The organism is Bulleidia sp. zg-1006, assembly GCF_016812035.1.
Classification (GTDB): domain Bacteria; phylum Bacillota_I; class Bacilli_A; order Erysipelotrichales; family Erysipelotrichaceae; genus Bulleidia.
Genome location: NZ_CP069178.1, coordinates 1,382,212 through 1,497,554, shown reverse-complemented (window position 1 = coordinate 1,497,554; position 115,343 = coordinate 1,382,212). Strand labels below are relative to the sequence as shown.

Sequence of the window (115,343 nt, the reverse complement as noted above, 5' to 3'; positions counted from 1 at the left end):
GTTTTCATTTTTCCATAGACATTATTTCAAGGGGAAAAGTGCAGTCGCAAGTAAAATGTACCGACCCTCAAAAGTTAGACCAAAAATGATATGTACCCAGAATCATGGACACATATTTATGAACTGGATGGAACACATGGATGCTATCGCAACCAACATGATTAAAATACTCGACAACAATACTAAAACAGAGATTGATTAAAGTCTCTGTTTTAGTATTTTGCCTTATAGGTCTAACTCGTTCTTCTTTACCTGTGTTAATTCTCTATACAGTTTCTAACACTTTCAGTCTGTTCAACCTCTTTTCGTATGTCTATAATTTGAAAATGTAGACTATCTTTTTCTTTCTTCAAGGCTGTTACTTCCGATTTCTATTTAGATTTATTTAGGGTCTTGCTTTCACTTAAATATTCTTTGAGATATTTCTTCACACTTTCAAACAAAAGAATCTCTATGGTGGTATGCACATTGTAGAAATTATCTTGTTTGGCTTTTATAACCAATTCACTCCCTCTGTATCTTTTGATTGGAACAGGCGATTACCCGGTATTATACCAAGACGATTTTCATTTTAAAGAAGATATGATTCCTATTGGTGTAGAATTGTTTTTGTATAGATGGTGAAAAAAGGAAAAATACGTTAAAATATCAGCATGAACAAATTATATGAACGCCTTGGAGAATTGATTGCACTTGGAATTCTGTTTCGGATATTGATATCCGTTTTTAGTCCTATTTTATTTATTGTATTTATTGGAATAGCACTAGCTTTTTTAGGCAGTATCTTTAAAAGCGCTCAAAATGTGACAAGAAAAAAAGAATATCGACGTGAAAAAAAGTATTCCATTCAAGAATACGTACAATTAAATGATTATTTAACCCGATGGTTTCAACATGAAACAACTTTTTGGGTTGGTAATGGCTATCATCTTCAATTAAAAAACCGGGAATACCGAGGCTTAGATAGTTTGGATGTTTATGACGAAAATGGTTTCGTGGAACATTTTCAATCTTTTAAAAAGAGCCGTCCTGAAAAATATGCTTATATTCTTCAAGAATTGATGATTAAAGCGAAGAATGGTTCAAAAGATGAAAATATTATTGATGTACAAGTTACCAAGCATGAAGAAAAGAGGAATCATTTTGTAGAGGAAATAGATGATTTAAATGCATCGATTCAAGATAACGAAGTGAAGGAAGCTTTGTACAAAACAAGAGCTTTATTATTACAAATTGATGAACTGGAAAAGACCTTTCCGGAAAGTAAAGATAAGCTAAGAAAGTTATATGAATATTATCTTCCTTATTTAACCAATATTTTAGAAAAGTTTGCGAAGGTTCAAATTTTCAAGATAGATGATGATTACGATGGTTCTAAGAGTAAACTGATAAAAACCGTTTTCTTGGTGAATGAAGCGATGGAAAATATTATTTCTAACATGAATGATGAAGATTTCATGGAATTAAATGCGGATATGTCTACTTTAGAAGCAATCTTAAAGAAAGATGGCTTAACCAATGATGGAAGAATGGAGCCTTGGAAACATGAAGAATAGAACAGAAGAAAAGGAAAGACTTTGGAAAGAAGTTTTTGGCAAGAAAAGACCGTATGAAGAAAGTGAGCATATCCAAAAAACCTTGAAAGATAATCAAGAGGCTTTGGATCAATTGAACACTATTCTTCATAAACAAAACCAAGAAATTTATCAACAGAACCAAATGGAGTTGGAACAGTTGGAAAAGGACATTCAACAGGATTATGGTCGTAATGCCTTTCGTGAAGTTCAAAAGACCACAAATGAAATTGACTTTATTGAAATCAAGGAAGAGTTAAATGAAAAAGTACCTGGGCAAAAAGAAGCCTTAACCAAGCTGGTTCAAGCTATTCGTCGTCCTTTCTTACAGAAACAGGATGGTATTCAAAATATCATTGTACTGGCTGGTCCAAAGGGAGTTGGCAAACGGGAATCCTTAGTCACTTTATTGGATATTTTAAAGGAAAAATCTGTTTTTTTGTCCAATCGGTATAGTGAGTTAGATTTATCAAGATACCAAGATGGTTCTAATGAACAAGTCTTTTTACAGGATTTATACCAAGCCAATGAAGAGCGTGGTTCCTTTTTGGTTGTAGAAAAAGTAGAAGAAGCGGATTCTTATTATATCCGTCGTATGGAAGAGTATATAACGAATGGTTCTATTCAGTTAAATAAGCGCTATGTTTTAAAAGAGGGTGTCTTGGTGGAAAATCAATCCGGTCTTGTTAAAGAAAGTGTGGATCATTTAAATGCAACTAAAAAATACCTTGTTTTTATAACTGATTTATCGTTAAAGAAATTTCTTGAATTATGGAAACCGGAAGTACAAGCTAAGATGGTGGATTGTATTGAATATCAATCTTTAAGTAGTGAAGTATTAAAACAAGTTTTGGAACAATACAGCCAAGAAATTCAAGAACAAGCCCAAATCAATCTTGGTTTAAGCTTGACTTTCAGTGAAGAAAGCAAAGAATATATGTTGGCGCATTATAAACAAAAAGAAGGTAAAACAGGTTTAAAACAGTGGATTTCTATCTTCAGAAAGAAATTAGAAGACATGGCTTTACAACAGGAATTAAAAGAAAAAAAAGCAACTATCGAAGTCAAAGAGAAGCAGTTAGTGGTTAAGATGGATGAGTTGGAAACGGTTGTTTATGAACCGGTCAATGAACAAGAGGCTTTAGAACAAATTGAAAAATCATTTGAAACCATCATTGGTTTAGAAGAAGTGAAAGAAAAGATACGTTCTTATCAAGCTTTGTTCTTAGCTCAAAAAAGAAGAGAGGAACAAGGCTTACCGGTCAAACCAATTTCCATGCATATGTTGTTTATGGGCAATCCCGGAACAGGTAAGACCATGATTGCACGTTTATTAGCACAATATCTAAAGAATATCGGCTTATTACAAGAGGGGCAATTGGTTGAAGTAACACGTTCGGATTTAGTGGCGAAGTATGTTGGTCAAACCGCTCCTTTAACGAAGTCGGTTATTCAAAAAGCCAAGGGTGGTGTTCTCTTTATTGATGAGGCTTATTCTTTATATCGTGGGGAACAGGATTCTTTTGGTCTGGAGGCGATTGATACGATTGTTAAGAGTATGGAAGATAATCGTGGTGATTTGGTGGTCATTTTAGCCGGTTATGAGAAAGAAATGGAAGAATTCTTGACGGCAAATACAGGCTTAGCTTCTCGTTTTCCAAACCAATTTCATTTCCAAGACTATCAACCGGAGGAATTGGAAAAGATTGCGGTCTTAGAAGCCAAGAAACAAGGCTATCGTTGGGATAAGAAGGTTCAAAAAGAACTGGTGAAATACTTTATGTCCGTGGATACGAGTGGTAATGGTCGTTTTGCACGTAATTTAGTTGAAAAGGCCATTGTTAATCAAGCGACTCGTTTGTTGAAAGAAAAGGATGCTGTGGTGGATGAATTAGTCCTTGCGGATTTTTCCTTGAAATAGAAACAGTAGTATCACATGTTGAAAAAGCTATATTCATAGATAAAATATAGCTTTTTTAAGGAATTTCAGCTTACACTTGATGATAAAAATGAATTTTGAGTGATGGGTGAAATAATTAATATTTTCTTCAAAAAAGAAGCCCCAAACTATGTTATATTAATATACACAAGTCAGGGGGAAAAGGTGGCACAAAAGAAACAGAAATTAAAGGGGAGAAAAAGAATTGTCGGCATGGATGGATTGCGTGCTTTAGCCGTGCTTCTAATTCTTCTTTACCATGTTTTTCCAAAACAATTTCCTGGTGGTTTTGTTGGCGTGTCGTTATTCTTTGCGCTTTCCGGCTATTTAGTCGCATGGACTAGCTTTAAGTCCATCGAAGAAAAAAAGTTTTCTTTAAAGACCTACTACTTGAAGCGACTAAAGCGAATTTATCCGGCTTTATTACTGGTTGTTTTCTTTAGTGCCGGTATTTATTGGTTCATGGATTCAATGATTTTGGATGGTCGAAAAAAGGAAATCCTGTCCATCTTCTTTGGTTATAATAACTACTATCAAATTTCTCAAAATGCTGATTATTTTACGAGGTCGGTCAATGCTTCGCCTTATACGCATTTATGGGCAATTGCGATTGAGATGCAGTTTTATCTTTTATGGCCATTGTTTCTAAAGTTGTATCAATCCATTAAGAAAACGCAGTATAAAGATAAAGCAAATTATTTTTGGTTGGCAGTGGCTTTACTGAGTTTTATAACCATTCAATTTACTTATCAGGCAAGTAATGTGATGCCTGCTTATTATGGTTCTATTAGTCGAGCATCGGCTTTATTCTTAGGTGTTTCTTTAGCTTGTTGGCAGTGGTATGGTGATTACCGAGAAAAGTTCTTGTTGGAACCTGGATTATATGGATCTACCTTGGTGTTTATCTTTGCTTTAATGATATTTTTTATGGGTGGTCAAAGTGTTTGGACTTATCGAGTGGGACTATTGGTTAGCTCCATTATTTCGGTTGAATTCATTCGTTTGGTTACAAGTCAAGTTTCTGGAATTGGCAGGTATTTGGATATTCCTATTTTAAAATGGATAGCGAATTGTAGTTATGAAGTGTATTTATGGCAATATCCAATCCTATTTTTCTTCCAATTTCAACACTTGGATCAAATTACGGGAATGGGAATTCTCATCATTGCTATTATTTTGGTATTTGCGCATTATTCCCATGGATTTTTAGAAGATGTAAGCTATATTTTGCTTGGAAAGGGGAAAAACAGTCATGAAAAAGCCTAATAAGGAACAAGTGAAATTTACAGTTTGGTTGATGGTCATGGTTGTTCTTATGGTTGGCGTTTTTGCGGTGTTTACAGCAACGAATAAAAAGGAAGAAGATGCGAAAACTTTGAAAAATAACCTTAATCAACAAGAAGAAGCCTTAAAGGAAAAAAAGGCTACGGTGGAAACTCAAGATGGTAAAGTCCATGCTTCACAAGCTTACAGTGACCTTAGTGCAAAAGGACAAGCGGATTTGAAGTCCATTACTTTCATTGGTGATTCGGTTATGCTTGGCTCTTCAGCAACCTTACAATCAACTTTTCCCGATGCTACAATCGATGCTAAAGAATCGCGTCAGATTTGGGATGCCACAAAGATTTTCAAAGCTTTAGAAAGCAAAGGAACTCTTGGTAAAACGGTTGTGATTGGTTTAGGAACAAATAGCCCTTTCTCCTTGGATTTAGGTCAAAAAGTCGTTGATTCACTTGGTAAAAACCGTAAAATTTACTGGATTAATGTTCATGGACCGATGAATTGGACAGATAAATCCAACGCTTCGATTCAAGCGGTTGTGGATAAAAATAGTCATGTGAAATTAATTGACTGGCACTCTTATGCTAAAAATCACAAGGAATGGTTTTATGTGGATGGTATTCATTTAAAGCCACAAGGGGCTAAAGAATATGCGAATTTCATACTAAAGAGTCTTTCATAAGGCTCTTTTTAAGTTATACTTAGATAAAAGAGGGATTAAATATGAGTGAAAAATTAGAAACACAGCAAGAAGAAATTGAATTAACTCTAACACCAACCATGGATGTAAAGGAAGAAAAATCAGAAGCGGTGGTGGAAGAAGAAAAAAAGAAAGCAGAATCGGCTAACTACACAGATCCAATTTCCGAAAACAAATTAAATGACAAAGAGAAACAAATCGTTAGTGATTTTGCGAAAAAGATTAATATTGAAGATTCAACAACGATTCTTCAATATGGTTCAACCGTGCAAAAGAAGATTAGTGATTTCTCGGAATCGGCTTTAAAGAATGTTAAAACAAAAGATTTAGGAGAAATTGGTGATTTATTAGGAAACTTAGTCGTTCAACTAAAAGATACGGACAACTCAGAAGAAAAGAAGGGATTTTTTGCGAGTCTGTTTAATCGTGGAAAAGAAAAGCTGGAAGGTCTATTTGTTAAGTATGAAGATGCGGAAAAGAATGTTACTAAGATTGCGAATTTATTGGAAGATCATCAAATTACATTGATGAAAGACATTTCGATGTTGGATGAGCTTTATGTGAAAAATCAAGAGAATATTAAAGAATTGGATATGTATATCTTAGCCGGTCGTCGTAAACTTCAAGAAGTTCGTGAAAAGGATTTACCACCATTAAGAGAGAAAGCACAAAAAACAGGACTTCCGGAGGATGCGCAAAAAGCGAATGATTTAGAACAGGCAATTGTTCGTTTTGAAAAGAAGCTTCATGATCTTGAATTAACTCGTCAGGTTTCCATTCAAATGGCTCCCCAAATTCGTTTGGTTCAAAGCAATGATACTGTGATGACAGAAAAGATTCAATCCACTTTGGTCAATACAATTCCATTATGGAAGAACCAAATTGTGCTTTCCTTGGGTATTCATCACTCCAAGCAAGCTTTAGAAGCACAACGTGAAGTTTCTGAAATGACCAATGTTTTATTAAAGAAGAACGCAGAAACTTTACATCAAGCAACGGTTGAAACGGCTAAGGAAAGCGAACGTGGTATTGTTGATTTGGAAACTTTACAGCATACAAATGAAGAATTGATTCAGACATTGGATGAGGTCTTAAATATTCAAAAAGAAGGTCGTGAGAAGCGTGAAGCCGCAGAAATGGAATTACGTCGCATTGAAAATCAATTGAGCACTAAATTATTAGAACAAAGAAAATAAACTAGCCGATGAGGACTTCTCATCGGCTTTTATAAAATGTTTTTGTCTAAAAAGTAGGAATGGATGAAGGATCACCGGTAAAAATAACCATCCATACAATGAAGAAACCTAAGACTAAAAGAAGGGCTCCTAAATACCCATGGAAAGAAGCATTTAATAACGGGAGTAGTTGAAAAATATAGATAAAATAACCAACAAGTCCTAGTATTAACATCATTAACTTTAAATGGACTAAACCACAAAGACAAACCAATAGCAACGCAAAACAAGCAACAATATGCAAGTAGGTTAAGGTAGAGAAAAGATGATTCAATTTATACTTCTTTTTACCAAAGAATTGCAAGAAGAAAGCGTTGATAGCATAAGAGGCTAGTACACTTAAAAAACCCGTTAACAATAGTATAAGAGGGTGATTGTTAATATCTAAGTATTGAAAACTCCAATAAGTTACTAAAGTAGAGATAATCATTACAACAACAGACGCAAAGGTTGTAAATTCAAATTCCTTCATTGGCTGAAGAAGGACGTAAAGAATAGGCTTTAATTCTTCTAAATGAATTTCAATATTGGGATTGTTCTTCTTTTCGATAGAAGAACTAGGAAAGGTTGGTAAAGCAGCTCCACAATGCGAGCAATATTTTGCGTTTTCTTTTTCAATTGGTTTTCCACAGTTTGGACAGAACATATAAAATCTCCTTTGAATAAATTCATCATACCATAGAAAGAAATTCATATGTCTTTCAGATAAATCACAAAATTATATACAGCAGAGAAGGAAGAAACAAGTACATTAAAATTATTTTTAGCTTAGCCAATAGTTATACTAATTTTGATAGATTCAGAAATAGGACTTAATTCCTATTGAATAACCGGTTTTCCTATTATGAAAAAGTTAGAAAATAGGATAAAGAAAAAGTGGACAACCGGGTGCGCCTGTTAACCACTTATTCTAGTAAGCCCTACTTTTTCACAGGTTTAAAATTTTCACCCCACAAAAATTCACAATACCACTTCAATGACTTATCACCAAAATCCCCAGAAATGTGAAAAAGAAATAAGAAGAGCAATGATAGATATAATCCATATTATAACCTCTCCCGTTCGATTAAGTCTTGGTTTTGCAGGATAGAAAACTCGATATATAGCAACAATGGTCACCAAAATATTCAAAACCAGCAGTATATCATACGCCCCCATTTTATCAATCTCTCCATTCAATGATTCTATATGCGGCAACCTAATGATGCCACACAATTGTTTTTGATAGATTTATAACTACATTCTTTATTTACATAAAATACCTTTGCGAAAGAAAGAAATATTATTTTCCCATGGGTATTTACCCCCTATCTGTTATTCACGGTATTACTTTGTTACTATTAGGATAACAGAAATAGAAAGAAATAATAGACTATTAAAACGAATAAAATAATGTTAAAATTATATATATGCTCATTTAGATTAAATTTATACTTATAATACTATTCGTGCTTTCTTCGTGTGCTTACAATACACTAATTTCAATGGATTTATTTTCCCACGATAGAAATTTATAGGCTTTTCAGATAAATCATCGGTTTTATCCCGTATAATAAAAATAATGAAGAAAAGGAAAAAGAGAAGACAATTTCAGAAACAAACGCAACAAACCCTAGTATTTTCAATAGTGGTATGTCTTATATTACTAGCTTTGGGAACTTGGTCACTTTTGGAAAATGTGAAATATATGAAGCATTCAACGAAAGATAAAATGGCGCAATATGCCCATCATTATAATTGGTCTTATTTGGATAAATCAGAAAAGATTTATCGTTACGAGGACAAGAATTATTACTCTCGTTTTGGTATTGATGTATCGGTTCATCAAGGGGAAATTGATTGGGCAAAGGTCAAGAAAGCAGGTGTTCAATTTGCGTATATTCGTCTAGGCTATCGTGGCTATCAGAATGGTTATGTATTCGAAGATACAACCTTCCGTTACAATATACAAGAGGCTTTAAAGCAACGGCTTCCTGTTGGTGTTTATTTCTTTTCTCAAGCCATCAATGAGAAAGAAGCGAAGGAAGAAGCGGAATTTGTCTTAAAAAGAATACGCTCTTATCCGATTAGCTTACCGGTTGTTTATGATTTAGAAACAGCCGGAGAAGGTAAAAACAATCGCATCGGTTCACTAACGAAAGAAGATATGACAAAACACGCGATAGCCTTTATGAAGCACATTAAAAATAATGGTTATGAAGCGATGTCCTATTCCAGTACACAAGTATATGGAAGAATGTACCAATTGGATGTGATTCAAAAATATCCTGTTTGGATAGCGGAGTATGATCAAGTGGTGAAATACCCGTATCAATTCCGGTTTTGGCAATACAGTAGTAAAGGGAAAATTGATGGTATTCATAAGCCCGTGGATTTAAATTTACAATTTATTCGCAAATAGGAGAGTTCAGCTCTCTTTTTTATTGTAAACGCTTTATTGACAGAATAAGTATTTCAAGATAAGGTAATATAGTAAATCGGTTTACTATCTATAATCGATATGCATATGGAGGACAAATGAAAATAAAAATAATTCAACAAATGGTGGTGAAAACCATCGTACTCACTTTATCGCTATTCCTTGTCATAACAGGATTTCCCATGGTGCAAGCACAAAATCCAAGTGCTTCTTTGGTTCAGAATGGAGATTTCCAAGAAACCATTGCTAAAAATGGTCAATGGACAAACGTGGCGGCGAAGGCTTGGTCAGTTTGGGTGGATAAAAATAAAACCAAAAAGAACAGCTATACCATTGAAGCAAAAAATGGTCAATTACAGTTAGCGGCGAAAGATACCTTAAGGGCCATCGTTCACCAAACGATTGAAAAGAAAATTGATTCAAGCAAACAATATCGCTTAAGCTATCGTGTGCATACTAAGAATAAGATTGGCTTTTTCTATGCCCGCATTCAAGAAAGAAAAAAATCAGAAACGAAATTTACGACCAGTAAAGCTTTACAAACAAGTAATGTATACAAGAATCAAGCATGGAAAGAAATCACATTTGATTATAAACCAAGTTCTGAAGTAGATAGCGTTAAATTAGAGCTAATTTATGAAACCGGAACGGGCGAAGTCTTTGTGGATGATGTCAAATTAGAAGAAGTGGCTCCTAGTCCAAAAGAGATTATCAAAAACTCAAAGTTTCAAGAAACAGAAGATGGGAAAGCCCCTTGGACTAACAAAGCCGCAAAACACTGGACTGCTTGGACACCAAATGAATATAAAAATATGAATGGGGCTAAAATGTTTGTGAATGATAAGAATGAATTAACTATTTCATCACAGAAAGAATTCCGTTCTTGCGTATACCAAGACATTCCTAATTTTGATAACACAAAAAATTACCAGTTAACTGTAAAAGCGAAACTCAATCAGAAACAAGGCATCGCAAAATTAAGAATTTTAGAAAAACGAAAAGATGCAAAAGGACGAGATGAACAAGTCAACTCACTTAGTTCCAACACGCTCACCGGAACGACAAATGGTTGGCAAGAATTAAAAATCAATTATAGTCCTTTAAGTTTGACACAATTTATCCGTTTAGAATTATTCTATGAAAAAGGAAAAGGAACGGTTCAATTCAAAGATGTGGAATTAAAAGAAATTGGTGTAAAGAAAGCCTTTGCGCCAAAAGAGGTAAATCGTATTTTAGAAAAGGAAATCACATTCCCGCTAGATAAGATTTATACATTAAGAAATCCAAATTATAGTTATAAAGCTTTGGATGATAAGATTAATGTTCAGGAAGGCATGATAAGAGCTAATAAGGTTGGTGTTTCAAAACTGGAGGTTCAAGATAAGGGAAAAACAATCGCAATCATTAAGGTTCATATCACGAATAAAGTATCGGATGAGTATAATCGATTATTAGAGCAATGGAATGAAATGATTGTTGGCAATAAGTCCTATGACGAAAATAATCCAGCCATGAAAGCTCTTTTCGATACTTTAGAAACCAACGCTGAAACCTATCTAAAGGAAATGAAACAGGAAAACAATCGAACATACCTATGGGAAGAAGCGAAGGAGTACGAACGTTCTAGTGCATTGACCACTAGCTTTCGACATTTAGAAGCGATTGCTAAACAAATCACCAATCCAAAATCGAAATACTATCAAAGTCCAAAGGCTATACGTCAAGTAAGAGAAGGAATGGAATGGCTGTGCACCAATGTTTATAACAAAGATGCTCGTGTCATCGGTAACTGGTGGGACTATGAAATTGGAACACCAAGAGCGATCAATAATACACTTTCTTTGTTGCAACAATACTTTTCTCAAGAAGAGATTAGAAAATACACCGATGGAATTGAACACTTTGTGCCGGATTCAACAAGGTTCCGTGTGACACAAAACGATTCATTTGAGGCTGTTGGCGGAAATTTAATTGATATGGGTCGTGTCAAGATTATTGCCGGTTTCTTAAGGAAAGATGACAAGGAAGTAAAAGAAACGGTTCAAGCCATTCAAAAAGTATTTGTGATTGTCAATAAGGGACAAGGCTTCTATCAAGATGGTTCTTACATTGATCATACGAATGTTGCTTATACAGGAGCTTATGGTAATGTCTTAATGGATGGTTTTTCGCAATTATTGCCAATCATCCAAGCTTCTAAATCTCCACTTCCAAAGGAAAAGTTGGCGGTGGTTCGTCATTGGATTGAGAAAGCTTTCTTACCGCTCATTGTTCACAATGAACTCATGGATATGAGTCGTGGTCGTTCGATTAGTCGTTCTAATAGTGAAGACCATGTTGCCAGTGTTGAAGTATTGCGAGGGGTGGTGCGGGTATTGGATGTCTTTGATAATGCTTATAAGAATTCATTAAGGTCAGAAGTCAAAACAATCTTAAAAGAAGATACGTTCTACAAGGTTAGCGATAACTTGAAGAGCTATGGTGACATTGCGAATGTGGAAAAATTATTGAAGGACACAAGCATTCCAACACTCCAAAGATCCACTAAATTATCTTTGTTTAATCATATGGATAAGGTGGCTTATTACAACGCCAAGAAAGATTTCGGCTTTGGTATTTCAATGCATTCCAATCGAACCCTAAATTTTGAAATGATGAATAATGAAAATCGTAAGGCTTGGTATACGGCAGATGGAATGACTTATCTTTACAATGGTGACTTAGCGCATTATAGTCAAAACTATTGGCCAACAGTGGATCCGTATCATTTGCCGGGTACAACTGTTTTCAATTCCGAAAAGCGTCCGGCAAAAGAACTTGGTTCAACGATGTCCTCTTCCTTTGTTGGAGCCGTGAAAGCGAATGAATCTTATGGAACGGTAGCGATGGACTTTGAAAGCCAATTAAAGTCCATCAGTGCTCATAAAGCATGGTTTATTTGTGACGACCAGATTGTTTCTATGGCTAGTGCTATTTCGAAAGCCGATAGTCATACTACAGTTGACCAAAGAAAGTTAGAACCAAAGAAGAAGTACCAATTCTTTGTGAATGGGAAATTAGTGGATTTAGACCACGGAAAGAAAGAATTTCAAAATGTACAATCCGTCTTTGTGGAAAGTGGGGATAAAAAAACGAATATTGGTTATCATTTCTTAACACCAACCAATCTTGAATTATCGAAGCTTGAACAAAGTGGTAAGTGGTCAGATATTCGTGAAGTAGCCGGTGAAGATACAAGCGTTCATAAAAATACTTTCTATCGCTTGGTCATTCCGCATAAAGATATGGATAATTATGCCTATTCAACCATCCCATCCATTCAAAAAGATGAATTCTTTAAGATGATTAAGAATCATCCGGTTCGTGTGATAAAGAATACAAAGGAAACACAAGTTATTTATGATCAACGACAAGAAAATTATGGCATTGTGAAATATAGTGACAGTCCAGAAACTTTTGGTGTTACGAAAGTGAGTAAAAAAGGGATTTATTCCTTGGTGAATGGAAGTGGTGGTTATTACCAACCAAGCACAATGAGGGAAGAAAGAATAGAAAATCCAACCAAACAAGTGCTCTACAAAGTTTTAGAAAATGATTTAGAACATCTATATCGTATTCGTGTGAATATTCCGTTTGCTAAGTTTAAGGCTGTGTTTGTGGACGGGGTTCAACTAACGAAAGAGCAATATCTAGCCGGCGAGGGTAGCACAATCATTCAGTTAAAGAAAGCCTATGTGAACACATTAAAGACGGGTCAACACACCATTCGTATACTTGCAGAAGATGGTCAAGTAAGCCAAAGCTTCTATATCCAACGAAAAGGTAATGTGAAGACAGCGGATATATATTCATGGACACATTCCATAGGTCTTATGGTGATTGGATTATTTGGTTTATTCTTAGTGATACGATATCGTAAAAGAGAAGTGAATGCTTAGGCATCCACTTCTTTCTTTTTGACTTCTAATAATTTTAGCTGTGCTTTCCCTTTACTTAAATCCTGTATTTCCCGAGAAATATCTTCTTTTGGATAATCAAATTCACAATATACTTGTTCAGCGTATTGAAATTCCGGATTGGTTTTGTTTTGGTAAAGCCACGGTTCTAAACGATTGGATAATTCATAGGGATATTGAATAGAGAAGTGATAGTAAGGGATGAGGTTTGTTTTAGGGGCTTTCTCTAAAGCCATACTGGCGGTAGAACTATAAGCTCTAATTAAACCGCCTGTTCCTAATTTAACACCGCCAAAATAACGAATAACACAAACCAGTGTATTTTCTAAGTTTGCATAACGGAGAGCTTCAAGAATGGGGATGCCGGCTGTACCACTTGGCTCATGGTCATCACTACTCTTCATTCGTTGTCCAACTTTATAGGCATAACACACATGCGTTGCCTCAGGATACTCCTTGCGTAAAGCTGATATCTTTTCTTGGGCATCCGCCAAAGAATAAATGCGTTGTACGATGGCGATAAAACGAGACTTTTTAATGATTTCTTCGTATTCACTTCTTCCTTTAACCTGCATGTTTTAATTATTGTATAATAGAAGTACTTATGGCAAGAATAAAACAATTAGATGCTCATGTTGCGAATATGATTGCGGCGGGAGAAGTGGTTGAAAGACCAAGTGGTATTGTGAAAGAACTCGTTGAAAACGCAATTGATGCACAAAGCACAAAAATTAAAATCAGTATTGAAGAAGGCGGAATCACAAAAATTCGTGTGGAAGACAATGGCGTTGGGATGGATGGCGAAGATTTAGTGAATTGTTTCAAAAGACATGCGACCTCAAAGATTTTCAAAGAAGCAGACCTCTGGTCCATTCATTCTTTGGGCTTTCGTGGTGAAGCCTTACCATCTATTGCGTCTGTTTCTAAAGTTAGTTTGATTAGTCATGATGGCAAAAACGGTCATCGTATTGTGGTTCAATATGGTGAACAAAAGACCGTGGAATCGTATCCATGCAACCAAGGGACGGATATTACGGTAGAGGGTTTATTCTATCAAACCCCAGCCCGTTTGAAACATATGCGTTCCGCCGCTTATGAAGCTAGTCTTGTACTAAGTACCATTCATAAGTTTGCATTAGCGTATCCAAGCATTTCATTCAGCTTTATTTCCGATGATAAAGTGAGCTTTCAAAGCACTGGCTCCGGCAATCTAAAAGAAGTAATTTTTTTAGTGTATGGAAGGGCAGTAGCTGAAAATCTAGTCCCTTTTGAATTTCAAGATCAAGATTTTCATGTGCATGGCTATGGCGTAAAGCCTTTAATCACCCGTTCGTCGAGAAATCATATGCACTTATTTTTCAATGGTCGAATGGTGCGTCAATATCGTTTGGATAAAGCCATTCAACATGGTTATGAAGATTTCATTGTTAAAGGACGTTATCCTATTGTGGTTTTATCAATGGAAGTAGATCCCCATTTAATGGATGTGAATGTGCATCCTAGTAAATGGGAAATTCGTTTATCCAAGTTAGCTAATTTAGAAGAATTGATTGAAAAAGGAATTCGTAAATCTTTAAAAGGAACTAGCTTAGCAGCACAAGTGGAAACAACGATTGCTAGACAAGAGGTTTATTACACGCAAAGTCAAATGGATTTTAAAACACCGGTTCAAGAAGAAACGGTAGAATGGAATGTTCAACCACCAGTTGAACAAGAAAGCTTTGAATTTCCAAAACAAGAAGAGCCGGTTTACGAAGAACGAGAAACAAGCCTTCCGGATTTACAAGTCATTGGTCAATTGCATGATAAATTTATTCTTTGCGCCTATGAAGAGGGCTTAGCTATTTTGGATCAACATGCGGCTCAAGAAAGAGTTCATTTTGAAGAATACGTTCAGAAGTTAAATCAAAATCCTTCCATGCAGGATTTATTGGTACCAATTATGTTGCATAGCGATCGAACAATCGTTGAAAGGGTGAAGGAAGTCAATGAAGCCTTAAAAGATTTACATATTGAATTAGAAGCTTTCGGTCAAGATTCGTTTGTGTTAAGAACCGTTCCTGTTTGGTTAAAAGAATTAGAAATCGAAGCTTTTTTACAAGATGTACTAGATGAATTTAAGAATGAACAAGAAATTAAATACGCTCGTTTGGAAAGAAAACATATTGCAACATTAGCTTGTCATCATTCGATTCGTTTTAATCACAGTTTAACCATGGAGGAAATGAAAGAAGCGGTTCGTCAATTATACAAGTGTGAAAATCCGTATCATTGTCCACATGGGAGACCAACGATTATTTTCTTAAAGGAAAAAGAGTTGGCAAAGGAATTCTACCGATGAGAAAGGTAATAGCGATTGTTGGTCCAACGGCTTCCGGTAAAAGTGATTTCGCTATTCGTTTGGCTAAAGAAATCAATGCTGAAATTATTTCCGGAGATTCCATTCAAGTGTATCGCGGCTTTAATATTGGTTCCGGTAAGGTTACGAAAGAAGAAATGGCTGGTATTCCGCATCATTTAATGGATATTAAAGGACCAAAGGATAAGTATAGTGTCAAAGAATTTCAAAGTCTTTCGCGTCAAATTCTTGCGGAAACGAATAAACCAATGATTTTTTGCGGTGGTACGGGCTTATATTTAAAAGCGGCTTTGTACGATTATGATTTTCCCGAAGAGGAAATAACCCACTTTGATTATTCCCGGTATTCCAATGAAGAGTTGTATCAACGCTTAAAAGAGGTGGACCCAAAACAAGCCGAGAAAATTCATCCGAATAATCGTCAGCGCTTGGAAAGAAGCTTAACGATTTATGAACAATCGGGTGTGCCTCAAAGCACCCTGGTTAATCAACAGGAAAAGAAAGCTCTTTATGATGTGGCTTGGATTGGTATAGAGTGGAATCGTGAGGTTTTATACCAACGCATCAATTTACGGGTGGAAAAAATGATAGAAGCTGGTCTTCCGGAAGAAGTGAAGTCCTTATTAGAAAACGGTTCTACTTTTGAAGATCAAGCGATGAAGGGAATTGGCTATCGGGAATGGAAGGATTATTTCTTTGGTGAACAAAGTCTTGAAGAAACGAAGTATCTAATTCAAAGAAATAGTCGTCATTTTGCGAAGCGACAATACACTTGGTTTCATCATCAAGTTCCGGTGAAATGGTTTTCTTTAGCGGATGAAGAAAAACTGATTATGGATATCAAGGCATGGTTGAAATAAAAGTTTACGATTGTATAAAATTCAGTTATAATTCTTAGTATCTGAAAGGCACTTGTCTATACCAAAAATGAAAGAAGGTGTAGAATAATGGTGTTATTGAAAGGAAGTAATCAATATGAGTGAATTTAGAGATGATATGTACACAAGCTCTCGAGCAGATTCGGTTGTCAAATCCTATATGACAAAAGTGTATGGCTTTATGGCAATAGCGTTATTATTGACAGCGGGTGTTGCTTATATGGGCTATCAATCATTATTGAATGGAGGCTTAGTATTTGAATTATTGAAGAGTGGAAATGGATTTGGCATGTGGGCTATTTTCCTTGTTCAATTGGGCTTGGCTTTCGGCTTGTCTGCCGGTATTTCCAGATTCCCGGCTTGGGTAAATGGATTGATGATGATTGTTTATTCGTTTGTAACGGGAATTACTTTTTCGGTATTGCCGATTATCTTTGAGATTTCGACCATTTATCAAGCATTTATCTATGCATCAATCTTATTTGTAAGCTTAGCCATGGTTGGAACGTTTACCAGTGTGAACTTATCGAAGTTTAGCGGTATCTTGGTCTCCGGCTTAGTTGCACTTGTGCTAATCAACTTGCTTGCGTTTTTTATTCCTAGTCTTTATGACCATGCGTGGATTTCCTATCTTGGTTTAGTTATTTTTATGGGACTGACGGCGTGGGATGCTCAAAAGTTAAAGGAATATGCGCTGGTTGAGGGTGGAGAAAACATGCAAATGAACTTAGCCATCTATGGTGCTTTTGAGCTTTACTTAGATTTTGTAAATATGTTCATTTACTTGTTACGAATTTTAGGTGGCGGTCGTTCAAAAAGATAAAACAGGAAAAATTCCTGTTTTTTTATGGAGGTTTAAATGTTGAAACAAGCTCTTACGTATACTTGCCCTTATTGTCATGAAACAATGGATTTAGAAGTGACACTTAGTTTAGGGGCCGGTGAAGAGGAAAAAGAATTATTGATGAGTGGTGATTTATTTCATCACACTTGTGACCATTGCCAACATGAATTTTTATTACAAGTTCCTTTCACTTATATGGATCGAATGCGTAAGTTTGTGTTGGTTTTGGTGCAAGATGAAGTCTTACCAAAAGAAATAGAACAAACAGGTCCTACTTTAAGCAAGGCAGGTTTTAAGCTACGCCATGTGCAAACCATTCAACAGCTTATTGAAAAGATTCAAATCTTTGAAGATGGAGTGGATGATTGTTTGGTGGAATTAGCGAAATACGATAATTTCATTGAGTTTGTGGATAATAAAAAAGGAAATGCAGAGGATATTACATCGATTGAATATCAACGCGTGGATAATGAAGTGATGAAAATTAACATTCGAACAGGTGACAGTGGGATGACTTTCTTAACACCATTGAACTTAATCGAAGAAGAATATCGAATTGACCAAGACCGTTTGGTTATTCGTAATGAAGTTTTCCCGATTGTTGATCAAAAATGGATTATTTCTGCCTATCAAGAAGTGGATGGTAAAGCTTAGTACAAGAGGTATTAGTGGAGTAAGATTTCACATAATATCACATAGCATTTCCGCTGTTCTAAGAAAATGATTTTCTATATTATAGATGCAAGTTGAAGACTTGCGCTGATGAATGGAAGTTCTTCAGTACTCTATCCCCTAAATATTTTAACTAAAAAGAAGAAGTGTTTGTGCTTCTTCTTTTTAGTTCTCTAATTGATTCATAATCTTTTGAATATTGTGTTCATCCCCTAGTACGAAGATAGAATCTTTTTTATTAAAAGTGTAATCCGGGGAAATAATCGAATTAACTTCATTATCGGAACGAACCGCAATGATATTGATATGATAAGCACGACGAACATCCAATTCAGTTACAGTTTTACCAACCCAATCCGGGGGTGTAGAAACTTCATAGATGGAAATATCATCTCCAACGGGAATGTATTCAATAATGATGTCATTGAAATAACGAACAGCGGTTAAATTGCCAATTTCTTTTTCCGGATAAACCACATGGTCAGCGCCATTTCGCAATAAGAATTTTTCTTGGGTATTTTTAGCTGCACGGGAAACAACTTTCTTTGCGCCAAGTTCTTTTAAGAAAGAAGTGGCTTCTAAGGAAGCTAGGAAATCATCTCCAATGGTCACAAAACAGACATCGAAATTGGATACACCTAAGGTCTGTAAGAATTCTTTCTGGGTTGCATCACCGATGACCGCGTTTGTGACATACGGCATAACATCGTTGATATTGGATTCAAAAATATCAACGGCTAAGATTTGTACATCCAGGTGATTTAATTTTTTAGCGATATTGCGACCAAAACGGCCCATTCCAATAATTAAAGCTTGTTTCATATTTTCTCCTATCCAACAACAATGTGTTCTTCAACAAGTTTACCTCGGTTTTTATTGACATTTGGAAATACCGAAATCATTAGGGTAACACCACCAATTCTTCCCATCAACATTAAGAAGATTAGGATACAACGAGAAATAGTTCCTAAAGTTGGTGTGATACCAACGGTTAAGCCAACGGTACCAACCGCACTGGCTGTTTCAAAAATTGTTTGAATAATCGGTATATTTTCTAACTGCGCTATCATAATGGCAGAAATGATACAGGCCGATATATATAACATAAAGATGGTTGCTGCGTTTTTAACGACGGAATCAGGAATCGTTCGACCAAAGGCTTCACAACGTTCTTTTTGGCGGAAGATAGCGAAAGAGGATATCAACATAGTCGCAAAGGTTGTTACTTTCATACCACCGGCGGTTGAACCGGGTGCCCCACCAATGGTCATCAAGATAGACATAATCAACAGACTATTTTCAGATAGTTTGGTCATATCTGTGGTGTTAAATCCGGCGGTACGTGGTGTTACGGCTTGAAAAATAGAAGCGAGCAGTCTTTCCTTCCATGGTAAATCTCTATATTGGGATAAGAAGAAATACAAAGTTGGAATGACTAATAAGAATAAAGTAGTGACTAAGATGATTTTGGTTTGTAAACGATATTTCTTGAAGTGGAAATGGTGGGTACGGAAATCTTCGTATGTCATAAAGCTTAAACCACCAAGGATAATTAGGAAAGCAATGCTTAAAGTAACCAAAGGATTGCCAACATAAGCGGTAAGAGACGGGAATAAATGCTCAGGTGTTCCTAATAAATCAAAGCCGGCGTTACAGAAAGCGGAAATAGAATGGAAGATAGAAAACCAAACTCCTTTTAATACACCAAATTCGGGAATGAACTGGAAAGCTAATACGCAAGCAAATATACCTTCAATTCCAAAGGTGATTTTAAAAATCATCTTAATAAAACGAACAATACCACCTAGATAAGGAGCAGAAACGGAATCCACCAACAGTTTTCGATGACTGAGGGTGATATGTCGATGAGCCCCTAGAGAGAAAGCGGTTAAGGCGGTGATAATTCCTAATCCACCAATTTGGATTAACAGTAAAATGATAAATTGACCAAAGGAAGACCAATAGGTACCTGTATCATGAACAACCAAACCCGTTACACAAGAAGCACTAGTGGAAGTGAATAGAGCATTAATAAATGGTGTCCAAATGTTTTCTTTGGAAGATATTGGCAGCATCAATAGAAAGGCACCTATCAAAATTAAACCAAGAAAGCCTAATAGGATTACTTGGAAGGACGATAACTTCAGTTTTTTCATACCGTTAGTGTATTGCGAAAAAGAAGATTAGACAAGTTATTCTTGTTTCTATAAGGAAAATGGGTGGAATAATGGCTTTAAAAGTCCGAATCAGATTGTAAAAGAGTATTTCTTGAAGTATAACAGATGTCTTGACCGTTAAGAGCAGAAGGTGGAACACATGATAAAAATAACTTGATATCTTTATACAAATCATGTCATGTAAGTCGTGGAGATGGATGGAATAAAAAATAACCACTCGTAAAGAATGGTTATTTCAACAGTTCATCAATATTTCGTTTTGAATATAGAAGTCTACGCACTTCCATAGTGTCATCAATTATGACATAAAAAATGGAGAAGTTTCTTACATTGATTCTGTAGTAAGGATGCTTCCTAATCTTTGACGATTGATAGGGAACAAAGCTAAGAGGCATTTCAAGTCTTTTAACAATTGCAAGTTCTATATCATCAACTAAACGGTGAGCTGCACCGGGATTTTGTAAAGTATTGGTTATATAATCAGTGATTTTAAGTAAATCTTTTTCAAATAACGGAAGAAAAGTTAATTTATAGGTTCGCCTGTTCATCAATACTGCTCTTTACTTTATTAAAGACTTCCGTTTTTGATAGTCTGGTGGAAGAGCTTGCAGCAAAAGTGTCTGCTTCATCAAGCTTTCTTTCAACATCATCAGTAAGTGCAGAATATTGTTCAACGCTCATTAGCACCATTGTTCCATAGCCGTTTTTGGTAAGAAATACAGGTGCGTTTGAGCCTAAAACAGTTTCTTCTATTTCAGGGAATTTATTTCTTAAGTCAGAAACCGGACGAATATTAATCATAGTATCAATCTCCTTTACTATCAATATAATATCATAATTTTATCTTAATTACAATAGAGAGAAAGTGATTTGATATCTTTATGTAAATCCTGTCATGTCGTGGCGACAGATGGAATAAAAAATAACCATTCCAAGTGGAATGGCTATTTTACAGGATATCAATCTAATTTTGTCTTGCATGAAGAATTCGATGAACCATTACAGTCTTACTTTCTTCATGCACTTTATAGAAAATGATGTAATTCTTAACAAGACATTTTCTAAACTCTTTACGGTGCAGATAGGCATCATCCACCAATCCATAGCGATGAGGTATGGTAGATAGAGCAGAAACAGTAGATTCTATCTCGTCAAGTAAGTCAGATGCAGTAAACGGTGCATCTAAATTGTGGGAAATATAATGAATTATACCTTTTAGGTCTCTGTGATAGGTTTCAGAAACAAGTATCTTATAGTGTTCCATTTTTTAGTCCCTCCCTTAAACTTTTCATGGAGTCATCAAAAGTTAGGGTACGACCGTTTGTGAAATCAGATTCACTTTGATCCAGAAGTTGATATAGCTCATATCTTCCCATGAATTCATTGAACAAATCAATGCTCATAACAACAAGGTCTCCACGACCATTTTTGGTAACGAAGATAGGTTCGCCTGTTTCATGACAAAACGAAGAGATTTCATTGTAATTATTACGTAAATCTGTACTTGATTTAATGTTTGGCACAATAGCACCTCCTTCAATCTAAAGATATTATACTATTATTTCTTTAGATTGTCAATTTTATAAAAGGTAGGGGCGGTCAAAATCTATGAATGTTCAGTGATAATGTCCCAATTATTGATTAAAGATAGTAAGGCATTGTTTTACATCTCCTTCTCCATTTTATTATTTTCTAGTCATTGGAGGAACAAATATGGCTAACAAAAATCATACATTGGATAAACCGATTGTTGAGGTTGCTGGAAGAGATTTTTTGCAAAGGGGCTTTTAATCCGCTTCAATAAATAATATTGCAAAAAATGCAGGTGTTACAACGTGAGCTATATATACAAGATATAAAGGAAAGGACGAACTTTTTAATGTTCTTGAAAATGAATGAAAACAAAGAAGCATATATGAAATATTGTGTTGATAGTAATTTTGATAATTTTTGGCAATATAGTAGACACAAATTTATAAAAATAATTTTTGAGAACTTGAATTTACACTCTAAGTGCAACAATTAAATAATGACCCATAGCCTTGATTGCAATGGAGTTTGTTTCGTGGATTTCAGCAGAATTTAAGTTATATTTAATTCAAGAGTATAAGAGACTTAAATCATATGAAAATTCCAAACTATCGTTAGGTTGGAAACTGAATAGAGAAATCTCAAAGATTAACTAATGGAAAGCTACAATGCTGTTTTTATTGACTTTAGTATATAAGATGAATATGTCTTTTGTGTTGCACTTCATGTTACAACGTGAGGGAAGAAAAAAATTTCAACATTTTAGAAAAAATAGTTTGACAAGGGGGAAAGCTTTTGGTATAGTCTAGTTAGCCTAGACTAACTCATAGATAAATATGAGTGGTTGGCTCTTCCTTTAGGGCAGATTGGAAGAATGTACAAGTTCTGGTCCTCCTCGATACAGAGTTGTACCGGTCCTAGATTTTATCTAGGGCCTTTTTTTATTCTTTTTTGTTGAAATCGTGTATAATGAACTTTGTTACAGGGGCGCGAAAGCTGAGATGTACCCTTTGACCTGATCTAGGTAATGCTAGCGTAGGGAGTAAGTCCTACGCCTTTTAGGAGGTGTTTTTTTATGCAGAGAGATAAGGTTAAGTTTTTGACGTATGTGGCGATGTATATTGCTTTGTATGTTGTTTTGAAGTTTGTGGGGAATTTAATTCCTTTCCTAAAGATGCCACAAGGTGGAAGTATTGAACTTGAATTAATAGCGTTGTTTATGGCTAGTTATCATTTAGGTTTCCAAGCCGGTGTTTTAGTGGCCGGTTTATCTTGGTTGATTACATTTATGCTGGGAATAGAAATGTGGTTTGTTCATCCGGTACAAATTCTTTTAGACTATGTTTTGCCATTGGGTATTATTGGTCTGGCAAGTGTATTTCCTAAGAAATATGGATTGGCTATTGTGTTACCAATGTTGATTAAATATGGTTCTCAAGTTTTATCGGGTGTTTACTATTGGCCACCTAAAAATGAAGCGGCCGGTTCAACCGCGGCGTGGATTTTTTCTTTGAATTATAACGCTTGGTACAATCTGGCAACACTGGTGATTTGTTTGTTGGTGGTACCGTTGTTATGGACTAGGATTCAAAGACTAGTGAAATAATACGAAGACCTACTAACCTATGGGTACTGGTGAGTTTTAAATTCGTGGATATTTTAGCGATATAAAAGATGCGATATTAAAAAACTGCTGAACATCAATCAGCAGTTTTTCTTTAGATTAGTACATACTAATGGAAAGAATTTTAAAGGTAGCTTTTTCTAGGACCGGTAATTTATCACTAGAAACAAATTCAAAGGCTTCGTACTTGCCGGATTGTTTGGCTTTTAAATCGTTCGCATAAACAGAATCTTTTTCAATACGTACTCCTTTTTGATCCACCGCTTCAATCTCGATATGATAAGATTTTTTCTCATCGGACTTATTTTTGACAGTAATTGGCAGAATCGGTTTAGACATAAAAAATTCTTTTTTGACAGAAAATTTACCAATTTCCACATCCACATTTTTTTCTAATAATTCTTCGGTATTTTTTCCAGATAGATTTTTAGAAACATCATCGATGGATTTCGATAGAGAAGCTTGGTTGCTTAATACCAGACCACAAGCAACAACGCAGATAATAATGGAAACCAAAGAGACAACCTTCTTTTGACTTCGGAAAAAGCCGACAGCTGATAAAATTAAACCAAAAGCCCCTAAAATGAATGAACCGTTGTTGATGATTGGAATGAAAGAGGTAAGCAAGGCAATGACCCCTAATACGATACCAATAATAGTAAGTACACTTGTATTTTTCTTCATTATTTTCCTCCCTATAAAATACACCTTAATTATATATATATATATATTCAAGCCTGATTGGTTGATATTGGGAAAAAAGTCATACTTTGTGAAAGATATTTTGGAAATGACAAAGTTTTAATTGGAAAATCATCGATTCATCATCTGCTATAATAAACCCATGAACAGGAAAATTATATTTTTAGATGTGGATGGTACATTGTATTCACCGGTGATTGGTGGAACTCCGAAATCAGCGCTTGAAGCGATTGAATTGGCGAAGAAAGCAGGGCATAAAGTTCTTTTATGTACAGGAAGAAGCTTAGCTGGCGCAACGAAATATTTACATTTTCCAGTGGATGGTTTTATTTTTGGGACCGGTGCTTCGGTGTATGTGGATGGGAAACATATTTACGATAATCCACTTTCAAAAACACAGCTTAAAACTCTTATGAAACAAGTAGAAGACTTAGATATTCCTTATATACTAGAAGCGGCGGCCGGTATTTATGGGGATAAAGTGGGCTATGATTATATTGTGAATTATTACGGCGGAAATACAGCTGATGAAGAAAAGCGCTTGAAGGTCATTCGTGATAATAACATTTATCATTTTGATTATTTGGATGAGAATGAAAGTATTTATAAGCTATGCATCTTTTTGCGGAATTTAGATCAAATGAAAGATTTAGAAGAAAAGATAGAAGAACCCTTTGTGCTAACCTTATCAGCCTTTGAACCAAATCATCAGTTGTATATTGTTGAAATCACCAATGGCTTAGAAACCAAAGCAACCGGTATTCAAAAGGTCATGGATTATTTTGGACTTGGCAAAGAAGATGCGATTGGTATTGGTGATAGTGCGAATGATATTCCGATGTTGGATTATTGTGGTTTGGCGATTGCGATGGGGAATGGTGCTGAAGAGGCAAAAGAACACGCTGATTTTATTACAAGAGATATTTTAGATGATGGTATCTATTATGCTTTTCAGCATTTTCATTTAATGGAGGAAATGAAATGAAACTTGGAATTGTAGGTTCCGGTAAAGTTGTGGATATGGTTTTAAGTGCCGGTGTTCAAGAAGTGGTGGAAGTACCTTTGTTGTATTGCCGAAATGAAGAAAAAGGAAGACTTCTTCAAATGAATTATGGTATGGAAATAGGTCATGATTATGATGCTTTTCTAGCCACCAAGCAGATAGACACCGTGTATATTGGTTTACCCAATGCCCTTCATTATGAATTTGCGAAAAAAGCATTATTGGCTCATAAAAATGTTATCTTAGAAAAACCATTCACCTCTACCTTAGAACAAGCCAAAGAATTAATTGACTTAGCTAAACAAGCCAAACATTTTTTGTTTGAAGCTATTTTAACCAGATATTCGACTCATTTAGAAGAATTGAAGAATGCCTTGAAAGAAATCGGGCATATTCAAACTGTTTGTTTGGATTTTCAACAACGTTCCTCTCGTTATGATGCTTATTTAAATCATGAAGTAGCGCCGACCTTTAATCCAAAATTAGATGGTGGAGCTTTGATGGACATCAATATTTATAATGTACATTTTGCGATTCAGCTATGGGGAAAACCGAGGTCGTATCGTTATGAAAAAGAAATAGGTTGGAATGGTATTGATGTTCGAGGAATCGTTTATTTGGAATATCCCGACTTTATAGTTGAGTGTATTGGCTCGAAGAAAAATGATGTCCCTCCTTGTCAAAAAATAACGGGGCAATTTGGAAGTATTGAAATTGAGCATCGACCGGGTGATTTGCATGAAATTCATATAAAGAAAGATGGCATTGAAGAAGTTGTTGGTAAAGAGGCTGAAAACATATTTCGAAATGAATTTTCACAGATACAAAAGGTCATCGATGCCAAGAATTTTGAACAGTCAGGAGAATGGTTAAAGGATAGCTTAAATGTGATGGAAGTGATTGAAAAATTACGCCATTCTTAAGAAAAAAGTCTTTTGAGAATAAAATAAAAGACTTTTTATTTTGGGCAATCTTTTTTACAAATACTAAAAACACTTATAAAATAAACGACGTTAAGGGGGAGATGCTATGAATCAACAGATGTGGGATATTTTGTCAGCATCATTTTGGCCAATTTTAAAGGCCGGTTTAACAGTAACGTTACCACTGTCTATTCTATCTTTTTTCTTTGGTTTGATTATCGCTATTTTAGCAGCGTTGGTTCAATACGCAAAAGTTCCAATCTTAAAGAAATTAGTTCGTGTTTATGTTTGGCTAATTCGAGGAACCCCTTTATTAGTGCAATTGATGATTATTTTTTATGGTTTACCACTAATTGGTATTCATAGTAATCCCTTCATCGCGGCAACGGTTAGTTTTTCTATTTGTGAAGGTGCTTATATGTCCGAAACCATTCGTGGTGCTTTAGAAAGTATTCCTCACGGTCAAAGTGAAGCCGGTTATTGTGTGGGTATGAATTTTTGGCAAGTTATGTGGTATATTGTATTGCCCCAAGCTTTTCGTACAGCGTTTCCTGCTTTATCCAACTCCTTGATTTCGTTGGTCAAAGATTCTTCTTTGGCGGCGCATATCACCGTTGTAGAAATGTTTATGACAACGCAACGCTTTGCGGGTAAGTATTATATCTTTATGCCTCTTTATATAGAAGTAGCACTTCTCTATTTAGTATTCTGTACGGTTATTACTTTCCTACAATCAAGAATCGAAAAGAGACTTTCTCGCTATGAAAGAAAGGAGGCTTAAGATGGCTATACTAACGGTCAAAGATATCCATAAAACCTATCAAGAAAATGAAGTATTAAAAGGCATTGATTTATCAGTGGAAAAAGGAGAGGTCATTTCAATTCTAGGACCATCCGGATCCGGAAAGACAACGCTACTCCGTTGCTTAAATTTTTTAGAAATAGCCGATAAGGGTACCATTCTATTTGATGAAAAGGAATATGAGTTTACTTCCATTACAAATCAAGAAAAAAGCCAAATTCGTCAAAAGACGGGCTTTGTGTTTCAATCTTATAATCTATTCGCCAATCAAACGGTATTAGAAAATGTGACTTTAGGATTAACAACAGTCCGTAAAATGAAAAAAGAAGAAGCGAATAAAATTGGTATGGAATTATTAAAAAAAGTAGGTATGGAAGATCGGTGGAATTATTATCCATCCCGTATATCCGGCGGTCAACAACAGCGCGTGGCGATTGCTCGTGCTTTAGCACCAAATCCGGAAATCATCTATTTCGATGAACCGACCAGTGCTTTGGATCCGGAATTAATTAATGAAGTATTAACGGTTATGAAAGAGTTGGCGAAAGAGGGAAGAACCATGGTTGTGGTCACGCATGAAATGAATTTTGCGAAAGAAGTTTCTAACCGAGTTATTTTCATGGAACATGGAAGAATCGTGGAACAGGGGACGGCGGAAGAAATGTTTGAACATCCAAAAGAGAAAAGAACGCAAGAGTTCTTAAAAAAGAAAGAGGGAAGTGTATGAAAAACATGGTTAAGTTAGTGATGAGTGCTATTTTATCCTTAAGCTTGGTGGCTTGTGGAACGAAAACAAGTAATGCAAACAAGGACAATTCCTTACAGAAGGTAAAGGATGCGGGTGTTTTAAAAGTTGGTTTAGAAGGAAATTGGAAACCTTTTTCTTATCATGATGATAAAGACCAATTGCTTGGTTATGATGTGGAAGTAGCACAAAATATTGCGAAGAAGTTAGGTGTCAAAGCGGAGTTTAAAGAAGCGGCGTGGGATGGCTTATTAACCGGTTTATCCACAGGTGTGTATGATGTGGTCGTAAATGGTGTGGATGTGACGGAAGATCGTAAACAAGCCTTTGATATGAGTGATGCGTATGCTTATGACCGTATTGATTTGGTTGTAAAAGAAGGAACAACAAATATTAAAAGCTTTGAAGATTTAAAGAATAAGAAAGCAACGAATTCAACAGGTTCCACTTACGCAACGATTGCGGAAAAATATGGGGCTAAGGTTTCTAATGTACCTACTTTAGCGGAAACGATGCAACTGGTGTTAAATGGGACAGCTGATGCGACCATCAATGCGGATACTTCGGTGAATGATTATTTAAATACAACGGGTGAAAAGAAGTTGAAGGTTATTGCCCAATTACCGGATATTACAGAATATGCTATTCCAATGAAAAAGGGTCATGATTCCTTAAGGGAGGCAGTCAATCAAGCGTTAAAGGAATTAAGAGAAGATGGCACTTTAGCCACTTTATCAAAGAAGTATTTTGGTAAAGATTTAACAAATAAGTAAGCGATAGCGGTACCTCTTACTTATTTGTTTTGGCGATGCTTTGTGCAAAAACAAGATTTTTTAACAATGTAAGCGCTTAGTGAAAATGTATTCTGAAATCAAATATTCGGAAAAAGAGATTTATTTCATTTACGCTGAAAAACATCTTTAAATTCAAATCATCTGAATAGCGTGAGAAGAGCGTGTTTGTTATGATTAACTAAGTGAAAGGGGAATTAACATAATGATTGATAATCAACAATGGCATGGATTTGAAGGTCGTACATGGAAAGAAGAATGTAATGTGCGTGACTTCGTCCAGAAGAATTACCATCCATACGATGGTGATGAGTCTTTCTTAGCAGAACCAAGCGATGCTACGAATAAGTTATGGACTCGTTTACAAGAACTACAGAAGGAAGAAAGAAATCACGGTGGTGTGCTGGATGAAGAAGCGGATGTTGTTTCCGGTTTAACAGCTTATGGTCCGGGATATATCGATGAATCCTTGAAGGATTTAGAAACAGTGGTTGGTTTACAAACCGATAAGCCATTAAAGAGAGCCTTTATGCCTTATGGTGGTATTAAGATGGCAGAAGAAGCTTTGAAAACGTATGGCTTTGAACCTAATCCTGAATTCCACAAGATTTTTACAGAATATCATAAGACACACAATCAAGCGGTTTTTGATGCATACACACCAGAAATGAGAGCGGCTCGTAGTTCGCATATTATCACCGGTTTACCAGATACCTATGGTCGTGGTCGTATTGTTGGTGACTACCGTCGTGTTGCTTTATATGGTATTGACCAATTGATTGCTTGGAAGGAAGAAGATAAATTAAACTGTGGGGATGGAACCATGGTGGATGATGTTATTCGCCAAAGAGAAGAATTGTCTGATCAGATTAAAGCCTTAAAGGGCATGAAAGAAATGGCGGCTGTGTATGGCTTTGATATTTCTAAACCGGCTAAGGATGCTAAAGAAGCTTGCCAATGGTTATACTTTGGTTATTTAGCGGCTATTAAGACACAAAATGGGGCGGCGATGTCAGTTGGTCGTATTTCTACTTTCTTAGATATTTATTTAGAAAGAGATTTAGAAGCCGGCATCTTAACTGAAGATCAAGCACAAGAATTGATTGATCATCTGGTTATGAAGTTTCGCATGGTTAAGTTTGCTCGTGTTCCTGCGTATAATGAATTGTTCTCAGGGGATCCGGTGTGGGCAACCTTAGAAGTAGCCGGTATGGGTAGTGATGGTCGCTCTTTAGTAACAAAGAATGACTTCCGTTTCTTACATACATTAGAAAATATGGGACCTTCCCCGGAACCAAACTTAACGGTTCTTTACTCTTCTCGTTTACCGGAAACATTCCGTAAGTATGCGGCTAAGATTTCTGTGAACACTTCTTCGATTCAATATGAAAACGATGATGTGATGCGTCCGGAATGGGGCGATGATTACAGTATTTGTTGCTGTGTATCGGCTACGGAAACGGGTAAGGAAATGCAATTCTTCGGTGCTCGTGCAAACTTGGCGAAAGCTTTATTATACGCTATCAACGGTGGTGTGGATGAAAAGAGCTTTAAGCAAGTAGCACCTGCTTACCGTCCTATTACTTCGGAATACTTGGATTATGATGAAGTGATGCAGAAATACGATGTCATGTTAGACTGGTTAGCCGGTTTATATGTAAACATCTTAAACTTAATTCAATATATGCATGATAAGTACTACTATGAAGCCGCTGAAATGGCTTTGATTGATACCGATGTTCGCCGTACCTTTGCGACCGGTATTGCCGGTTTCTCTCATGTTGTGGATAGTTTGAGTGCTATTAAGTACGCTAAGGTAAAGACTATTCGTAATGAAGACGGCATTGTTACAGAATATGAAACAGAGGGTGATTTCCCTAAGTATGGTAATGATGATGATCGTGCGGATGAAATTGCGACTTGGTTATTAAAGAGTTTCATTGATAAGATTAAGAAGCACCATACGTATCGAAATTCTGAAGCAACGACTTCCATCTTAACCATTACTTCCAATGTGGTTTATGGTAAGTTCACCGGGAATATGCCGGATGGTCGTAAGGCTTGGACACCATTAGCTCCTGGTGCTAATCCATCTTATGGGGCTGAACAAAATGGTTTACTAGCTTCCTTGAATTCCTTAACAAAGCTACCTTATCACTGGGCATTGGATGGTATTTCCAACACCCAGACAATGAATCCAAGTGCTTTAGGTCATAGTGAAGAAGAAAGAAAAGAAAACTTAGTTCATGTCTTAGATGGTTACTTTGATCAAGGTGCTCATCACTTGAATGTGAATGTCTTTGGCAAAGAAAAACTATTGGATGCAATGGAAAATCCGGACAAGCCTGAATATGCTAACTTTACAATTCGTGTATCCGGCTATGCGGTTAAGTTCATTTCCTTAACTCGTGAACAACAATTGGATGTTATTTCTCGTACATTCCACGATCATATGTAAGGAAGAGGGCATCGGTTAAAGATGCTCTTTTTTATCAACAGGAGGACAAATGACAAAAGGCTATATTCATTCTTTTGAAAGCTTTGGTGCTGTGGATGGACCGGGGGTTCGCTTTATTGTCTTTATGCAAGGCTGCCCAATGCGTTGTTTATATTGTCATAATCCGGAGACTTGGAAGTTTAAACAAGGAATGGAAATGAGTGCAGAGGAAGTGTTCCGGAAAGCCGTTCGGTATCGTTCTTATTGGAAAAATGGAGGCGGTATTACAGTATCCGGTGGAGAAGCTTTGGTTCAAATGGATTTCTTAATTGAATTGTTTGAAATTTGTCAGAAATATCATATTCATACGACTTTAGACACTTCCGGTAATCCTTATACAACGGAATCTGAATGGTACGCCAAGTTTGAACGTTTGATGCAGGTGACGGATTTGGTTTTATTGGATATCAAAGAAATGAATCCGGTTATTCATAAGAAATTAACAGGTTGGTCAAATGAAAATATTTTGGCATTGGCAAAGGATTTAAGTAATCGAAAGATACCGGTATGGATTAGACATGTATTGGTGCCGGGTATTACAGCGAATGATGAAGATTTAATTCAGTTAAAGAGCTTTATTGATACACTTGAAAACGTGGAAAGGGTAGAAATACTCCCTTATCACGCCATGGCAAAAGTGGAATATGAACATCTCGGTATTCCTTATCCTATCCCTGATACCCCGCAACCAACGGTAGAGGAAGTGCTACATGCTGAAAAGCTATTAGGTATTCAAAAATAAAAAGAGGTACATTTTTGCAGTGCACCTCCAAAAGTTAGACACCAAACTAACTTTTGGGATGTACTTCATCATTCAATGAACCTCTTTTTTAGTGTTAAATTTGTATGTTATTTGACATCAATATCCCCCGTGGTTGATTTAATGTACAAACGACCATTTCCTTGGTAATGAGCAATATTCATATCCCCCATTTGACTTTCAGCACGAGTTTCAAAGTCGTGCTGAGAACAATTCACCTGAATATCTCCTGTGCTTGATTTAATTTCATAGTTTTCAATACGGAATAATTCCAAGTCAATATCGCCGGCGGTACAACGGATGTCAGCTTTTGGATAATCACCGGAAACATCCACATCGCCAGCCTTTGTGTTGATTTTTAAGAAGGAGCCTTGACTATGGTTAATATCCACAGCACCAGCCAAAGCGCTTAATGCTAAATCACCGGAACATGAATTCACATCGATATCTCCAGCCAGTGTTTCAATGGATGTTTTGCCCATGATACAATCATTCAATTCCACATCACCGGCAGCCAAATGGAAGTATGCGTTTTGATAACGAAGGTCATCCAAGATAATATCGCTTGCTTTGGAATTTAATTGAAGTTCATCCACTTTAAGATTAGAAAGATTGATATTGCCGGATTGGGTTTGAATATTGAGATGATGAATAGATGATGGTAAGGTAATCAAAAGGGTGCCATGACCATGTTTGGAGTTAAAATGAACCACATCACCATTGAGATTCTTTGTGAAAACAGCCTGTTTTTTAGAATGTTTTGATGTGTAAGCTTTATAGGAATAAGAAACACTTTCACCCTCTTCTACATCAACGTCGAAATAATCACCGGAGATGAAAATTTCAGTTGCTTTTGAACAAGGAAAGGAATCCGTCTCTTCAAAACAAATTTCTTCATCAGAAAGCCATCTAAAATTCATATCTTTTAGGAAAGGTGTAGTTTTCTCAATGGCTGTCTTAACGAAATCAGAAAAGCCGGTTTTTTTAGTTTGTGGTTGATCTAAGAACATATCTTCAATATTGCCTAATTCCTTGACAATCTCATCCATGGTTTTCCCTTGAGCTAATGATTCATCAATGTGATTTTCAAAAGATTGTAAAATTTCTGCTTGATCTTCATTAGGGTAATCGTTTAGGTAATCTTTTAAAGCATGTAAATATTCTTGTTTGGTCATAATAAATTCCTCACTTTCTCAACGAAGGATAGCCATTCGTTTTTTTGTTCCTGTTGGTAGGATAAACCCCTTGTGGTAATGTGGTAGTATTTTCGAGCCGGTCCACTGTTCGATTCTTTTAAATAAGTTTGAACGTAGTCATTGTCTTTTAATCGCTTTAAGATAAGGTATAAAGTACCGGCTGTAATGGATAACTCTTGGGAAATATCTTCGGTTAACTCATAGCCATACTTATCTTCATCCACAAGCTTGGATAAGACACATAATTCTAAAACACCTTTTTTAAATTGAGCATCCATAGTTACCTCCCGAGAATGTTATATCACATAGTATACTGTTATGCAATATAGTGGGCAAAAAAAGGTGTATAATAGATAAAAAGAAGAGGGGAAAACAGGTATGACATTTGAAGAATTAGCGAAGAATCGTTATACAGTTCGAAAATTTTCAGATTGTGCAGTAGAAAAGGAAAAATTAGACAAAATTTTAGAAGTGGGTAATTTAGCACCAACGGCTAAGAATGGTCAACCACATAAAATTTATGTGGTTCAAAGTGAAGAAGGGTTAGCCAAATTAAATAAACTAACCCGCTGTATTTATGGTGCAAAGATTGTTTTCATTTTTGCGTATGATACAAATAAAATTTTTAAGACCTCACCGGAGGCTAAGCATAATTCCGGTCATCAAGATGTTAGTATTGTTGCGACACACATGATGTTTGAAGCAGAAGAACTTGGTTTAAGCACCTGTTGGGTGAATGCGTTCTCTAATGAAGAGGTAGAAAAGGAAATGGGCTTACCCGAAAATGAAAAGGTTGTTCTATTAATGCCACTAGGTTATGCCCATGAAGACGCAAAGCCATCGATTCTTCACACCACGAAAAAAGACTTATCAGAAATTGTTTCCTATAAGTAAAATAAAAAAGAAGGTAGCTGTGTGATGTGACCCCTAAAAGTTAGACCGAAATCTAACGGTAGGGAGGTCGGCACACTGTCTATCTTCTTTTCTTTTGGCTTTAAAATCGGGAAAATACAAAACTTAGTTAATAGCTATAAAGGGGGACAAGTCATGCAGTCACTTAGATTTAAGGTATTATCCCAATTTTTACTTTTCAAAGAATTCCAAAAAAGGGAAAAGGAGATTGTTTTTTGGTGAATAAATCCTCCTTGAAAAGCATTAAAGATAAGTAATTTATCTTTATAGTATTATTATGAGAGCGTTTACAGTTCCTTACACCCCAAAAAACCTTTAAAATTTTGTATAATTCTGTATAAAATAAAGCTTTTTTATAATAGAGGGATATTTTTAAAAGAGCAGTCCTTGACGATTTCTTCAGGCCAATAAGAAGCTTGCACTTCACCAATATGGGCTTTATTCAGTAGTAACATACACAATCGAGATTGTCCAATACCACCACCAATGGAGTAAGGTAATTCATGCTTAAGAATCATCTGATGATAAGGCATTTGGAGTCTTTCGGTACAATGAGCACTTTCACATTGCGATACGATGGAATTTTCATCCACGCGAATTCCCATAGAGCTTAACTCAAGGGCTTGCTCTAATTGTGGTAACCAGAAGAATAAATCACCATTTAATTGCCAGTCGTCATAATCGGCCGCTCTTTTATCATGTGGTTCCTGTGATCCTTTTAAGGTTTCACCAATGCGTTCGATAAAGACACAACCATATTGACGTGTGATTTCACGTTCACGTTCTTTGGCATTCAAGCTGGGGTACAAATCCAACAATTCTTGTGAATCAATAAAATGAACATCCTCGGCTAAATGACAAACCGCTTTTGGGTATTTATACCAAACCTCATGTTCCATGTGTTTGATGACTTTAAAAATCAAGCGGACGGTTTCTTCTAAATATTCCTTACGACGGTTTTCTTTACTAATTGCGATTTCCCAATCCCATTGATCCACATAGAAAGAATGCGTAGCATCGGGTGTTTCATCTCTACGAATGGCATTCATATTGGTGTATAAGCCTTCACCATTTTTAAAGTCATATTTCTTTAAAGCAAAACGCTTCCATTTCGCTAAAGATTGAACTACTTCCAAGGTTGTGTTTTCCAAGTTTAAAGCATCAAATGAAACGGGTCTTTCAATACCACTAAGAGTATCATTTAAACCGGATTCCCTTGAAACAAACAAGGGTGCGGATATTCTTTCTAGCCGCATCACCTTACCAAACTCATATTGGAAGGTATCGCGGATATATTTAATGGCTTCTTGGGTTTCACGAATGGATAGGGTGGGTTGATAATATGACATAAAAGCTCCTTTTCGTTTTATTGTAAGAAAGAATAGCCGGGATAGCAATAAAAGGGTGAGTATAGGTATTATTTATTTTGAAAAGAATCTCAAAATCATGTAAGATTTAAATATCCTTGCAAGAAACAAATGTGTCATAAAAACTTTTGAACGATTCTTCTGCTTGCTAGAAAGTATATTTTCACTTATACTAAAGTGTAGCTAAATGGGTCTATGATTAGAAAAGGACTAGCTTTTCTCTAATTTTTAAAACACAAGAGATAGGAGGAGAAATATGGCTAAAGATAAATACGAAGGCTTGAAGTTAGAAAATCAAATTTGTTTTCCATTATATTCAGCAGCGAGAAAAATCACTGGAATGTACACGCCGTTTTTAAAGCCATTAGGCATTACGTATACACAATATATTGTTTTCTTGGTGCTATGGGAAGAACATCATTTAACAGTAGGTGATTTGTGTGAGAAGTTGTACTTAGATAGTGGAACAATCACACCATTATTAAAGAAGATGGAAGAAAGGGAATGGGTGACAAGAACTCGTTCTAAGATAGATGAACGCGTTGTTTTAGTCGATTTAACGGAAGAAGGAAAAGCAATGCGTGAAAAGTGTTTGGATATTCCAAAGCGTATTTCTTCTTGTGTTTCTTTTTCAATAACGGAAGCAAGTGATTTATACAAGCTTCTTCACCAAATCTTAGAAGAATTCTAAAACTGTCTCTATTAGGCAGTTTTTTTATGCAATCGTTTAACTTGTTTTCATAGAAGGGTCTCTTAAAATAGAAGTATGAGAGAAAAGAAAATTATTCAAACAAGCCTTATCGCTATCGTAATGAATTTATTATTAGTGGCTTTTAAAATGGGGATTGGTCTTATCGCTAATTCACTTTCGATTATCTTAGATGCTGTCAATAATTTAAGCGATGCTCTATCGTCTATCATCACGATTGGCGGAACAACTTTATCTAAGAAAACGGCGGATAAAGAGCATCCTTATGGTCATGGCCGTTATGAATATATCGCCGCTTTAATTGTGGCTTTTATTATTTTATACGCCGGTATTCAATCGGTGATTGAAACAATTAAGCTTTGGCTTCATCCTAGTCAGCCAAAGTATTCTTGGTGGTCGGTTTTGATTGTGACGGTGGCTATTTTTGTCAAAATATTCTTGGGAAATTATGTTCAACAAGTAGGGATTCAATTGGATTCTCCCTCTTTAAAAAACTCCGGTCAAGATGCTAAGAATGATTCTTTATTATCAGTGGCTACTTTGATGTCAGCACTAAGCTCTTTGTGGTTGCACTTTGAGATTGATAAATATGTATCTGTGGTGATTGCTTTATTCATTCTAAAGAGCGGGTATGACATTTTGAATGAAACCCTATCGCGTATTTTAGGGGAAAGAATTTCTTCTTCTTTAACTAGCTCTGTGATTGAAGCGGCGAAGCATGTACCGGGTGTTTGTGGAGTATATGATTTGTTTATCAATGATTATGGTCCAAATCGTTGGATTGGCTCTTTACATGTGGAAGTGGAAGATACAACTTCGGCATCTCGGATTGATCAACTCTCCAGAAAAGTAATGCGTCAGGTTTATATAGAAACGGGAGTAACTTTATCGGCGGTTGGTATTTACGCCAGAAATTCGCACTCGGAAGAGGTGAATGAAATGCGAACGGGAATTAGTAAATATTGTTTACAATTAGGATTTGTGAAACAAGTGCATGGTTTCTTAGTGGACCAAGAGAATAAAAGAATTCGTTTTGATATTGTGGTTCCCTTTGGTATAAAATCACTCAATCAGAAACAAATGGATTTAAAGGAATGGATAAAAAAAGAGTATCCAGGTTACGCTATTGACTTAACAATCGACCCGGATACAACGGATTAAAATAAATCCTTTTGGTATTGTTTGGCAATCCTCATAGTTTCTTTTAACCATCGTTCATAATAGGGAATTAGAGTGCTATCTTTTAGATAAGCACTATTTTTTTGTAGAACTTCTTTTTCACGATTGGTATCAAGGATGGGAAAATGATGGGCTTTTTTATAAGCAATAACTTGTTGAACGGCATTCATTCTTTGTTCAAATAAAGAGACCATTTCTTGATCAATGGTATCAATGGCAGAGCGGATTTGTTCTAATTCATTCATACTATTTCCTCAATTTGTTTTGGAACAGCGTGATAGCGCAAGAAATAGCCAAAGATAACACCAACCGAAGCTTGTACAATTTGAAATGGTAACTTAATCAAAGAAGTCTTTAAGGTGGAATAAACAAAAGCACGACCAAAGGTATATCCGCCAACCATAATGAAAGCCCCAACACAAGCGGCGATTAAACTACGATTTTTAGAGATAAGGTTTCGATTAGAGTGAGCTAAATAGGAAATCACATAGCCTTGTACACCATGGGTAACCAAGGACACGAACATTGGGCTTGGATAAAAAAAGAAATCTCCCAAGAAAGCACCGAGTCCACAGACTAATAAAGCATCTTTAGGACTAAATAATAAAGCCGATAACACAATCACAACATCATTTAAATAGAGATGACCGCCCGGAACGGTTAAGCTAAAGGAGGATAGAACGATGACCAATGTCATCATAAGAGCCATTAAAGTAAAGCGTTTGGTGTTCATGGCGGTATTCCTTTCTTTTTATTTTTTCTTATCTTTCTTTTTCAAACCGGCAATCCATTCTAATTGGTATTCGCCGGTGACTTCCAGGATTCCACCTTCAGGAAGAATGATGGAATCCTCTGTTTCGTAATAATCCGTAACCCGACCATGAATGTCTTTGACATGAAGACCGGCATCGCGAATGGCTTTGACACTATATTCCCCGGGGCGAATATTTTTAGGAACATCATAGATGCCGGGAGTAACGGTAAATTGGTTATTGTTATTGATAAAGATTAACTTATTATCTTTGTGGTTGATTACATTATTCACTTTTTGGAAGAAGCGTTCCCTTAAGAAAAATAAATCCGCATGTTCTACCTTATAGGTGAATTTCTTGCTTGGTGTTTCGATTTCAATGCGATCATTTTGGTTTGGATTGCGCTTTATATAACCCAGACGATGAACGTTGATGTAATGGTCACTTAAGAAATAAATGGCCGCTTCGGTTTCAAATAACATTCCTTTAACGATTTGGCTACCAACTCTTCCTTCAGCATTAGGAATGTTCATAATCGCATTTTTATCAATTTCAGAAATGGACTTAACTGCCTCATCTTTCGGGATTAATTCTTCTAAAACCACTTGTACAGCAGGAAGAGAGTTGATACAGTGTTCACCATGGTGTAATTCAATACTTGGTAATGGGTAATGTGTCGCAATAATCTCTTCCGGATTATGACTTTTTAAATAAGTATCCATAACTGTATCAACCATATTAGCTTGAGCTGTTACTAACATTTGGAAGATGTCAAACTTAATAGGCAAGCCATATCCTTTGATAATTTCTTTACAGTGTTTACAGATATAATGCCCATCTGATAATTTTTCTAATCGATTGTGAAAGATACCGCCTTCGCGTAAATCGAAATCACATACTTTTTTACTTGGCATATGACCTCCTAACCTCTCTTATTATATAGTAGTTATATTTAGAATACTATACGACGATTTTGGTGATTTTAGTATAAAACAGTTTAAAAAATGAAGCCCGGGAAAATCTTTTTTCTATAATATACGGATGTTTGAGTTGATATAAAAATATGATATTGTAATGCTGGGGGAAGTGAAAAATGATAACGATTAAATTTCCTAAAAAGAAGAATCTTCAAAACAAGTTTTATCTCTTACAATCGAAGAAATCGCAATGGATTAGTTTAGGGATAACCCTTATTTTCATGTTGATTGCTTTTTATATTTTTATACCGGCTATTCATGTTAAAAACTTTAGTTTTTGGCTATTTTTATTGGCAACGGTTGTTGGCTATGTTTTGGTCAACGGCATTATTTGTGCTATTCATAGAGAAAGACCAAATCTAAAACCGGCTATTATTATGATGGCCGGACTTGTTGGCATTATGCTTTTAGGTACAGTGGCGGGACTTCGTATTTGGCATGCGAAACGCTATGCTTCTATTTTAAAGATTGAAGAGGGTGATAAAAAAGATATTCCTTCAGTCGAAGGAGCAAGTTCCATTGCTTTAATGGATACCGCCAGTGCTGAAAAATTAGGGGATCGTAAGATTGGCTCTTTGACCGATGTGGTATCGCAATTTAATGTTGGTCCATACACACAGATTGATTATCAATCTTCACCAACTAAAGTGGCGGCCCTTCAATATGAAGGTTTTTTCAAGTGGTGGGGAAATCATAAAGAGGGTGTCCCCGGTTATGTTAAGGTAAATCCTGTTACGATGGCGGCGGATTATGTACCATTGAAAGAGAAGATGCGTTATGTACCAAGTGCTTATTTCAACGATGATTTGAGTAGAAGAATTCGTTTTCGTTTTCCAACAGTTATGTTTGAAAACTTGCACTTTGAAATTGATGAACAAGGAAATCCTTGGTATGTAGCAACGACGTATGACCATACTATTTCTTTATTTGGTGGTAAAAAAGTGACAGGGGCTATTTTGGTTAATCCAATCACGGGTGATATGAAGCAACTTGGCTTAAAGGATATTCCCCAATGGATGGATGTGGTATTCCATGGTGATTTATTGATGAAGCAATACAATGATGCGGTTCAATTGCATAAGGGTTTCTGGAATAGTATTTTTGGTCAAAAGGATTGTCGTCAAACAACGACGGTAAAAGTAAAAGATGATGATGGTGATTCTAGTTATAAAGCCGACTATGGCTATGTGGCTAAGAATGGGGATATTTGGGTGTTTACGGGGGTTACCTCGGTTAATGGTGATTCTTCCAATATCGGCTTTATGATGGCAAACGAAAGAACGGGAAAAACACGTTTTATTATGGCTTCCGGTGCGGATGAAGGCAGTGCTATGCACTCGGCAGAAGGTGAGGTACAAGAGAAAGGCTATCACGCTTCTTTCCCTTCTTTAATCAATGTGGATGGAACGCCAACGTATATTATGGTCTTAAAGGATAATAGCGGTTTAGTGAAACAATACGCTTGTGTCAATGTGGAACAATACAACTTAGTGGTGACGGCTTCTAATCAAAAAGATGTGATTGATCGTTATCGTCGTTTAATGAAGGGTGAGATTACCGCTGATGAGGCGAAGAAATCAGGTGAAAGTCAGATAGATACAAGTAAGTTTGTGGATAAGACCATTCAAGTGAAGAAGTTAGAAAAGATTGATATTGGTGGTAATACGCATTTATATATCCTAGATACGGAGGGTAAGATTTACCAAGCAAAATATGCGGATGTGCTAAAGATGTTGTCGGTAAAAGAAGGAGATAAGATTACCATTCAAACAGATGGAAAGAATTATCTGATTAAATAGAGCTTAAGGCTCTATTTTTTAGTTGGGATAGATACTTCAATATAAAGTTATTTCTATGACTTACAAATGACGGGTATTCAGGAAAAACATTTGACAGACAATCTTGGAAGAAACCACGATGAAATCTTAGGATTGGAACAAAACCGGAACGAAAAGTGTCAATGTTCAGTGAAAATGTCCCAAAAAATTTGTAATATAAGCGGGGAATCTTGATTAGAGATTTCTCGCTATTTTAAAGCTTACTATCATCGTGTAAATTGCTTGTGTTGATGTGCTCTTTGTTGCTGACGAATAAATGAATCTCTTTTCCAAGGATGACTCATTGGCGGTATATGTACCTGTTTCGGCTTTTTTTCTTTTGTGTCATCAGTGTCAAAATTTGCAGAGACTTTCTTGTTCTTTTCTAATTCAAATAGAGCATACACACGATCATCTACCGTTACGTATAGGGTATTGTTTAGGGTTTTAATGACTAAGGCTTTTGTCTTAGGCTTAAAGGCGATTAATTGATTATTTTGATTATAGGCTTGGTAATATTTTTTTTATAGCTTATACAGGAGCCATTATCGAATTTTCTTTCGCATATAACTGATAATGTTAGATTGATTGTCTCTTCGCCGGGACTACTTTCTATTACCGAAGGGTATTTCGTATAATCTTGAGCAAAACGCCTATTAAAATTAGGTACGAAGGTTTCAATAAGATATTGGTCGGCTTTTTCTATGGTTGTTATATTCTCCATTTTTAACTCACTAACTAAGCGGTCTTGAAAGGTTCTATTCGCTCTTTCTATTTGCCCCTTGTATTGGCTAACACCGGAAGTTTCAATGGTAACGCCAAGAGTGTTACAGGCATAACCGAATTGCGTTAAGACATCATTTTCAGCCGATTTATTCGTGCGTCTTTCATACTCAAAAACAGTTCGTCTATCGGTAAGAAATTGATAGGGTACGCCATAGTTAGAAAGGATTTGGTGAAAACAGTGATAATAGCCGTGAAGTGTTTCTTGCTTGTCAAAATAAGCACCTACAATCACGCCTGTGGCATTATCAATCGCTAGATGTAGTGTTGCCTTATTTTCACCAAACCAATTATGAATAGAGCCATCCATTTGTATTTCTTCCCCAAAATTCTTACATCGAGCTTTTCTTGGATGAGCTAGTTGTAAACTTAATTCATGATTGACAGCCACATTTAGTTCCGTATCCGTGAGAGTCGGTTTCGTTTGTTTTAAAGACATGATACTTCTTTTCTTTTTGAACAGCGGTGTTCATTAGGGGAGAAGATACCTACTTCATTTAAAATTCTTCTAACCGAAGAAAGACTGACATGGATATCATGTTTTTCACTTAAGAATTGGGTGAAATGAGAAAAATTAAAGCCCGCATCTTGATAAATCGATTGATAAAGATGTATGATGTGAGAGCTTAATTCTTGTGTGAGGCAATGAGCAGATGGTCGGTTTCTGTTTCCGTGAACGAAACCGGCTTTTCCTTTATTCCGATAGACAATAATTAAACGATTGATTGTACGAATAGAAACACCAAGTTTTAAAGCTGCTCGTTTCTTATTGCCGTGATGGTCAATTAAATCTTTGATTGTCAAATATTTTTCTTGTTCTTTCATAGATAATCGTATCCTCTTCATTTGTTCCTCCAATGACTAGAAAATAATAAAATGGAGAAAGAGATGTAAAACAATGCCTCACTATCTTTAATCAATAATCGGGACATTTTCACTGAACATCTATTAAGACATTATCACTGAACATTCATAAAAATTTCACAAAACCGGAACGAAAAGTAGACTTTAAAATCCACCTAAATTTAATAAAAACCTAATCATAAAAATCCCATTTTAAAGCCTAAATATACTTTGATACGAGTATAGCATAAGTGGACTAAAAAGTCTGAATTAAAATCCAACCCATTCCATACTAGAAATACTGGATAAAACATTGAAAAAGGTGGTGTTTCAAGTTTGAAAAGACCTTAATCAAACCAAAAACCACGGTACTTAAAACAAATAGAAAAAAACAGGAGGTGAACCAAGTGAAAAGACGGATAGATTTCAGAATAAAACGGATCAAAAAACCGCCACTTGAAAAAATCAAGTTACAAATCGATTGTCTACCCTGTAGCCTAAGCTTAGGGCATTTTAACTAGACTGTTTAAACAGTCCATAGTTGTTAATAAATAGATGATACAAGGAGAAAAAAATGAGAACAACCATTCACAAAATGTATCAGAGATGCTTGTCCATTGTGCTGACAACAATGATGCTGCTTAGTGCCTTAGCACCAAGTATGCAAGTGGTAGCACAAGAAATAAAAGAGAGGGCATCGGGTACAAATAACATAAGCGTAACATCATATAGTCTTGATGTTATTGACAGTACACACGATGGGAAAGAAATTGACTATAAGAAAGAGGGAAATCCTGGATACAACGATTATCTAAATGACCCTAAAAAATTTACGCAACCTATCGGAAAAGACCAAAAAGTTTCTAAACTAACGTTAAAACTGGCAGTCAACCTCTCCGCAAAAACAGCGATTAAGGATGGCGAGACGCTTGAAATTCCAGCTTACTTAGGGGATGAATTTAAAAATGCCAGCTTTGGAGCAAAGTCACTAAAAGATGGCTTAGGTAATGAAATTGGTACTTACGTCTATAATAACGGAAAATTTATTTTAAAATTTTCAGGGGACTACATTAAAAAGAACGAAGTCAAAGATTTAGGCACAGTACTTCGTACAGATGATGTAACCATTTCAAATACAACTTACGGCACAGGAAAAAATGGTGAAAAATCCACCCTCTATGGAAAAGTGGTGAATAAAACCATCGTTGCAGGCTATGAAAAGAAGAATGCCGATACACCGGCAGGACCCGGACCCCTTAGCCTTGACAATGTAACCATCAAATCTTTTGAAATCATTGATGTCGCAAATGGGAATAAGAAGATTGATTACAGAACAAGTGATAGTTCAGAGTATGAAGCATATAAGAAAGACCCGTCTAAGTTTAGTAATGCTTTTTGTGAGGGGCAAAAAAATAGTAACTTTAAGTTGAAATTATCGATGACTTATACGGCTCAAAAACCAATCTTAGAAGGTGATACCCTTACCATTCCGGCATTTGCAGGACATGAAAAGCAAAACTTTTCTTCAAAACCTTTGATGGATGGAACAAAGCATGAGATAGGTACTTGGGAATACAAGGATGGTAAAATAGAAATTAAATTCAGTGGGGAATATATAAAACATAATCAAGTCAAGAGTTTTACCGCTTCTTTTGAAACAGGAAATACGAAAACATATCTTTCTGGTGGTGGAACAACACTTATATTAGGAGAAAGAAAAACACAAATCGGTAAACTTGGGAAAGAAGATCTTGTAGTAGGTAGAGAAAAAGAGTATGTAGTATCACAGAATAACAATGAGACATGGCAAACAGTTTATAAGTCTGCACCAGGAGCCGGTGATTCTGCTGTTATATGGCAATTTGGACTAATGTCTGATTACATCAGAAAAAATATTGATGGAAAAGAACACCACTTTTTTAATTCATATTTATTAGAACATAATGGGGAATATTCACCAAAGACACTGACGGATGTATACATGGAAGATACATTTATTGATTGCGTGGAAAGTCCTACTCTGAAATCAGTAAATGTGTGGATTTCAGGTATAGACGATAAAGGGAAAGTAGTTTCTGGTAGCTATCCAGTAAATTTACCGTCTATTTTGAAAAAAATAGAACAAGGAAATAAAACGAAAACGCAAATTAAAACCTCACTTAAAAAGGGTGAATATTGTATCTATGATAATAAAGACGGAACATATACACTTATGCTTAAATGGTGGGATATGAATGATGGAAATGCTCCTAAATATGATGATATTCCATCAATTAAAGCCGCTGGTGGTGTCGGAAATTATTTAAAGAAAACCCATGATGTGTATAGCAAGCTTAAAGCATCAACTATCAATAAGATTAATAATATATACAAGGGGAAAATCGTTCAGAATCTGTATATGGATTTTCATGCGAGATACGTTCCTGTAAAAGAAAGAACAGAAATTCCAAACACTGCAACAATCAGTACCAAGCAACTTGGTAACAAAGAAGTGAAAGCAACAGGTGTTTTAACCCCACCAGCCGGTATTGCCGACGCACCAGCTGACCCGCTAACTGTAAAACTGGTCAAGTCAGATAGAAAAACAGGTGCAACCCTATCACAAGGCTTTAAGTTTAAACTACAAACCACAAAAGACAATGGTAAAACATGGACTGATGTAACTGTAAAACAGGACATGGTAGAAAAAGGAAGCCTGGATAAAGGTCAGTTAGTACCGGACAATAAGGGAACCGTTCAGATTAAAAAACTGAAGGTCGGTAAATACCGCTTTGTCGAAACAGCCCATCCAAAAGGCTACGAAGATGTAACAATCAATGATGCGAAACCAAACAGTACACAAAACCCTACTTCCGCCAACTCAAAGGTCATCACACTAACCAACCAAGGAAGCGGAGCCTATGTAGCTATGTACAATAATCCAAAGGGAGAAAAGGTAGAAGTTAAGGTAACGAAGCAGTGGGTAGGACCTGAAAAAGACACTGTCACCGTAAAACTATTGGCAGATGGAAAAGATACAGGCAAAACCCTTACTCTTACAAAAGCTGAAAAATGGCAAGGCAGCTTCAAGAACCTAGATAAACACAATATCGACGGGAAAGAAATCGAGTACGATGTCAAAGAAGTCGCCATCCCTAACTATGAAAGTAAAACAACAGGGGACGCAAAGAATGGCTTTACCATTACCAATAAGAATGTAGAGAAGGTAAACATTCCGGTTAAAAAGGTTTGGAATGGTAAAAAAGAGGATAAGGTAAGAGTAGGACTGCTTGCGAATGGTAAAGAAGTAGCCTTTAAGGATTTGAATGAATCCAATAAATGGCAGTGGACATTTAGCGGTCGTCCAAAGTATGACGATAAGGGTAAAGTAATCACCTATACCGTTAAAGAAGATAAGTTAAAGGGCTATCAGACTGTCATCACAGGAAACGCAAAGACAGGTTTTACGATTACCAACACCAATGTAGAAAAGGTATCCGTTTCGGTAACGAAGCAGTGGGTAGGACCTGCAAAAGATTCAGTTGTTGTAAAACTAAAGGCAGGAGGTGTAGAAAAAGCTACCGCCACTCTAAGTAAAGCGAATTCTTGGAAACATACCTTTAAAGACCTTCCAAAGTATGATAAGGATGGAAATAAGATTGAGTATGATATTGAAGAAGTAAGTCTAGGTGGATATATCTCAGGTAGGAGCGGTACAGCAGAATCAGGCTTTACCATTACCAATACCATTACAGGTAAAGTATCCGTTCCGGTTACCAAGAAATGGGTAGGAAAAGAAGGAACTTCAGCAACCGTTCATCTTTTAGCAGACGGTCAGAAAGTAGCCGGTGTTACTCTGAATAAGGCTAACCATTGGCAACATACCTTCACCAATCTTGAAAAGTATAAGAACGGAAATGAGATAAAGTACAGCGTAGAAGAAGAAAAGATGCCACTTTATGACAGCAACCTACAAGGAAACGCTAAAGATGGCTTTATCATCACCAATACCCATGTCCCACCTAAGAAAGAAGTCTTCACAGGTGGTACCACTACCAACATCGATGGTAAGAAGGTCAACCCCGGACAAGAATTGACTTACTCCATTACTTACAAGAATACCAAGGGTAAGGAAGTCGACGCTGTTATCAGCGATAAAGTTCCAGCCCATACGGAGTTCGTATCCGCCGATAATGGTGGTCAGTATGCAAATGGAATGGTTAAGTGGACAAAGAAGCTAGCTCATGGAGAAAGCTGGACAGTTAGCTTTAAGGTAAAAGTAGTAGAGGATGTAAATGGCGAAGAGTTAAGAAACAAAGCCAAGGTCAATGACGGCACAAATGAGTATGACACTAATGAAACTCATAACCCTACACCAACTGAACCTGAGAAAAAAGTATTCACAGGTGGAACAACTACCAACATTGATGGTAAGACAGTTCAACCTGGACAAGAATTGACTTACGCCGTTACCTACAAGAACACCACAGGTAAAGATGTCAAAGCAACGATTAGCGATACTATCCCGGCTCACACCAGCTTTGTATCTGCGGAAAATGGTGGACAATACGCAAACGGTAAAGTCACATGGACAGCTGATGTCGCTAAAGACAAGAGCGTTACCGTTAAGTTCACCGTCAAAGTAGACAAGGACGTAAACGGAGCCCCTGTCGATAACAAAGCCAAGGTCAATGACGGAACAAATGAGTATGATACGAATGAAACTCATAACCCTACACCAACTGAACCTAAGAAAGAAGTCTTTACAGGCGGAACGACGACTAACATTGACGGTAAGAAGGTCAACCCCGGACAGGAATTAACCTATGCCGTTACCTACAAGAACACAACAGGTAAAGATGTTAAAGCAACCATCACTGATACCATCCCGGCTCACACAAGCTTCGTATCTGCGGAAAATGGTGGTAAGCATGAAAATGGTAAAGTGACATGGACAGCTGATGTAGCCAAAGGTAAGAGTGTTACCGTTAAGTTCACCGTCAAAGTGGACAAAGACGTCAACGGAGCAACGCTTACTAATACAGCAAAAGTCAAGGATGGTGAAAATGAGTATGATACGAATGAAACCCATAACCCTACACCAACTGAGCCTAAGAAAGAAGTATTCACAGGTGGAACGACGACTAACATCGATGGTAAGACAGTTCAACCTGGACAGGAATTAACCTACGCTATTAGCTACAAGAATACGACAGGAGAAGAACGTGATGTAACCATTACTGATAAGCTACCGGCCCATACTGAATTCGTATCTGCAGATAATGGCGGTAAGTATGAAAACGGAATGGTTAAGTGGACAAAGAAAATAGCTAATGGTGAAAGCTGGACAGTTAGCTTTAAGGTAAAGGTAGTAGAGGATGTAAATGGTGAAGAGTTAAGAAACAAAGCCAAGGTAAACGATGGAGTAAACGAGTATGATACCAATACGGTGAAGAATCCAACACCAAAGACTCCTCATAATCCTGAACCAAAGAATCCACATTCACCAAGAACAGGAGATAGCAGTAATATTGCCCTATTGTTCATGATGTTACTGGCTTCGAGTGCAGGACTAGGTGTGACTTACATGAGAAGAAAAAGAGTGTAAGCAGTAGGCATAATAAAAGTTCATTAAAAGAAGTAGATAAAGGCAACAGGAGACAACAGCCCAATTCCTGTTGCCTTTTCTCTTTTCTTTCGTTAAAGAAAGAGGAAATGGATATTGAAGTGCACCCCAAAAGTTAGACACAAACTAATTTTTGGAGGTATCTATTTTGTTTTATAGAAACGAGTATAAAATAAAAATTAAGGGGAAAATGACCTATAAATATCATTGAAAATGTTGATTCTTTAGTACTAATAACGTACAATAATGAAAATTAAAGGGAAAAAGACCTTTAATATTAAATGGAGGTACATGACTTTGAAAATTTCAAGAGATAAGTATTTAGAAGATTTGATTGGTAGAATGCATAATGGCTTGATTAAGGTAATCACCGGATTAAGACGAAGTGGAAAATCATATTTGTTATTTGATATATTTAAAAATTATCTATTAGAACATAATACTGATGAAAAACACATCATTGAGATGTCGCTTGACCAAAGAAAAAATAAGCAATACAGAAATCCTGATATCATTCTTGAATATATAGAGAGTGCTATCGTTGATGATAAACAATATTATATTTTTTTAGACGAAGTTCAAATGCTTGAGGATTTTGAGGAAGTATTAAATTCTTTATTGCCTATTAAAAATTTAGATATTTATGTTACGGGTAGTAATTCCAAATTTTTATCAAAGGACATTATTACGCAGTTTCGTGGGAGAGGAGATGAAATCCACGTATTTCCTTTGACATTTAAAGAATTTATGCAAATCTATGATGGTGACGAATACCATGGATTTTCAGAGTATGTTACGTATGGTGGATTGCCACTGGTTGCTACAATGAAAACTGATGAACAAAAAATAAAGTATCTTAAAAACTTGTTTGAAGAAACATATCTGAAAGATATCAAGGAACGCTATAAGATTGAAAAACTTCAAGAAATGGAAGATTTAATTAAGGTTTTGGCATCAGCGGTAGGTTCTCTATCAAATCCATCGAGAATTGCTGATACTTTCAAAAGCTCACTAAAATCAGACATCAGTATGAATACCATAAAAAATTATATTGTATATTTGGAAGAGAGTTTTTTGATTCATGAGGCAAACAGGTATGATGTTAAAGGAAGAAAATACATTGGTACTCCTTTAAAATACTACTTTGAAGATGTGGGATTAAGAAATGCAAAATTAGAATTTAGACAGATGGAAGAAACCCATTTGATGGAAAATATAATATATAACGAACTCAGAGCAAGGGGGTTCCAAGTGGATGTAGGCATGGTTGAAAAGAAAGAAAAAAATAAAAAAGGATTTTATGAAAAAAAGCGTCTTGAAGTAGATTTCATAGCAAATAAGGGAAGTAATAAATACTACATTCAATCAGCATATAGTTTACTGACACCGGAAAAGGTACAACAGGAGAAAAATTCACTACTTAATATCAACGATTCTTTCAAAAAAATAATAATTGTGAAAGATGTTATAAAGCCACAAAGGGATGATAATGGGATTGCCGGTATAAGTTTATTCGATTTTCTTTTGGAGGAAAATAGTCTCGAGCTATAGTTTGAATTGCTCCTTCTGCATATATTTTTGTCGGCTTGGATTTTAATGATGATGGTTCATCATGGACATAGAAAAATAAAGAAATCAGTATAAGGCAGGGAAAAAATAGGAATCAACCATACCTTGATAACAAAATGATTAAAAGAAAAAGGGTATATGAGAGAAAAATAAAAAGAAACTGTCATATACAGGGTTTATAAGTAAGAATCAATGTGTAAAGTTATCCAACTGTCAAAAAGATTTAGCTGTAGATGTCAAGAATACTAGACTTTAAATGGCAAGAATGTTAGACTTTACGTACCATTTTGTGGTATATGTAATTAAGAAAGGTTTTTTGTGTGATTTACTACGGATTTAAAGACTTTCTATAGATGTGCAGTCGTTCTTTATTTATAGGTTTTGACCTGTAAATTAAAGTCTACCTTTCGTTCCAAACCGAGCGGTTACAAGATTTAGGAGGGGATAGATATGGTTTTTATACGAGCAGATTCCGAGCTGAATATGCGTTAGAAGAATTTAAATCTTAGAGAAAAAGGAGGATGACAAAGTTGAAAACAAGATTAAGAAGTAAATTTATGGTTGTGGCTATGATGTTCGCATTGTTGTTTCAAGTATTTATGCCAGCCGGTAATGTTTTTGCGGAAGGAACGCAGAAAGAGGTTGATGTAGAGATTACCGATTTTGAAATACAAAACACGAAAAAAGAAAAAGTAGATAAAATATTTCATAGCGATACATTTTATTTAATGATGAAGTGGGATGCATCTAAACATGGAGCAAATCTTCATAAAGGGGATTATTTCAATGTAAAACTTCCGAATACCATGAAATTCCCATCGGATGTTACAGCGAGGAATTTCGATATAAAAAACGATGATGGCGTTGTAATAGCAAAGGCTCAGGTAAATCCGGGCCTAAATGATGAGGGAGGTACGGTGAGAGTAACCTTTACGGAAAATGTGGAAAATAAATACAATGTAAAGGGAACCATGTATCTGGCCGCACAATTTGCACAAACAAAGGTTAAAATGAATGAAAAAAACGTTTTTGAAATATCCGTTGGAGTTAAGACAAAGAGTACGGATACAGAGATAATCGGAAGAAAGAAGATAACAGATGAACATTTAAGCAAGTGGGGAGGAAAGGTTATCGGGAATTCAAATTTGGCTGAATGGAATGCCAGAATAAACCATAAAAAAGCAAATTTGAAAAATGCGATTGTAGAGGATTCGCTGGTGGGAACGGGAGAAACTTTTGTAGAAGGTAGTTTCGTTCTCAGAAAGGTTCAATTTGATGAATATGGAGATTACGATAAAAATAGTGCTCAAATTGTAGATATAAGTTCTAAATTGAAACTTTCTGCAGATAAGAAAACATTTCGCTTGGAACTTGGAGATACCAGTGATCAGTATAGTTTAACATATAGATCGACGTATACACCGGGTACTACCCTAAAAAATAAGCTGAAGCTTACCAGCGAGCAAAAGAACTGGGTAGTAACTGCTTCTCATATACTCGCTGAAAGCGGAGGTCATGGAGATGGAGATTTAGCCAGCAAGATAAAACTCATAAAGGTGGATGCGGAAAATAATACAAAGGGCTTGGCAAATGCCGTATTTGAAGTTAAAAAGCCCGATGGAACAAGCTTTGAATTGAAAACAGGGGCTGATGGAACTGTGGTTTCCGGTGTATTGGAACAGGGAATTTACAAGGTAAAGGAAAAGACACCGCCACGGGGATATGAGCTTGGAAATGAGGAGTTTGAAATGGAAGTCACTCCTGCCGGAGGAGCTATCAAAACAATTACAAATAAGCCTATAAAAATTGATGTATCCGTTAAAAAAGTGTGGGTGGATAAAAAGGAGAATTCAGCAAGAGTTTCTCTATTTGCCGATGGTGTAAAAATTCAAACGGTGGAGCTCAATGAATCTAACAACTGGAAGCATACATTTACAAATCTCAGAAAGTTCAAAGACGGAAAAGTGATAAAGTATGAGGTTAGAGAAGAGCAGATGCCGAATTACAAATCCGAAATAAGCGGAGATGTGGAAAATGGCTTCACAATCAAAAACACAAATACAGAAAAAATATTAATTCCCGTTAAAAAGATATGGGTAGGTAAAAAAGAGAATTCAGCAAGAGTTTCTCTATTTGCCGATGGTGTAAAAATTCAAACGGTAGAGCTCAATGAATCTAACAACTGGCTGCACGTATTTACAAATCTCAAAAAGTACAAAGACGGAAAAGCGATAAAGTATGAGGTTAGAGAAGAGCAGATGCCGAATTACAAATCCGAAATAACCGGGAATGCGACAACCGGCTTTGTGATAAAGAATACAAATACAGAAAAAATATCAGTTCCTGTTAAAAAGATATGGGTAGGTAAAAAAGAGAATTCAGCAAGAGTTTCTCTATTTGCTGACAATGAAAAGATTCAAACGGTGGAGCTCAATGAAGCTAACGACTGGCAGCATACATTTACAAATCTTAAAAAGTACAAAGACGGAAAAGCGATAAAGTATGAGGTTAGAGAAGAACAAATGCCAAATTACAAATCCGAAATAAGCGGTGATGTGGAAAATGGCTTTGTCATTAAAAATACAAATACAGAAGAAATATCGATTCCGATTAAAAAGGTATGGGTAGGTAAAAAACTGAATGAAATAACAGTTAACCTATTAAAAGACGGTGTTAGAATTGACAGTGTAAAGCTAAATGATGGAAATGGCTGGAAACACAGGTTTGAAAATCTTGAGAAGTATGATAAAAATGATGGACATGAAATAAAATACGATATTGAGGAAGAAAAAGTAAGTGGCTATACAACAGCTATCACAGGAGACGCAAAGAATGGATTTGAGATTACAAATACCAAAGATACGCCACCTACGCCGCCAACACCACCAAATAAAACCGTACCAAAAACAGAAGATAGAACCAATCCGTTCCTATACGCTTGGTTGATGTTTGTTTCAGGAAGTTTACTTGTTCTGTTGGGTATTAGAAAAAGACAACAGCAATAAAGACTTTGAAGTGAAGCCTAAAAGTTAGACCAAGAATCGGTAATTTGAAATTTCGTAGGATTGATTGGAAAAACCTTTGAAATTTTGTAGGAAAACCCTTTGAAAAACGTGGGGTTTTACCTAAAGTTAAGGAAATGATGGAGTGATTTATCATTTCCTTTTTATGTGATTACTTGATTTCTTAACCTTGTTAGTTAGTTTATCCGGTGAGTAGGATGTATACCCGTTATCTAAACTTAGTATCATAAGGGCATCTACCTCCGTGGTTTACTAAGCGTACATAGAAGGTGTGTACATCTTTATTATTCTTTTTAGATATTACCTCTTTACAGTATTCTACTTCATCATCTTTAAGAGCGATGATAGAACTAATTGAATCGTTAATCATAAATAAAAAACCTCCTTTCAGAATAAGATTCAATCTCATTCTAAAAAGGAGTTTTTAATTTTATACAACTAGACCCTATAAATTTTCAAATTGCCAAAGGAAGTGTTCTGATGAAACACTTCCTTTTTCTTGTTATAAAGCAAAATACTATTTCAAATGCCAAATATCGTGATTGTATTCTGCAATAGTTCGATCGCTGGAGAAGAAACCGGCTTTAGCAATGTTTATGAGGGATTTTTTCAGCCATTCCATGCGATTTTCATAGCAAGCTAATAAGTCTGTCTTAACAGTGAAGTAGGATTCTACATCTAAAAGAGTCATGAACCAATCGTGGTGAATTAAGTTATTCTTTAGGGAGGATAACATTTCCTCATCCCCTAAATCCAATAGTTCTTTAGAGGTGATAAAGTTTACGCACTGACGAATCATTTCGTTGTTTTGATAGTAGTCGATAGCGTGATAAGCACTTGTTTCATATAGCTGAATCACCTCATCGGAAGATTTCCCAAAGGTATAAATATGATTACCTCCAACTAATTCCCCAATTTCCACATTGGCACCATCGTTGGTACCTAAGGTAATGGCACCATTTAACATAAATTTCATGTTTCCAGTACCGGAAGCTTCCTTGGAAGCAAGTGAAATTTGTTCGGAAATATCACAAGCAGGAACCACGATTTCGGATTTAGCAATGTTATAATTCGTTAACACCACCACTTTTAGATGTGGACAAACCTCAGAATCGTGACGAATCAAATCTTGTAGACAAAGGAGTAAGTGAATAATGTTCTTTGCCATATCGTAGGCAGGGGCGGCTTTGGCACCAAAAATAACTGTAATTGGTCTGGATGGAATATGACCGGCTTTAATTTGCAAGTATTGGTGAATAACCCATAAAGCATTGAGCTGTTGACGCTTGTATTCGTGTAATCGCTTCACTTGTACATCGAAAATAGAGCTTGGATCTACATCAATTCCTTCGTTTTCTTTGACGAATTGAGCTAGGGATACTTTATTGTGGTATTTGATATCCTCTAATTGTTGTAAGACCTTTTCGTCATGAATGAATGGTAGTAATCGTTCAAGCTGTTGAGCATCCTTGTGCCATGTGTCACCAATTAAGTCATCGATGAAACGAACCAATTCAGGGTTACAATGCATAATCCAACGACGGAAGGTAATTCCATTGGTTTTGTTGTTGAATTTATGCGGATAAATGGAGTAAAAAGCCTTTAATTCTTGGTTTTTAAGAATTTCTGTATGTAAAGCGGCAACACCATTGATGGAGGCGCTGTAGTGCATATCGATACGAGCCATGTGAACACGATTGTATTCATCGATAATAGCTAGCTCCGGATTGTTTTGGAAGCGAACTTGGACACTTTGGTGTAGGCGATGGATGATGGGAACCAATTGTGGTACCACTTCTTGTAAGTAATCCAAAGACCATTTCTCTAACGCTTCTGCTAAAATCGTATGATTTGTATAGGCACAACTGTTGCCAACAATAGTCACCGCTTCTTCAAAATCAATTCCTTCTTGAGTGAGTAATCGAATCAATTCAGGGATAATCATAGAAGGATGGGTATCATTGATTTGAACGGAAACGTGTTTGTCCAAGTCCTTTAAATGATGCCCTTTCGCTTTCTCTTCTTGAATAATGAGTTGAGCGGCGTTACTGACCATGAAGTATTGCTGGTAGATACGCAATAATTGACCCTCACGATAGCGATCGTCGGGGTATAAAAATAAAGTTAAATTCTTGGAAATATCTGTTTTATCGAATTCAATGCCATCATGAACAATCGATTCGTCAATGGTATCCAGGTCAAATAAGTGCAATTGGTTCTTTTGACCGTGGTAACCAATGATATCGATATCGTACATGGTGGAGGTGTATGTTTTTCCGGCAAGTTCAATCGAAAAGTGAACATTCGTCGGGTTTAAAATAGTGTTGTTTTTTTGCCACTCATCGGGCACTTCAACTTGTTTTCGATTTTTAAATTCTTGGCGGAATAAACCCAAATGATAGTTTAAACCGACACCATCTCCTTGTAGATTTAAGGTGGCGATGGAGTCTAAGAAGCAGGCCGCAAGACGACCTAATCCCCCGTTTCCAAGAGAAGGTTCTTTTTCAATCTGTTCAATCTGCTTAAGATTTTTATTGTATTTAGAAAGTAATTGATTTAATTCATCGTATAAACCAAGATTAATTAAATTTTTACCCAATTGCTTGCCGATTAAGAATTCAGCGCTAATGTAATAAAGCTTTTTGCCATCTTGGATGGTGGATAATTCTTTTTTCTTTTGTTGAACCAAGCCGGCAATGGCTTGAAATAACTCTGTATCAGATGCCTCTTGAATGGATGTGGGTAAGAGGGAATTTAAATGTATTTCCAGTTCCATATTTACTCCTTTGAAAATAAATTGAAAAACAACTACAACATGGAAGTTCTTCCAATGGACAGTACAAAAGCCGAAATAGAGTAGAAAGACAAACGAGTTATCGTCTACGGGATATCTTTACGTGTACTTACTTTTGGCTGTGGAATAGATATTCCATTGCCTATTTTATCCAGAAATGCTCAAACAAGTAAAGTCCATGTAATAAAATTCACGTAAAAAACCATCAAGAAAACAAGAGAAACGGGTCAAGAAAAAAATTCAAAAAAAAGATTTGACTAATGGTAGCGTTTTCATTAAGATATAAGTGTATCGCAATCGTTAACGGGAACGGTTACGAAATGAATCATAAAGCGGGAGGAAAAATATGAAACGCTTATTCAAACTAGGCATGGCATCGTTGATGGCCGCCACAATGTTAGTGGGATGTGGAAAAGCTCCCACAGCAAACAAGAAACCAAAAGGGAAAGTGTATTATTTGAACTTCAAGCCGGAGGCAGATGCACAATGGCAAGAGTTAGCTAAATTGTACACGAAGGAAACGGGTGTTCCTGTGACTGTATTGACAGCGGCTTCCGGTCAATACGAGCCAACTTTAAAAGCGGAAATGGCTAAGACAGATGCGCCAACCTTATTCCAAGTAAATGGTCCTGTCGGATTAGCCGGTTGGAAAGATTATTGCTACGATTTATCGGGTTCGAAGATTGTTGGAGAATTGTCTTCTAATGATTTCACATTGAAAGATGGAAAGGCAATTGCCGGTGTTGCTTATACAGTAGAAACGTATGGTTTGATTTACAACAAGAAATTATTAGCCAAAGCCGGTTATAAGCAAGAAGACATTAAGTCTTTCGCCGACTTGAAGAAAGTGGTTGAAGATATTACAGCACGTAAGAAATCTTTGGGATTCGCCGCTTTCACTTCTTCCGGTATGGAAGGTTCTTCTGACTGGCGTTTTAAGACCCATTTGGCAAACTTACCTATTTACTATGAATACTTAGCAGATGGTATTAGCACAACAGATGCGATTAAGGGAACTTATTTAGCAAATTATAAGAATATTTGGGACTTATACATCAATAATTCGACGGTTGCTCCTACTCAATTATCTGTTAAAAAGGGTGATGACGCTGTGGCTGAATTTGTGAAGGGTGCCGCTGTTTTCTATCAAAATGGTACATGGGCTTATAACGATATCACAGCTGTAGGTGATGACAACTTAGGCATGTTGCCAATTTATATTGGTGCACAAGGCGAAGAAAAACAAGGCTTATGTACAGGTACAGAAAACTACTGGAGCGTGAATAAGAAAGCAAAACAAGAGGATATTCAGGCAACATTGGATTTCATGAATTGGTGTGTGACATCGGAAACCGGAATCAAAGCTTTATGCGGTGCTGAAGGAGCTATGCCTAGCGGTGAAGCCGGTATGGGACTTGTAACACCATTTAAGAAGAACTTGAAGTCTAAGAACCGTTTAGTAACCATTGCAAATGAATATGTTGAAAAAGGATTCACTCCTGTTTCATGGAACTTTACAACCATGCCTTCTGAAACATGGAAGAATGGTGTTGGATCGGCTTTAACAACTTATGCGGCAAAACAGACGGATGCGAACTGGGGAGCAGTGAAGAAAGCTTTCGTAGAAGGTTGGGTTGCTGAAGTAAAAGCTACAAAAGCAAAAAAATAAGTATAAAATGTATCGGTATTTGGCAGCAGGTAAGTTTTAATACTTGTTGCCAATCTATTTTTAGAGGTGAGATATGGGAAAAAACATAAAAAAATATTGGGCTTTATTCCTGATTCCGACAATGGGGGCTTTTGCGATTGGATTTGTGATTCCTTTCTTACTGGGGATATATTTATCCTTTTGTGAGTTTAGAACGGTTACGGATAGTCAATTTGTGGGTTTAGCCAATTATATAAAGGCTCTATCGGACACAGTCTTTCAACACTCTTTTTTCTACACGGCGGCCTTCGCCTTGGTGACGGTCATTGTGATTAATGTGGCGGCTTTTGCATTAGCGGTAGCATTAACAAAGAAGCTAAGAGGAACAAATATATTCCGTACCATATTCTTTATGCCTAACTTAATTGGCGGAATTGTTCTTGGTTATATTTGGCAATTGATTTTCTCGGGTATTTTATCGCAATGGAATACCGCTTTGAATTTAGATGCCGGAGTTGGTTTTGTGGGATTGGTTATCTTGGTTTGTTGGCAACAAATTGGATACATGATGATTATTTATATTGCCGGCTTACAGTCCATTCCTCAAGAAGTTATGGAAGCTGTTGAAATCGATGGTGCGAGTGCTTGGAATAAATTAACCCGGGTAACATTGCCGATGATGATGCCTTCTATCACGATTTGTACCTTCTTATCGGTCACTAACGGATTTAAGCTTTTCGATCAAAACTTGGCTTTAACAGCCGGGGAACCGGCTAAGATGTCAGAAATGATGGCATTGAATATTTATAATACCTTCTATGGTCGTGTTGGTTGGGAAGGCGTTGGTCAAGCAAAGGCGGTTATCTTCTTCATTATTGTTGTGGGCATCGGTTTAATACAATTGCGTTCCACCAGGGAAAGAGAGGTTCAACAGTAAGATGGTTAAGGAAAAGAAAAATCATGTTGGATTAAGTGCTGTTTTATCGGTTTTATCTATTAGTTGGATTTTACCTATCGTAGTTGTCTTAATCAATTCATTTAAAAACAAAATTTGGATTAGTGATGAACCTTTTAAACTTCCTAATGCGGAAACGTTTACGGGCTTGTCCAACTACATCATGGCGATGAAAAAATATGGTTTCTTAGAAGCTGTTGGTTGGACGGTGTTTATCACAGTAATTAGTGTTGTGTTGATTTTAATTTGTACATCTATGTGTGCATGGTATGTGACCCGTGTGAAGAATAAAATCACAAAATTGATTTATCTATTATGTGTGTTCTCAATGGTGGTTCCTTTCCAAATGGTTATGTTTACTTTGAGTTTGGTAGCTAACCGTCTTGGCTTAGTGACGCCTTGGGGAATTGTGATTATTTATTTAGGCTTTGGGGCTGGATTGGCGGTCTTCATGTTTTGTGGATTTGTTAAGTCAATTCCAATTGAAATTGAAGAGGCGGCTATGATTGATGGTTGTTCCCCGGTACAAACTTTCTTCTTGGTTGTTCTTCCAATTATGAAGCCGACTTATATTTCGGTTGGCATTTTGGAAACCATGTGGATTTGGAATGATTTCTTATTGCCATATTTAGTGTTAGATGTGAAGAAATATAAGACAATCTCAATTGTCATTCAATACATGAAGGGCAGCTATGGTCGTGTGGATATGGGAGCTATCATGGCGTCCTTGATTATGGCGGTTGTACCTGTGATTATATTTTATTTGAGTTGCCAAAAGTATATTATAAAAGGCGTTGCGGCAGGGGCAGTGAAAGGATAACAATAAACCATGAGCAAGGCATTAACAATCAAGGATATTGCAAAATTATCGGGGTTTAGTACGGGGACGGTCTCTCGTGTATTAAATAATCGTCCGGATGTGAGAAAAGAAACCAAAGAAAAGATTGAAAAGATTATTCGAGATAATCATTATCAGCCGAATGTTAATGCGAAACAGTTAAAGAAAACTATCAGTTCCAATATCGTCATTATTGTCAAAGGATATGGGAATATGTTGTTTGCGGATTTGTTGGAACAAGTACAAGGAAATCTTTCAAAAAAAAGAGAAGAAGCTTCAGTGATATTCATTGATGAAAATCAAGATGAAGTCTTGACGGCATATCAGATGTTGATTGAAAAAAAGCCGAAGGGATTTATTTTCTTGGGTGGAAATTTAGATAATTTCAAAGGAAACTTTAAAAAAATCTCGGTTCCGTGTGTCCTATTGACTTGCGATGCTAGTGGATTGCCCTTTGATCATTTGTCCAGCTTTACGACCAATGATGCTGGTGGGGCGGCTAGTGCAATTCAATATTTATTAGAGAATCATCATCAAAAAATCGGTATTGTCGGAGGGACAGAGAATTCTCAAATTACACAATTGCGTGTGAGTAGTTGTATGGAAGTTTTACAAAATCATCATGTGAGCTTTCATACAGATTATTATGAGGATAGTCGCTTTTCGATGGAAGGTGGTTATGCCGGAACGGTAGCCTTGCTAAAAAGACATCCCGATATTTCGGCTATCTTTGCGGTTTCCGATACCATTGCCGTAGGAGCGATGGCGGCGATTCGAGATAGTGGCAAAAAGGTTCCGGAAGATATTTCGATTATTGGATTTGATGGAATCGGATTGGGACACTTTATCTATCCAAGACTTTCAACCATTCACCAAGATACGCAAGAATTGGCGAAGCGAGGGGTGGATGATTTGTTGTTAAGAATCGCTTATCACGGGCATGGAGTTCATGAAGAAATACCTTATCAATTGATAAAAGGTGCAAGTATCAAAAAGTTATAAATAAATAGGAGATGGAATATGAAACGAAGTGCAGGAGTGTTGTTGCCGATTGCTTCTTTACCATCAGAATATGGTATTGGGACAATGGGGGAACAAGCCCGTAAATTCATTAAGTTTTTAAAAAAAGCAAAGCAGACTTATTGGCAAATTTTACCAATTGGTCCAACAGGCTATGGAGATTCTCCTTATCAATCGTTTTCTACCTTTGCGGGTAATCCCTATTTCATTGATTTAGACGATTTAAGAAAAGATGGATTATTAAAGAAGGAAGAATATACTTCCATCCATTGGGGGAAAAATAAACATAAAATTGATTACGGAGCTATTTATAAGAATCGTTTTCAAGTCTTAAGAAAAGCCTGTAATCGCATCACGCAAAAGAAGCGGGATGAATTCAATCAATTTGTGGTGGATGAGTCCTACTGGTTAGAGGATTATGCCTTATACATGGCGACGAAGGAATCTTTAGGTGGTATTGCTTTACAAGAATGGCCAAAGAGTATTCGGATACGAGAAGAGGAAGCTTTGCAATCCTTACGCATGGAATTGAAGGATGAAGTATTGTTTTGGAAAAAGATTCAATATTTATTTTATAAACAATGGCATCAACTGAAAGCGTATGCTAAGGAGCATGGCATCGATATGATTGGGGATTTGCCAATCTATGTATCGGAAGATAGTGCTGATGTCTGGTGCAACCCTAAGTTGTTTCAGTTAAATAAAGAGTATGTGCCAACTGAGGTGGCAGGTTGTCCGCCGGATGGTTTTTCTGCAGATGGACAAGTGTGGGGCAATCCTTTATTCGATTGGGAATATCTGAAAAAGAATAAGTATGACTGGTGGGTTCTAAGAGTGAAACATCAATTACGCTTTTATGATGTTTTACGCATTGATCATTTCCGAGGTTTTTCTTCTTATTATGCCATTCCATTTGGCGATACAACAGCGGTGAACGGTCGTTGGTGTAAAGGCCCCGGTTATGATTTATTTAAAACCATCAAAGAGAAATTAGGGGATGTTAGTATCATTGCGGAAGACCTTGGTTTCTTAAGTGATGATGTTCGAGAATTATTAAGTCAAACAGGATATCCGGGAATGAAGGTATTGCAGTTTGCATTTGATTCCAGGGGGACGGATTCGGTGTATTTGCCGCACACCTATACGCATAATTGTGTGGTTTATGCGGGTACTCATGACAACGATACCATCCAAGGTTGGATTAAAACAGCGAATAAACAAGACGTTCAGCGAGCAAAAGATTATTTCCATTTAACAAAGGAAGAAGGCTTTCATTGGGGTATAATTCGTGCACAATACGCTAGTGTAGCAAATTTAGCAATAACACAGTTCCAAGATTTATTGGGTCTAGATAATAAGGCTCGTATGAATGTGCCATCTACTCTTGGTAATAATTGGGTGTATAGATGTCATAAAGAAGATTTTAGATTAGATTTAGCAATTAAATTGGGTAAATTGTCTGAGATTTATAGACGCTATTACCCCGAACAGTGAAAGGAAATAAATATATGTCAACAGTTACATTGAAAAATATTGTTAAGATTTATCCGAATCAAGATAAGAAGAAAACTCACAATCTTAAAGTTACAGAAGAAGGCGTGTTAGCTGTTCAGGATTTTAACTTAGAGATTGCTGATAAAGAATTTATTGTTTTAGTTGGTCCGTCGGGCTGTGGTAAATCCACAACATTGCGTATGATTGCAGGTTTGGAAGAAATTTCAAAGGGACAATTGGAAATTGATGGTAAGGTTGTGAATGATTTGGCTCCTAAGGAAAGAGATATTGCGATGGTGTTCCAAAACTATGCGTTATATCCTCATATGACGGTTCGTCAAAATATTGGTTTTCCATTAAAGATGCAAGGCGTTGCTAAAGAGGAAATTAATCGTCGCGTAGAGGAAGCGGCGGAAATTTTAGGGATTAGTGAATATTTAAATCGTAAGCCGAAGGCATTATCGGGTGGTCAGCGTCAGCGTGTGGCGATTGGTCGTGCCATTGTGCGTGAGCCAAAGGCTTTATTGATGGATGAGCCTTTATCGAACTTAGATGCGAAATTACGTAATCAAATGCGTGCGGAATTGATTAAATTAAGACAAAGAATCAACACCACTTTCGTTTATGTTACCCACGACCAAACAGAAGCGATGACCTTAGGTGATCGTATTGTTATCATGAAAGATGGCGTTATCCAACAAATTGGTACGCCTCAAGAAGTGTATGAATCACCTGCAAATTTATTTGTGGCCGGATTTATTGGGGTGCCTCAAATGAACTATTTTGATGGTCATTTGAAAGTGAATGATCAAGGACAATATAGTGTTGTGGTTGGAAATAAAGAAATTGTGTTATCCGAACAAAAACAAGCCAACTTAGCAGCGAATAAAGTAACTGAAAAGGAAGTGATTGTTGGGGTAAGACCGGAGAATATTCAATTAGTGAAGGATGAATCAGCTTTACAAGCAATCATTGAGGTTAGTGAAATGATGGGCAGCTCTATCAATTTACACGCTAATTTTGAAGGGAATGAAATGATTGTGATTATTCCAACGATGAATGCGAGTGAGGCTCGTGATTTAAAGATTGGTCATATGGTGCATTTCGGCTTTAGTAATCAAGTGATTCATTTGTTTGATAAAGAAACAAAAGTGAATTTGGAAACGGCGGTTATTCAGTAATGGTAGAAAGGTCTTGAATAAAGACCTTTCTATATGCTTATCCATTCGTTGGCTTGGATGAAAAAATATCAGTAAATTTAATCAATTTTGATTGACATCATAAAAGAAAATGGAGTATCATTTATGAGCTTATGAATGAACCTTGCCATGCGAGGTTATTATTTATTAAGAGCGTGGCACACTAGGTACTGTGTGCATGAGAAAGGAGCTAAACAATGCCAACAATCAATCAATTGGTTCGTAAGGGTCGTCAAGACAATATTTATAAGTCTAAGTCACCGGCGTTAAATCGTGGTGTGAATACTCTTAAGAACAAAATGACGAAGCTAAGTAGTCCACAAAAGAGAGGGGTTTGTACTCGTGTCGGTACTATGACACCTAAGAAGCCTAACTCTGCATTGCGTAAGTATGCCCGTGTTCGTTTATCGAACGGTATGGAAGTTACAGCTTACATTCCGGGAATTGGTCATAACCTGCAAGAACACTCGGTTGTTATGATTCGTGGTGGTCGTGTGAAGGACTTACCCGGTGTTCGTTATCACATTATCCGTGGAACATTAGACTGTGCCGGGGTTACAGACCGTAAGCAAGGTCGTTCTTTATACGGAGCGAAGAAGCCAAAGGCCGCTAAGTAATAGAGGGGAGAAAGTAGAATATGCCAAGAAAAGGTTATGTAGCAAAGCGTGATGTACTACCGGATCCAATCTATAACTCAAAGTTAGTTACGAAATTGATTAACAAGATTATGATCGATGGTAAGCGCGGTACAGCGCAAACGATTTTATACGATTCATTCGCATTAATCGAAAAGAAGACAGGTGAAAATCCAATGGAAGTCTTCGAAAAAGCATTAGCTAATGTAATGCCTCAACTTGAATTGAAGGTTCGCCGTGTTGGCGGTGCTAACTACCAAGTTCCTGTTGAAGTTTCGGCTGAACGTAAATTGACATTAGGGTTGCGTTGGCTTGTCAGTTTCGCCCGTTTACGTCATGAAAACACAATGGAACAAAGATTAGCGAATGAAATTATGGATGCGGCTAATGGAATTGGTGCTTCCGTGAAGAAGAAAGATGATACTCACAGAATGGCAGAAGCTAATAAGGCATTTGCGCATTTCCGTTGGTAATTTAGAAAGGATTTAGGATGGCAAGAGAAATATCACTAGATAAGATGCGTAATATCGGTATCATGGCGCACATTGATGCCGGTAAGACAACAACGACAGAACGTATCTTGTACTATACGGGTAAAATTCATAAGATTGGTGAAACTCATGATGGTGCTTCCCAAATGGACTGGATGGCTCAAGAACAAGAACGTGGGATTACAATTACTTCTGCGGCAACGACTTGTCAATGGCATGATACACGTATCAATATCATCGATACACCGGGTCACGTCGACTTTACAGCTGAGGTTGAACGCTCCCTTCGTGTCTTAGATGGTGCGGTAACAGTCTTAGATTCCAAAGCCGGTGTTGAACCTCAAACCGAAACGGTTTGGCGTCAAGCAACGGAATACCATGTGCCTCGTATTGTTTTCTCAAATAAGATGGACGCAACTGGAGCAGACTTCATGATGTCTGTTCACAGTATTGGTGACCGTTTAGGTGCCAAAGCGGTTGCAATCCAAATGCCTATTGGGGCTGAACAAGATTTCCGCGGTATCATCGATTTAGTTGAAATGAAGCAACGTGATTATGAGGGTGAAACGAATAAGTTCACCGATCATGAAGTGGATGCTCAATTCAAGGATGAGGCTGAAACAATGCGTGCGGAAATGTTGGAAGCAATTGCGGATTATGATGATGAATTGATGATGAAGGTCTTAGAAGGTGAAGAACCGACGGTTGCTGAAATCAAGCGAGCAATTCGTGCCGGTGTTTTGACTTCTGAATTCTTCCCTGTTATGTGCGGGTCAGCTTATAAGAATAAAGGTGTTCAATTATTATTGGATGCAGTTGTAGACTATTTGCCTTCTCCAACAGATATTCCGGCAATAAAGGGTACTTTAGAAGATGGTAGTGCAAGTGAACGTCATCCTTCTGATGATGAACCATTCTCAGCATTAGCGTTTAAGGTAGCGACTGATCCATTCGTAGGTCGTTTAACTTATTTCCGCGTTTATTCCGGTCGTGCTACTTCCGGTAGTTATGTTTTAAACTCAACGAAGGATAAGAGAGAACGTTTTGGACGTTTGATTCGTATGCATGCTAACCAAAGAACAGATATTGATGAAGTATTCGCCGGTGATATTGCCGGTGCAGTTGGTTTAAAGAACACAACCACCGGTGATACATTATGTGCTGAAAATTCACCAATTGTTTTGGAATCGATGATTTTCCAAGAACCTGTTATTCAGATGTCGGTTGAACCTAAGACTAAGAATGACTCACAAAAGATGGATGAAGCCTTGGCGAAGTTGGCGGAAGAAGATCCAACTTTCAAGACTTATACGGATGAAGAAACAGGACAAACGATTATTGCGGGTGTCGGTGAATTGCAATTGGATGTCATCATGGACCGTATGAAGCGTGAATTTAAGGTAGATGCAACAGCAGGTGCTCCACAAGTGGCTTACCGTGAAACAATCCGTTCAGAAGCGGAAGTACAAGGTAAGTTTGTTCGTCAGTCCGGCGGTCATGGTCAATACGGTGATGTTTGGATTCGCTTTAGTCCAAACCCGGGCAAAGGTTTTGAATTTGAAGATGCCACGGTTGGTGGATCGGTTCCTAAGGAATTCATCAAGCCAACTCAACAAGGTTTGGAAGATTCTTTGAATTCCGGTTTAATTGCCGGTTATCCAATTGTGGATATTAAGGCTGTCTTATTTGATGGTTCTTACCACGATGTCGACTCTTCGGAACAAGCGTATAAGATTGCGGCTTCCTTAGCATTAAGAGAGGCGGCTAAGAAGTGTAATCCTGTTATTCTTGAACCTATTATGGCAGTGGATATTACAGCTCCAAGTGATTACTTGGGTGCGGTAATGGGTGACGTTACAAAACGTCGTGGTCAAATTCGTGAACAAGAAGAAACCGGTAACGCTATTAAGGTAAAGGCATTTATTCCTTTATCAGAAATGTTTGGTTACATTACAGACTTGCGTTCATTCACTCAAGGACGTGGAATTTATACCATGTTTATGGATCACTATGAAGAAGTTCCAAAGAGCATTGCGGAAGAAATTATCAAGAAGAACACAACAAAATAAGATTTGAAAAATATTGCATTGTCCAGTCACTTACTATAAAATTAAGCTAGACGGAAAAGTATAAAATACTAGGAGGAAAAATATTATGGCAAAGGAACATTTTGACCGATCGCTGGAACATGTTAACGTTGGTACTATTGGTCACGTTGACCACGGTAAAACAACTTTAACAGCGGCAATCACAAAGTATCTATCGGAACATCCGGAAGATGGTAAGGCTAATTTTGAAGCTTACGATAAGATTGACGGAGCTCCGGAAGAAAAGGCTCGTGGTATCACGATTAACTCTGCTCACGTTGAATATCAAACAAAGACTCGTCACTACGCTCATGTTGACTGTCCGGGTCATGCTGACTATGTTAAGAACATGATTACCGGGGCCGCCCAAATGGATGGTGCTATCTTAGTAGTAGCCGCTACAGATGGACCAATGCCTCAGACTCGTGAACATATCTTATTAGGTCGCCAAGTTGGTATTCCTAAGATTGTTGTTTTCTTAAACAAGTGCGATATGGTTGATGATGATGAATTAATTGATTTAGTTGAAATGGAAGTTCGTGAACTTCTTTCTGAATATGGCTACGATGGAGATAACGCTCCTGTTATCCGTGGTTCTGCTTTCCAAGCTTTACAAGACGATCCTAAGTGGACACCGGCTATCAAGGAATTATTAGATGCGGTTGACACTTACATCCCGGCTCCTGAACATGAATTTGATAAGCCTTTCTTAATGGCTGTTGAAGATGTATTCACAATCACAGGACGTGGTACTGTTGCAACAGGACGTGTTGAACGTGGTAAATTGAACTTAAATGATGAAGTTGAAATCGTTGGTATTCGTGACACTCGCAAGACTGTTGTTACGGGTATTGAAATGTTCCGTAAGATGTTGGATTTCGCTCAAGCCGGTGATAACATTGGTGCATTATTGCGTGGTATCAACCGTGATGAAATTGAACGTGGACAAGTATTAGCTAAACCCGGTTCAGTTACACCTCATACAGAATTCAAGGCTCAAGTGTACGTATTAACAAAGGAAGAAGGCGGACGTCATACTCCTTTCGTTTCTAACTACCGTCCTCAATTCTACTTCCGTACAACGGACGTTACAGGTGTTATTACATTACCTGAAGGAACGGATTTATGTATGCCTGGTGATAATGTTATGATGAACGTTACTTTATTAGCTCCTATCGCTATTGAACAAGGTACACGTTTCTCTATCCGTGAAGGTGGACGTACTGTAGGTTCCGGTTCTATTACCGAAATCGTTAAGTAATTTAAAACTTAATCTAAAAGAGTGGGTGGACCGCTCTTTTTATGTAAAAATTAAAATTAAGTAATTGTAAAATAAATGAGATCATAATGAAACATAAAAGTCAAAAATTGTGAAGTGGTAAGAAAGCAACCGTTACAGTTAAATATGCGGATAAAGACACAAAGGAAGAAATTTCTGATTCAGTGGTATTAAATACATTTATTGGTGAAGCATTAAACGAAAAAGTGAAGAAATCTCGTTAATGAAAAAAGAAGCTTAACGCTTCTTTTTAATTTGATAAAGGGCGAAGAAATATTGGATGGCTTTATAGGTAGTCGCAATCATAACAAGAATTTCAAAAGCAAGAAGAATAGGCGCATCCTTTTCTAAAATTCCCTTGATAACAAGTAGAATACCAAAAGCCATGAAAGCCAGTCCTAATAAGAAACATTCCCAAGCTTTATTTTGTTGGATTAAGCCTTCAATAAAGCCAACTTTTTTCTCTGGCTTGAAATTAGGGAATTGTGTTAAACCAGGTAACCATACACGACGGTAACGATATTCTTGAAACAATCCATAAGCCAAACCAATTAGAATGGATACTGGAATTTGTTTGAGAAAAGAATACACTAGAATACCAATAGCTAAAGCCAATACCCAACGATTTCGATATAAAGTAAAGCGCTGTGCTTCTTCATCACGAATTAAGTAACCGGTTTTAGAGAATGAGTCAAAAAGGATTTTTTGATTGTGTTTGTTTAAATAAATATTACGTCCAGCAATAGGACTTTTAGTTTGTTTAGCCATATTATTGTTTGATACCTTTACAATACGTATCGACAACGGAATAATCATCTCCCAATACAACAAGGTCGGCATCATATCCTGCCACAATCTTACCAATATGATCATCCATACCAAGTAAAGTCGCCGGATTAAGGGTACAACTATTGATAGCCGCCTCAAATGGCACAAGTGCTTCTTCCACTAAGATTCGCAAACCCTGATTTAAGCTCAAAGTTGATCCGGCAATACCACCTGTTTCGGTTAAGTGTGCTAAGCCCTTTTTATCAATCTCTACTTCATGACCCCCAAATTGGAATTTCGTTCCCTTTGGTAAGCCCTTTGCCATTAAAGCATCCGTAATCATAACCGCATAATGACTACCTTTGGTTTGAAAGAAAATATTTAAAGCTTCAGGGGTGCAATGTTGACCATCACAAATGATTTCACTATACACATTTCTTAAACGTAAGGCAGCACCAGCCACTCCATTAGCACGATGATTGAATGGAGATTGACCATTGAAAGTGTGGGTGATACTCATTGCCCCATTTGCAAAGGCAAGCAAGGCTTCATTATAAGTAGCACCACTATGACCAACGGAAACAACCACACCGTGTTGACTAGCGTACTTCGTTAACGCATGATTTGGGTCATGCTCAGGAGCCAAGGTGATGACCTTAATTAAATCGCCGGACTCTTTTTGATAGTGCTTAAACTCCTCAACCGTTCCTTGCACAATCGCTTCTGGAGGTTGGGCTCCTTTGTACTTCATGTCTAAATAAGGACCTTCAAAATGAATTCCTAAAATATCCGCTCCATCGCGACCGGCCATGTGGTTTTCCTTAACTTTACGAACATTTTGAACTGCCTTTGTCAAAACCGGATTTAATTCCGTAATGGTTGTGGATAAGAAACCGGTTACACCTTCTTTGACAATTCCCTTTGCCCATTTCTTTAATCCATCTTCTTGTGCATAGTTGGTATCATAACCATAAGCTCCATGACAATGAATGTCAATGAAACCGGGTACAATTCTTAAATTACCATAGTCCTTATCACAAGTTTCAAAATCGTAAGGAAGAATGTCCAGTATTTTAGAATCTTCTAAATGAAGAGTTGCCGGATAGAAGGAACCGGCCAACCAAATCTTTGTACTTTTTATATACATAATAATCTCCTTTTTAATAATCTTATCACGATTGAAATGAGGATACCCTGAAAGTGTTTGTACTTTTTCGTTTATGATTGATAGTTTTTAATGAAAACCATAAAAGCAATACACAAATTGATATAATCAAAACAGATGGAGGTCATATGGAAATATTTAACTTAAGTGAAACAGTGTTAGAGAACAGTAAAGCAACATTTACCGCAAAAGAAATTGTGCAACAACCTATCACATGGCGTAAGACTTTGAAACAAGTGAATCAAATTCGTCATGAACTAACTCAATTCATTGAAAAAACAACCAAACAAAATGATTTTGATATTATATTAACCGGTGCCGGTACAAGTGAGTTCGTTGGAAATAGTGTGTATTCTTACCTAAACCGTCTTTATGACTACAAAGTAAAAAGCTATGCGACAACAGATTTAACCGCTAGTCCAGAGAACTTTATTTCAGCTATGAAACCAACTTTATTGGTTAGCTATGGACGCTCGGGAGATTCACCCGAAAGTATTGGTGCTATTCAATCGGTTGAAGCTGTTAATCCGGAAGTTCATCATCTTTTTATCACTTGTAATCAAGATGGAGCTTTGAGCTTAAGAGCATCAAAAGAAGGAGAACGTTGTTTTGCGATTAACCTAAGCCCGGAAACGTTGGATCAAAGTTTTGCGATGACTTCTAGCTATTCCAATATGTATCTAGCCACTTTGTTGGCTTTTGCGAAGGAAGAATACGAAACTTTAGTTAAGTCAGTTGAAAGCCTAGCAACCAATGTGGAAAAATGGCTATTGGAAGACTTCTATTTAGCAAAAGAAGTAGTGGAACAATATCCTTTTGAAAGAATTGTTTACTTAGGAACCAATACCCAAAAAGGAGTTGCCCAAGAATCGGCCTTAAAGATGTTAGAATTAACAGCGGGTAAGGTTGTGACAATGTTTGATACACCATTAGGATTCCGCCATGGACCAAAGAGTATTATTGATGATACAACGTTGACAGTGCTTTATTTATCCGACTATGCTTATCAACGCCAATATGAATTGGATCTATTAAAAGAAATGGCAGTTCAGCGTAAAGGCAATAAGATTTTAGTGGTAGCGAACATAGAATGTTCTGAAGCGAAAGAATTAGCGGATTGGTATTATTGTTTTAATGGTGAAGAAAGGGATAATGTTGTGAATGGATTAGCGTATATTACCGTTGCTCAATTGGTGGCATTGTTTAAATCGCTTTCGTTATCCATCACACCGGATAACCCATGTCCAACAGGTGAAGTAAACCGTGTGGTCAAGGGTGTTATTTTATACCCATATAGTAAATAGGAGGAAAATTATATGATTGGAATGATTGTTAGTGGACATGGTCATTTTGCGACAGGTGTTACTTCATCGGTTGAATTGATTGCTGGATATCCAGATTTCTATGTATCGGTTGATTTTGAACAAAATCACAGTACAGAGGATTTAAAGAAAAATTTAGAGAATGCTTTGGAACAATTAAAGGATTGTGAAGGAGTTTTAATCTTAACCGACTTACTAGGTGGTTCACCATTTAAAGTAGCGGTTGAATTAAGCATGGTTCATAGTGAAAAAGAAATTCGAGTTCTTTCGGGAACGAACTTAGGTATGATTATTGAAGGTAATCTTGTTCGCCAATTTGCGGAAAGCGTGGATGCTTTAGCGAATCAATTGGTACAAACAGGTCATGATCAAACCATGAAGTATGAATTCGTTGAACGGGAAGAAGTAGAAATGGAAGATGGCATTTAAGAGTGGTGAAAAGCCGCTCTTTTTCAGTAAAAAAGAAGCTTTCGCTTCTTAGAGTTGGTCATAGATTTTCTTTGCGTATTCACTTGGATTGATGTGGAATTTTCGAGTGAATTTTCGGGAAAAATAATGAATGGAATTAAAGCCTAATAAATTAGCTACTTGAGTAATAGAATATTTACCATCACGAATCAATAAACGACTTAGATTCAGTTTCTCATTATTGATATAAGCTTTCGGTGTAATCTTCATATAATTATTAAATAGATTTTGCAAAGTACTTCTTGAAATCGCAAAGTTATCACAAAGCGAATCAATTGGTAGTGGTTCATATAGATGCAAATTGATGTATTGCACAATTTCTTCTAGTAGGCTATTTTCATAATGCTGGTTGGCTGGTGAGCTGGTCTTTTGGGTAGAATGACCCATATGACTCTGTAGCTGAATGATAAAGGTTTCTAAACTAGAAACCAACAAATCGTTTTGGTAGTCATTTTCAAATTCAGTGTACTTAACGAATTGTTGAATAAGCTGAATTTCTTCTCGATTGCAATGATAGATTTTTCGAACGAGTTTATCATGGCACAAACCATCGGCTTCAAAGATAGCGGTTAGATAGGAACAAGGATTTTCGGAAGTGACTTTTTGATTATGAAATTGACCTGGACCATAGAATAAACAGTCATTGGCTTTTAAAGTAAAAGTTTCGTCTTCAACGGTCGTTTCGAGTTCCCCTTGGTCAACAAAGGTGAGTTCATAATAAGGATGAATCTCGCCTTTAAATTGGTAATGTGGACGTTTAACAACATAGTAATAAGCCAATAATTCTTGAATACGAATGCTTGGTTTAATGCGATGATACATCAATGTTTTGGCAAGACTAATCTTTTTAATTTCAGACTCTTTAGGCATGTATAGGTTATAAACAATGTAATTGCTCATGGTGACTAATGCGAACGCATTTCCCGGATAAATGCAAATTTTGCGATGCAAGGCAAAGGTTTCAATTTGATTAAGTTGTTCCTCTTTTGCGATGTGTAATAAAGCCATTCCTTCCATTGGCTCGATGTAAACGGGCTTGGAATAGGATATGAGCGTAGTGGTATTTTCGTTGAAGATGGTGTAATCTTGCTTTTGCAAGTTTGTTCGTGGAATCTCTCTTGAAACAAAACCATATTTTAAAAAATGGGAGCTGGTTGTTTTATTGAACATTATGGTAAACCTCTATCTCTATTCTAAAGATTATTTCAGTGAAAGCGTAGTAAAAATTGTCAAAAATATTTTTCTTTTACTAAAAAGTACACAAATTGTGTAAAAAAATGTAAATATGATTAGGGAAAGGATGTTACTATATAAGTAAGGAAACGCTTACAAGCAAGTTGCATTGTTAGAAAGGAAGTTTGTATGCCGGATATAGTTTTAACTAGAATTGACAACCGACTGATTCATGGCCAAGTAGCAACGCAATGGTCTAGTTCGATTGGGGCTAATTTGTTGTTAGTAGCCAATGATGAGGTGGCAGGCAACAGTTTCCGTCAAGGTTTGATGGATATGGCCGCTCCTTCTTATGCTCAGACAAGATATTGGACCTTGGAGAAGACGATTTCAACGATTCATAAAGCTTCTCCATCGCAACATATTTTTTTGGTCTGTGAAACACCTCAAGATGTCTTGAAGTTAGTAGAAGGTGGAGTACCAATCAAAAAAGTAAACATCGGTAATATGCACATGTCGGAAGGAAAACGACAAGTGGTAGGTAGTGTTGCTGTAGATGATGCAGATGTAGCTGCTTTTAAACGCCTACAAGAATTAGGCGTTGAATTAGAGATTCGTCGTGTGCCTCAAGAAGGGGCTGAAGATTTAAGCAAGCTTTTTAAATAAAGTAGTAAACGGATGGAATTGATAAAAGCGTTTCTGTAAGGATTTTCCACATATATTTAGGAGGATGGAAAGATGGAAGTTGTATTACTTGCAATTGTTACATTCATCTTTGCGATTGACCAATTCTCGTTAACAGAATTGTTGTATCGTCCTATCATCGCCTGCCCAATTATTGGGGCAATCTTAGGTAACCTTAACATCGGTTTAGTTGTTGGTGGTACTTATGAATTGATGATGGTCGGTAACATGCCTGTTGGCGGAGCTCAGCCGCCAAACGCAGTTTTAGGTGGGGTAGTCGCAATGATTTTCGCTGTTAAGTCAAACTTAGCAGTTGAAGAAGCATTAGGTTTAGCCATGATTTTCTCGGTATTTGGACAATACGTTGTGACCTTAACATTTACGGTTATGTCCTACTTCATGGCTGCCGGTGATAAGGCGGCTGAAGAAGCTAATCCAAAGGGAATCACAAATGTTACTTTAATTTCAATGTTAATCTTGGGTTCCTTATTCGCTGTATTATCCATTGTTGCTTACTATGGTGGTAGTGCGGCCGGAGAAACTTTAGCTGAATTTAAGAAGAACTTTTCTTGGGTAATGGCCGGCTTAGGTGCGGCAGGCGGAATGATGCGTTTCGTTGGTTTCGCTGTTCTATTAAAGATTATGTTAGCAAACGATATGTGGGGTATTTACTTCGCAGGTTTCGCTTTTGCGGCAATTCTCGGAAATATTCAAGCAACATCCGGCGCAACATTACTTTTAACCGCATTTATCGGTATCGCAATTGCATTGTTTGATTACCAAACAAATGTGAAGATTAAGAATAGTACCGGCTCTTCTAATGGAGGTGAAACAGATGGAATCTAATAAATACTTAACTTATGTGGATAAAACACCTGCTAAGCCATTAGACAAGTCCACTCTTAATAAGATGGTTTGGCGTTCTCTTAACCTACAAGCAGCCTTCAACTACGAAAGAATGCAGGCGGCCGGTTGGTTATGGAGTATCTTACCGGGTCTGGAAAAAATTCACACAAATAAAGAAGACTTAAGTACGTCTATGACGCACAACATGGAATTCTTTAACACCCACCCATTCTTAGTAACATTCGTTATGGGTATTGTGTTATCCCTTGAACAACAAAAAGCTGATGTCAACTTAATTCGTGGTGTCCGTACAGCCGCTATGGGTCCTTTAGGCGGTATTGGTGACGCATTATTCTGGTTCACATTAGTTCCTATCACAGCCGGTATTACGGCTAATATGGCCATCGGTGGCAGTATTGCCGGTCCTATCCTTTATTTCCTCATCACGTTCGGCGTTGAAATGGCTTTACGTTACTGGTTAATGTACTGGTCTTATGATTTAGGAACACGTGCGATTGAAGTCTTAACTAAGAATGCTCGTGAATTTACCCACGCCGCCTCTTTATTAGGTGTCTTCATCGTTGGTGCTTTGACATGTAACTATGGTTCAACAGCTTTAGGTATCTTAATTCCTAATGGCACAAAGATTGATCCGGCAACGAAGAAAACAGTTGAAAACTTCATTGATATTCAAGCATTATTGAATGGTATCTTACCGGCATTGATCCCATTAGGATTAACTTTAATGTGCTATACATTAATTAAGAAGAAGAATTGGTCGCCAACAAAGTGCATCCTCTTACTTCTTGTTATTGGTATTGTTGGTTGTGCTTTCGGTATTTGGTCATCCGGTGAATATACACCATTGGTACCAGTACCTTGGAGGGTTAAGTAATAAACTAATTAAAGGCTTGTGTCGTCACAAGCCTTTTTCTTCTCTTTCGTATTCATCAAAATATTCTTTTTGAATATCATCACTTAGTTCAATGTGATAATCTTCTTGTTTATTCCGAACCGCTTTTTTGTGTTTCCATTTCGATAACATAAAGTAAGCTGATATAACGATGATTAAGAGAATTGGAACGATGAATGGACTCATAAAATACTCCCTCTGTATAAGAATACTTCAAAAAAGTATGACAAGGAAGTATGGAAACCCTATAATGAGAAAGAAAGGATTGAAATATGGATTGGAAACTAATAGTAATTTTTATCATTTTAGCAATTATATTCTATTTATCGTATACATTTTTCTCTCAAAGACAAGCCGCTTTACTCTCAATTTTGTTGTATCAGAGTAGAGATTTTGATGGCTACTATAAGGAATTAGAAACAGTTTCCAGTAAATTTTTCTTTACTAAGAAGCTAAGAACCTTGATGAGATTGGATGCAATTTTATTAGAGGATAATGATCAAAAAATTCAAGAGATTATACCAATTGTGGATAGCTTTCGTCTGCGTTCGGTAGAAAGATTGATTGTAACAGCAAAGGAATTCTCTTATTGTGTTCGTCGCAATAAGAAGGAAGAAGCGTATCGTTACATTGCGGTTGCTAAAGAAAACTTTAAGTATTTAAGCCAAAGTAAAAAAGAGCAATACCAACCTTTGTTGGATGAATTGGAGATGACAAAATCCCTTGTGTTTGAACACAGTGGTCATTATGCAAAGGAATTGGAAAAAGCGGCGAAGAGTAAGCGGGATGGTTTAACCGCTGGTGTCTTTTTCTTAAAAGCGGCACTTGCGAACAATTATCGCAAAGAAAACGAAATTGCTTTGCAATGTTTAAGCAATGCTTATGAAAGATTGAAAGAAACTATCTATGCACCACAAATCAAATCCATTTGGGATAAGAAAGATTGGTTGGCATTAGAAACGTTGGTAAAAGAATTAAGCTAAAAATGAGGTTATATTGAAATAACCTCATTTTTAAATTAACCTAATTGTTCTTGATGAGAAGCATATAAATACTCATCAATGGTATAACCAACATGGGCTTTGATTAACTCCATTGGCTCATTCTTTAATTGACCGGCACGAACAGCAGTGTATTCTCTTGGTAAGAATTGACTTAGTACACCATAAGGAACACCGTCTTTAAAGTTTTCCAATAAGACCGCAATGGCTTTTTGAACCGGTTCTTGGGGTAAGTAATAACGAGAACGATCGGAGAAGCTGAACTTACGTTTATAAGAAATCTCATCTTCGGTTCCATGGTAATGTTTCACAAAGTATTTTGGATTTTTTAACATTTCTTCTTCCAAGACTTCCATAAAATGGCTTTGTTTGGAAGTTTGGGCTTTGTACACTTCCTTTTCGGCATACGCTAAAGCAAATAAAGCTTCTCTAGCGGCGTAGGTTAATCCGGGACCTACTTTTAATATTCCCACTCCATCTTCCACCATTTCTCTTAAATGGTATTGGGTTTGGTAATCGGTACTATGACCTTCAAAGACAAGATTGGCATAATCTTTGATACTAGCCATTAAATCCACCGCTTTCAAACGGTCATAATCCGTACAGCCAGCATCCTTTTCTTCTACACCGGGTTGAACTACAACCGCTATTACATAAGGCCAGCTTTCCTTTGGAAAGGCTTTTTCAAAAGTGGCGACGGTATTCTTGAAGTCTGCAACTTTCGTCACTTGGATGCCGGTATCCACGGCTTCTTGTGAACCACCGGGGATTGGCACTTCTGAACCAACCACATAAACAGGATGAATGGAATTAGGAAATTTTTTGATTCTTTCTTGATAAGCCGCTTCAGCAATCTTAGCCAAACGAGCACCACGGGTAGCGATGATTTCATCACTTAAACGAACATCTACAGGATCACCGGCTACTTTCATACTGGTATCAATATGAATTTTAGTGAAACCGGCTAAAACATATTGGCGAATTAATTCTTCCGCTTCTTGTAAGGCTTTTTCTTCCTCGTGATGAGCAAAGGTTAAAGGTCCTAAATGATCGCCGCCAAAGAGGATGCGTTCACTGTCAAAGTTTTCTTCTTTCGCTAATGTTTGAACAAATTCAATAAAGTCAGCCGGCTTCATTCCGGTATAACCACCATATTGATCCACTTGGTTTGCGGTTGCTTCAACCAACAAAATAGAATGAGTTTCTTTTGCTTTTTGTAAGCAAGCACGAATAACCAATGGATTGGCGGTACAAGCAGAATAAATACCAACGGCTTGCCCTGCTTTTTGTAAATCAATCAAGTGCATTAAAGGGTGTTTTATCATGATACTTTCTCCTTTTATGATTTAATTATAGCAATGTTGATTTAGCTTTCGTGTTAGACTATTTGTGATTTTCGGTATTAGAAGGGATATTTATGATTAAAGGAATTCTATTTGATTTTGATGGAACGGTTAGTTATCGATACAAAGCCGCTTTTGAAATGTACCATTGGTTTTTAGAGCAGATTGATCCAAGCTTAAAAGAAGATGTATTGCGTAAAGAAGAGATTTTACAAAGATGTTTATTGTGGGATCAATACGGAACCATCAACAAATGCTTTGCTTTGGAACAATTAAAAGCAAGGTATTATCCTGACTTGGAGATAGAAAAGATGTATCGGCTTTGGTATCAACATTTTCATAAACACCAATATCTAATGCCAAATGCGAAAGAAACGATAGTGAGATTAAAGAAAAAATACCAAATCGGCATGATTACCAATGGTCCTACAGAAAGCCAATTGATGAAAGTGGAGGCTTTAGGAATGAGGGATGATTTCCATCCTTTATTAGTATCGGAAGCCTTTGGTTGTGCAAAGCCAAATCCCAAGATTTATTTAGCGGCGGTAAAGGAAATGGATTTAAAACCGAAGGAAGTTGTTTTTGTGGGTGATACTTTTTCAACTGATATTGTTGGAGCAATAAGAGCCGGTTTAATACCAATTTGGTTTTGTTATGAAAGAAAAGGAATAACGAATTTGGATATTGCCCAAGTTTCCAGTTATCAAGAATTAGAAGAATGCTTGGAAAGGATGAATTGTGAGAAAGAAGTCTAAAGTAGCGTTGTTTACTGTATTGTTTGTTTTTGCCGGTTTTATTTTTCTTAGATTATTACCAATGCATGATAATCGAGGAAGAATTCCGGAAAGGTCAGTCGATGATTCGAAAGAAGCGGTGGCTATGTATGTTTATCGGCATAAAAAATTACCTTCCTTTTATATGACAAAAGCAGAAGCACGTAAGAAGGGTTGGTCAAGTGGCAGTTTGGATACGATGGTACCCGATAGAGCGATAGGTGGTGACCGTTATGGAAATTTTGAAGGAAAACTACCCTATAAAAATGAAAAGTATTTTGAAGCAGACATTGATACAATTGGCAGAAAGAAACGTGGAGATAAGCGAATTATCTTCACGAAAAAGGGAGATGTTTGGTATACTGCTGACCATTATGGTCATTTTAAACAACTATATAAAGGGGAATAGACATGGAAATAAAAATTCGATATAGCGATGTTCAAGACCGAAAGTCTTTTATGATATGGGTAAAAAAGGGATTTGGATGGGATGTGAATAACCTAGATGCTTTAGCGGATTGTCTTTCAGAAGGAGAAATGGAGTATTATTTTTATCTCGAACAAGCAGATTTAGCTAAGATGAGCATCGGTTCTTTTTCGTATTGCTTTTTAAAAATGTTAGTATTTTTGGTCTCGGAGGAGCAACGTTTCCATTTGGAATTGATTTAGAATTTAGAAATTTACAAAGCTTAGAAAGCTTAGTGTTTATCGGGGAAAAAATATAGTTGGGAGATTGTGCGAAAGTTCTTGCAATCTCCTATTTTTGTGGTAAACTACTAAAGCACTCGCATGGATGTGGGAGGTTGCCGGCACGCCGAGAGGCGTTGTCATAAGGCGTGATAACCGGGGAATTTCCACGGAGCGATCCACGGAAGGTGGAGTGAATATAAGGAGGAAAAATTCATGGCAAAGAACTCAGTAAGAATTCGTTTGAAGGCTTACGAGAACAGAAGTCTTGACGCAGCCGGCGAAAAGATTGTGAAGACGGTTGCTAGCCACGGTGCTAAGAAGATTGTCGGACCTGTTCCGTTACCTACCGAACGAGAAATCATCACTGTTCTAAGAGCTGTCCACAAATATAAGGATGCTCGTGAACAATTCGAAATTCGTACGCACAAGAGATTGATTGAAATCATTGGTCCAAGTGCTGAAACAATCGATGCTTTAAGTCGTTTGGATTTACCATCCGGTGTTGACATCGAAATCAAGTTATAGAAAGGACAGGATAAAGCATGAAAGGTATTCTAGGACGTAAACTTGGTATGACTCAAGTATTCGCAATTGATGGAACTTTAATTCCTGTCACTGTGATTGATGTTAAGCCAAATGTCGTACTACAAAAGAAAACAAAGGAAGTAGATGGCTACGAAGCGGTTCAACTAGGCTATGAAGATGTTAAAGAACATCGTTCAAACAAACCGGCAATGGGACATGCTAAGAAAGCAAACACTGCTCCTAAGAAGTACATTAAGGAAATCAGAGCGGATGAGATGATGAATCTTGAAGTTGGTACTGAAGTTAAGGCTGACTTATTCAAAGCCGGTGACATTGTTGATGTACAAGGTACAAGTAAAGGTAAAGGCTATAGCGGTACAATCGTTCGTAACAATGCGGCTCGTGGACCTATGGGTCATGGCTCCGGTCATCACCGTCATATTGGTTCTTTAGCAACGAATGGTCGTAATAATGGCGTTGTTAATAAAGGAACAGCTATGCCCGGTCAAGAAGGCGGCTACACCACAACCAATCAAAATCTTCAAGTTATCAAAGTGGATGCTGAAGAAGGTTATATGTTAGTGAAGGGAAATATTCCCGGACCTAAAAAAGGACTTGTTGTTGTTAAGACAACAGTGAAGCCAGTTAAGGAGGTTGCTCCAATTGAAATCATTTCTTATGCTGGCACATCGGTTGAAGAAGAGCTTGAAAAAGTTGCTGAAACAATTGATGAGGAAATTGCTTCAGAAGCAGTTGCGACTGAAGCGGGAAAGTAGAGGAATAACGAATGGCTAAAATGGAGGTATTCAATCAGGAAGCTAAGTCTGTTAAGACAGTAGAAGTTTCTGATGCTGTGTTCAGTATTGAACCAAACCAACAAGTTATGTTTGACGCTGTTCTTGCTTACCAAGCCGGATTAAGACAAGGAACGCATTCGACTTTGACAAGAGCCTTTGTTTCGGGAACAGGTAAGAAGCCTTTCCGCCAAAAAGGAACAGGTCGTGCTCGTCAAGGTTCGACAAGGGCAACTCAATGGAGACATGGCGGAGTTGCTTTTGGACCACAACCTCGTAAGTATGGTGTGAAGACAAATCGCAAAGTTCGTCGTTTAGCTTTGCGTTCCGCTTTATCGGAAAAGGTTCTGGAATCCAATTTCGTTTTAATTGAAAACTTGAACTTTGATGAAATTAAGACAAAGAAAGCAGTTGCTTTATTAAATGCTTTTGGTTTCGATCGTAAGACATTATTCGTGGCGGATTCTTCGGAAGAATTTGATAACGCCTATATTTCAATGAGAAACTTACCAAACGCATTGGTGACAACTGTTTCTAGCCTAAATGTTTATGACATTGTGAATGCAAATAAGGTTGTTTTCACAGAAAAGGCTGTTGAAAAAGCCGGGGAGGTATTTGCGTAATGACTGCACGTGATATCATCGTAAGACCTGTTGTTACAGAGAAGACAATGCGTTTATCGAGCGAAGAAAACAAAGTAACATTCATCGTTCACAAGAACGCAAACAAGATTTCGGTTGCACAAGCCATTCAAGAAATCTATGGCATCAAAGCCGAAAAAGTTAATATCGTTAATGTTCATTCCAAGACAAGAAGAGTTGGACGTTACGAAGGAAAGACTTCCGCTTTAAAGAAGGCGATTGTTCAATTGCCTGAAGGAAGTTCAATTGAATTATTTGGTTCAGCTGAATAATTGATTTACTATCGGAGGAAATCGCTATCTCCGGACAAAATGCGAAAGGAAAAAGAAAATGGCAATTATTAAATACAAGCCAACCAGTGCCGGTCGTCGTAATATGTCGACTCTTAGTAATGAGCGCATTACTAAGAAAACGCCTGAGAAGAGCTTATTAGCTCCACTTAATAAAAAGGGTGGACGTAATAATACGGGTCGTATCACAACTCGCCATCAAGGCGGTGGGGCAAAACAGAAGTACCGTATTATTGATTTCAAACGTAATAAAGATAGTGTTCCTGCTAAGGTTGCCGGTATCGAATACGATCCGAACCGTAATGCGAACATTGCACTATTGCATTATGTAGATGGTGAAAAGAGATACATCTTAGCACCGGCTGACTTACATGTTGGTGACACCGTCATTTCTGATGTTGCGGTCGATATTAAAGTTGGTAATGCAATGGAACTACAAAACATTCCTGATGGTACATTCGTTCATAATGTTGAATTAACAGCCGGTAAGGGTGGTCAATTGGCTCGTGCGGCCGGTACTTCGGCGCAAATCTTGGGTTCAGAAGGTAAGTTCGTTACTGTTCGTTTGACATCCGGTGAAGTTAGAAGAATTCATGGCAATTGTCGGGCAACGGTGGGAGTTGTTGGCAATGGTGATTACAGCTTAGTGAATTTAGGTAAAGCCGGGCGTTCTCGCTGGCTAGGTATTCGTCCTACCGTTCGCGGTTCAGCTATGAACCCTGTGGATCACCCGCATGGCGGTGGTGAAGGTCGTGCTCCAATTGGACGTAAGGCACCTATGACACCTTGGGGTAAGAAAGCTATGGGTCTTAAGACACGTAATCCTAAGGCACATAGTAGTAAGTACATCGTCAGAAGACGTAATGGAAAGTAAGTTGAAAGGAGAAATTAGATGTCAAGAAGTTTGAAAAAAGGTCCATTCTGTGATGACCATTTGATGAAAAAGGTTGAAGCATTGAATGCGACCGGCAAAAAAGAAGTGATTAAGACATGGTCTCGTCGTTCAACCATTTTTCCTAGCTTTGTTGAACATACCTTTGCGGTTCACAACGGTAAAGAACATGTGCCTGTTTATGTAACCGAAGATATGGTTGGTCATAAGTTAGGTGAATTCGTTCCTACCCGCAAGTTTGGTGGTCATGGGGATGACAAGAAGGCGTAAGGAGGAAGGTAAAGATGGATGTTAAATCAACAGCGAAAACAGTCCGCTATACGCCTCGTAAAGTGAGATTGGTTTTAGATTTAGTACGTGGCAAGAGCGTTGAAGAGGCTTTGGCAATTCTTCAATTCATGCCCAATCATGCAGCTACTGCTGTAGCGAAAGTTGTTAAGAGTGCGGCGGCTAATGCGACACACAATCATCAATTAAACGCTGATGCATTATATGTGAAAGAATGTTATGCAAACGAAGGCGTGGTTATGAAGCGTTTCATGCCTAGAGCAAAAGGTAACGCTACTCAAATCTTAAAGAGAACTAGCCATATTACGGTTGTGGTTAGCGATGTGAAGTAAGGAGGAAGGTCAAAAATGGGTCAAAAAGTTAATCCAATCGGATTGCGCGTTGGCGTTATTCGTGATTGGGAATCCAGATGGTATGCTGATAAAGCAGACTTCGGTGATCTTCTAAATGAAGACAATCGCGTTCGTGGATTCTTAGAAAAAGAATTTAAAGATGCTTATATTTCTCGTATTGAAATTGAAAGAACCGGGAAGAAAGATGCTAAAGTAATCATTCGTTGCGCTCGTCCGGGTGCTCTACTAGGCAAAGATGGTGACCAAGATAAGATGGTTGTTTTACGCAAGAAGTTAGGTAAGTTAACTGGTGGCAAGAAGGTCAAGGTTGATGTTGTTGCGGTAGCTAATCCGGATTTAGACGCTCGTTTAGTTGCTCGTCGTATTGCTGAACAATTAGAAGCTCGTCAATCATTCCGTATTGCGCAAAAGAAAGCCATTCAACAAACGATGAAATCTGGTGCTAAGGGTATTAAGACATTAGTGAAGGGTCGCTTAGGAGGAGCTGAAATTGCTCGTCAAGAAGGTTACTCACGTGGTGTTGTACCTTTACATACACTACGCAGTGATATTGATTATTCGGCTCAAGAAGCAACCACAACCTATGGTAAGTTAGGCGTTAAAGTTTGGATTTGCCGTGGTGAAGTTCTTCCCGGACAAATGGTTAAAGAACCGGAAGCTCCTAAGGGGCGTGGGAATGACCGTCGTAACAACCGCCGTGGCGGAAGAAGTGATCGTCGAGCAAACAACCATGCAGCTCGTCAAGAAAAGGTAGAAGCTGTTGCTGAAGAAAACAAAGGAGGTCAAAAATAACTATGTTGATGCCTAAGCGTACAAAGTATAGAAGACCTCATCGTTTAAGCTATGAAGGTATTTCCAAGGCCGGTCGTGAGATTGTTTTTGGTGAATATGGCTTGGTAGCGGATGATGGTGCTTATATCTCCTCTGCTCAAATCGAAGCGGCCCGTGTTGCTATGACACGTCATATGAACCGTCAAGGTCAAGTTTGGATTAAGATTTTCCCACACTTGGCTAAGACGAAGAAACCTTTAGAAGTCCGTATGGGTTCCGGTAAAGGGGCTCCTGATCACTGGGTAGCGGTTGTCCAAAAGGGACGCATTATGTTTGAAGTTGCAGGGGTTAGTGAAGAAATTGCCCGCGAAGCTTTGCGTTTAGCTGCTAACAAGTTAGGCGTTAAAACCCGCTTTGTGAAAAAAGGCGAGGAGGCTAAATAATGAACGTTAAAGAAATTAGAGATTTAAGTAGTGAAGAACTTCAAAAGGAAGTTGTTAGCCTTAAAGAAGAACTTTATACTCTTCGATTTGCTCAAGCGACCGGAAGTTTAGAAAATCCTGCTCGTATTAAGGACATTAAGAAGACAATTGCACGTATTTATACAGTATTAACAGAACGTGAAAGTTCTGAAGCTAAGTAAAGGAGGAGCTGGAAATGGAAAGAAATTCTCGTAAAGTCCTACGCGGAACGGTTGTTTCGGACAAGATGGACAAGACCATTGTTGTAGAAATTAGTACAACTAGAAGCCATCCTTTATATGGCCGACGCGTTAAGTACTCACAAAAATACAAAGCTCATGATGAAGAAAATGTTGCTAAGATTGGTGATGTTGTTGAAATCATGGAAACTAGACCATTAAGTAAAGATAAGCATTTCCGTCTTGTGAAAGTCGTTGAAAAGGCAGTTATCTTATAAGGCACAGGAGGACAGTATGATTCAAAATGAAACAAGATTGAAGGTTGCTGATAACACCGGTGCCAAGGAATTATTGGTTATTCGTTGTTTAGGCGGCTCAAAGCGTAAGAGTGCTACAATTGGTGATGTTGTGGTTTGCTCGGTAAAGCATGCGGCTCCACATGGAACGGTTAAGGAGGGTCAAGTCGTTAAAGCGGTTATCGCTCGTACGGTATATGGTCTTCGCCGTGACAATGGTAGTTATATTAAGTTTGATGAAAACGCCGCTGTAATCATCAAGGAAGATAACACACCGGTTGGAACACGTATCTTTGGACCGGTTGCTAAAGAATTAAGAGACAAGGGTTATGCAAAGATTGTTTCCCTTGCACCGGAAGTGTTATAAGGAGACCAATATGAAAATTAAGACAGGCGATACAGTCAAGGTCATCAGTGGCCACTATAAAGGAACAATTGCTGAAGTTAAGGCGGTTAGTCCAAGAACCAACCGTATTATCGTAGAAGGTGTCAACATGATTAAGAAGTCTTTGAAGCCAACACAAGCTAATCCGGAAGGTGGCGTTGTTGAACGTGAAGCTCCTATTCATGTTTCAAATGTTATGTTGTATGACAAGAAAGAAAAGGTTGCTTCTCGTGTTGGCTATTCTATTAATGCGAAGGGCAAGAAAGTTCGTGTCTTAAAGAAGACCGGGAAAGAAGTGAAGGAGGCTAAGAAATAATGAACGAATTACATGTTAAATATAATGAAGTTGTTAAGCCTTCTTTAATGAAAGAATTCAATTACAGCTCGGTTATGGAGGCACCGAAGATTGTTAAGGTTGTTCTTAACATGGGTGTTGGTGATGCGATTGCTAATCCTAAATTATTGGATGAAGCAGTTGAGGAATTGACGGCTATTTCCGGTCAAAAGCCGGTTGTAACAAAGGCTAAGAAGTCCATTGCCAATTTTAAACTTCGTGAAGGGATGTCTATCGGTTGTAAGGTTACATTACGTGGTGAAAGAATGTATGAGTTCTTAGATAAGTTAATCAATCTTTCGCTTCCACGTGTTCGTGACTTCCGTGGTGTGAGTGCTACTGCTTTTGATGGTCGCGGTAACTATACATTAGGGGTTAAGGAACAATTGATTTTCCCTGAAATTGATTTTGATAAGGTGAATAAGGTTCGTGGTTTGGATGTTGTTATCGTGACAACAGCTAAGACAAATGTTGAAGCTGTCGCACTATTAAAGGGCATGGGTATGCCATTTGTTAAATAAGAAAGGAGAATATCATGGCTAAGACAAGTTTAAAAGTTAAACAATCTCGTCCTGCAAAATTCTCCACACGTGAGTATACTCGTTGTGAAATTTGTGGACGTCCACATTCAGTTTTAAAGAAATATAAAGTTTGCCGTATCTGCTTCCGTGAATTAGCCTACAAGGGTCAAATTCCTGGTGTTAAGAAGGCAAGTTGGTAAGGAGGAAAGACATTATGAATATGACAGATCCTATTGCTGATATGCTTACACGCATTAGAAACGGTGTTCAAGCTCGTAAAGAGAGTGTGGATGTTGCTCCTGCTTCTAAAGTGAAAGTAGAAATCGCAAAATTATTGAAGTCTGAAGGTTACATTGAAAACTATGTTGTATCTGGTGAAGGTACAGAAAAGAAAATCACCGTTACATTGAAGTATCAAGGTGATTTAAAGGTAATCTCTGGAATTAAACGTATTTCAAAACCGGGTCTTCGTGTTTACGCCAAAGGTGATAACATTCCTAAGGTGTTAAATGGTTTAGGTGTTGCTATTATCTCTACCTCTAAGGGTATGATGTGCGATCGCGAAGCTCGTAAGAACCACATTGGCGGCGAAGTTGTCGCTTATGTTTGGTAAGGAAAGGATAGAAAAGAATGTCACGTATCGGTAATAAGGCGATTACCATTCCTGCCGGCGTAGAAGTTAGCATCGCTAGTGGTAATGAGGTGACTGTAAAGGGTCCTAAGGGAACATTAGTGAAGACTTTTTCTCCATTGATGGAAATTTCCGTGGACGCTAATGTACTTACAGTTAAGCGCCCAAATGAAGAAAAACATACAAAACAATTGCATGGTACAACTCGTGCTTTGATTGCCGCTATGGTTGAAGGTGTAAACACCGGTTTCACTAAGACCTTAAAAATTGTTGGTATTGGTTATCGTGCCGCTTTAGCCGGCTCTGAACTAACATTGAATGTCGGTTTCTCACATCCGGTTAAGTTTACAGTTCCAAGTGATGTTAAGGTAGAAGTACCTGACGCAAATACCATCAATGTGAGTGGAATTGACAAGCAAATTGTCGGTCAATTCGCCGCTGTTGTTCGTGCAACCAAGAAACCGGAGCCATATGGTGGAAAAGGTATTCGTTATGTTGATGAAATTGTTCGCCGTAAAGAAGGAAAGACGGCTAAGAAATAGGGAAGGGAGATAAGAATATGTTGAAATTAATCGATAAGAATCAAGTTCGTATTCGTCGTCATAAACGTGTACGTAAGATTGTCAACGGCACTCCTGAATGCCCTAGATTGAATGTGTACCGTTCGAATGCACAAATTTATGCACAAGTTATTGATGATGTTGCGCATAAGACATTGTGTGCTTCTAGTTCTCTTGAACTCAAGCTGGAAAATGGCGGAAATGTAGAGGCGGCTAAGAAGGTTGGCGAAGATATTGCTAAGAAGTGCTTAGCGGCTAAGATTGAAAGTGTTCGTTTCGATAGAGGCGGATATGTATACCACGGTCGTGTGCAAGCTTTAGCAGATGCGGCTAGAGAAGCCGGCTTGAAGTTCTAGTAAGGAGAAAACAAATGGCAAACGAAAATAAGAAAAACTTTAAAAAACGCGAACCAAAAGAGTTCGAAGATGTTGTTGTCTCCATTAACCGAGTAAGTAAGACAGTCAAGGGTGGACGTCGCATGCGCTTTGCCGCTCTTGTTGTTGTCGGTGATAAGAAGGGTCGTGTTGGATTTGGCATGGGTAAGGCCGCAGAAGTTCCGGACGCAATCCGTAAAGCTACGGAATCTGCTCAAAAGAACGTTTTCCGTGTCAACTTAGTAGACAATTTCCGTACCGTTCCTCACCAAGTTAAGGGTAAACATTTATCTTCAACGGTGTTCTTAGCACCGGCCGCTCCAGGTACCGGAGTAATCGCCGGTGGTGCAGTTCGTTCAATTCTTGAATTAGCCGGTGTATCTGATGTGCTATCTAAGGTCATTGGTTCAAGAACAAGCGTAAACGTCGTTTATGCAACTTTAGAAGCATTAAAGGGATTACGTACAGTTAATGAAGTAGCTAAACTACGCGACAAGAAAGTCGCTGAAGTTCGCTAGGGAGGTCCAAGATGAAATTAGAAAACCTACAGTATAACGAAGGAGCACGTTTTAGTTCAAATCGTGTTGGTCGCGGCCAAGGTTCTGGTAATGGAAAGACTTCTGGTCGTGGACAAAAAGGTCAAAACTCTCGTTCCGGTGGCGGTGTAGCTATTGGATTTGAAGGTGGTCAAACACCTTTCTTCAAGAGAATGCCTAAACGTGGGTTCACAAACTTCAACCGTAAGGAATATGCAGTTGTGAATGTTGAAGCATTAAATACTTTTGAAGAAGGCGTTACAGTTGATGTTGAAACTTTAAAAGCTTGTGGTCTTGTTAAAAAGACATTTGATGGTGTTAAGGTTCTAGGAAATGGTGCATTAGAAAAGAAGTTAGCGGTCAAGGCTAATAAGTTCTCTGAATCAGCTAAGAAGGCAATTGAGGCGGCAGGCGGAAGTGTAGAGGTGCTCTAACATGTTAGGGACCTTTGCCGGCTTGTTTAAAAATAAAGAAACAAGAAATAAGATTTTCTTTACTTTAGCTATGCTGCTTATTTACCGTTTTGGATCTGCTATTCCGGTTCCGGGTGTGAATACATCCCAGTTTGCTAAGCAGATTGCCGGCAACTCATTACTTGGCATGATGAACTTACTTGGTGGTGGTGCTTTGGAAAGACTTTCCATTTTCGCCATGGGGGTTACCCCTTACATTACGGCTAGTATTATCATTCAGCTGTTATCGATGGATGTGATTCCTTCTTTAACAGAAATGAGTAAATCCGGACAAACGGGTCGTGTGAAGATTGAAAAGATTACACGATACTTAGGTGTTGTGTTGGCCTTCGGTCAATCCTTCTCACTTGTATATGGATTTGATGTTCAATATAAGATTTTGCAAAATGCACATTTTTCAGGATATTTATACACAGCAACCGTCATGACGGCAGGTACCATGTTCCTTATTTGGATTGGTGACCGTATTTCCATGAAAGGTATTGGTAATGGTTTATCTATTATTATCTTTGCCGGTATTGTATCGAACTTTCCGGCCGCATTTAGTCAGGTCTACGCTATCTTAACCGGTGGCTCAACACAGGGCGAAATGTTTAATGGAATTTTACAGTTTGGTTTGTATATCTTATTATTCCTTGCAATTATCGTCTTCGTTATTGTTATGGAAACGGCAATTCGTAAGATTCCTGTTCAATATACAAATAGCTCTACAACAAGAGGGGGATCGGATGTCACCTTCCTTCCTCTTAAGATTAATTCGGCTTCGGTTATTCCGGTTATCTTTGCGCAAAGCATTATGCTTGCCCCACAGATTATTATTAGTTTTTTCAATGCTGATTTATACAACAAATTAAGTCAGTGGTTGAGTTTGACGACTTGGACCGGTCTTGGCTTGTATGCTGTATTAACCATCTTGTTTACATTCTTCTATACGGATTTACAAGTGGATCCGGAACAAATGGCGGATAACTTAGGTAAATCAGGGGCGTATATTCCAGGTATTCGTCCGGGGAATGAAACAAAAGTTTATGTTTCAAAAGTCCTACACCGTATTACTGTTTTAGGGGCAACAGGTCTAACGATTATTGCGGTTATTCCTTACTTATTAACGATGTTTACGAAGTTATCGCAAGCAACGGCAGTAAATGGTACTGGTATTATTATCGTTGTGGGTGTTGCCTTAGAAACGATGAAGCAGTTAAAAGGTCAATTAACCCAGAAACAATACAAAGGGTTCTTCAAAAAGTAGGAGGAAAAGATGAATATTCTCATTATGGGTCCAGCAGGTGCTGGTAAAGGCACTATGTCAAAAGAAATTAAAAGAAAGTACAACGTTCCTCATATCTCCACCGGTGATATGTTCCGCGAGAATATCAAAAAAAACACTCCTCTTGGCGTCAAAGCGAAAGAATACATGGAAGCCGGTAAGTTAGTACCGGATTCTTTGGTCAATGATATGGTGGAGGATCGCCTTCGACAAGATGATTGTGCAAATGGTTATCTGTTAGATGGCTTTCCTCGTAGCCTTGGTCAAGCGGAAGCTTTAACCGAAATCACGAATAAAATTCATCGTTCGGTGGATGTGGCTTTGGTTCTTGGTGTTGATATTCGTGTTCTGGAACAGAGAATTACAGGTCGACGTATTTGTAAGAATTGTGGTTCGATTTACCACATTAAAAATCACCCATCAAAAGTAGAGGGTGTTTGTGATGTTTGTGGTAGTGAGTTAACACAAAGAAAAGATGATACGTTAGAACAACTTCAAGTTCGTATGGATGAATATAGAAACCAAACAGAGCCTGTTATTCAGTATTATGAAAAACAAGGGATTGCGAAGTATGTGGATGCTGGTCAACAACCGGAAAAGGTATTCGCTGATATCCAGAGTATTCTTGACGCAGTTAAATAAGGGAAAATAAATGAGTAAACAAGATGTCATTGAAATCGAAGGCGTAATCGAAGATATTCTTCCGAATGCGAACTTCCTAGTGAAACTTCAAAATGGTCACGAAATCCGAGCCCACGTTGCTGGTAAAATCCGTATGAATTACATTCGCATTTTACCGGGAGATCGGGTTACCGTTGAAATTTCACCGTATGATTTAACACGTGGGCGTATTACTTATCGTCATAAGTAGTACAATATAGAAAATGTCTAGGAGGCACAAAACATGAAAGTTAGACCATCAGTAAAACCAATTTGTGATAAGTGCAGAGTTATCAAGCGCAAGGGCGTTGTTATGGTAATCTGTGAAAACCCTAAGCACAAACAAAGACAGGGTTAATAAAGGGAGGAAATAAATATGCCACGTATTGCCGGTGTTGATATTCCACGTCATAAGGTGATTGGAATTTCATTAACTTATATTTATGGTATTGGTCCTACAACTGCTAATAAGATTTTGGCAGAATGTGGAATTGATCCAGCTACAAGAACATCTGAATTAACGGATGAACAAGAAACAGCAATTCGTTCCAAAGTGGATTCTATTAAGACGGAAGGTGACTTGCGTCGTGAAACAGCATTAGACATCAAACGTTTAATGGAAATTGGATCTTATCGTGGAACACGTCATAAGAGAGGGTTACCTGTTCGTGGTCAAAGAACCAAGACTAACGCTCGTACAAGAAAAGGACCACGTCGTACAGTGGCCAACAAGAAGAAGTAATAGGAGGATAATATGGCAGCTAATACAAAGAAAAAGGGTGCTGTTACTCGCAAGAAGAGAATACGCCGCAACGTCGCTAAAGGAATCGCCCATATTCATTCCACATTTAATAACACTATCGTAACCATCTCTGATGAAGCAGGTAATGTTGTTGCTTGGAGCTCTGCCGGGGCGTTAGGATATAAGGGTTCTCGTAAGTCAACTCCTTATGTAGCTCAATTGACCGCTGAAGCGGCTGGTAAAGCCGCTGTTCAACAAGGTATGAAGAGCGTTGAAGTAAATGTTAAAGGACCCGGTGCCGGTCGTGAAGCGGCTGTTCGTTCCTTACAGACAGCCGGATTGAACATCACTGTAATCAATGATGTAACACCTATTCCTCATAATGGTTGTCGTCCACCAAAGAGACCTCGTGGTTAATGAAAGATAAGGAGGATGGAAACATGCAAAAATTTGAACGCGCTGATTTTGAAGTTCAAGAATACGTTGAATCTGAAAATTACGGTAAATTTGTCCTAACTCCATTGGAGAGAGGATTTGGTACCACAATTGGGAATGCGCTTCGTCGTGTACTACTTTCCTCTTTGCCTGGAGCTGCAGTTTTCTCCATCAAAGTGGATCAAGTCTATCATGAATTCACCTCTATTTCAGGTGTTCGTGAAGATGTGTCCATGATTATCTTAAATCTTAAGCAATTAGTGATGAAGATTGAAGATGATGAAGAATATACTTTACAAATTTCTGCTAAGGGTCCGGGTGCTGTGAAGGCTATGGATTTAATCGTTCCTGCACAAGTTGAAATAGTAAACAAAGACCTGGTGATTGCCAACCTTGAAGAAGGTGCAACATTAGAAATGGAAATTAAAGTACAAAATGGACGTGGATACGTTAGTGCTGATATCAATAAGCAATTAAGATCGGGTGTTTCTCAAGGAATTGGTACTGTTTATACAGATTCCATCTACACTCCAGTCACAAAAGTGGCTTATCATGTAGAACCAACACGTGTTGGTGAAAATGTGAAATACGATGAATTAACCATGGAAGTAACAACCGATGGTTCCATTAATCCACAAAAAGCTTTATCGTTGGCCGCTAAGATTTTAGTAGACCACTTAGAGATTGTTGCTGGAATTAACGACGAGGTTGTTGTATCCGATAGCGTTATTAAGCAAAGTACAGCAGAAAGACCAAATAAGGGTCACCAAATGATGATTGAAGATTTAGATTTATCGGTGCGTTCTTATAACTGCTTAAAGCGTGCAGGTATCCAAACTGTTGATGAATTAACACAAAAGACAGAAGATGAAATGATGCGTGTGCGTAATCTTGGTAAGAAATCACTTAAGGAAGTTAAAGATAAGCTTATCGAAATGGGCTTTAGCTTTAAGACCTTTGACTAATGGAGGAATATTATGTGGAATCGTAAATTTGGTCGCAATGCGGATCACCGTAAAGCGATGTTAAGAAACCTGGCTACTTCTGTCATTCTATACGGTCGTGTAGAAACAACTGAAGCTAAGGCTAAGGATATGCGTTCGGTCGTTGACCATTTAATCACCTTAGGTAAGAAAGGTGATTTGGCTGCTCGACGTCAAGCCGCTTCTTATGTTCGTCATGTAGTAGCTGATGAAGTAACACAAAAGACCGTCTTACAAAAATTATTTGATGAAGTAGCTCCTAAGTATGCAGATCGTAATGGTGGTTACACGCGTGTTATTAAGACAGGTGTACGCCGTGGTGATTCTGCTCCTATGGCATTCATTGAATTAGTTTAATTTAGGAAAGGAGAGTGCTGGTCATTCTCCTTTTTTAGACATAGAGAATCAATGACAAGCGCAAAGAAATAAGTAAATGAAGTTGGTTAGTTGGACAAAAAGTTTTCTTAGAAAGCATATAAGTAGACAAATCTAAGCCTAATGATTATCATTAAAAATCATACAAACAACGAATAGGAGGGAAGGATATGAAACAATATACTAAAAAAATGATGTGTTGTTGCTGTTTCAAGAATGTCCGGATTGATACTTTATGTTCGTTGACTCTGCTTTGAGTGTGCACTTTAGTAGCGAATGAAATCATCTAGCTATTAATCCAAGGGCGTATATTCTTGGATTTTTATTTTATCGGTTGTTTGGTGATAAGCGGTCAGAAAAAGGGAGTATAAAAATGGGAAACATTAAAACATCAATATTACAACTCATTGGTCATACACCATTATTAGAGTTGACACATTATGAAAAGGAATTAAACTTGCGTTCACGTTTGGTCGCAAAATTAGAATATTTCAATTTAACAGGTTCGGTTAAAGATCGCATTGCTTACCAAATGATTTGTGATGCACAAGAAGCAGGCGTATTAAAACCTGGAGCAACGATTATTGAACCCACCTCCGGTAATACCGGCATTGGTTTAGCTGCCGTTGGTGTCGCAAGGGGTTATCAAGTTATTCTTGTAATGCCTGAAACAATGTCAGTTGAACGTCGTAAAATTATGAAGGGCTATGGTGCTGAATTAGTATTAACAGAGGGCGCAAAAGGGATGAATGGAGCGATTGCTAAAGCAGAAGAATTGGCGAAAGAAATTGAGAATTCATTTATTCCACAACAATTTGAAAACTTATCCAATCGTAAAGCGCATTATATAACGACCGGTCCGGAAATCTGGCAAGATACCGATGGTAAAGTAGACATCTTTATCTCTGCTATTGGTACAGGTGGAACCATATCAGGAACAGGGAAATATCTTAAGGAACAAAACCCAAATATAAAGGTGATTGGGATTGAACCGGCGAATAGTGCTGTCTTAAATGGTGGTCAGCCCGGAAAGCATTCTATTCAAGGAATTGGTGCCGGTTTTATTCCAAAAACATTAGATACAGAGATTTATGATGAAATAATTGCGGTTACGGATGAAGACGCATTCAAAACCGGTGCTGAAATAGGAAGAAAGGAAGGAGTATTGGTTGGTATTTCTTCAGGTGCTGCGATGTGGGCGGCGCTTGCGGTAGCGAAACGAAAGGAAAATGAGGGAAAATTGATTGTGGTATTATTACCGGATTCAGCCGATCGTTATTTATCAACTTCTTTATTCACGGAATAAAAATGGAAAATTTTAAAACATTAATAGATGAATTAAACGCTATTCAAGATGAGGACGTTCTTTTAAAAGTAAAAGCACCGGAACGAACGAAAATTATTGCGATTATAAAACAGATACAAGCTTTATTACTACCGGATTATTATCTTATTGAAAATATGAGTCAAGAACAGATTTTGGATCAGCTTGCCAAAGATTTAAAAAAAGAAATACAAGCCGCTTTGCAGTTTAATAGCAGAGATTGCTCTATTTGTGGAAGACTGAGAGATCAATTTCTGGAGCAAATGCCAAAGATGAAACGCTCTATTCTTACGGATATTCAAGCAATTTATGATGGTGATCCAGCCACTTGGTCAAAGGCTGAAGTGATTTTAGCTTATCCGGGCTTCCATGCCATCTTTATTTACCGCATAGCGCATGTGCTATACACACTACAAATTCCTTATATTCCACGCTTAATGGCAGAATATGCCCATGAAAAAACGGGGATTGATATTAATCCCGGTGCAACGATAGGGGATTATTTCTGTATTGATCATGGTACTGGTGTTGTGATTGGTGAAACGGCTGTATTAGGTCATCATGTCAAGTTGTACCAAGGTGTTACTTTGGGAGCGAAGAGTTTTAAAAAAGATGAGGATGGAAAGTTGGTTAAAGGTGGTAAACGACATCCAAATATTGGGAATAATGTTGTTATCTATGCGAATGCGACCATCCTTGGTGGTGAAACCAGCATCGGTGATGATTGTGTGATTGGCGCAAGTGTCTGGATCACAAATTCAGTTGAAGCAGGAGAAACGGTTTATTTTAATCCGAATAGACAATAGGATAGAAGGAAAACTTTTATCCTTTTTAATGCCTAAACAAAAAAAGGCAACTACTGCCTTTCTTGTGTTAAGGAATAAGCTCCATATAAACCGGCCAAATTTCCCAGTTTGGCTTTTTTAAGTTCTATCCCATGGAAGCCGTCTAATAAATTCTTTTGAAATGAATTTCGGATGCGCTTAAATATATAAGGTTGTTCCAGAATACCACCACCTAAAATGAGCGTAGGGACATTCCATACATAAGATAAAGACTGTAAACCAATCACAATTTCATCAATCCATTCATTCACAATTGCTTGTAATTCAGGTCGTTGAATTTGTTTCAAGAGTTCTCTTCCATTTTGAATACTAGAATCAACTTCATGAACCTTCTTCATAAGAGCGGTCGTAGAACAATTATGTTCATAGCTCATATCCCATGAGTTTGTGTTCTTTTTTGCGTGAAGGGTTAAAGCACCCAGCATCACACCTTGAGAAGAACCACTTCCATAGTAAGCTTTTCCATTTAGGAAAATACCGCCGCCAATTCCGGTTCCATAGGTTAGGCAAATAAAATCATCTAGTCCTTGAGCACTGCCCAAAAAATATTCTCCACGAGCCGCCGCATAGACATCATTTTCAACAAAACAGGGAACATGGAAAATAGTTTCAAAATATTCCTTAACCTTAGTGCCGGTGTAGCCGGGCATATTATCATTAGCATAATGGATAGAACCATCTTTTACATTGACTTGTCCACATGTACTAATACCGATGGCTTGAATTGGTTCAACTTGTTTTAACCAGTTCATTACCTTTTCTAAAACCTGTTGAGATCCTTTGTTCGCTTCCGTGGCTATTTCTTCTTGGAGGGAAAGTATTCCATCAATAAATAATGCCAGTTTAATATTGGTGCCACCAATATCAGCGCATGCAATTCTATTCTTCATTTAAAGCCTTCATAAATTTCTTGGTGATTTCCAAAGGACGAGTGATTGCACTTCCCACAACCACCGCATGCACCCCCATATCCATCGCATGACGACAATGCTCAGGAGTGGAAATATTTCCTTCTGCAATAATTGGAACGGGGCATTGTTCTACCAAATCCTTTAAGAAACGATAAGGTGGTAAAGATATACCCTTTGTATAGCCCGTGTAACCTGCTAGTGTGGTACCAACGAAATCAAAGCCAATTTCAGCCGCATGAAGACCTTCTTGTAAATTAGAAGTATCAGCCATGAATAATTGATTTGGATATTTCTTACGCACTTCTTGGAATAAATCATCCATGGATTGATGGTTTGGACGCATTCTTTTTGTGGCATCTAAAGCAATAATATCCACTCCTTCTTCAACCAAAGCATCCACTTCAACCATGGTAGGTGTAATATAAACATTTGGTTCATCCGCATAGACTTTCTTGATGATGCCAATAATTGGCAAATTCACCATTTTTTTAATTTCTTGAATGTCTTCTATCGTATTAGCACGAATTCCTTTGGCACCACCTTGAAAAGCCGCAAGTGCCATTCTTCCCATGATAAAGGAAGAATGAAGTGGTTCTTCCGGTAAAGCTTGGCATGAAACAATCAATTGACCTTTGATGGTCTCTATTATTTCTTGATTAGTCATAAATATAATTCTCCTTTCCTAAATGTACTCATTCGAGTTAAGTAAGTTAAAATAGGTATGCGTAAAGGCATAAGCGCCAATCTCGGAAAGAATGGCTAGGCCTGTTTTGCCTATTTTTAATTTTCCCATTTGAAGTATTGGTAGAGTGTAGAGTTGACTTGTCTTGCCGATAGAATTCATTTCTAAGTAATGATAAAGTTCATGACTTAAAATTAAATTAATCGCTTCATCCATAGAGAGTTGATTTTCCTTTGCCCATAAAGCGATGGACTTTGTGTATAAGGTAATCTCATTTTTGCCGGATAAATAATCAGAGTAATATCGGTTATGACCAGAAACGAAATCCATATCTTTTTCAATGATTTTTAAGTGGTACGCATTGAGAATAACTTTGAATTGACCATGGTGGTATTGTTCAAAAATATCCTTGGCCGCTTTTTCACCTTGTTCCCAAGCACAATCAATGACCTTTTGGTAATCAGAAGGAGGTATTTTGGCATAGGAATAATCCCGTTTTAATTCTTCAAAGCAGTCCTGTTTTTCGGGAAATGGAATGTTCTTAACCATCAATTCGTTTGGTGGCGATGACTAAAATTTCTTGATCTTGAGGGATCGCCTTAATTTCTAAGTCCCCAAGAGATTGTATTTGGCTTTCTTCCGGTAAACCGGCTAAATCCACAATTCGTTTACCAATGATTAAATAAACATTTGGTAAGTTGGAACCACCGTCGTTGTATTCTGTGAGTTCTTCCAGGATGTGATTTAACACCGAAGACCAGTCTTTTGCTTGTGATGATAAAACCATCGCATTCTTTTTTTGTAAACGAATAACCCCCTCATCATCAATTAGGCGAAGTGGAGTGGTCTTTGTTTTCATAAAGCCGAAGAGCTTTTTTTCGACTTGATGAGCTTGTATTGCGTAAAGACCATCGGTTTTACCGGAGATAAATAAATGACTAACTGGTAGATTTAAATTTGCGGATACTGTTTCAAGCAATTCTTTTTCAGATAGTTGGGCTTTTAAGCGATTCTTAGATCGTAATTCCGTTGAACCGATTGCGATAGCACGAACTAAATTTCTTTGCGTGTCTACTTCAATGGAAACTTCCACTGAATTTGGCGAAGCACCATTTTGAATTGCCTTTTGAACAGCTTCATGACGAATAGCTAAAATATCCTCATCACTTGGATTAGAAATGACTCTTTCAACCATATCACGAACCATGGCTAAGGCAACACCAATCGTAGAAATCACCGGAGCATTTTTGGCAATCTTAAATTCATGACCCATGGTTTCGGCTAAATGAGGAACAACCGTTGTACCTCCACCTCCACCACCAACAAAGAGTGTGGTTCTTGGATCCATGTGGTAATCCTTCATTAAGCTTTCTACAACTTTAGCGTTTTTAATGGCCGCGAAAGAAAGAACCTTCTCAGCACATTCTTCAACGGTTAAGTGCATTTGATCCGCTAATGGTTTCCAAGCTTTTTTAGCGGCTTCTATATTTCCATAAGCGTATTGTCCTTCTTGAACATAGCCGGCAATATTAGCGGCACCGGCCATGGTTAGAGCAACGCAAACACCATAATCACATTCCACATAGGCATAGTTAGGATCGCCTTTCTTTGGTTGAATGGTTTTTAATACCGGATGCGAAATTTTATCAGCATCGGTATACACTTCATAATCTAATTCTGCAATATGTGCTGATCTTGGTCCGATATTGATGGCTTTTCCATCTTCCATTTCAACCATAGAACCACCACCAATACCAACCGTACGAACATCCAAAGAGTTAAGATAAGTACTATGACCACCAACTTCAGCGTATTTAATCATGACCTTTCCATCTTTAACGCAAGAAATATCCGTTGAGGTACCACCAACCTCAAAGAAGATACCATCGCTTAGTTTTTCATACATCAAAGCCCCGGCTACGCCGGCAGCCGGTCCCGATAAAATGGTCAGAATAGGTCGCTTTTGAACCTCATCAACACTCATAACTCCGCCATCACAACGCATAACCATCAATGGATTTTGAATATCGGCTTTATGGATAGAATCATTGGTCATCGTAGCGGCTTCTAGCATCTTAGGCATAATAGAAGCGTTAATGACAGCGGTTCTAGTTCTTACCTTTAAACCATATAGTTTAGAAATATCACTCGTTGCGGTTGCCGGAATACCTTGCTTAGCACAAAAATCAATGACTTTATTTTCATTGCTTGCATCATCCACGGAAAAAGCTTCCGCCGCCACAATACTAGTGCATCCTTCAGCTAGTAATTCTTGAATGGCTATTTGTATTTGTTCATCCATATTCTCTTTGGTATCCACATAGCCATTTTCGCTATTAAGGTATTTTCCCTTGGATAATTCAATATCCCCTAAATTTGTATCGCTTTTGGATTTCATTCCTTGCAAGCCTTGTCCTAAAGTAATAATGCCTACTTTCGCAACGTCTCCTTCCAATAAGGCGTTGGTTGCTTGGGTAGTACCATGCGCAATAAAGCTAACATCCTCCGGCTTGATTCGGTATTTTTGCATGATGTCTTGCAAGACTTGAATAATTCCGGCCGCAACTCCTTCTTTCGCACTATGGGTAGTTGGAATTTTTGTGGAACCAATAAATTCAAAGCTTTCATTATCAATCGCAACGGCATCCGTAAAAGTACCACCAACATCAATTCCAATACGTACTTTCATAAATAACTTCCTCCCTTGTATGAAAAGAAGCCTGCCAATGCAGACCTCTTGTCTGTATTTGAATTAGAAGAATTGAATTGCGGATAAGACAACTCCAAATACCGCAATTGCCCAAAGATAAGGTAATAACTTCTTCGTAATATTATTAACATCCACTTCACAGAAATTAGCCGCCCAAACATTTTGCGTGTTCGTCGGATCGCCACATCCTTGAATACGTTCAGCCGCTAAGAAAGCGCCCATAACCGCTAATGGGGATAAAGTACCAAGACCAATAATCAAAGCCGCAATACCGGAACCTAAACCAAATAAGTTCATCGGTCCACGATAAAGAGCTAATGGAGCTAATAGGGAGAAGAAGATAATGTAAGGAAGACGAGTCGATGGAATAATCTTTAGTAACAATGGATTTAAGACAGCCTTAACCATTGGGTGAGTGACTGCCAAGAATAACATGCCAATACCGACCATTAAGATTAAGGCCGGACCAGCATCGGTAACACCATCGTAACAGGTTTTTGTTAGAAGGTTCATGGCTTTGTTATAACTGTTTTGACTCATCAATAAAATCCAAAGAATACCAACAATAAAAGCAGGGACAACAGGGAATTTAAAGATAGCGACTAATACAATTGGAATCAATGGTGTAAGCATGGCTAAAGCCCCACGAATACCGGTGAGTTGTTGAGATGACTTTGGTTCTTGCATTTGGGTTGAGAAGGCAAACTTAATACCATTCTTTTTGAATTCAACGAAGATTAAGACCAAAGTAGCGAAAGCTGTAGCTGCCATTAGGTAAACTTCAAAGTCACGAATTTGATGGATGTCTAATGAGAAAAGAGTAGCGAATGTCTTCCAGTTTGCGATATTGAAAGATAAGCCGGTCGTAAAAGACATCAAGAAGATGGAAGCCGCTGAAATAGCCGGAATACCAACGGAAATAAGAATTGGCAGCACAATGGTACCAACCATGATGATGGAACCTAAGCCACTTAATGTTGTGAATAAAACAGCCACAACAGCACTTAAAACCAATGTGATTAACAATGGCTTATCACCGCCCAATTCAGCTGATTTTTTCACTAAATTTTCAGTAATACCGGTTTTGTTCATCAATTGACCTAACCAAGCTCCGAAGATAACAGCCATAATAGCGGATCCCATACGAACGGTTCCTGCTTCAACAACGACTTGAAGCCAGCCGATTGCAACACCTTTGTCATTAACGGCAATCGCCGGTACTTTGGCGATAACACAAATTAACACAGCCATCAGTGGTAAAGCCACCAAGGTAGGTAATTTCTTCGTCATCATGAAAACGGCAATAACCGCAAATACAAGAAGAATTAAAATTCCTTGCAACATATACTTTCTATCCTCCTATATGTTTTGTATGAACACGGTTTTAACCGTTGGTTCCAATTAGTAGCATCTTATGAAATAAGACCTGCCTGGATAAGCTTGAATTCACTTGATATACCGTAATGGATAAGCTATTCAAATCCATATAGCGTCCAAAGCTTTTCTCATTTAAGCAATAAATAAATATATTCTTTAAGTTTAAGAAACGGCGTAATTGATTTAATTGTGTTGCGATAACTTCTAAATTAGAGTTGAAAATCTCACTTAAATAATCCCGATTCAAGGGAATAACCTCATTTTCCAATAAGATTTTTCCTTCAATCTTCTTAGAAACACAAATGAACGCATCTTGTTTATGAAGAGAGAGAGCCATGAGTTCCGATAGGGTTGTTAGACCGGAAACCTGTTCTTCAACAGGACAATGGTAATAATCCTTTAAAGCATCACGAATGGTTAAAATTTGTGAAACATAACCAGTATCATAAAGAACGTTTAAGTCGGAAAGCTGGGTATCATCATGAACCAACAAGCCGATTTTAGAAACACAATTCTTGGGGAACATATCTTTCACCCATTCAAAAATGAGGCTACCGTCATTTTCTTGATTATAGAAGTTTCTTGATTCTAGTAATTCGTGATTTAAAGAATAGACATAGGTATAAATTATTTTGGCTCTAAATTCAATCAACAGATACGGAAGCGAATTATCTTGAAAGTAAAGCTTTTTGGCAGGTCTTCCTTTTCTTTGAATGGCACTTTTCTTTTCTTGAAGAATGCCATCTTCCAACAGTTCATTCACAATCTCCGTGACAGTACTAGGAGCCAAATCAACCAATTTTGATAGCTCTATTCTGGAAATACCGGGATGATGATGAATGGTTTCCTTAAGTAAATGTTTATTTTGTTTACGAATTTCTTCAATCTTTAAATGTTTCATGGACTTTCTTTCTATTTATTTCGGAGTCCGAAATAAATTAACCGCTTTCATTCTAACACTTCTAGTTTTAGAAATGCAATAGAACAAAAGCGATTTTTTAACGATAATTATTTATTAACTTAGAAAGCTTTTTACCATCTAGTTTTTTGAGGGAGCACTTATCGACTTCACAAAGATGAATGGCTTCTCCAGCCGCTTCACCAATATCAATACAAGTTGGAATAATACGAATACTAGCTTGCATTAAGAAAGTAGCAGAGATACAACGGCCAACCACAATTAGATTGTCTAATTCATTTGTAATAAGCGAGCGATAAGGTATTTCATAGTAGTCACCTTTTTGGTAAGACTTTTGGTGCACTAAGGATTGACTGGCTGAGTGGACGTCAATATACCAATCCCCACGAGCAATCGCATCTTCAAAGCGAGCCATAGTTGCGTATGCATCCTCTTGCATTTGATATTGACCAACGATACGCCAAGATTCACGAATGCCTAATTGGTTCGCTACTTGCAATAGGAAGGAATGTTCAAAGCCCGGCATCATGGCTTTTAGAAAGGTGACTAAACGTTGAATGGCTTGATGACCATACACATAAGCTTTTGATCTTTCAACAGCATTTGTATTATCTTTCATCATAACGATATGAGGACAGTTGAAAGACATTCCACCCGGTTTATCGGGGATGGAATAACACTGAAAATAATGCAAATCACTTGGAATTAGATAGCCTTGTTCAACTCCCTTTTGAAAAAGGGGTTCCATTGCAAATCCTTTATGAACAACCATTGCCGCTTCAAAGTAATCTTTTTTAGTTCGATGAATGCTGTAGCTGTCATTTAATGAGAAAACATATGCACGGAATTTCTCAATATCAATACCACCCATTTCAAAGCGTAAGGAACTAATTTGATTTTCTAAATGATGATCACCATGTTCCACAGGAATACCCGATAAACGAGAAAGCTTGGCATCACCGGTAGCATCCACAAAATGTTTCGCTTTTATTTCGTATAAGCCTTCAACACAGTCCACCACAATGGAAACAATAGTTCCATTTTCAATATTCACATCAATTAAACTTGTATCGTAAAGAATATGTCCATTCACATTGGTGTATAAGCTTTCCCAGCTATTATTCATCGCTTCTGCCGAAAACCAAATTTGTCCAGAACCTTGTTGATCTTCTGTATGCGCATAAGTGTTTAATTGGTTGACTAAATCATAAAAATTAGGGTGGTGCTTGGTATAAGAGCGCATCATCGGTGTCACTAGAGCATTGTTAGAGGAACCACCTAACTTAGTACTTTTTTCAACAATTAAAGTTTTCAATCCATATTTTGCACAGGTATAGGCAGTACTACATCCAGCACTACCACCGCCAATGACACAAACATCATATTCATCTAAAACAGGTATATTTTTAACGGCACACATAAAAGCCTCCTTTGTTATTTATCATTAAATTATTTTTCCAAGATAGTCAAGAATTCTTTTCTATTCTCATATTCTTAAAAAATAGGATAAAATAGACGTATGAAAAAATTATTAGCTTGTTTATTATGCTTGGCATTAGTTGCCTGCGGAACTAAGAAAACAGAACCTATCAAGCTCCAATCCTTTCCGCAAGAACAGAAGGGTGATAACTATACCGTTGCAGTGCATTCGCAATATAAGTTGAAATTCGCTAATGAAACATTGGATACCTATGCCCAAGATGCTTTACTGCAAAGGAAAGGTAATGAAGCCATCCTTTCGCAAAATATCAATGCGAATGGTCAGCGTTCAATCATCAAAGGGAATTATTACAATGGAAGAATTCACAATACTTTCAATGGTGTTTCTTATTATGAAGAAATGGGAATGGATGCCTTAATTAAAACGATGTTAGTGCCAATTGAACCATTGCGGACTATAAAGGCAGAACAATTAGAAAGCTATCGAGTGAAAAATGGAGTGTATACTTACTCCTATAAACCGGAGCCGGCGAAAGAAGTGTTCTTAAACCATTTTGATAGCTATGGTTTAAATAAAATGGATGAATTGAAAGTAAAGAAGAATGAAATTATAGATACTTTCCAAGGAAATACATTCATTTCCGAAACAGTGAAATTCACTTTAGAAATTAAAAAGAATAATCAGAAGGTTGAAGTGGAATATCAATCCAAAGCCGAAAGAAGTCAAGTTGGCAGCACAAAGATTTCTATTTCAGAAGCCCAAAAAGAACAAGAAAAGAAATACGTTCACTTTAAGAATATTGATACTTCACAAATAAAAGCTAAAACGAAAACCGATGATACGCCGGAAAATGATGTTTTAGCGACCTTAAAGAAACGTCTAGTCGGTCGTTTGGATTACAAAAAGGTATCGGATAATGAGTTTAAGTCTAAATTCAATAGTCACGAGGAATATAGCTTTTTATTTGATATAACAAGCTTCCAATATAAAAATTATTCTTTGGAGTATGTTTATAACTGGAAGAGTAATATCGCCAGTACAGGAAGCTGTACTTACAATTTCAACAATGGGGCGAAATCGAGTGCTTGTTCGCAAAACAACCTGGATATTTTCAAAAAAGTAAAGGATTATTTTAAATTAGAGCTTTATTATTGTGGATTAAGCAGTAGTGATTTCATAGATGAGAAAAAATAGATTATAATATATGGGTAGAGGTAATTATGGATAAAAATACATTAAAGGTTATTCTTCAGGAAGCGAAGAGTGGAAATGTTGACGGTTTAAATAAATTAGTCAAAAGTTATCAACAAGAAATTTATCGTAATTCAAAGTTATACACAGGGAACAAAGAATTAGCGAAATTCATTACGAAGAACACGATTACGAAAGTATTCACTAATTTAGATGAAGCCTTAAATCATGTGGATCATTTTGAGACATGGTTATCCCGGGAAACGATGGATAAGGCTTTAGAAAGCTTATTGCCTTTTAATCCGTTTGAAACAGGAGAAGTAAAGGAAGTTGGCTTAGTGGATGATGAAAATGCTTGGGCAAAGGTATTTGCGTATAGCGATGGTTTAAGCGATGGGGAAAGAACAGTTTTAAATCTTTTTGCTATTAAAAAGATGGATGAAGATGCCATTGCTTCTAAGATTTGTTTATCGAAAGAAGATGTGCATTCTTTACTGGAAAGAGCCAAGAACCATTTATCGGCTGAAGGCTTTTCTTTTGAGGATTATTCTCGATTATTAAATGTTTCTGAGCCAACTGAAATATCCCTTTCCGAGCGAATGCCTACCACATCAGTTATGGTAGAAAAAGTGCCTGCTTATGTGAAAGAGATAGAAGAAGAGGATGAGCAGGAAGAACTAAAAGAACAAAAGAAAAAGAGCGGTTGGAAGACGACCATGATTTATATCCTGGTAGGTGTTATTATCTTGACTGTGGAATGGCTGGCCTTAGATTATTTCTTTGGCAATAAGAATAAAAACCAAGTAACAACGCCAACTACGCAACAAACGACAACTCCGAATGAACAACCGACAACGCCTGCTCAACAAATAGAACAGACAAAACCAGAAACACCAAGTCCATCTAAGGAAGCCACATTAGGTAAAGTAAATATCACTAAGACAGGTCTTCATGTTCGTAATCAACCAACGACCAAAGGTAAAGATTTAGGAACTTTGAAACAAGGTGAAAGTTATGATGTTTTAGAAATAAAACAAGCGGACAATTACACTTGGTATCGTATTGGAGAAAATAGATGGATTGCGAATCCATTGGGTTATGTGAATTTTGAAAAAGCCACAAACTAATTCATTAAAAAATCCTAACTGATGAGCTAGGATTTTTTTGTATTTAGACAAATTTCTATTGTAGAAATGAAGCGGGAAAAAGTAAAATAGTTATATGGATTTAAAAATAAAAGCGAAACAGAATCACATCCCTATTATGCAAGATAGTGGTCTTGCGTTTTTATTATCTTTTTTAAATGAACATACAGAAATCCAATCCATCTTAGAAATAGGTACGGCGATTGGCTATTCTGCTATTCAAATGGCAAAGGTACGCTTTGATATGCGTATTGATAGCTTGGAAATTGATGTCGAGCGTTATCAACAAGCTTTACAAAATATTCAAGAAGAGAAATTAGAAAATCGCATTCATGCTTATTTAGAAGATGCGGCTAATTTTAAAAGTTACCAAGATTATGATTTTATCTTTGTGGATGTGGCGAAGGCTCAATACGCACGTTATGTAGAACATTTTATTGGGAATAGTCATATTGGTAGCTATTTTGTGTTTGATAATTTAGCTTTTCATGGTCTTGTGAAAGATGATTCTAAAACCAACAATCGTAGTACGAAACAGTTAGTTCATAAGCTTAAAAAGTTTCAAGAAAGACTAAAAAACGACAAGCGTTTCCAAACCGATTTTTATTTAGAAATCGGAGATGGATTAGCTGTCGCTAAAAGAATTCGTTAGAAGCTACCGGAGGTATGACCAAAGCCACCGCTTTCTGAACTACTAAAGCCACCACCATCGAAATTATCATTATCGGAATCATCCTTCGGCTTATGAATGACAACAGTTGTGGTGTATAAGAAGACATCACTTTGTTGAGATAGTTGTAGACCTTTTTTCGTATAATCGGATGCCTCTAGTTGAATATCTGCACTATGGTGTCGTTTTTTAAGTCTAAAAACATAGATACCGGCTAGTAATAAAGGCACGAAAATCACAATTGCACTACGAATGTAGAAAGGAATGATAATGACATCAACCGTTTCTTTCATAAAACGTTGAAAGCCTTCATAATACTTGTTATGACGCAAGTATTTCTTCACCACCACTGAAGCAATCTTTTCACGCTTTTTAGCTGTATAAATGGATGAAGCTTTTTTACCATAGGTCACAACATCAAAGCGTCGATCCCACATCGTTAGTACTAACATAATACCATCATGGTTAGCACCATAGCCAAGTTTTTCATTTTTATAAATAGCTTCGGAAAAAGATTCAATCGTTGAATAACTGCCTTTATCCAGGTAAACACGGATGTAAACAGCAATCTTATGTTCCTGTTCAATTTTTTGAGCGCGTTCTTCTAACTGATGGATTTGTTCTTGCGAAAGTAAACCATATTTATCAACTACATGAGGAGTATTTTCATTAGCTTGAACAGGAATAAGGCAAAGGAAAAGTAATAATGCAAAGAAGAAAAAAGTTATTTTTTTACGCATACATTACCTCCATAGTATAAACAACGAAACATATAGAATAGCGAAAATAATAAGTGCCGTTAAAGTAAAGTAACGAAGCGCTTTCTTTTTATCCACCGGTAAATCATCGGATACCATTTTCCCGGTTTGTCCATTCATCGCAAAACGATAGTTTTTACCTTTATATCTTGTGGTTAATAACCAAACGGGCAAGAAAACATAATGAATACTACCTGGATGAATTTCATATTTTTCATGAATTGGATAGCTTGTATCATAAGCACTGAACTCTTGATTAAAAAGATGTATAGTTGTGTTTTGAATACGCTGATCGACACGATTAGAATCTTCATCAGAATTGACATCATAACGATCCGCAAAATAACCGGCTAGATAGCTCATTTGGAAATCCGTTAAATCATCATAATGAAAAGGTTCAATCGCATCCATCAATTCATCGGGCATTTTCGTAGAAGCATCGGCCGGAACTCGTTCAAACTCAACGTCACCGGCACGGGTTGCGAGATAGTGATGGGTGTGTTGGTATATATCATCACCTATATAATCAGAAGTGGTGACAGTTGCTTTGCATTGACTATATCCCTCAACTCGACCATCATAAAGCCAAAAAGGCACATAAATTCCCTTGATTTCTTTGATGTGATTTTCTTCTTTGAAGTTATTGGGTAGAAGTGGTTTATTCTTATAAAAATGTTTTAAAGTATTAATGGCTGTTTGTTTAACCTGCTTGAAGGGAATGATTTGATCCGGTTTTAAGCCACCATTGATTTGTGATTCAATGACCATTGGATTGGCACAATAGGGGCAACTAGATGCCGCCATGGTTTTATCCGCTATGATTTGAGCCCCACAGCTTTGACAAGAGTAAGAAGCCATTTGATTTTCTTCCACTTCTGACCAATGGTCTAAATGATTACTTTTTTGCGCAAAGCTACCTTTTAGCTCAGGCTTACTTTCCCTCTTTTCTAAACGCGTATCCACTTCTTCCGGCGAATAAATGGAACCACAATGATCACAAACGAGCTTTTGTTGACTAGCGTCAAAGCGCAAAGGGGAACCACAGTTAAAACACTGGATATTTGTTGAAGATTGACTCATTATTCTGGTTTTTTAGTACCGCAGTTACTGCAGAACTTACCTTCATTTGTGGTTTGGCAACTTGGGCAAAGCCATTGACCGCCTTGTTTGTAGAGCTCGTTCACATCAATTCCACCGGCTTGCTGGGCGGCGTTTAAACCTACATAGCCCATCATGGCACCATTTGGATTTTTAGCCGCATCTTGCATGGCTTGAGCTTGAGCCGCCGCAATATTCGCCGCTGCTAAGTTAGGATCACGGAAAGCCGTTGCTTTTTGTAGAGATTTAAGCGTTGCTTCATCATTTTCATCAGCAACGATAGAATTGACCCCAAAGGACACAATTTGAATACCACGTAAGTCCGTCCACTTAGAACTTAATTGTTCATTTAAACTTTGGGCTAATTCCTCTGTATGACCAGGAATTTGACTATAACGAATGCCTTGATCGGAAAGCTTCGCTAAAGCCGGTTGTAGAGCGGTCAATAATTCAGCACGCAATTGTTCATTTAATGTGTCTAAATTATAATCATTTTCCACATTGCCGCTAACATTGGTGTAGAAAAGAACCGGATTAACAATGCGGATACTATAAGTACCGAAAGCCTTCAAGGAAATATCCATATCAATACCGGCTTTTTCTTCTACAACACGGAAAGGAATCGGATTTGGTGTGCCATACTTCAAACCGGTAATTTCTTTGATGTTGATGAAGTAGACACGTTGATCTTGACCGGCTTGTCCTCCATAACTAAAACGGCTACCAATTTCACTAAAAACAGATTTGACAGCGTCTTTGAAACTACCTAAGAAAATACTTGGCTCTGCGTTTTTGTCGTAGATATATTCACCAGGTTCTCCCACTAAGTCAATCACTTTCCCATTTTCAACAACAAGTAAACATTGACCATCCGAAACAATCACTTTCGATTGATCGCTTAAGATATTACCATTGCTGGAATTGCGATTAAGACCTTTCGTTACTAAGGTATTGTTGTCTAAAGCATCACAATAAATGTAATCCTTCCAAACATCTTTTAAGGTGGAGCGTACAGCTTCAACACCGACTGATATAAAGCCCATAATAAGCCTCCTTTTAATGCTTTTATTATAATACTAAAAATGATTTTGGTATAATGGTATCATGAGTATTATTTACCTAATTGAAGATGACTATGCCTTATCCATTCAAATCCAAAAGAATTTAGAAAAATGGGGCTATCAAACTCATCGAACACAAGACTTTCAACATTTGGATGAAGAGGTGAAAAGCTACCAACCGGATTTAATTTTATTGGATATCCATTTACCTTATTACGATGGTTTTTATTGGTGTGAAAAAATCCGCAAAGAAACGAATACACCTATCCTTTTTCTTTCCAGTGCGAATGAAGAAATGAACATTATTCACGCTTTAAGTTTGGGTGGCGATGCGGGAATTTGACAGTTTTGAATTTTATATTTTCTTAAAAAGCTAGTAAATACTAGCTTTTTTGCTGTTTTCATGTCAAATTCAGGGGATTTCGTTTGTAATAATATGTAATATCTGATATAATATTAGTGGAGGTGTGCCTATGTTTATCACTAAATCGAAATCTAAAAACTCGACCTTTTATTATCTTGCCTATTCTAAAAGAACCGGTAAAAAAGTTTCTACCCATATCTTTGAAGCCCTTGGAAGTGCTGATGATATTCGTAAAAAGGTGGGTGACCCTAATCTTGATGTTGATACTTGGACTAAAGCATATGCTAAGCAAAAAACTTTAGAGATGAAAGAAGATAAGGAAAGAATTACTGTTTCTTTTGCGCCTGCTAATCGAATTAATCATAAAACAATTCGTCATGTGCATATTGGTTATTTCTTTATCCAAAAAATATTAAAGGACTGTGGTTTAACTAAGATTAGTGATAAAATCAAAAAAGAAGGACAATTCAAATTTGATTTAAACCAAATTATGCGTTATCTTGTTGCGAGTAGGATTTTAGCACCTGGTTCTAAACTATCCACTTTTGAGTTTTCAAAGCATTTCTTTGAAGCCCCAAATTTCGCTTTACACGATGTATATCGTACTTTAGAAAAAATGTATGAATACAAAGATTTTATTCAAGAAAGTTTATACCAAACAACCCACAATAACTTTAAACGCAATTCATCTATCTTATATTATGATTGTACTAACTACTTTTTTGAAATTGAAGAAGAAAAAGGAATTAGACAATATGGATTATCTAAAGAACATCGACCTAATCCGATTGTGCAAATGGGCTTATTTTTAGATCAGTATGGTTTACCCCTTGCTTTTGATATCTTTCAAGGCAATAAAAACGAACAAGCTTCTCTAAAACCTATCGAACAAAAAATTATTAAAGACTATGGATTAGATAAAGTGATTATCTGTTGTGATGCCGGTTTAAATAGTTGTACTAATAAGAAATTCAATGATATCACTAATCGTGGTTTTATTATGACTTATTCACTTAAAAAGGCAAAACAAGCAATTAAAGATTGGGTATTTGAAGATAGTGGTTGGAAAAGAGATGGTGATGGTAAAGTTTTTCGATTATCAGAAATAAAAGAATTAGAAAATGACTATCATATCTATTATAAAGAAAGATGGATTAAGGAAAATGGTGTTGAAGAAAGAATCATTGTAAGTTATTCGCCGGAATACGCCGGTTATCAAGAACATCTTAGATCCAAACAAATAATCAGAGCAGAAGCAGTCATTTCAAGTAATAAGAAATTAAGAAATCATCAAAAAGCAACAGATTTTAAACGATTAATAGCCATTGACTATACCAATGAAGATGGAGTATCCGCAAAAGAACAACATCTATCCTTAAATAGTGAAAAAATAGCTGAAGAAAGCAAATGGGATGGTTTATACTGTATTAGCACTAATTTAGAAGATAATATCAAGATTATCTTACAAGTACATCGTCAAAGATGGAAGATTGAAGAAAGTTTTAGAATATTAAAAAGTGAATTTAAAGCACGACCGGTATATCTTAGTAGAGAAAGTAGAATATACTCACACTTTTTAACTTGCTTTATGGCATTGTTAGTTGAAAGGATTATTGAAAAAAACTTAGTTCAATACACCACAAAAGAAATTATAACAACCTTAAGAAGTATGCAATTATGTGAGATAGGCAATAAACAATACATTCCTGCTTATACTAGAACAGTAATAACTGATAAATTACACGATGTTTTTAAGTTTAATACTGACTATGAGATTATGAGTTTTAAAAGCTTAAATGAAATTAATAAGAAGACCAAAAGTTAAAATATTATTACATTTTGAATAAAGAAAAAAGATGAAAAAAAGGCTTAAATAGAGCGTTTTTTCATCTTTATCTTTTTAAAACTGTCAAATTTAGGATTTTGGTATAATGGTATCATGAGTATTATTTACCTAATTGAAGATGACTATGCCTTATCCATTCAAATCCAAAAGAATTTAGAAAAATGGGGCTATCAAACTCATCGAACACAAGACTTTCAACATTTGGATGAAGAGGTGAAAAGCTACCAACCGGATTTAATTTTATTGGATATCCATTTACCTTATTACGATGGTTTTTATTGGTGTGAAAAAATCCGCAAAGAAACGAATACACCTATCCTTTTTCTTTCCAGTGCGAATGAAGAAATGAACATTATTCACGCTTTAAGTTTGGGTGGCGATGATTTCTTGCAAAAACCTTTTTCTTTAGAACTACTAATCGCAAAGGTGCAAGCGATTTTAAGGAGAAGCCAAGCTCAACTTGATTTTTATCAATACAAAGAATTGAAATTAGAAGAATTATCGCTTTACTACCAAGAAAGAGAATTGGTTCTTTCCCCAAATGAAGCGAAGATTTTAAAATGCTTATTAAAAATAGCTCCTAAGATTTTGAAAAGAGAAGAACTGATGGACTATTTATGGAAGAGTGAAGACTTTGTGGATGAGAATACCTTGACAGTGAATGTGTCTCGCTTGCGTAAGAAGATGGAAGAAATGGATATTCCCTATCATATTGAAACAATTCGTGGAATGGGGTATCGTCTAGTATGATTTTTTTGCTTACATTATGGCTGGTGACTTTATTTGGGCTTGGGCATTTATATCAAATACCAATGGAATTTTTGGTTTTAACGGCTTTCACTTTAATCGTTATGACTATTCCCGTTGCGCTATCTAGTTTTGAAAAGAAACATAAAATACAAAAGGAAAGAAATCGTTTATTGAATTCAGACCATTTAGAAAATGTGGAATTCGATGCGGTTTTACCTAAAAAAGAAAGTAAAATTTATCAACGCTATCAACAACTCATTCAAAAAGTACAGTTGAATGATCGACAAATCCAAGAAGATAATCAACATTTTTATACAATGTGGGTACATGAGATTAAGTTGCCTTTATCTACCTTACAGTTGGCTTTAGAGGAAGAAAAAAGTGATAAACTGGTTTTAGAAAGTCAATTGATTAAGATGAATCAATTGGTGGATATGATTTTGATGTATGCTAAACAAAAGGATAATCAACAGGATTTAAGCATTCGGGAAGTGAAATTAGATACAGTGGTGCGTCAATGTGTGCAACAACTTCGCCCTTTGTTTATTTTAAATCACATTTCTTTGGAGCTAAGAGATATTCAGCAATCGGTACTTAGTGATAATAAATGGTTGTCTTTTATGCTGAACCAGTTTTTAAGTAATGCCATTAAATATAGTCCGAATGGAAAGATTTGTATTTATGAAGAAAAACAAGAGCTAATCATAGAAGATACCGGTTATGGAATTTCAAAAGAGGATTTGCCAAGAATTTTTGAGGCCGGCTATACGGGTCAAAACGGGCATCATGGGCAGTATTCAAGTGGTTATGGTTTATACTTGGTGTCTTTAATTTCACATCAACTAAATCATCCGATTTCCGTTGAATCCCAAGTGGGCGTGGGAACGAAGATACGCATTCATTTTGAAAATAAGAATGTATTATTGTAGCTTACAGGATTGTAAGCTAATTGTTAGCTTCATCAATGGTGAAGCTTTTTTCCATCTTTTAGACTAAGAGTGTAAGGAGAGTGTCAGATATGAGTTTATTAGAGATTAAACATATTCAAAAAATTTATTCTTCCAAATTATCCAATCAAAAAGTAGTGGCTTTGGAAGACGTTGACTTCAAGGTGGAAGAGGGCGAATTTATCGCTATCATGGGGGAAAGTGGAGCTGGTAAATCGACTTTACTAAATATCTTAGCTACCTTAGATCAACCGACAAAGGGGTCGGTTGCGTTAAGAGAAAAGGCCTTTTCTTCTTTAAAAGAAAAAGAGCTAGCACAGTTTAGGCGTGAACATTTGGGCTTTATTTTCCAAGATTTTAATTTAATGAACACATTAAATGTGGAAGATAATATTTATTTACCGATGGTTTTATCACGCAAGCCTTATGGTGAAATGAAAAAGCGCTTGGATGAAATTGCTCCGATTTTAAATATTCAGAATTTATTAAAGAAGTATCCTTATGAATTATCCGGCGGTCAGAAACAAAGAGTGGCAGTTGCTAGAGCGGTGATTACGCAACCTGATTTATTATTGGCGGATGAACCGACAGGTGCTTTAGATTCCCATTCTTCCGCTACCTTATTGGATTTATTTCAATCGTTGAATCGAGCCGGGCAAACCATTTTGATGGTAACGCATTCGACTATGGCGGCTAGTAAAGCCAATCGTATTTTATTCATTCGTGACGGTCATTTATTTCATCAGCTTTACCGTGGGGATTTAAACGATGAAGAATTATACAAGAGAATTAGTGATACCATCACCTTGATGAGCGTAGGTGGTGAGCAACATGTTTAAGCTATATAGTCGATTAGCCATTCAAAATATTCATAACGATCGAAAGCGGTTTGTGCCTTTCTTGTTAGCGATGAGTTTATTAACTCTTATGATGTATAACTTCATTTCTATGGGAATGAATCCTTATATTTTAAATTCTCGTGGTGGTAGAAATATTATTCAAGTATTGACTGTGGGTAGATGGATTGTCGGTATTGCGACTTTAATTATTAGTTTTTATGCCTATTCCTTTGTATTGAAAGGTAGACAGGAAGAATTTTCCTTATTAAACACCCTAGGTTTAGAAAAGAAACATATTCGTTCCATGGTTTTAATTGAATTATTACTTTTATATCTAGGGACGATTGTTTTAGGGATTACACTTGGGATTTTAGTGGATAAATTAATCTTTGCGGCCATGACGATGTTCTTAGATGGTCAAGTGAAGTTTGGCTTCTTTATTTCAGCGAACGCTATTCTCTATACCTGTTCTATTTTCTTGGCTTTATACTTTGGTTTCTTTATTCGGACCGGTTTCCAAATTCAATTGCATTCGATTTCTAGTTTAAGACAATTGTCTTCTCAAGGTGAGAAAGAACCAAAAGCGAAGACTTGGCTAGCTCTTATTGGTTTGGTATTTATGGGCTTTGGGTATTATCTTGCCTTAACAATTCAAAATCCATTAAAAGCAATCGCCATGTTTGTGGTAGCGGTGGTAGCGGTTATTATTGGTACTTATTGCTTGATTACAGCAGGTTCCATTACTTATTTGAAATGGCGTAAGAGCAAGAAGAAGGTTTATTATCAACCAGAACATTTTGTGAATATTTCAAATCTTTTATACCGTATGAAAGCTAATGCGGTGGGTTTAGGAAACATTGCGATTCTTTCAACGATGGTTATTATCATTCTATCTATATCAGCTTCATTAGTTATAGGGATTAAATCAACCATTGATTACCAATATCCTCGTGATTATGAAATTTCTGTATATAGTCGAAATGAGGATACGAACGCATCAGATGGACATTATTATAAAATTCCAAGCACTGAAGAAGCGGAAGGCTATTTAAAAGCGATTGCGACTTTGAATGAGAAACACCACATTCAACCTCAAGACATCAGTTATTTCCGTGCAACAAGTGGAACTTTAACTTTAAAAAATGGGGAATTTTCTTTTGAAGAGCAGGATCAAAGAAGCAGCTGGGACGCATTAAATGCTGTGCAGGTAACATATGTGTTGCAAGAGGATGTCAACCGAGTTTTTGGAACAAATTTGAAATTAAAAAAAGGTGAATTGGCAGTTTATGATCCGGATAATATCTTACAAGGAAAGGATTTAAACTACTTTGGTACAAAGAAGAAGTATCAAACCTTATCGAATATCAATATGACTTTATTTAATGCTGTAAATACAACGGTTTTAAAACAAATTGTGATTGTGGTGGATAGTGTTGAAAGCCTGGCAAATGTGAATGTTTTGCAAGCAAAACAACTAGGAGAAGAAAGTCGTTATTATTTGACGATTAAGTACAATGGTCAAGCCATCGATGAAGAAAAGTACATGAATGATCTTAAAAACGTTATTGAAGCGGAATATCATAAGAATGTAGCGAATTCAAAATATGGCTACTTACTTAATTCAAAGCGACTGAATTATCGTGAACTATTAAGCATTCATGTTGGTACTATCTATGTGTTGAGTATGTTGGTGGTTTTATTCACATCGGTATCCGTACTTGTGATTTACTACAAACAGGTAAGTGAGGGAACAAGAGACCGTGAAAACTACTTAATTATGCGTAAGGTTGGTATGGATGAAAGGATGATTCACAGGACGATTCGTCAACAGGTTAAGATTATATTCTTCTTACCACCGTTGATTGCGACCATGCATGTTTTGGCGGCCACGAAATTTATGCACTTGGTGTTGCAGATAATCGTTAAGATTAGCTTTTCAACGTTTGCATGGATTACCTTCGCTAGTTTGGCTGTTTACCTAATCTTCTTCTATATTGTCTATACTTTAACGACAAGGACATATTACGATATTGTAAAGCACTAAAAAGTCATTCATTTAAGTCGTTCTCATTATAGAGATAAATACAAGGCAAAAATCTTAGTGTAGTATGCCAATAAAGGAATAGACCTATCTTTTTATCCATTAAAGCCTCCTTTTTCTTTTGTTCAGTGTTAAAATAATTAGAGAAAGAAACGAGGAAATTTTGAATGGAAATAAAAGAATTACAAGCTCATGCTAAAAACATTCGTAAAAACATTTTACGAGAGATTTTCTCAGCTCAATCGGGACACCCGGGTGGTTCTCTGGGCGCAACGGATATTTTGACAGAATTGTTTTTTGAAGTCATGGACATGGATGAAACGAATGTGAATGGAATTAATCGTGATCGTTTTGTATTATCCAAAGGACATACTTCACCGTTGTTATATGCGGTGTTAGCGGAAAAAGGCGTATTAGCTGATGAACAATTAGATACTTTCCGTAAGATTAATTCCAAATTACAAGGTCATCCTAATATGAATTACGTTGTTGGTGTGGATATGTCCACCGGTTCTTTAGGACAAGGCTTTGCGACTGCGGATGGTATGGCTTTAGCGAATAAGCTGGATGGCAATTCGCATCGTGTGTATTGCTTAATTGGTGATGGTGAGTCTCAAGAAGGTGAAATTTGGGAAACGGCAATGGCTGCCGCCCATTATAAAAATGATAATTTATGTGCCATTATTGATGTGAATGGCTTACAGATTGATGGTCGCACAAGTGATGTGATGAATCCAAATCCATTGGATGAAAAGTTTAAAGCATTTGGTTGGCATGTGGTTTGTGTGGATGGACATGATTTTACACAATTAAGAGCCGCGTTCAAAGAAGCTAGCGAAACAAAAGGACAACCAACAGTGATTATTGCTAAAACAATTAAAGGAAAAGGTGTTTCTTTCATGGAAGACCAAGCCGGTTGGCATGGTAAG

At 37.1% G+C, this 115,343-nt stretch carries 120 protein-coding genes, 1 pseudogene and 1 riboswitch (1 of these 122 running past the window's edge); of the genes and pseudogenes, 86 read left to right on the top strand and 35 right to left on the bottom strand.

Features of this window, described 5'->3' with window-relative positions; all coding sequences use genetic code 11:
* Positions 1–653: 653 nt before the first annotated feature.
* The 5 genes from JOS54_RS07610 (at position 654) to JOS54_RS07590 (ending at position 6,690) form a co-directional block, all read left to right on the top strand.
* Positions 654–1,556 carry a hypothetical protein gene (locus JOS54_RS07610; RefSeq protein ID WP_203244990.1) on the top strand — a complete coding sequence of 301 codons (903 nt, stop codon included), beginning with the start codon at positions 654–656 and terminating at the stop codon, positions 1,554–1,556.
* The gene (locus JOS54_RS07605) at positions 1,546–3,495 is read left to right on the top strand and encodes an AAA family ATPase (protein WP_203244989.1); all 1,950 of its coding nucleotides are present in this window, start codon (positions 1,546–1,548) and stop codon (positions 3,493–3,495) included. Before JOS54_RS07610 ends, JOS54_RS07605 begins: the two co-directional genes overlap by 11 nt.
* Before the next feature lie 183 nt (positions 3,496–3,678).
* Positions 3,679–4,779 carry an acyltransferase gene (locus JOS54_RS07600; protein WP_203244988.1) on the top strand — a complete coding sequence of 367 codons (1,101 nt, stop codon included), beginning with the start codon at positions 3,679–3,681 and terminating at the stop codon, positions 4,777–4,779.
* Positions 4,766–5,476, top strand: a complete 711-nt coding sequence (locus tag JOS54_RS07595) for a hypothetical protein (RefSeq protein ID WP_203244987.1) — start codon at positions 4,766–4,768, stop codon at positions 5,474–5,476. The genes JOS54_RS07600 and JOS54_RS07595 overlap by 14 nt, the downstream gene beginning before the upstream one ends.
* Positions 5,477–5,517: 41 nt before the next feature.
* Positions 5,518–6,690: a toxic anion resistance protein gene (locus JOS54_RS07590; RefSeq protein ID WP_203244986.1), complete on the top strand. Its 1,173-nt coding sequence runs from the start codon at positions 5,518–5,520 to the stop codon at positions 6,688–6,690.
* Between the two features lie 46 nt (positions 6,691–6,736).
* On the opposite strand, the gene JOS54_RS07585 is transcribed toward JOS54_RS07590, so the two are convergent.
* A complete protein-coding gene (locus tag JOS54_RS07585; protein ID WP_203244985.1) occupies positions 6,737–7,375 on the bottom strand; it encodes a zinc ribbon domain-containing protein in 639 nt (212 codons plus the stop codon).
* A 915-nt stretch (positions 7,376–8,290) separates the two neighbouring features.
* Between JOS54_RS07585 and JOS54_RS07580 the strand changes: the two genes are divergently transcribed.
* Positions 8,291–9,130, top strand: a complete 840-nt coding sequence (locus JOS54_RS07580; RefSeq protein WP_203244984.1) for a glycoside hydrolase family 25 protein — start codon at positions 8,291–8,293, stop codon at positions 9,128–9,130.
* A gap of 116 nt (positions 9,131–9,246) precedes the next feature.
* A complete protein-coding gene (locus JOS54_RS07575; protein WP_203244983.1) occupies positions 9,247–13,086 on the top strand; it encodes a polysaccharide lyase 8 family protein in 3,840 nt (1,279 codons plus the stop codon).
* On the opposite strand, the gene JOS54_RS07570 is transcribed toward JOS54_RS07575, so the two are convergent.
* Complete coding sequence (locus JOS54_RS07570) at positions 13,083–13,679, bottom strand: YigZ family protein (protein ID WP_203244982.1); 597 nt, start codon at positions 13,677–13,679, stop codon at positions 13,083–13,085. The genes JOS54_RS07575 and JOS54_RS07570 overlap by 4 nt on opposite strands.
* A 29-nt stretch (positions 13,680–13,708) precedes the next feature.
* Between JOS54_RS07570 and mutL the strand changes: the two genes are divergently transcribed.
* From mutL to JOS54_RS07550, 4 genes are all read left to right on the top strand, one after another.
* Complete coding sequence (gene mutL / locus JOS54_RS07565; protein WP_203244981.1) at positions 13,709–15,445, top strand: DNA mismatch repair endonuclease MutL; 1,737 nt, start codon at positions 13,709–13,711, stop codon at positions 15,443–15,445.
* Positions 15,442–16,323, top strand: coding sequence for a tRNA (adenosine(37)-N6)-dimethylallyltransferase MiaA (miaA, locus tag JOS54_RS07560; protein WP_203244980.1), 882 nt, complete (start codon positions 15,442–15,444; stop codon positions 16,321–16,323). The genes mutL and miaA overlap by 4 nt, the downstream gene beginning before the upstream one ends.
* A 115-nt stretch (positions 16,324–16,438) precedes the next feature.
* Positions 16,439–17,164 (top strand): Bax inhibitor-1/YccA family protein, encoded by a 726-nt coding sequence (locus JOS54_RS07555; protein ID WP_203244979.1) that lies wholly within the window; start codon positions 16,439–16,441, stop codon positions 17,162–17,164.
* Between the two features lie 36 nt (positions 17,165–17,200).
* Positions 17,201–17,839: a CpXC domain-containing protein gene (locus JOS54_RS07550; RefSeq protein WP_203244978.1), complete on the top strand. Its 639-nt coding sequence runs from the start codon at positions 17,201–17,203 to the stop codon at positions 17,837–17,839.
* A 183-nt stretch (positions 17,840–18,022) separates the two neighbouring features.
* On the opposite strand, the gene JOS54_RS07545 is transcribed toward JOS54_RS07550, so the two are convergent.
* Positions 18,023–18,679: a TrkA family potassium uptake protein gene (locus JOS54_RS07545; RefSeq protein WP_203244977.1), complete on the bottom strand. Its 657-nt coding sequence runs from the start codon at positions 18,677–18,679 to the stop codon at positions 18,023–18,025.
* Positions 18,680–18,687: 8 nt separating this feature from the next.
* A complete protein-coding gene (locus JOS54_RS07540; RefSeq protein ID WP_203244976.1) occupies positions 18,688–20,013 on the bottom strand; it encodes a TrkH family potassium uptake protein in 1,326 nt (441 codons plus the stop codon).
* 153 nt (positions 20,014–20,166) lie between these two features.
* On the opposite strand from JOS54_RS07540, the pseudogene JOS54_RS08040 reads away from it, so the two are divergent.
* Positions 20,167–20,247, top strand: a pseudogene (locus JOS54_RS08040) (HNH endonuclease); the annotation flags it as partial.
* A gap of 17 nt (positions 20,248–20,264) precedes the next feature.
* Here JOS54_RS08040 and JOS54_RS07530 read toward each other — a convergent pair.
* The 4 genes from JOS54_RS07530 to JOS54_RS07515 all read right to left on the bottom strand — a co-directional run bounded on the left by JOS54_RS07530 (position 20,265) and on the right by JOS54_RS07515 (position 21,557).
* Positions 20,265–20,582, bottom strand: coding sequence for a type II toxin-antitoxin system RelE/ParE family toxin (locus JOS54_RS07530; RefSeq protein ID WP_203244975.1), 318 nt, complete (start codon positions 20,580–20,582; stop codon positions 20,265–20,267).
* Positions 20,563–20,835 (bottom strand): type II toxin-antitoxin system Phd/YefM family antitoxin, encoded by a 273-nt coding sequence (locus JOS54_RS07525; RefSeq protein ID WP_203244974.1) that lies wholly within the window; start codon positions 20,833–20,835, stop codon positions 20,563–20,565. Before JOS54_RS07525 ends, JOS54_RS07530 begins: the two co-directional genes overlap by 20 nt.
* Before the next feature lie 163 nt (positions 20,836–20,998).
* On the bottom strand, positions 20,999–21,298 hold the full coding sequence (locus JOS54_RS07520) for a type II toxin-antitoxin system RelE/ParE family toxin (protein ID WP_203244973.1): 300 nt from the start codon (positions 21,296–21,298) through the stop codon (positions 20,999–21,001).
* Positions 21,285–21,557, bottom strand: a complete 273-nt coding sequence (locus tag JOS54_RS07515) for a type II toxin-antitoxin system Phd/YefM family antitoxin (RefSeq protein WP_203244972.1) — start codon at positions 21,555–21,557, stop codon at positions 21,285–21,287. The genes JOS54_RS07520 and JOS54_RS07515 overlap by 14 nt, the downstream gene beginning before the upstream one ends.
* Before the next feature lie 980 nt (positions 21,558–22,537).
* Positions 22,538–22,623, top strand: a riboswitch (TPP riboswitch).
* Between the two features lie 16 nt (positions 22,624–22,639).
* Here JOS54_RS07515 and JOS54_RS07505 point away from each other — a divergent pair.
* Positions 22,640–23,170: an energy-coupled thiamine transporter ThiT gene (locus tag JOS54_RS07505; protein WP_203244971.1), complete on the top strand. Its 531-nt coding sequence runs from the start codon at positions 22,640–22,642 to the stop codon at positions 23,168–23,170.
* Positions 23,171–23,287: 117 nt separating this feature from the next.
* Here JOS54_RS07505 and JOS54_RS07500 read toward each other — a convergent pair whose 3' ends face one another.
* Positions 23,288–23,872, bottom strand: a complete 585-nt coding sequence (locus JOS54_RS07500; RefSeq protein ID WP_203244970.1) for a DUF2892 domain-containing protein — start codon at positions 23,870–23,872, stop codon at positions 23,288–23,290.
* A 160-nt stretch (positions 23,873–24,032) separates the two neighbouring features.
* On the opposite strand from JOS54_RS07500, the gene JOS54_RS07495 reads away from it, so the two are divergent.
* The 7 genes from JOS54_RS07495 (at position 24,033) to pflA (ending at position 31,393) form a co-directional block, all read left to right on the top strand.
* A complete protein-coding gene (locus JOS54_RS07495; protein WP_203244969.1) occupies positions 24,033–24,875 on the top strand; it encodes an HAD family hydrolase in 843 nt (280 codons plus the stop codon).
* On the top strand, positions 24,872–25,816 hold the full coding sequence (locus JOS54_RS07490) for a Gfo/Idh/MocA family protein (RefSeq protein ID WP_203244968.1): 945 nt from the start codon (positions 24,872–24,874) through the stop codon (positions 25,814–25,816). The genes JOS54_RS07495 and JOS54_RS07490 overlap by 4 nt, the downstream gene beginning before the upstream one ends.
* Before the next feature lie 106 nt (positions 25,817–25,922).
* Positions 25,923–26,597 (top strand): amino acid ABC transporter permease, encoded by a 675-nt coding sequence (locus JOS54_RS07485; RefSeq protein ID WP_203244967.1) that lies wholly within the window; start codon positions 25,923–25,925, stop codon positions 26,595–26,597.
* Position 26,598: 1 nt separating this feature from the next.
* Positions 26,599–27,345, top strand: coding sequence for an amino acid ABC transporter ATP-binding protein (locus JOS54_RS07480; protein WP_242518111.1), 747 nt, complete (start codon positions 26,599–26,601; stop codon positions 27,343–27,345).
* Positions 27,342–28,136 carry a transporter substrate-binding domain-containing protein gene (locus JOS54_RS07475; protein ID WP_203244966.1) on the top strand — a complete coding sequence of 265 codons (795 nt, stop codon included), beginning with the start codon at positions 27,342–27,344 and terminating at the stop codon, positions 28,134–28,136. The genes JOS54_RS07480 and JOS54_RS07475 overlap by 4 nt, the downstream gene beginning before the upstream one ends.
* Before the next feature lie 223 nt (positions 28,137–28,359).
* Complete coding sequence (pflB, locus tag JOS54_RS07470; protein ID WP_203244965.1) at positions 28,360–30,612, top strand: formate C-acetyltransferase; 2,253 nt, start codon at positions 28,360–28,362, stop codon at positions 30,610–30,612.
* 49 nt (positions 30,613–30,661) lie between these two features.
* Positions 30,662–31,393, top strand: a complete 732-nt coding sequence (gene pflA, locus JOS54_RS07465) for a pyruvate formate-lyase-activating protein (RefSeq protein ID WP_203244964.1) — start codon at positions 30,662–30,664, stop codon at positions 31,391–31,393.
* Positions 31,394–31,500: 107 nt separating this feature from the next.
* Here the strand turns inward: pflA and JOS54_RS07460 are convergent, their stop codons facing one another.
* The gene (locus JOS54_RS07460) at positions 31,501–32,586 is read right to left on the bottom strand and encodes a DUF4097 family beta strand repeat-containing protein (protein WP_203244963.1); all 1,086 of its coding nucleotides are present in this window, start codon (positions 32,584–32,586) and stop codon (positions 31,501–31,503) included.
* The gene (locus tag JOS54_RS07455) at positions 32,583–32,885 is read right to left on the bottom strand and encodes a PadR family transcriptional regulator (protein ID WP_203244962.1); all 303 of its coding nucleotides are present in this window, start codon (positions 32,883–32,885) and stop codon (positions 32,583–32,585) included. Before JOS54_RS07455 ends, JOS54_RS07460 begins: the two co-directional genes overlap by 4 nt.
* 100 nt (positions 32,886–32,985) lie before the next feature.
* On the opposite strand from JOS54_RS07455, the gene JOS54_RS07450 reads away from it, so the two are divergent.
* On the top strand, positions 32,986–33,501 hold the full coding sequence (locus JOS54_RS07450) for a nitroreductase family protein (protein ID WP_203244961.1): 516 nt from the start codon (positions 32,986–32,988) through the stop codon (positions 33,499–33,501).
* A 371-nt stretch (positions 33,502–33,872) separates the two neighbouring features.
* Here JOS54_RS07450 and asnA read toward each other — a convergent pair whose 3' ends face one another.
* Positions 33,873–34,868, bottom strand: a complete 996-nt coding sequence (gene asnA / locus JOS54_RS07445; RefSeq protein WP_203244960.1) for an aspartate--ammonia ligase — start codon at positions 34,866–34,868, stop codon at positions 33,873–33,875.
* Positions 34,869–35,142: 274 nt separating this feature from the next.
* Here asnA and JOS54_RS07440 point away from each other — a divergent pair, with 274 nt between their 5' ends.
* Both JOS54_RS07440 and JOS54_RS07435 read left to right on the top strand, forming a co-directional pair.
* A complete protein-coding gene (locus tag JOS54_RS07440) occupies positions 35,143–35,577 on the top strand; it encodes a MarR family winged helix-turn-helix transcriptional regulator (RefSeq protein WP_203244959.1) in 435 nt (144 codons plus the stop codon).
* A gap of 75 nt (positions 35,578–35,652) precedes the next feature.
* A complete protein-coding gene (locus tag JOS54_RS07435; RefSeq protein ID WP_203244958.1) occupies positions 35,653–36,756 on the top strand; it encodes a cation diffusion facilitator family transporter in 1,104 nt (367 codons plus the stop codon).
* Here JOS54_RS07435 and JOS54_RS07430 read toward each other — a convergent pair.
* From JOS54_RS07430 to JOS54_RS07420, 3 genes are read right to left on the bottom strand one after another with little or no spacing between them, the layout of a single operon-like run.
* Entirely contained in the window at positions 36,753–37,019 is a 267-nt protein-coding gene (locus JOS54_RS07430) for a chorismate mutase (RefSeq protein WP_203244957.1), read from the bottom strand. The genes JOS54_RS07435 and JOS54_RS07430 overlap by 4 nt on opposite strands.
* The gene (locus JOS54_RS07425; RefSeq protein WP_203244956.1) at positions 37,016–37,507 is read right to left on the bottom strand and encodes an ECF transporter S component; all 492 of its coding nucleotides are present in this window, start codon (positions 37,505–37,507) and stop codon (positions 37,016–37,018) included. The genes JOS54_RS07430 and JOS54_RS07425 overlap by 4 nt, the downstream gene beginning before the upstream one ends.
* An 18-nt stretch (positions 37,508–37,525) precedes the next feature.
* Complete coding sequence (locus JOS54_RS07420; protein WP_203244955.1) at positions 37,526–38,440, bottom strand: hypothetical protein; 915 nt, start codon at positions 38,438–38,440, stop codon at positions 37,526–37,528.
* Positions 38,441–38,619: 179 nt separating this feature from the next.
* Between JOS54_RS07420 and JOS54_RS07415 the strand changes: the two genes are divergently transcribed.
* Entirely contained in the window at positions 38,620–40,302 is a 1,683-nt protein-coding gene (locus tag JOS54_RS07415; RefSeq protein WP_203244954.1) for a hypothetical protein, read from the top strand.
* 245 nt (positions 40,303–40,547) lie between these two features.
* On the opposite strand, the gene JOS54_RS07410 is transcribed toward JOS54_RS07415, so the two are convergent.
* From JOS54_RS07410 to JOS54_RS07400, 3 genes are all read right to left on the bottom strand, one after another.
* Positions 40,548–40,727: a hypothetical protein gene (locus JOS54_RS07410; protein WP_203244953.1), complete on the bottom strand. Its 180-nt coding sequence runs from the start codon at positions 40,725–40,727 to the stop codon at positions 40,548–40,550.
* A 77-nt stretch (positions 40,728–40,804) separates the two neighbouring features.
* Positions 40,805–41,542, bottom strand: a complete 738-nt coding sequence (locus JOS54_RS07405; RefSeq protein WP_203244952.1) for an ISNCY family transposase — start codon at positions 41,540–41,542, stop codon at positions 40,805–40,807.
* Positions 41,533–41,949 (bottom strand): helix-turn-helix domain-containing protein, encoded by a 417-nt coding sequence (locus JOS54_RS07400; RefSeq protein ID WP_203244951.1) that lies wholly within the window; start codon positions 41,947–41,949, stop codon positions 41,533–41,535. Before JOS54_RS07400 ends, JOS54_RS07405 begins: the two co-directional genes overlap by 10 nt.
* A gap of 571 nt (positions 41,950–42,520) precedes the next feature.
* Here JOS54_RS07400 and JOS54_RS07395 point away from each other — a divergent pair.
* The 3 genes from JOS54_RS07395 to JOS54_RS07385 all read left to right on the top strand — a co-directional run bounded on the left by JOS54_RS07395 (position 42,521) and on the right by JOS54_RS07385 (position 52,125).
* Positions 42,521–47,533 (top strand): Cna B-type domain-containing protein, encoded by a 5,013-nt coding sequence (locus JOS54_RS07395; RefSeq protein ID WP_203244950.1) that lies wholly within the window; start codon positions 42,521–42,523, stop codon positions 47,531–47,533.
* 309 nt (positions 47,534–47,842) lie between these two features.
* Positions 47,843–49,102, top strand: coding sequence for an ATP-binding protein (locus JOS54_RS07390; protein ID WP_238928352.1), 1,260 nt, complete (start codon positions 47,843–47,845; stop codon positions 49,100–49,102).
* A gap of 539 nt (positions 49,103–49,641) precedes the next feature.
* The gene (locus JOS54_RS07385) at positions 49,642–52,125 is read left to right on the top strand and encodes a Cna B-type domain-containing protein (protein WP_203244949.1); all 2,484 of its coding nucleotides are present in this window, start codon (positions 49,642–49,644) and stop codon (positions 52,123–52,125) included.
* A gap of 226 nt (positions 52,126–52,351) precedes the next feature.
* On the opposite strand, the gene JOS54_RS07380 is transcribed toward JOS54_RS07385, so the two are convergent.
* Positions 52,352–52,513 carry a hypothetical protein gene (locus JOS54_RS07380; RefSeq protein WP_203244948.1) on the bottom strand — a complete coding sequence of 54 codons (162 nt, stop codon included), beginning with the start codon at positions 52,511–52,513 and terminating at the stop codon, positions 52,352–52,354.
* 147 nt (positions 52,514–52,660) lie between these two features.
* Positions 52,661–54,919: a glycogen/starch/alpha-glucan phosphorylase gene (locus JOS54_RS07375; RefSeq protein WP_203244947.1), complete on the bottom strand. Its 2,259-nt coding sequence runs from the start codon at positions 54,917–54,919 to the stop codon at positions 52,661–52,663.
* 364 nt (positions 54,920–55,283) lie between these two features.
* On the opposite strand from JOS54_RS07375, the gene JOS54_RS07370 reads away from it, so the two are divergent.
* The 10 genes from JOS54_RS07370 to tuf all read left to right on the top strand — a co-directional run bounded on the left by JOS54_RS07370 (position 55,284) and on the right by tuf (position 66,565).
* Positions 55,284–56,606, top strand: a complete 1,323-nt coding sequence (locus tag JOS54_RS07370) for an ABC transporter substrate-binding protein (RefSeq protein WP_203244946.1) — start codon at positions 55,284–55,286, stop codon at positions 56,604–56,606.
* Between the two features lie 73 nt (positions 56,607–56,679).
* Positions 56,680–57,522 (top strand): carbohydrate ABC transporter permease, encoded by an 843-nt coding sequence (locus tag JOS54_RS07365; protein WP_203244945.1) that lies wholly within the window; start codon positions 56,680–56,682, stop codon positions 57,520–57,522.
* Between the two features lies 1 nt (position 57,523).
* Positions 57,524–58,360 (top strand): carbohydrate ABC transporter permease, encoded by an 837-nt coding sequence (locus JOS54_RS07360; protein ID WP_203244944.1) that lies wholly within the window; start codon positions 57,524–57,526, stop codon positions 58,358–58,360.
* A gap of 9 nt (positions 58,361–58,369) precedes the next feature.
* Positions 58,370–59,380 carry a LacI family DNA-binding transcriptional regulator gene (locus JOS54_RS07355; RefSeq protein ID WP_203244943.1) on the top strand — a complete coding sequence of 337 codons (1,011 nt, stop codon included), beginning with the start codon at positions 58,370–58,372 and terminating at the stop codon, positions 59,378–59,380.
* Positions 59,381–59,398: 18 nt separating this feature from the next.
* Positions 59,399–60,892: a 4-alpha-glucanotransferase gene (gene malQ / locus JOS54_RS07350; protein ID WP_203244942.1), complete on the top strand. Its 1,494-nt coding sequence runs from the start codon at positions 59,399–59,401 to the stop codon at positions 60,890–60,892.
* A 14-nt stretch (positions 60,893–60,906) separates the two neighbouring features.
* Positions 60,907–62,073, top strand: a complete 1,167-nt coding sequence (locus JOS54_RS07345) for an ABC transporter ATP-binding protein (RefSeq protein ID WP_203244941.1) — start codon at positions 60,907–60,909, stop codon at positions 62,071–62,073.
* Between the two features lie 215 nt (positions 62,074–62,288).
* Positions 62,289–62,708: a 30S ribosomal protein S12 gene (gene rpsL, locus JOS54_RS07340; protein WP_203244940.1), complete on the top strand. Its 420-nt coding sequence runs from the start codon at positions 62,289–62,291 to the stop codon at positions 62,706–62,708.
* A 20-nt stretch (positions 62,709–62,728) separates the two neighbouring features.
* Positions 62,729–63,199 carry a 30S ribosomal protein S7 gene (gene rpsG / locus JOS54_RS07335; RefSeq protein WP_203244939.1) on the top strand — a complete coding sequence of 157 codons (471 nt, stop codon included), beginning with the start codon at positions 62,729–62,731 and terminating at the stop codon, positions 63,197–63,199.
* A gap of 17 nt (positions 63,200–63,216) precedes the next feature.
* Positions 63,217–65,286, top strand: coding sequence for an elongation factor G (gene fusA, locus JOS54_RS07330; protein ID WP_203244938.1), 2,070 nt, complete (start codon positions 63,217–63,219; stop codon positions 65,284–65,286).
* Positions 65,287–65,371: 85 nt separating this feature from the next.
* Positions 65,372–66,565: an elongation factor Tu gene (gene tuf / locus JOS54_RS07325; protein ID WP_203244937.1), complete on the top strand. Its 1,194-nt coding sequence runs from the start codon at positions 65,372–65,374 to the stop codon at positions 66,563–66,565.
* 255 nt (positions 66,566–66,820) lie between these two features.
* Here the strand turns inward: tuf and JOS54_RS07320 are convergent, their stop codons facing one another.
* Complete coding sequence (locus JOS54_RS07320) at positions 66,821–67,351, bottom strand: hypothetical protein (protein WP_203244936.1); 531 nt, start codon at positions 67,349–67,351, stop codon at positions 66,821–66,823.
* Between the two features lies 1 nt (position 67,352).
* Positions 67,353–68,498 carry an N-acetylglucosamine-6-phosphate deacetylase gene (nagA, locus tag JOS54_RS07315; protein ID WP_203244935.1) on the bottom strand — a complete coding sequence of 382 codons (1,146 nt, stop codon included), beginning with the start codon at positions 68,496–68,498 and terminating at the stop codon, positions 67,353–67,355.
* A gap of 146 nt (positions 68,499–68,644) precedes the next feature.
* Between nagA and JOS54_RS07310 the strand changes: the two genes are divergently transcribed.
* Together JOS54_RS07310 and agaF are read left to right on the top strand one after the other, a co-directional pair.
* Complete coding sequence (locus JOS54_RS07310) at positions 68,645–69,820, top strand: SIS domain-containing protein (RefSeq protein ID WP_203244934.1); 1,176 nt, start codon at positions 68,645–68,647, stop codon at positions 69,818–69,820.
* A gap of 12 nt (positions 69,821–69,832) precedes the next feature.
* Positions 69,833–70,267 (top strand): PTS galactosamine/N-acetylgalactosamine transporter subunit IIA, encoded by a 435-nt coding sequence (agaF, locus tag JOS54_RS07305; RefSeq protein WP_203244933.1) that lies wholly within the window; start codon positions 69,833–69,835, stop codon positions 70,265–70,267.
* Positions 70,268–70,315: 48 nt separating this feature from the next.
* On the opposite strand, the gene JOS54_RS07300 is transcribed toward agaF, so the two are convergent.
* Positions 70,316–71,476, bottom strand: a complete 1,161-nt coding sequence (locus JOS54_RS07300; RefSeq protein WP_203244932.1) for an AraC family transcriptional regulator — start codon at positions 71,474–71,476, stop codon at positions 70,316–70,318.
* Between the two features lie 192 nt (positions 71,477–71,668).
* Between JOS54_RS07300 and agaV the strand changes: the two genes are divergently transcribed.
* The 3 genes from agaV to JOS54_RS07285 all read left to right on the top strand — a co-directional run bounded on the left by agaV (position 71,669) and on the right by JOS54_RS07285 (position 73,904).
* The gene (gene agaV / locus JOS54_RS07295; RefSeq protein WP_203244931.1) at positions 71,669–72,145 is read left to right on the top strand and encodes a PTS N-acetylgalactosamine transporter subunit IIB; all 477 of its coding nucleotides are present in this window, start codon (positions 71,669–71,671) and stop codon (positions 72,143–72,145) included.
* Between the two features lie 72 nt (positions 72,146–72,217).
* Positions 72,218–73,009, top strand: coding sequence for a PTS sugar transporter subunit IIC (locus tag JOS54_RS07290; protein ID WP_203244930.1), 792 nt, complete (start codon positions 72,218–72,220; stop codon positions 73,007–73,009).
* On the top strand, positions 72,999–73,904 hold the full coding sequence (locus JOS54_RS07285) for a PTS system mannose/fructose/sorbose family transporter subunit IID (RefSeq protein WP_203244929.1): 906 nt from the start codon (positions 72,999–73,001) through the stop codon (positions 73,902–73,904). Before JOS54_RS07290 ends, JOS54_RS07285 begins: the two co-directional genes overlap by 11 nt.
* 24 nt (positions 73,905–73,928) lie before the next feature.
* Here the strand turns inward: JOS54_RS07285 and JOS54_RS07280 are convergent, their stop codons facing one another.
* On the bottom strand, positions 73,929–74,108 hold the full coding sequence (locus JOS54_RS07280) for a hypothetical protein (protein WP_203244928.1): 180 nt from the start codon (positions 74,106–74,108) through the stop codon (positions 73,929–73,931).
* A gap of 86 nt (positions 74,109–74,194) precedes the next feature.
* Here JOS54_RS07280 and JOS54_RS07275 point away from each other — a divergent pair, with 86 nt between their 5' ends.
* On the top strand, positions 74,195–74,905 hold the full coding sequence (locus tag JOS54_RS07275; protein WP_203244927.1) for a hypothetical protein: 711 nt from the start codon (positions 74,195–74,197) through the stop codon (positions 74,903–74,905).
* A gap of 35 nt (positions 74,906–74,940) precedes the next feature.
* Here the strand turns inward: JOS54_RS07275 and JOS54_RS07270 are convergent, their stop codons facing one another.
* Positions 74,941–76,248, bottom strand: a complete 1,308-nt coding sequence (locus tag JOS54_RS07270) for a class II D-tagatose-bisphosphate aldolase, non-catalytic subunit (protein ID WP_203244926.1) — start codon at positions 76,246–76,248, stop codon at positions 74,941–74,943.
* A gap of 92 nt (positions 76,249–76,340) precedes the next feature.
* Between JOS54_RS07270 and JOS54_RS07265 the strand changes: the two genes are divergently transcribed.
* The 33 genes from JOS54_RS07265 (at position 76,341) to JOS54_RS07105 (ending at position 93,625) form a co-directional block, all read left to right on the top strand.
* Entirely contained in the window at positions 76,341–77,021 is a 681-nt protein-coding gene (locus JOS54_RS07265) for an HAD family hydrolase (RefSeq protein WP_203244925.1), read from the top strand.
* On the top strand, positions 77,005–77,448 hold the full coding sequence (locus JOS54_RS07260) for a ribonuclease domain-containing protein (RefSeq protein WP_203244924.1): 444 nt from the start codon (positions 77,005–77,007) through the stop codon (positions 77,446–77,448). Before JOS54_RS07265 ends, JOS54_RS07260 begins: the two co-directional genes overlap by 17 nt.
* Positions 77,449–77,450: 2 nt before the next feature.
* Positions 77,451–77,708: a barstar family protein gene (locus tag JOS54_RS07255; RefSeq protein ID WP_203244923.1), complete on the top strand. Its 258-nt coding sequence runs from the start codon at positions 77,451–77,453 to the stop codon at positions 77,706–77,708.
* 234 nt (positions 77,709–77,942) lie between these two features.
* Positions 77,943–78,254 (top strand): 30S ribosomal protein S10, encoded by a 312-nt coding sequence (rpsJ, locus tag JOS54_RS07250; RefSeq protein WP_203244922.1) that lies wholly within the window; start codon positions 77,943–77,945, stop codon positions 78,252–78,254.
* A gap of 17 nt (positions 78,255–78,271) precedes the next feature.
* Entirely contained in the window at positions 78,272–79,030 is a 759-nt protein-coding gene (rplC, locus tag JOS54_RS07245) for a 50S ribosomal protein L3 (protein WP_203244921.1), read from the top strand.
* A gap of 11 nt (positions 79,031–79,041) precedes the next feature.
* On the top strand, positions 79,042–79,671 hold the full coding sequence (rplD, locus tag JOS54_RS07240; RefSeq protein WP_203244920.1) for a 50S ribosomal protein L4: 630 nt from the start codon (positions 79,042–79,044) through the stop codon (positions 79,669–79,671).
* On the top strand, positions 79,671–79,961 hold the full coding sequence (gene rplW, locus JOS54_RS07235; protein ID WP_203244919.1) for a 50S ribosomal protein L23: 291 nt from the start codon (positions 79,671–79,673) through the stop codon (positions 79,959–79,961). Before rplD ends, rplW begins: the two co-directional genes overlap by 1 nt.
* Before the next feature lie 58 nt (positions 79,962–80,019).
* Positions 80,020–80,853, top strand: coding sequence for a 50S ribosomal protein L2 (gene rplB, locus JOS54_RS07230; protein WP_203244918.1), 834 nt, complete (start codon positions 80,020–80,022; stop codon positions 80,851–80,853).
* 18 nt (positions 80,854–80,871) lie between these two features.
* Complete coding sequence (rpsS, locus tag JOS54_RS07225; RefSeq protein WP_203244917.1) at positions 80,872–81,141, top strand: 30S ribosomal protein S19; 270 nt, start codon at positions 80,872–80,874, stop codon at positions 81,139–81,141.
* 14 nt (positions 81,142–81,155) lie between these two features.
* The gene (gene rplV / locus JOS54_RS07220; protein ID WP_203244916.1) at positions 81,156–81,491 is read left to right on the top strand and encodes a 50S ribosomal protein L22; all 336 of its coding nucleotides are present in this window, start codon (positions 81,156–81,158) and stop codon (positions 81,489–81,491) included.
* A gap of 15 nt (positions 81,492–81,506) precedes the next feature.
* Positions 81,507–82,304, top strand: a complete 798-nt coding sequence (rpsC, locus tag JOS54_RS07215) for a 30S ribosomal protein S3 (protein WP_203244915.1) — start codon at positions 81,507–81,509, stop codon at positions 82,302–82,304.
* A 2-nt stretch (positions 82,305–82,306) separates the two neighbouring features.
* Entirely contained in the window at positions 82,307–82,726 is a 420-nt protein-coding gene (gene rplP / locus JOS54_RS07210; protein WP_203244914.1) for a 50S ribosomal protein L16, read from the top strand.
* Complete coding sequence (rpmC, locus tag JOS54_RS07205) at positions 82,726–82,926, top strand: 50S ribosomal protein L29 (RefSeq protein ID WP_203244913.1); 201 nt, start codon at positions 82,726–82,728, stop codon at positions 82,924–82,926. Before rplP ends, rpmC begins: the two co-directional genes overlap by 1 nt.
* Positions 82,927–82,940: 14 nt before the next feature.
* The gene (gene rpsQ, locus JOS54_RS07200; RefSeq protein ID WP_203244912.1) at positions 82,941–83,201 is read left to right on the top strand and encodes a 30S ribosomal protein S17; all 261 of its coding nucleotides are present in this window, start codon (positions 82,941–82,943) and stop codon (positions 83,199–83,201) included.
* Positions 83,202–83,217: 16 nt separating this feature from the next.
* Positions 83,218–83,586: a 50S ribosomal protein L14 gene (gene rplN / locus JOS54_RS07195; protein ID WP_203244911.1), complete on the top strand. Its 369-nt coding sequence runs from the start codon at positions 83,218–83,220 to the stop codon at positions 83,584–83,586.
* Positions 83,587–83,596: 10 nt separating this feature from the next.
* Positions 83,597–83,920 (top strand): 50S ribosomal protein L24, encoded by a 324-nt coding sequence (rplX, locus tag JOS54_RS07190; protein ID WP_203244910.1) that lies wholly within the window; start codon positions 83,597–83,599, stop codon positions 83,918–83,920.
* Entirely contained in the window at positions 83,920–84,459 is a 540-nt protein-coding gene (gene rplE / locus JOS54_RS07185) for a 50S ribosomal protein L5 (RefSeq protein WP_203244909.1), read from the top strand. The genes rplX and rplE overlap by 1 nt, the downstream gene beginning before the upstream one ends.
* Positions 84,460–84,473: 14 nt before the next feature.
* Positions 84,474–84,659, top strand: a complete 186-nt coding sequence (locus JOS54_RS07180) for a type Z 30S ribosomal protein S14 (RefSeq protein WP_203244908.1) — start codon at positions 84,474–84,476, stop codon at positions 84,657–84,659.
* A 14-nt stretch (positions 84,660–84,673) separates the two neighbouring features.
* Positions 84,674–85,072, top strand: coding sequence for a 30S ribosomal protein S8 (gene rpsH / locus JOS54_RS07175; RefSeq protein WP_203244907.1), 399 nt, complete (start codon positions 84,674–84,676; stop codon positions 85,070–85,072).
* Between the two features lie 17 nt (positions 85,073–85,089).
* Positions 85,090–85,632 (top strand): 50S ribosomal protein L6, encoded by a 543-nt coding sequence (gene rplF, locus JOS54_RS07170; RefSeq protein ID WP_203244906.1) that lies wholly within the window; start codon positions 85,090–85,092, stop codon positions 85,630–85,632.
* 17 nt (positions 85,633–85,649) lie between these two features.
* The gene (rplR, locus tag JOS54_RS07165; protein WP_203244905.1) at positions 85,650–86,006 is read left to right on the top strand and encodes a 50S ribosomal protein L18; all 357 of its coding nucleotides are present in this window, start codon (positions 85,650–85,652) and stop codon (positions 86,004–86,006) included.
* Between the two features lie 14 nt (positions 86,007–86,020).
* Positions 86,021–86,542 (top strand): 30S ribosomal protein S5, encoded by a 522-nt coding sequence (gene rpsE, locus JOS54_RS07160; protein WP_203244904.1) that lies wholly within the window; start codon positions 86,021–86,023, stop codon positions 86,540–86,542.
* 11 nt (positions 86,543–86,553) lie between these two features.
* Positions 86,554–86,994 carry a 50S ribosomal protein L15 gene (gene rplO / locus JOS54_RS07155; RefSeq protein WP_203244903.1) on the top strand — a complete coding sequence of 147 codons (441 nt, stop codon included), beginning with the start codon at positions 86,554–86,556 and terminating at the stop codon, positions 86,992–86,994.
* Between the two features lies 1 nt (position 86,995).
* Complete coding sequence (secY, locus tag JOS54_RS07150) at positions 86,996–88,282, top strand: preprotein translocase subunit SecY (RefSeq protein WP_203244902.1); 1,287 nt, start codon at positions 86,996–86,998, stop codon at positions 88,280–88,282.
* Positions 88,283–88,291: 9 nt separating this feature from the next.
* On the top strand, positions 88,292–88,942 hold the full coding sequence (locus tag JOS54_RS07145; RefSeq protein ID WP_203244901.1) for an adenylate kinase: 651 nt from the start codon (positions 88,292–88,294) through the stop codon (positions 88,940–88,942).
* 10 nt (positions 88,943–88,952) lie between these two features.
* The gene (gene infA / locus JOS54_RS07140) at positions 88,953–89,171 is read left to right on the top strand and encodes a translation initiation factor IF-1 (protein WP_006626550.1); all 219 of its coding nucleotides are present in this window, start codon (positions 88,953–88,955) and stop codon (positions 89,169–89,171) included.
* A 33-nt stretch (positions 89,172–89,204) separates the two neighbouring features.
* On the top strand, positions 89,205–89,318 hold the full coding sequence (rpmJ, locus tag JOS54_RS07135) for a 50S ribosomal protein L36 (protein ID WP_006525027.1): 114 nt from the start codon (positions 89,205–89,207) through the stop codon (positions 89,316–89,318).
* Between the two features lie 18 nt (positions 89,319–89,336).
* The gene (rpsM, locus tag JOS54_RS07130) at positions 89,337–89,702 is read left to right on the top strand and encodes a 30S ribosomal protein S13 (RefSeq protein ID WP_203244900.1); all 366 of its coding nucleotides are present in this window, start codon (positions 89,337–89,339) and stop codon (positions 89,700–89,702) included.
* 12 nt (positions 89,703–89,714) lie between these two features.
* Positions 89,715–90,119 (top strand): 30S ribosomal protein S11, encoded by a 405-nt coding sequence (rpsK, locus tag JOS54_RS07125; protein WP_203244899.1) that lies wholly within the window; start codon positions 89,715–89,717, stop codon positions 90,117–90,119.
* Between the two features lie 23 nt (positions 90,120–90,142).
* Positions 90,143–91,102: a DNA-directed RNA polymerase subunit alpha gene (locus JOS54_RS07120; protein ID WP_203244898.1), complete on the top strand. Its 960-nt coding sequence runs from the start codon at positions 90,143–90,145 to the stop codon at positions 91,100–91,102.
* 12 nt (positions 91,103–91,114) lie between these two features.
* Complete coding sequence (gene rplQ, locus JOS54_RS07115) at positions 91,115–91,477, top strand: 50S ribosomal protein L17 (protein WP_203244897.1); 363 nt, start codon at positions 91,115–91,117, stop codon at positions 91,475–91,477.
* Between the two features lie 391 nt (positions 91,478–91,868).
* Positions 91,869–92,801, top strand: a complete 933-nt coding sequence (cysK, locus tag JOS54_RS07110; protein WP_203244896.1) for a cysteine synthase A — start codon at positions 91,869–91,871, stop codon at positions 92,799–92,801.
* Between the two features lie 2 nt (positions 92,802–92,803).
* Positions 92,804–93,625 (top strand): serine O-acetyltransferase, encoded by an 822-nt coding sequence (locus JOS54_RS07105; protein WP_203244895.1) that lies wholly within the window; start codon positions 92,804–92,806, stop codon positions 93,623–93,625.
* 50 nt (positions 93,626–93,675) lie between these two features.
* On the opposite strand, the gene JOS54_RS07100 is transcribed toward JOS54_RS07105, so the two are convergent.
* The 7 genes from JOS54_RS07100 to JOS54_RS07070 all read right to left on the bottom strand — a co-directional run bounded on the left by JOS54_RS07100 (position 93,676) and on the right by JOS54_RS07070 (position 101,683).
* Positions 93,676–94,554, bottom strand: coding sequence for an ROK family protein (locus tag JOS54_RS07100; RefSeq protein ID WP_203244894.1), 879 nt, complete (start codon positions 94,552–94,554; stop codon positions 93,676–93,678).
* Positions 94,544–95,239 (bottom strand): N-acetylmannosamine-6-phosphate 2-epimerase, encoded by a 696-nt coding sequence (locus tag JOS54_RS07095; protein ID WP_203244893.1) that lies wholly within the window; start codon positions 95,237–95,239, stop codon positions 94,544–94,546. Before JOS54_RS07095 ends, JOS54_RS07100 begins: the two co-directional genes overlap by 11 nt.
* Positions 95,240–95,257: 18 nt before the next feature.
* Positions 95,258–95,806, bottom strand: coding sequence for a hypothetical protein (locus JOS54_RS07090; protein ID WP_203244892.1), 549 nt, complete (start codon positions 95,804–95,806; stop codon positions 95,258–95,260).
* Positions 95,799–97,946, bottom strand: a complete 2,148-nt coding sequence (locus JOS54_RS07085; RefSeq protein WP_203244891.1) for a hydantoinase/oxoprolinase family protein — start codon at positions 97,944–97,946, stop codon at positions 95,799–95,801. Before JOS54_RS07085 ends, JOS54_RS07090 begins: the two co-directional genes overlap by 8 nt.
* A gap of 63 nt (positions 97,947–98,009) precedes the next feature.
* Positions 98,010–99,311 carry a C4-dicarboxylate ABC transporter gene (locus JOS54_RS07080; protein WP_203244890.1) on the bottom strand — a complete coding sequence of 434 codons (1,302 nt, stop codon included), beginning with the start codon at positions 99,309–99,311 and terminating at the stop codon, positions 98,010–98,012.
* A gap of 40 nt (positions 99,312–99,351) precedes the next feature.
* Entirely contained in the window at positions 99,352–100,245 is an 894-nt protein-coding gene (locus tag JOS54_RS07075) for a winged helix-turn-helix domain-containing protein (protein WP_203244889.1), read from the bottom strand.
* Positions 100,246–100,342: 97 nt separating this feature from the next.
* Positions 100,343–101,683 carry an FAD-dependent oxidoreductase gene (locus JOS54_RS07070; RefSeq protein ID WP_203244888.1) on the bottom strand — a complete coding sequence of 447 codons (1,341 nt, stop codon included), beginning with the start codon at positions 101,681–101,683 and terminating at the stop codon, positions 100,343–100,345.
* 99 nt (positions 101,684–101,782) lie between these two features.
* Between JOS54_RS07070 and JOS54_RS07065 the strand changes: the two genes are divergently transcribed.
* The 3 genes from JOS54_RS07065 to JOS54_RS07055 all read left to right on the top strand — a co-directional run bounded on the left by JOS54_RS07065 (position 101,783) and on the right by JOS54_RS07055 (position 104,692).
* Positions 101,783–102,898: a hypothetical protein gene (locus JOS54_RS07065; protein ID WP_203244887.1), complete on the top strand. Its 1,116-nt coding sequence runs from the start codon at positions 101,783–101,785 to the stop codon at positions 102,896–102,898.
* Between the two features lie 26 nt (positions 102,899–102,924).
* The gene (locus JOS54_RS07060; RefSeq protein WP_203244886.1) at positions 102,925–104,022 is read left to right on the top strand and encodes an SH3 domain-containing protein; all 1,098 of its coding nucleotides are present in this window, start codon (positions 102,925–102,927) and stop codon (positions 104,020–104,022) included.
* Positions 104,023–104,116: 94 nt separating this feature from the next.
* On the top strand, positions 104,117–104,692 hold the full coding sequence (locus JOS54_RS07055) for an O-methyltransferase (protein WP_203244885.1): 576 nt from the start codon (positions 104,117–104,119) through the stop codon (positions 104,690–104,692).
* Here JOS54_RS07055 and JOS54_RS07050 read toward each other — a convergent pair.
* The 3 genes from JOS54_RS07050 to JOS54_RS07040 are packed head-to-tail and all read right to left on the bottom strand — an operon-like array spanning position 104,689 to position 107,609.
* Complete coding sequence (locus JOS54_RS07050) at positions 104,689–105,450, bottom strand: TPM domain-containing protein (protein ID WP_203244884.1); 762 nt, start codon at positions 105,448–105,450, stop codon at positions 104,689–104,691. The two genes, JOS54_RS07055 and JOS54_RS07050, sit on opposite strands and share 4 nt — an antisense overlap.
* A 3-nt stretch (positions 105,451–105,453) precedes the next feature.
* On the bottom strand, positions 105,454–106,548 hold the full coding sequence (locus JOS54_RS07045) for a TFIIB-type zinc ribbon-containing protein (protein ID WP_203244883.1): 1,095 nt from the start codon (positions 106,546–106,548) through the stop codon (positions 105,454–105,456).
* Positions 106,548–107,609 carry an SPFH domain-containing protein gene (locus JOS54_RS07040; RefSeq protein WP_203244882.1) on the bottom strand — a complete coding sequence of 354 codons (1,062 nt, stop codon included), beginning with the start codon at positions 107,607–107,609 and terminating at the stop codon, positions 106,548–106,550. Before JOS54_RS07040 ends, JOS54_RS07045 begins: the two co-directional genes overlap by 1 nt.
* 61 nt (positions 107,610–107,670) lie before the next feature.
* Between JOS54_RS07040 and JOS54_RS07035 the strand changes: the two genes are divergently transcribed.
* The 7 genes from JOS54_RS07035 to JOS54_RS07005 form a co-directional block, all read left to right on the top strand.
* Complete coding sequence (locus JOS54_RS07035) at positions 107,671–107,970, top strand: response regulator (protein WP_203244881.1); 300 nt, start codon at positions 107,671–107,673, stop codon at positions 107,968–107,970.
* A gap of 130 nt (positions 107,971–108,100) precedes the next feature.
* Positions 108,101–109,816 carry an IS1634 family transposase gene (locus JOS54_RS07030; protein WP_203244804.1) on the top strand — a complete coding sequence of 572 codons (1,716 nt, stop codon included), beginning with the start codon at positions 108,101–108,103 and terminating at the stop codon, positions 109,814–109,816.
* Between the two features lie 114 nt (positions 109,817–109,930).
* Positions 109,931–110,587 (top strand): response regulator transcription factor, encoded by a 657-nt coding sequence (locus JOS54_RS07025; RefSeq protein ID WP_203244880.1) that lies wholly within the window; start codon positions 109,931–109,933, stop codon positions 110,585–110,587.
* Complete coding sequence (locus tag JOS54_RS07020; protein WP_203244879.1) at positions 110,584–111,516, top strand: HAMP domain-containing sensor histidine kinase; 933 nt, start codon at positions 110,584–110,586, stop codon at positions 111,514–111,516. Before JOS54_RS07025 ends, JOS54_RS07020 begins: the two co-directional genes overlap by 4 nt.
* A gap of 89 nt (positions 111,517–111,605) precedes the next feature.
* Positions 111,606–112,373: an ABC transporter ATP-binding protein gene (locus tag JOS54_RS07015; RefSeq protein ID WP_203244878.1), complete on the top strand. Its 768-nt coding sequence runs from the start codon at positions 111,606–111,608 to the stop codon at positions 112,371–112,373.
* A complete protein-coding gene (locus JOS54_RS07010) occupies positions 112,366–114,417 on the top strand; it encodes an FtsX-like permease family protein (protein ID WP_203244877.1) in 2,052 nt (683 codons plus the stop codon). The genes JOS54_RS07015 and JOS54_RS07010 overlap by 8 nt, the downstream gene beginning before the upstream one ends.
* Positions 114,418–114,581: 164 nt before the next feature.
* Positions 114,582–115,343 carry the 5' portion of a transketolase gene (locus JOS54_RS07005; protein ID WP_203244876.1) on the top strand. It continues 54 nt past the right edge of the window, so only the first 762 of its 816 coding nucleotides appear in the window; the start codon lies at positions 114,582–114,584; the stop codon falls past the right edge of the window.

Coding starts and splice junctions, on each gene's coding strand:
- JOS54_RS07485 (WP_203244967.1), top strand. CDS start 25,923: ATGAATCAACAGATGTGGGATATTTTGTCAGCATCATTTTGGCCAATT.
- JOS54_RS07455 (WP_203244962.1), bottom strand. CDS start 32,885: ATGGATGCTCAATTTAAAAAAGGTGTTTTAGAATTATGTGTCTTATCC.
- JOS54_RS07605 (WP_203244989.1), top strand. CDS start 1,546: ATGAAGAATAGAACAGAAGAAAAGGAAAGACTTTGGAAAGAAGTTTTT.
- JOS54_RS07480 (WP_242518111.1), top strand. CDS start 26,599: ATGGCTATACTAACGGTCAAAGATATCCATAAAACCTATCAAGAAAAT.
- mutL (WP_203244981.1), top strand. CDS start 13,709: ATGGCAAGAATAAAACAATTAGATGCTCATGTTGCGAATATGATTGCG.
- pflA (WP_203244964.1), top strand. CDS start 30,662: ATGACAAAAGGCTATATTCATTCTTTTGAAAGCTTTGGTGCTGTGGAT.
- JOS54_RS07040 (WP_203244882.1), bottom strand. CDS start 107,609: ATGGGCTTTATATCAGTCGGTGTTGAAGCTGTACGCTCCACCTTAAAA.
- JOS54_RS07360 (WP_203244944.1), top strand. CDS start 57,524: ATGGTTAAGGAAAAGAAAAATCATGTTGGATTAAGTGCTGTTTTATCG.
- JOS54_RS07060 (WP_203244886.1), top strand. CDS start 102,925: ATGGATAAAAATACATTAAAGGTTATTCTTCAGGAAGCGAAGAGTGGA.
- rplW (WP_203244919.1), top strand. CDS start 79,671: ATGACTGCACGTGATATCATCGTAAGACCTGTTGTTACAGAGAAGACA.
- JOS54_RS07070 (WP_203244888.1), bottom strand. CDS start 101,683: ATGTGTGCCGTTAAAAATATACCTGTTTTAGATGAATATGATGTTTGT.
- JOS54_RS07610 (WP_203244990.1), top strand. CDS start 654: ATGAACAAATTATATGAACGCCTTGGAGAATTGATTGCACTTGGAATT.
- JOS54_RS07500 (WP_203244970.1), bottom strand. CDS start 23,872: ATGAAGAAAAATACAAGTGTACTTACTATTATTGGTATCGTATTAGGG.
- agaV (WP_203244931.1), top strand. CDS start 71,669: ATGCCGGATATAGTTTTAACTAGAATTGACAACCGACTGATTCATGGC.
- JOS54_RS07585 (WP_203244985.1), bottom strand. CDS start 7,375: ATGTTCTGTCCAAACTGTGGAAAACCAATTGAAAAAGAAAACGCAAAA.
- JOS54_RS07145 (WP_203244901.1), top strand. CDS start 88,292: ATGAATATTCTCATTATGGGTCCAGCAGGTGCTGGTAAAGGCACTATG.
- miaA (WP_203244980.1), top strand. CDS start 15,442: ATGAGAAAGGTAATAGCGATTGTTGGTCCAACGGCTTCCGGTAAAAGT.
- JOS54_RS07075 (WP_203244889.1), bottom strand. CDS start 100,245: ATGAAACATTTAAAGATTGAAGAAATTCGTAAACAAAATAAACATTTA.
- rpsG (WP_203244939.1), top strand. CDS start 62,729: ATGCCAAGAAAAGGTTATGTAGCAAAGCGTGATGTACTACCGGATCCA.
- JOS54_RS07545 (WP_203244977.1), bottom strand. CDS start 18,679: ATGAAACAAGCTTTAATTATTGGAATGGGCCGTTTTGGTCGCAATATC.
- JOS54_RS07300 (WP_203244932.1), bottom strand. CDS start 71,476: ATGTTCAATAAAACAACCAGCTCCCATTTTTTAAAATATGGTTTTGTT.
- JOS54_RS07105 (WP_203244895.1), top strand. CDS start 92,804: ATGGAAAATTTTAAAACATTAATAGATGAATTAAACGCTATTCAAGAT.
- JOS54_RS07395 (WP_203244950.1), top strand. CDS start 42,521: ATGAGAACAACCATTCACAAAATGTATCAGAGATGCTTGTCCATTGTG.
- JOS54_RS07475 (WP_203244966.1), top strand. CDS start 27,342: ATGAAAAACATGGTTAAGTTAGTGATGAGTGCTATTTTATCCTTAAGC.
- JOS54_RS07385 (WP_203244949.1), top strand. CDS start 49,642: ATGACAAAGTTGAAAACAAGATTAAGAAGTAAATTTATGGTTGTGGCT.
- rpsH (WP_203244907.1), top strand. CDS start 84,674: ATGAATATGACAGATCCTATTGCTGATATGCTTACACGCATTAGAAAC.
- rplE (WP_203244909.1), top strand. CDS start 83,920: ATGAACGAATTACATGTTAAATATAATGAAGTTGTTAAGCCTTCTTTA.
- rpsK (WP_203244899.1), top strand. CDS start 89,715: ATGGCAGCTAATACAAAGAAAAAGGGTGCTGTTACTCGCAAGAAGAGA.
- rpsM (WP_203244900.1), top strand. CDS start 89,337: ATGCCACGTATTGCCGGTGTTGATATTCCACGTCATAAGGTGATTGGA.
- rpsQ (WP_203244912.1), top strand. CDS start 82,941: ATGGAAAGAAATTCTCGTAAAGTCCTACGCGGAACGGTTGTTTCGGAC.
- JOS54_RS07320 (WP_203244936.1), bottom strand. CDS start 67,351: ATGGCTAAACAAACTAAAAGTCCTATTGCTGGACGTAATATTTATTTA.
- JOS54_RS07580 (WP_203244984.1), top strand. CDS start 8,291: ATGAAGAAAAGGAAAAAGAGAAGACAATTTCAGAAACAAACGCAACAA.
- JOS54_RS07120 (WP_203244898.1), top strand. CDS start 90,143: ATGCAAAAATTTGAACGCGCTGATTTTGAAGTTCAAGAATACGTTGAA.
- JOS54_RS07570 (WP_203244982.1), bottom strand. CDS start 13,679: ATGCAGGTTAAAGGAAGAAGTGAATACGAAGAAATCATTAAAAAGTCT.
- rplQ (WP_203244897.1), top strand. CDS start 91,115: ATGTGGAATCGTAAATTTGGTCGCAATGCGGATCACCGTAAAGCGATG.
- rpmC (WP_203244913.1), top strand. CDS start 82,726: ATGAACGTTAAAGAAATTAGAGATTTAAGTAGTGAAGAACTTCAAAAG.
- JOS54_RS07030 (WP_203244804.1), top strand. CDS start 108,101: ATGTTTATCACTAAATCGAAATCTAAAAACTCGACCTTTTATTATCTT.
- JOS54_RS07530 (WP_203244975.1), bottom strand. CDS start 20,582: ATGAACAGGCGAACCTATAAATTAACTTTTCTTCCGTTATTTGAAAAA.
- JOS54_RS07275 (WP_203244927.1), top strand. CDS start 74,195: ATGGATTGGAAACTAATAGTAATTTTTATCATTTTAGCAATTATATTC.
- rpsL (WP_203244940.1), top strand. CDS start 62,289: ATGCCAACAATCAATCAATTGGTTCGTAAGGGTCGTCAAGACAATATT.
- JOS54_RS07265 (WP_203244925.1), top strand. CDS start 76,341: ATGATTAAAGGAATTCTATTTGATTTTGATGGAACGGTTAGTTATCGA.
- JOS54_RS07575 (WP_203244983.1), top strand. CDS start 9,247: ATGAAAATAAAAATAATTCAACAAATGGTGGTGAAAACCATCGTACTC.
- tuf (WP_203244937.1), top strand. CDS start 65,372: ATGGCAAAGGAACATTTTGACCGATCGCTGGAACATGTTAACGTTGGT.
- JOS54_RS07590 (WP_203244986.1), top strand. CDS start 5,518: ATGAGTGAAAAATTAGAAACACAGCAAGAAGAAATTGAATTAACTCTA.
- rplR (WP_203244905.1), top strand. CDS start 85,650: ATGTTGAAATTAATCGATAAGAATCAAGTTCGTATTCGTCGTCATAAA.
- JOS54_RS07080 (WP_203244890.1), bottom strand. CDS start 99,311: ATGTTGCAAGGAATTTTAATTCTTCTTGTATTTGCGGTTATTGCCGTT.
- JOS54_RS07440 (WP_203244959.1), top strand. CDS start 35,143: ATGGCTAAAGATAAATACGAAGGCTTGAAGTTAGAAAATCAAATTTGT.
- JOS54_RS07595 (WP_203244987.1), top strand. CDS start 4,766: ATGAAAAAGCCTAATAAGGAACAAGTGAAATTTACAGTTTGGTTGATG.
- JOS54_RS07095 (WP_203244893.1), bottom strand. CDS start 95,239: ATGACTAATCAAGAAATAATAGAGACCATCAAAGGTCAATTGATTGTT.
- JOS54_RS07065 (WP_203244887.1), top strand. CDS start 101,783: ATGAAAAAATTATTAGCTTGTTTATTATGCTTGGCATTAGTTGCCTGC.
- JOS54_RS07430 (WP_203244957.1), bottom strand. CDS start 37,019: ATGAATGAATTAGAACAAATCCGCTCTGCCATTGATACCATTGATCAA.
- JOS54_RS07180 (WP_203244908.1), top strand. CDS start 84,474: ATGGCTAAGACAAGTTTAAAAGTTAAACAATCTCGTCCTGCAAAATTC.
- JOS54_RS07375 (WP_203244947.1), bottom strand. CDS start 54,919: ATGGAACTGGAAATACATTTAAATTCCCTCTTACCCACATCCATTCAA.
- JOS54_RS07055 (WP_203244885.1), top strand. CDS start 104,117: ATGGATTTAAAAATAAAAGCGAAACAGAATCACATCCCTATTATGCAA.
- JOS54_RS07310 (WP_203244934.1), top strand. CDS start 68,645: ATGGAAATATTTAACTTAAGTGAAACAGTGTTAGAGAACAGTAAAGCA.
- rplO (WP_203244903.1), top strand. CDS start 86,554: ATGAAATTAGAAAACCTACAGTATAACGAAGGAGCACGTTTTAGTTCA.
- JOS54_RS07045 (WP_203244883.1), bottom strand. CDS start 106,548: ATGAGTCAATCTTCAACAAATATCCAGTGTTTTAACTGTGGTTCCCCT.
- JOS54_RS07270 (WP_203244926.1), bottom strand. CDS start 76,248: ATGATAAAACACCCTTTAATGCACTTGATTGATTTACAAAAAGCAGGG.
- JOS54_RS07520 (WP_203244973.1), bottom strand. CDS start 21,298: ATGGAACACTATAAGATACTTGTTTCTGAAACCTATCACAGAGACCTA.
- rpmJ (WP_006525027.1), top strand. CDS start 89,205: ATGAAAGTTAGACCATCAGTAAAACCAATTTGTGATAAGTGCAGAGTT.
- JOS54_RS07550 (WP_203244978.1), top strand. CDS start 17,201: ATGTTGAAACAAGCTCTTACGTATACTTGCCCTTATTGTCATGAAACA.
- agaF (WP_203244933.1), top strand. CDS start 69,833: ATGATTGGAATGATTGTTAGTGGACATGGTCATTTTGCGACAGGTGTT.
- rplV (WP_203244916.1), top strand. CDS start 81,156: ATGGATGTTAAATCAACAGCGAAAACAGTCCGCTATACGCCTCGTAAA.
- JOS54_RS07450 (WP_203244961.1), top strand. CDS start 32,986: ATGACATTTGAAGAATTAGCGAAGAATCGTTATACAGTTCGAAAATTT.
- JOS54_RS07370 (WP_203244946.1), top strand. CDS start 55,284: ATGAAACGCTTATTCAAACTAGGCATGGCATCGTTGATGGCCGCCACA.
- rplF (WP_203244906.1), top strand. CDS start 85,090: ATGTCACGTATCGGTAATAAGGCGATTACCATTCCTGCCGGCGTAGAA.
- JOS54_RS07435 (WP_203244958.1), top strand. CDS start 35,653: ATGAGAGAAAAGAAAATTATTCAAACAAGCCTTATCGCTATCGTAATG.
- JOS54_RS07460 (WP_203244963.1), bottom strand. CDS start 32,586: ATGACCAAACAAGAATATTTACATGCTTTAAAAGATTACCTAAACGAT.
- rplP (WP_203244914.1), top strand. CDS start 82,307: ATGTTGATGCCTAAGCGTACAAAGTATAGAAGACCTCATCGTTTAAGC.
- JOS54_RS07505 (WP_203244971.1), top strand. CDS start 22,640: ATGCAGAGAGATAAGGTTAAGTTTTTGACGTATGTGGCGATGTATATT.
- JOS54_RS07035 (WP_203244881.1), top strand. CDS start 107,671: ATGAGTATTATTTACCTAATTGAAGATGACTATGCCTTATCCATTCAA.
- JOS54_RS07085 (WP_203244891.1), bottom strand. CDS start 97,946: ATGAAAGTACGTATTGGAATTGATGTTGGTGGTACTTTTACGGATGCC.
- JOS54_RS07540 (WP_203244976.1), bottom strand. CDS start 20,013: ATGAAAAAACTGAAGTTATCGTCCTTCCAAGTAATCCTATTAGGCTTT.
- JOS54_RS07390 (WP_238928352.1), top strand. CDS start 47,843: ATGACTTTGAAAATTTCAAGAGATAAGTATTTAGAAGATTTGATTGGT.
- secY (WP_203244902.1), top strand. CDS start 86,996: ATGTTAGGGACCTTTGCCGGCTTGTTTAAAAATAAAGAAACAAGAAAT.
- cysK (WP_203244896.1), top strand. CDS start 91,869: ATGGGAAACATTAAAACATCAATATTACAACTCATTGGTCATACACCA.
- JOS54_RS07355 (WP_203244943.1), top strand. CDS start 58,370: ATGAGCAAGGCATTAACAATCAAGGATATTGCAAAATTATCGGGGTTT.
- JOS54_RS07495 (WP_203244969.1), top strand. CDS start 24,033: ATGAACAGGAAAATTATATTTTTAGATGTGGATGGTACATTGTATTCA.
- JOS54_RS07400 (WP_203244951.1), bottom strand. CDS start 41,949: ATGAAGAGGATACGATTATCTATGAAAGAACAAGAAAAATATTTGACA.
- rpsC (WP_203244915.1), top strand. CDS start 81,507: ATGGGTCAAAAAGTTAATCCAATCGGATTGCGCGTTGGCGTTATTCGT.
- JOS54_RS07100 (WP_203244894.1), bottom strand. CDS start 94,554: ATGAAGAATAGAATTGCATGCGCTGATATTGGTGGCACCAATATTAAA.
- rpsJ (WP_203244922.1), top strand. CDS start 77,943: ATGGCAAAGAACTCAGTAAGAATTCGTTTGAAGGCTTACGAGAACAGA.
- JOS54_RS07525 (WP_203244974.1), bottom strand. CDS start 20,835: ATGATTAATATTCGTCCGGTTTCTGACTTAAGAAATAAATTCCCTGAA.
- rplB (WP_203244918.1), top strand. CDS start 80,020: ATGGCAATTATTAAATACAAGCCAACCAGTGCCGGTCGTCGTAATATG.
- JOS54_RS07490 (WP_203244968.1), top strand. CDS start 24,872: ATGAAACTTGGAATTGTAGGTTCCGGTAAAGTTGTGGATATGGTTTTA.
- rplX (WP_203244910.1), top strand. CDS start 83,597: ATGAAAATTAAGACAGGCGATACAGTCAAGGTCATCAGTGGCCACTAT.
- JOS54_RS07015 (WP_203244878.1), top strand. CDS start 111,606: ATGAGTTTATTAGAGATTAAACATATTCAAAAAATTTATTCTTCCAAA.
- fusA (WP_203244938.1), top strand. CDS start 63,217: ATGGCAAGAGAAATATCACTAGATAAGATGCGTAATATCGGTATCATG.
- rplN (WP_203244911.1), top strand. CDS start 83,218: ATGATTCAAAATGAAACAAGATTGAAGGTTGCTGATAACACCGGTGCC.
- JOS54_RS07405 (WP_203244952.1), bottom strand. CDS start 41,542: ATGTCTTTAAAACAAACGAAACCGACTCTCACGGATACGGAACTAAAT.
- JOS54_RS07345 (WP_203244941.1), top strand. CDS start 60,907: ATGTCAACAGTTACATTGAAAAATATTGTTAAGATTTATCCGAATCAA.
- JOS54_RS07290 (WP_203244930.1), top strand. CDS start 72,218: ATGGAAGTTGTATTACTTGCAATTGTTACATTCATCTTTGCGATTGAC.
- nagA (WP_203244935.1), bottom strand. CDS start 68,498: ATGTATATAAAAAGTACAAAGATTTGGTTGGCCGGTTCCTTCTATCCG.
- JOS54_RS07280 (WP_203244928.1), bottom strand. CDS start 74,108: ATGAGTCCATTCATCGTTCCAATTCTCTTAATCATCGTTATATCAGCT.
- rplC (WP_203244921.1), top strand. CDS start 78,272: ATGAAAGGTATTCTAGGACGTAAACTTGGTATGACTCAAGTATTCGCA.
- pflB (WP_203244965.1), top strand. CDS start 28,360: ATGATTGATAATCAACAATGGCATGGATTTGAAGGTCGTACATGGAAA.
- rplD (WP_203244920.1), top strand. CDS start 79,042: ATGGCTAAAATGGAGGTATTCAATCAGGAAGCTAAGTCTGTTAAGACA.
- rpsS (WP_203244917.1), top strand. CDS start 80,872: ATGTCAAGAAGTTTGAAAAAAGGTCCATTCTGTGATGACCATTTGATG.
- JOS54_RS07010 (WP_203244877.1), top strand. CDS start 112,366: ATGTTTAAGCTATATAGTCGATTAGCCATTCAAAATATTCATAACGAT.
- JOS54_RS07090 (WP_203244892.1), bottom strand. CDS start 95,806: ATGGTTAAGAACATTCCATTTCCCGAAAAACAGGACTGCTTTGAAGAA.
- JOS54_RS07415 (WP_203244954.1), top strand. CDS start 38,620: ATGATAACGATTAAATTTCCTAAAAAGAAGAATCTTCAAAACAAGTTT.
- JOS54_RS07365 (WP_203244945.1), top strand. CDS start 56,680: ATGGGAAAAAACATAAAAAAATATTGGGCTTTATTCCTGATTCCGACA.
- rpsE (WP_203244904.1), top strand. CDS start 86,021: ATGGCAAACGAAAATAAGAAAAACTTTAAAAAACGCGAACCAAAAGAG.
- JOS54_RS07025 (WP_203244880.1), top strand. CDS start 109,931: ATGAGTATTATTTACCTAATTGAAGATGACTATGCCTTATCCATTCAA.
- asnA (WP_203244960.1), bottom strand. CDS start 34,868: ATGTCATATTATCAACCCACCCTATCCATTCGTGAAACCCAAGAAGCC.
- JOS54_RS07425 (WP_203244956.1), bottom strand. CDS start 37,507: ATGAACACCAAACGCTTTACTTTAATGGCTCTTATGATGACATTGGTC.
- infA (WP_006626550.1), top strand. CDS start 88,953: ATGAGTAAACAAGATGTCATTGAAATCGAAGGCGTAATCGAAGATATT.
- JOS54_RS07555 (WP_203244979.1), top strand. CDS start 16,439: ATGAGTGAATTTAGAGATGATATGTACACAAGCTCTCGAGCAGATTCG.
- JOS54_RS07255 (WP_203244923.1), top strand. CDS start 77,451: ATGGAAATAAAAATTCGATATAGCGATGTTCAAGACCGAAAGTCTTTT.
- malQ (WP_203244942.1), top strand. CDS start 59,399: ATGAAACGAAGTGCAGGAGTGTTGTTGCCGATTGCTTCTTTACCATCA.
- JOS54_RS07285 (WP_203244929.1), top strand. CDS start 72,999: ATGGAATCTAATAAATACTTAACTTATGTGGATAAAACACCTGCTAAG.
- JOS54_RS07020 (WP_203244879.1), top strand. CDS start 110,584: ATGATTTTTTTGCTTACATTATGGCTGGTGACTTTATTTGGGCTTGGG.
- JOS54_RS07420 (WP_203244955.1), bottom strand. CDS start 38,440: ATGCCAAGTAAAAAAGTATGTGATTTCGATTTACGCGAAGGCGGTATC.
- JOS54_RS07380 (WP_203244948.1), bottom strand. CDS start 52,513: ATGATTAACGATTCAATTAGTTCTATCATCGCTCTTAAAGATGATGAA.
- JOS54_RS07050 (WP_203244884.1), bottom strand. CDS start 105,450: ATGCGTAAAAAAATAACTTTTTTCTTCTTTGCATTATTACTTTTCCTT.